At 64.9% G+C, this 114392-nt stretch carries 106 protein-coding genes, 1 tRNA gene and 1 pseudogene; 56 read left to right on the top strand and 52 right to left on the bottom strand.

All coding sequences use genetic code 11. The features are described 5' to 3' along the window. The first annotated feature begins 7 nt into the window (after nt 1-7). Nucleotides 8-1453, top strand: a complete 1446-nt coding sequence (locus J6595_RS07990) for an alanine/glycine:cation symporter family protein (RefSeq protein WP_245197704.1) — start codon at nt 8-10, stop codon at nt 1451-1453. Nucleotides 1454-1549: 96 nt separating this feature from the next. Further along, nucleotides 1550-2470 carry a bifunctional methylenetetrahydrofolate dehydrogenase/methenyltetrahydrofolate cyclohydrolase FolD gene (folD, locus tag J6595_RS07985; RefSeq protein ID WP_209593938.1) on the top strand — a complete coding sequence of 307 codons (921 nt, stop codon included), beginning with the start codon at nt 1550-1552 and terminating at the stop codon, nt 2468-2470. Between the two features lie 15 nt (nt 2471-2485). Here folD and J6595_RS07980 read toward each other — a convergent pair whose 3' ends face one another. The 7 genes from J6595_RS07980 to J6595_RS07950 all read right to left on the bottom strand — a co-directional run bounded on the left by J6595_RS07980 (nt 2486) and on the right by J6595_RS07950 (nt 8567). Continuing rightward, complete coding sequence (locus J6595_RS07980) at nt 2486-3238, bottom strand: hypothetical protein (protein WP_209593937.1); 753 nt, start codon at nt 3236-3238, stop codon at nt 2486-2488. Continuing rightward, the gene (locus J6595_RS07975; RefSeq protein WP_209593936.1) at nt 3225-3749 is read right to left on the bottom strand and encodes a YcxB family protein; all 525 of its coding nucleotides are present in this window, start codon (nt 3747-3749) and stop codon (nt 3225-3227) included. Before J6595_RS07975 ends, J6595_RS07980 begins: the two co-directional genes overlap by 14 nt. A 560-nt stretch (nt 3750-4309) precedes the next feature. Continuing rightward, nucleotides 4310-5560, bottom strand: a complete 1251-nt coding sequence (locus tag J6595_RS07970) for a lytic murein transglycosylase (protein ID WP_209593935.1) — start codon at nt 5558-5560, stop codon at nt 4310-4312. 164 nt (nt 5561-5724) lie between these two features. Further along, nucleotides 5725-6360, bottom strand: coding sequence for a hypothetical protein (locus tag J6595_RS07965; RefSeq protein WP_209593934.1), 636 nt, complete (start codon nt 6358-6360; stop codon nt 5725-5727). Between the two features lie 320 nt (nt 6361-6680). Continuing rightward, the gene (locus tag J6595_RS07960; RefSeq protein ID WP_209593933.1) at nt 6681-6824 is read right to left on the bottom strand and encodes an ABC transporter; all 144 of its coding nucleotides are present in this window, start codon (nt 6822-6824) and stop codon (nt 6681-6683) included. Nucleotides 6825-7290: 466 nt separating this feature from the next. Next, on the bottom strand, nt 7291-7839 hold the full coding sequence (locus tag J6595_RS07955) for a hypothetical protein (RefSeq protein WP_209593932.1): 549 nt from the start codon (nt 7837-7839) through the stop codon (nt 7291-7293). Between the two features lie 296 nt (nt 7840-8135). Continuing rightward, complete coding sequence (locus tag J6595_RS07950) at nt 8136-8567, bottom strand: hypothetical protein (protein ID WP_209593931.1); 432 nt, start codon at nt 8565-8567, stop codon at nt 8136-8138. A gap of 475 nt (nt 8568-9042) precedes the next feature. Between J6595_RS07950 and J6595_RS07945 the strand changes: the two genes are divergently transcribed. The 7 genes from J6595_RS07945 to recQ all read left to right on the top strand — a co-directional run bounded on the left by J6595_RS07945 (nt 9043) and on the right by recQ (nt 18501). Then, a complete protein-coding gene (locus J6595_RS07945; RefSeq protein ID WP_209593930.1) occupies nt 9043-9390 on the top strand; it encodes a hypothetical protein in 348 nt (115 codons plus the stop codon). Nucleotides 9391-9509: 119 nt separating this feature from the next. Continuing rightward, a complete protein-coding gene (gene pncA, locus J6595_RS07940; protein WP_209593929.1) occupies nt 9510-10148 on the top strand; it encodes a bifunctional nicotinamidase/pyrazinamidase in 639 nt (212 codons plus the stop codon). Next, complete coding sequence (locus J6595_RS07935) at nt 10145-10870, top strand: NAD-dependent deacylase (protein ID WP_209593928.1); 726 nt, start codon at nt 10145-10147, stop codon at nt 10868-10870. The genes pncA and J6595_RS07935 overlap by 4 nt, the downstream gene beginning before the upstream one ends. A 482-nt stretch (nt 10871-11352) precedes the next feature. Beyond that, nucleotides 11353-13290 carry a PrkA family serine protein kinase gene (locus tag J6595_RS07930; RefSeq protein ID WP_209593927.1) on the top strand — a complete coding sequence of 646 codons (1938 nt, stop codon included), beginning with the start codon at nt 11353-11355 and terminating at the stop codon, nt 13288-13290. Between the two features lie 30 nt (nt 13291-13320). Further along, nucleotides 13321-14625, top strand: coding sequence for a YeaH/YhbH family protein (locus J6595_RS07925; RefSeq protein WP_209593926.1), 1305 nt, complete (start codon nt 13321-13323; stop codon nt 14623-14625). Next, the gene (locus J6595_RS07920) at nt 14625-16190 is read left to right on the top strand and encodes a SpoVR family protein (protein WP_209593925.1); all 1566 of its coding nucleotides are present in this window, start codon (nt 14625-14627) and stop codon (nt 16188-16190) included. Before J6595_RS07925 ends, J6595_RS07920 begins: the two co-directional genes overlap by 1 nt. 499 nt (nt 16191-16689) lie before the next feature. After that, on the top strand, nt 16690-18501 hold the full coding sequence (gene recQ / locus J6595_RS07915) for a DNA helicase RecQ (RefSeq protein ID WP_209593924.1): 1812 nt from the start codon (nt 16690-16692) through the stop codon (nt 18499-18501). A 63-nt stretch (nt 18502-18564) separates the two neighbouring features. Here the strand turns inward: recQ and J6595_RS07910 are convergent, their stop codons facing one another. Beyond that, nucleotides 18565-18963 (bottom strand): helix-turn-helix domain-containing protein, encoded by a 399-nt coding sequence (locus J6595_RS07910; protein WP_209593923.1) that lies wholly within the window; start codon nt 18961-18963, stop codon nt 18565-18567. 70 nt (nt 18964-19033) lie between these two features. Between J6595_RS07910 and J6595_RS07905 the strand changes: the two genes are divergently transcribed. The 7 genes and pseudogenes from J6595_RS07905 to J6595_RS22480 all read left to right on the top strand — a co-directional run. Continuing rightward, nucleotides 19034-20452 carry an MFS transporter gene (locus J6595_RS07905; RefSeq protein ID WP_342453128.1) on the top strand — a complete coding sequence of 473 codons (1419 nt, stop codon included), beginning with the start codon at nt 19034-19036 and terminating at the stop codon, nt 20450-20452. A 608-nt stretch (nt 20453-21060) separates the two neighbouring features. Further along, a complete protein-coding gene (gene polA / locus J6595_RS07900; protein ID WP_209593922.1) occupies nt 21061-23997 on the top strand; it encodes a DNA polymerase I in 2937 nt (978 codons plus the stop codon). Nucleotides 23998-24320: 323 nt separating this feature from the next. After that, a complete protein-coding gene (locus J6595_RS07895) occupies nt 24321-25580 on the top strand; it encodes a PAS domain-containing protein (RefSeq protein ID WP_209593921.1) in 1260 nt (419 codons plus the stop codon). A gap of 47 nt (nt 25581-25627) precedes the next feature. Continuing rightward, entirely contained in the window at nt 25628-26332 is a 705-nt protein-coding gene (gene pyrF, locus J6595_RS07890) for an orotidine-5'-phosphate decarboxylase (protein ID WP_342453126.1), read from the top strand. A 35-nt stretch (nt 26333-26367) separates the two neighbouring features. Next, a complete protein-coding gene (locus tag J6595_RS07885; RefSeq protein WP_209593919.1) occupies nt 26368-26661 on the top strand; it encodes a DUF1330 domain-containing protein in 294 nt (97 codons plus the stop codon). A gap of 22 nt (nt 26662-26683) precedes the next feature. After that, nucleotides 26684-27220, top strand: coding sequence for a hypothetical protein (locus tag J6595_RS07880; RefSeq protein ID WP_209593918.1), 537 nt, complete (start codon nt 26684-26686; stop codon nt 27218-27220). A gap of 89 nt (nt 27221-27309) precedes the next feature. Beyond that, nucleotides 27310-28560 (top strand): annotated as a pseudogene (locus tag J6595_RS22480) (polyhydroxyalkanoate depolymerase); the annotation flags it as partial. 1071 nt (nt 28561-29631) lie between these two features. On the opposite strand, the gene trmD reads toward J6595_RS22480, so the two are convergent. The 6 genes from trmD to ffh form a co-directional block, all read right to left on the bottom strand. Next, on the bottom strand, nt 29632-30324 hold the full coding sequence (gene trmD, locus J6595_RS07870; RefSeq protein WP_209593916.1) for a tRNA (guanosine(37)-N1)-methyltransferase TrmD: 693 nt from the start codon (nt 30322-30324) through the stop codon (nt 29632-29634). Continuing rightward, nucleotides 30324-30626, bottom strand: coding sequence for a putative quinol monooxygenase (locus tag J6595_RS07865; RefSeq protein ID WP_209593915.1), 303 nt, complete (start codon nt 30624-30626; stop codon nt 30324-30326). The genes trmD and J6595_RS07865 overlap by 1 nt, the downstream gene beginning before the upstream one ends. Next, entirely contained in the window at nt 30626-31255 is a 630-nt protein-coding gene (gene rimM / locus J6595_RS07860) for a ribosome maturation factor RimM (RefSeq protein WP_209594155.1), read from the bottom strand. The genes J6595_RS07865 and rimM overlap by 1 nt, the downstream gene beginning before the upstream one ends. A gap of 217 nt (nt 31256-31472) precedes the next feature. After that, entirely contained in the window at nt 31473-32957 is a 1485-nt protein-coding gene (locus tag J6595_RS07855) for a sensor domain-containing diguanylate cyclase (protein ID WP_209593914.1), read from the bottom strand. Nucleotides 32958-33193: 236 nt separating this feature from the next. Further along, nucleotides 33194-33589 (bottom strand): 30S ribosomal protein S16, encoded by a 396-nt coding sequence (rpsP, locus tag J6595_RS07850; protein ID WP_209593913.1) that lies wholly within the window; start codon nt 33587-33589, stop codon nt 33194-33196. 101 nt (nt 33590-33690) lie between these two features. Beyond that, nucleotides 33691-35244: a signal recognition particle protein gene (ffh, locus tag J6595_RS07845; protein WP_209593912.1), complete on the bottom strand. Its 1554-nt coding sequence runs from the start codon at nt 35242-35244 to the stop codon at nt 33691-33693. A 601-nt stretch (nt 35245-35845) separates the two neighbouring features. On the opposite strand from ffh, the gene J6595_RS07840 reads away from it, so the two are divergent. The 6 genes from J6595_RS07840 to J6595_RS07815 all read left to right on the top strand — a co-directional run bounded on the left by J6595_RS07840 (nt 35846) and on the right by J6595_RS07815 (nt 40778). After that, nucleotides 35846-36925, top strand: a complete 1080-nt coding sequence (locus J6595_RS07840; RefSeq protein ID WP_209593911.1) for an endonuclease/exonuclease/phosphatase family protein — start codon at nt 35846-35848, stop codon at nt 36923-36925. Between the two features lie 147 nt (nt 36926-37072). Beyond that, nucleotides 37073-37408 carry a hypothetical protein gene (locus J6595_RS07835; RefSeq protein ID WP_209593910.1) on the top strand — a complete coding sequence of 112 codons (336 nt, stop codon included), beginning with the start codon at nt 37073-37075 and terminating at the stop codon, nt 37406-37408. A 23-nt stretch (nt 37409-37431) separates the two neighbouring features. Beyond that, the gene (locus J6595_RS07830) at nt 37432-38112 is read left to right on the top strand and encodes a LysM peptidoglycan-binding domain-containing protein (RefSeq protein ID WP_209593909.1); all 681 of its coding nucleotides are present in this window, start codon (nt 37432-37434) and stop codon (nt 38110-38112) included. A 190-nt stretch (nt 38113-38302) separates the two neighbouring features. Next, nucleotides 38303-39166 (top strand): diaminopimelate epimerase, encoded by an 864-nt coding sequence (dapF, locus tag J6595_RS07825; protein ID WP_245197734.1) that lies wholly within the window; start codon nt 38303-38305, stop codon nt 39164-39166. Continuing rightward, nucleotides 39166-40464 (top strand): tRNA (N(6)-L-threonylcarbamoyladenosine(37)-C(2))-methylthiotransferase MtaB, encoded by a 1299-nt coding sequence (gene mtaB / locus J6595_RS07820; protein ID WP_209593907.1) that lies wholly within the window; start codon nt 39166-39168, stop codon nt 40462-40464. The genes dapF and mtaB overlap by 1 nt, the downstream gene beginning before the upstream one ends. Nucleotides 40465-40481: 17 nt before the next feature. Further along, nucleotides 40482-40778, top strand: coding sequence for a hypothetical protein (locus tag J6595_RS07815; protein ID WP_209593906.1), 297 nt, complete (start codon nt 40482-40484; stop codon nt 40776-40778). Here the strand turns inward: J6595_RS07815 and J6595_RS07810 are convergent. Continuing rightward, nucleotides 40760-41032 carry a hypothetical protein gene (locus J6595_RS07810; RefSeq protein WP_209593905.1) on the bottom strand — a complete coding sequence of 91 codons (273 nt, stop codon included), beginning with the start codon at nt 41030-41032 and terminating at the stop codon, nt 40760-40762. The genes J6595_RS07815 and J6595_RS07810 overlap by 19 nt on opposite strands. A gap of 6 nt (nt 41033-41038) precedes the next feature. Here J6595_RS07810 and ftsY point away from each other — a divergent pair, with 6 nt between their 5' ends. Next, nucleotides 41039-42211, top strand: coding sequence for a signal recognition particle-docking protein FtsY (gene ftsY, locus J6595_RS07805; protein WP_342453138.1), 1173 nt, complete (start codon nt 41039-41041; stop codon nt 42209-42211). A 392-nt stretch (nt 42212-42603) separates the two neighbouring features. Next, on the top strand, nt 42604-43206 hold the full coding sequence (locus J6595_RS07800; protein WP_209594153.1) for a septation protein A: 603 nt from the start codon (nt 42604-42606) through the stop codon (nt 43204-43206). A 64-nt stretch (nt 43207-43270) separates the two neighbouring features. On the opposite strand, the gene trhO is transcribed toward J6595_RS07800, so the two are convergent. Next, nucleotides 43271-44152 (bottom strand): oxygen-dependent tRNA uridine(34) hydroxylase TrhO, encoded by an 882-nt coding sequence (gene trhO, locus J6595_RS07795; protein WP_209594152.1) that lies wholly within the window; start codon nt 44150-44152, stop codon nt 43271-43273. Between the two features lie 206 nt (nt 44153-44358). Here trhO and J6595_RS07790 point away from each other — a divergent pair, with 206 nt between their 5' ends. The 3 genes from J6595_RS07790 to J6595_RS07780 all read left to right on the top strand — a co-directional run bounded on the left by J6595_RS07790 (nt 44359) and on the right by J6595_RS07780 (nt 47546). After that, on the top strand, nt 44359-45756 hold the full coding sequence (locus J6595_RS07790) for a hypothetical protein (RefSeq protein ID WP_245197703.1): 1398 nt from the start codon (nt 44359-44361) through the stop codon (nt 45754-45756). Nucleotides 45757-45913: 157 nt separating this feature from the next. Next, on the top strand, nt 45914-46372 hold the full coding sequence (rplS, locus tag J6595_RS07785) for a 50S ribosomal protein L19 (protein WP_209593904.1): 459 nt from the start codon (nt 45914-45916) through the stop codon (nt 46370-46372). Between the two features lie 328 nt (nt 46373-46700). After that, entirely contained in the window at nt 46701-47546 is an 846-nt protein-coding gene (locus tag J6595_RS07780) for a transcriptional regulator (protein WP_209593903.1), read from the top strand. A 23-nt stretch (nt 47547-47569) separates the two neighbouring features. On the opposite strand, the gene J6595_RS07775 is transcribed toward J6595_RS07780, so the two are convergent. After that, nucleotides 47570-47764: a DUF1127 domain-containing protein gene (locus J6595_RS07775; protein ID WP_209594150.1), complete on the bottom strand. Its 195-nt coding sequence runs from the start codon at nt 47762-47764 to the stop codon at nt 47570-47572. A 189-nt stretch (nt 47765-47953) separates the two neighbouring features. Here J6595_RS07775 and J6595_RS07770 point away from each other — a divergent pair, with 189 nt between their 5' ends. After that, nucleotides 47954-48697: a helix-turn-helix domain-containing protein gene (locus J6595_RS07770; RefSeq protein WP_209593902.1), complete on the top strand. Its 744-nt coding sequence runs from the start codon at nt 47954-47956 to the stop codon at nt 48695-48697. A gap of 15 nt (nt 48698-48712) precedes the next feature. Here J6595_RS07770 and J6595_RS07765 read toward each other — a convergent pair whose 3' ends face one another. Beyond that, nucleotides 48713-49510, bottom strand: coding sequence for an SDR family NAD(P)-dependent oxidoreductase (locus J6595_RS07765; protein WP_209593901.1), 798 nt, complete (start codon nt 49508-49510; stop codon nt 48713-48715). 93 nt (nt 49511-49603) lie between these two features. Between J6595_RS07765 and J6595_RS07760 the strand changes: the two genes are divergently transcribed. From J6595_RS07760 to J6595_RS07745, 4 genes are all read left to right on the top strand, one after another. Continuing rightward, the gene (locus J6595_RS07760; protein ID WP_209593900.1) at nt 49604-50356 is read left to right on the top strand and encodes a 16S rRNA (uracil(1498)-N(3))-methyltransferase; all 753 of its coding nucleotides are present in this window, start codon (nt 49604-49606) and stop codon (nt 50354-50356) included. A gap of 143 nt (nt 50357-50499) precedes the next feature. Beyond that, nucleotides 50500-51873: a glutamate--cysteine ligase gene (locus J6595_RS07755; RefSeq protein WP_209593899.1), complete on the top strand. Its 1374-nt coding sequence runs from the start codon at nt 50500-50502 to the stop codon at nt 51871-51873. 175 nt (nt 51874-52048) lie between these two features. Then, on the top strand, nt 52049-53050 hold the full coding sequence (locus J6595_RS07750) for a hypothetical protein (protein WP_209593898.1): 1002 nt from the start codon (nt 52049-52051) through the stop codon (nt 53048-53050). A gap of 211 nt (nt 53051-53261) precedes the next feature. Then, the gene (locus J6595_RS07745) at nt 53262-54584 is read left to right on the top strand and encodes a hemolysin family protein (RefSeq protein WP_209593897.1); all 1323 of its coding nucleotides are present in this window, start codon (nt 53262-53264) and stop codon (nt 54582-54584) included. 196 nt (nt 54585-54780) lie between these two features. Here J6595_RS07745 and J6595_RS07740 read toward each other — a convergent pair whose 3' ends face one another. Next, the gene (locus J6595_RS07740) at nt 54781-55059 is read right to left on the bottom strand and encodes a YjiS-like domain-containing protein (protein WP_209593896.1); all 279 of its coding nucleotides are present in this window, start codon (nt 55057-55059) and stop codon (nt 54781-54783) included. 178 nt (nt 55060-55237) lie between these two features. On the opposite strand from J6595_RS07740, the gene J6595_RS07735 reads away from it, so the two are divergent. Next, on the top strand, nt 55238-56191 hold the full coding sequence (locus J6595_RS07735; protein WP_209593895.1) for a LysR family transcriptional regulator: 954 nt from the start codon (nt 55238-55240) through the stop codon (nt 56189-56191). A gap of 85 nt (nt 56192-56276) precedes the next feature. Beyond that, nucleotides 56277-57896, top strand: coding sequence for an exodeoxyribonuclease VII large subunit (gene xseA, locus J6595_RS07730; protein WP_209593894.1), 1620 nt, complete (start codon nt 56277-56279; stop codon nt 57894-57896). 289 nt (nt 57897-58185) lie between these two features. On the opposite strand, the gene ligD is transcribed toward xseA, so the two are convergent. The 4 genes from ligD to J6595_RS07710 form a co-directional block, all read right to left on the bottom strand. Continuing rightward, nucleotides 58186-60915: a DNA ligase D gene (gene ligD, locus J6595_RS07725; protein ID WP_209593893.1), complete on the bottom strand. Its 2730-nt coding sequence runs from the start codon at nt 60913-60915 to the stop codon at nt 58186-58188. 4 nt (nt 60916-60919) lie between these two features. Beyond that, complete coding sequence (gene ku, locus J6595_RS07720) at nt 60920-61951, bottom strand: non-homologous end joining protein Ku (protein ID WP_209593892.1); 1032 nt, start codon at nt 61949-61951, stop codon at nt 60920-60922. A 133-nt stretch (nt 61952-62084) separates the two neighbouring features. Next, nucleotides 62085-62405, bottom strand: a complete 321-nt coding sequence (locus J6595_RS07715; protein WP_209593891.1) for a DUF167 domain-containing protein — start codon at nt 62403-62405, stop codon at nt 62085-62087. A 23-nt stretch (nt 62406-62428) separates the two neighbouring features. Next, complete coding sequence (locus J6595_RS07710; RefSeq protein ID WP_209593890.1) at nt 62429-62731, bottom strand: YggT family protein; 303 nt, start codon at nt 62729-62731, stop codon at nt 62429-62431. Nucleotides 62732-62948: 217 nt separating this feature from the next. Here J6595_RS07710 and J6595_RS07705 point away from each other — a divergent pair. The 7 genes from J6595_RS07705 (at nt 62949) to J6595_RS07675 (ending at nt 70092) form a co-directional block, all read left to right on the top strand. Further along, a tRNA-Ala gene (locus tag J6595_RS07705) sits at nt 62949-63024 on the top strand. Nucleotides 63025-63432: 408 nt separating this feature from the next. Next, nucleotides 63433-65088 carry an AMP-binding protein gene (locus tag J6595_RS07700; protein ID WP_209593889.1) on the top strand — a complete coding sequence of 552 codons (1656 nt, stop codon included), beginning with the start codon at nt 63433-63435 and terminating at the stop codon, nt 65086-65088. Then, entirely contained in the window at nt 65085-65912 is an 828-nt protein-coding gene (locus tag J6595_RS07695) for an enoyl-CoA hydratase-related protein (RefSeq protein ID WP_209593888.1), read from the top strand. The genes J6595_RS07700 and J6595_RS07695 overlap by 4 nt, the downstream gene beginning before the upstream one ends. A 23-nt stretch (nt 65913-65935) precedes the next feature. After that, the gene (locus tag J6595_RS07690; RefSeq protein WP_209593887.1) at nt 65936-66844 is read left to right on the top strand and encodes an SDR family NAD(P)-dependent oxidoreductase; all 909 of its coding nucleotides are present in this window, start codon (nt 65936-65938) and stop codon (nt 66842-66844) included. A 55-nt stretch (nt 66845-66899) separates the two neighbouring features. Continuing rightward, nucleotides 66900-67913: a TRAP transporter substrate-binding protein gene (locus J6595_RS07685; RefSeq protein ID WP_209593886.1), complete on the top strand. Its 1014-nt coding sequence runs from the start codon at nt 66900-66902 to the stop codon at nt 67911-67913. Between the two features lie 351 nt (nt 67914-68264). Then, nucleotides 68265-68804 (top strand): TRAP transporter small permease, encoded by a 540-nt coding sequence (locus J6595_RS07680; RefSeq protein WP_209593885.1) that lies wholly within the window; start codon nt 68265-68267, stop codon nt 68802-68804. Beyond that, on the top strand, nt 68797-70092 hold the full coding sequence (locus J6595_RS07675) for a TRAP transporter large permease (protein WP_209593884.1): 1296 nt from the start codon (nt 68797-68799) through the stop codon (nt 70090-70092). The genes J6595_RS07680 and J6595_RS07675 overlap by 8 nt, the downstream gene beginning before the upstream one ends. A gap of 9 nt (nt 70093-70101) precedes the next feature. Here J6595_RS07675 and lpxB read toward each other — a convergent pair whose 3' ends face one another. From lpxB to J6595_RS07605, 14 genes are all read right to left on the bottom strand, one after another. Further along, a complete protein-coding gene (gene lpxB, locus J6595_RS07670; protein ID WP_209593883.1) occupies nt 70102-71259 on the bottom strand; it encodes a lipid-A-disaccharide synthase in 1158 nt (385 codons plus the stop codon). Next, the gene (locus J6595_RS07665; RefSeq protein ID WP_209593882.1) at nt 71256-72155 is read right to left on the bottom strand and encodes an LpxI family protein; all 900 of its coding nucleotides are present in this window, start codon (nt 72153-72155) and stop codon (nt 71256-71258) included. The genes lpxB and J6595_RS07665 overlap by 4 nt, the downstream gene beginning before the upstream one ends. A 4-nt stretch (nt 72156-72159) precedes the next feature. After that, on the bottom strand, nt 72160-72966 hold the full coding sequence (gene lpxA, locus J6595_RS07660; RefSeq protein WP_209593881.1) for an acyl-ACP--UDP-N-acetylglucosamine O-acyltransferase: 807 nt from the start codon (nt 72964-72966) through the stop codon (nt 72160-72162). 2 nt (nt 72967-72968) lie between these two features. Then, the gene (gene fabZ, locus J6595_RS07655; RefSeq protein ID WP_209593880.1) at nt 72969-73436 is read right to left on the bottom strand and encodes a 3-hydroxyacyl-ACP dehydratase FabZ; all 468 of its coding nucleotides are present in this window, start codon (nt 73434-73436) and stop codon (nt 72969-72971) included. Further along, a complete protein-coding gene (lpxD, locus tag J6595_RS07650; RefSeq protein WP_209593879.1) occupies nt 73429-74490 on the bottom strand; it encodes a UDP-3-O-(3-hydroxymyristoyl)glucosamine N-acyltransferase in 1062 nt (353 codons plus the stop codon). Before lpxD ends, fabZ begins: the two co-directional genes overlap by 8 nt. Before the next feature lie 49 nt (nt 74491-74539). Next, nucleotides 74540-76993 carry an outer membrane protein assembly factor BamA gene (gene bamA / locus J6595_RS07645; RefSeq protein ID WP_209593878.1) on the bottom strand — a complete coding sequence of 818 codons (2454 nt, stop codon included), beginning with the start codon at nt 76991-76993 and terminating at the stop codon, nt 74540-74542. Nucleotides 76994-77192: 199 nt separating this feature from the next. After that, on the bottom strand, nt 77193-78332 hold the full coding sequence (rseP, locus tag J6595_RS07640; protein WP_209593877.1) for an RIP metalloprotease RseP: 1140 nt from the start codon (nt 78330-78332) through the stop codon (nt 77193-77195). Between the two features lie 110 nt (nt 78333-78442). Continuing rightward, on the bottom strand, nt 78443-79294 hold the full coding sequence (locus tag J6595_RS07635) for a phosphatidate cytidylyltransferase (protein ID WP_209593876.1): 852 nt from the start codon (nt 79292-79294) through the stop codon (nt 78443-78445). A gap of 4 nt (nt 79295-79298) precedes the next feature. Further along, a complete protein-coding gene (locus J6595_RS07630) occupies nt 79299-80015 on the bottom strand; it encodes an isoprenyl transferase (protein WP_209593875.1) in 717 nt (238 codons plus the stop codon). A 60-nt stretch (nt 80016-80075) separates the two neighbouring features. Next, nucleotides 80076-80633 carry a ribosome recycling factor gene (gene frr, locus J6595_RS07625; protein WP_209593874.1) on the bottom strand — a complete coding sequence of 186 codons (558 nt, stop codon included), beginning with the start codon at nt 80631-80633 and terminating at the stop codon, nt 80076-80078. 65 nt (nt 80634-80698) lie between these two features. Further along, nucleotides 80699-81418, bottom strand: coding sequence for a UMP kinase (pyrH, locus tag J6595_RS07620; protein WP_209593873.1), 720 nt, complete (start codon nt 81416-81418; stop codon nt 80699-80701). A 274-nt stretch (nt 81419-81692) separates the two neighbouring features. Then, the gene (gene tsf, locus J6595_RS07615) at nt 81693-82619 is read right to left on the bottom strand and encodes a translation elongation factor Ts (RefSeq protein ID WP_209593872.1); all 927 of its coding nucleotides are present in this window, start codon (nt 82617-82619) and stop codon (nt 81693-81695) included. A gap of 157 nt (nt 82620-82776) precedes the next feature. Then, on the bottom strand, nt 82777-83601 hold the full coding sequence (gene rpsB / locus J6595_RS07610; protein WP_209593871.1) for a 30S ribosomal protein S2: 825 nt from the start codon (nt 83599-83601) through the stop codon (nt 82777-82779). A gap of 419 nt (nt 83602-84020) precedes the next feature. Beyond that, complete coding sequence (locus J6595_RS07605; RefSeq protein ID WP_209593870.1) at nt 84021-85097, bottom strand: EipB family protein; 1077 nt, start codon at nt 85095-85097, stop codon at nt 84021-84023. A gap of 134 nt (nt 85098-85231) precedes the next feature. Between J6595_RS07605 and J6595_RS07600 the strand changes: the two genes are divergently transcribed. The 3 genes from J6595_RS07600 to J6595_RS07590 are packed head-to-tail and all read left to right on the top strand — an operon-like array spanning nt 85232 to nt 87683. Further along, nucleotides 85232-85699, top strand: a complete 468-nt coding sequence (locus J6595_RS07600) for a RidA family protein (RefSeq protein ID WP_209593869.1) — start codon at nt 85232-85234, stop codon at nt 85697-85699. A 1-nt stretch (nt 85700) separates the two neighbouring features. Then, nucleotides 85701-86438 (top strand): glycerophosphodiester phosphodiesterase family protein, encoded by a 738-nt coding sequence (locus tag J6595_RS07595; RefSeq protein ID WP_209593868.1) that lies wholly within the window; start codon nt 85701-85703, stop codon nt 86436-86438. A gap of 39 nt (nt 86439-86477) precedes the next feature. Beyond that, the gene (locus J6595_RS07590) at nt 86478-87683 is read left to right on the top strand and encodes a GNAT family N-acetyltransferase (RefSeq protein ID WP_209593867.1); all 1206 of its coding nucleotides are present in this window, start codon (nt 86478-86480) and stop codon (nt 87681-87683) included. A 38-nt stretch (nt 87684-87721) separates the two neighbouring features. Here J6595_RS07590 and J6595_RS07585 read toward each other — a convergent pair whose 3' ends face one another. Both J6595_RS07585 and J6595_RS07580 read right to left on the bottom strand, forming a co-directional pair. Further along, nucleotides 87722-88171 carry a type II toxin-antitoxin system VapC family toxin gene (locus J6595_RS07585; RefSeq protein ID WP_209593866.1) on the bottom strand — a complete coding sequence of 150 codons (450 nt, stop codon included), beginning with the start codon at nt 88169-88171 and terminating at the stop codon, nt 87722-87724. Then, on the bottom strand, nt 88168-88422 hold the full coding sequence (locus J6595_RS07580; protein WP_209593865.1) for a type II toxin-antitoxin system Phd/YefM family antitoxin: 255 nt from the start codon (nt 88420-88422) through the stop codon (nt 88168-88170). The genes J6595_RS07585 and J6595_RS07580 overlap by 4 nt, the downstream gene beginning before the upstream one ends. 120 nt (nt 88423-88542) lie before the next feature. On the opposite strand from J6595_RS07580, the gene J6595_RS07575 reads away from it, so the two are divergent. Continuing rightward, on the top strand, nt 88543-88983 hold the full coding sequence (locus J6595_RS07575) for an HIT family protein (RefSeq protein WP_209593864.1): 441 nt from the start codon (nt 88543-88545) through the stop codon (nt 88981-88983). A gap of 299 nt (nt 88984-89282) precedes the next feature. Here J6595_RS07575 and J6595_RS07570 read toward each other — a convergent pair whose 3' ends face one another. The 5 genes from J6595_RS07570 to J6595_RS07550 form a co-directional block, all read right to left on the bottom strand. Continuing rightward, nucleotides 89283-89645, bottom strand: coding sequence for an AzlD domain-containing protein (locus J6595_RS07570; RefSeq protein WP_209593863.1), 363 nt, complete (start codon nt 89643-89645; stop codon nt 89283-89285). Next, complete coding sequence (locus J6595_RS07565; protein ID WP_209593862.1) at nt 89645-90388, bottom strand: AzlC family ABC transporter permease; 744 nt, start codon at nt 90386-90388, stop codon at nt 89645-89647. Before J6595_RS07565 ends, J6595_RS07570 begins: the two co-directional genes overlap by 1 nt. A gap of 100 nt (nt 90389-90488) precedes the next feature. Continuing rightward, nucleotides 90489-92993 carry an ATP-dependent Clp protease ATP-binding subunit ClpA gene (gene clpA / locus J6595_RS07560; protein ID WP_209593861.1) on the bottom strand — a complete coding sequence of 835 codons (2505 nt, stop codon included), beginning with the start codon at nt 92991-92993 and terminating at the stop codon, nt 90489-90491. Nucleotides 92994-93001: 8 nt separating this feature from the next. Beyond that, entirely contained in the window at nt 93002-93367 is a 366-nt protein-coding gene (clpS, locus tag J6595_RS07555; RefSeq protein WP_209593860.1) for an ATP-dependent Clp protease adapter ClpS, read from the bottom strand. Nucleotides 93368-93587: 220 nt separating this feature from the next. Then, on the bottom strand, nt 93588-94049 hold the full coding sequence (locus tag J6595_RS07550; RefSeq protein ID WP_245197701.1) for a phasin family protein: 462 nt from the start codon (nt 94047-94049) through the stop codon (nt 93588-93590). Nucleotides 94050-94419: 370 nt separating this feature from the next. On the opposite strand from J6595_RS07550, the gene J6595_RS07545 reads away from it, so the two are divergent. Continuing rightward, entirely contained in the window at nt 94420-95943 is a 1524-nt protein-coding gene (locus J6595_RS07545; RefSeq protein WP_342453122.1) for an SPOR domain-containing protein, read from the top strand. A 379-nt stretch (nt 95944-96322) separates the two neighbouring features. Then, entirely contained in the window at nt 96323-96592 is a 270-nt protein-coding gene (locus J6595_RS07540; protein ID WP_209593859.1) for a hypothetical protein, read from the top strand. A gap of 12 nt (nt 96593-96604) precedes the next feature. Here the strand turns inward: J6595_RS07540 and J6595_RS07535 are convergent, their stop codons facing one another. Both J6595_RS07535 and J6595_RS22735 read right to left on the bottom strand, forming a co-directional pair. Further along, entirely contained in the window at nt 96605-97030 is a 426-nt protein-coding gene (locus J6595_RS07535) for a DUF1489 family protein (RefSeq protein ID WP_209593858.1), read from the bottom strand. A gap of 231 nt (nt 97031-97261) precedes the next feature. After that, the gene (locus tag J6595_RS22735; protein WP_280890549.1) at nt 97262-97387 is read right to left on the bottom strand and encodes a hypothetical protein; all 126 of its coding nucleotides are present in this window, start codon (nt 97385-97387) and stop codon (nt 97262-97264) included. 247 nt (nt 97388-97634) lie between these two features. Here J6595_RS22735 and J6595_RS07530 point away from each other — a divergent pair, with 247 nt between their 5' ends. Next, complete coding sequence (locus tag J6595_RS07530; protein ID WP_209593857.1) at nt 97635-98312, top strand: DUF599 domain-containing protein; 678 nt, start codon at nt 97635-97637, stop codon at nt 98310-98312. Here J6595_RS07530 and J6595_RS07525 read toward each other — a convergent pair. The 3 genes from J6595_RS07525 to J6595_RS07515 all read right to left on the bottom strand — a co-directional run bounded on the left by J6595_RS07525 (nt 98266) and on the right by J6595_RS07515 (nt 101538). Next, complete coding sequence (locus J6595_RS07525) at nt 98266-99189, bottom strand: YdcF family protein (protein ID WP_245197700.1); 924 nt, start codon at nt 99187-99189, stop codon at nt 98266-98268. The genes J6595_RS07530 and J6595_RS07525 overlap by 47 nt on opposite strands. 67 nt (nt 99190-99256) lie before the next feature. Then, the gene (locus J6595_RS07520) at nt 99257-100708 is read right to left on the bottom strand and encodes a mechanosensitive ion channel family protein (protein ID WP_209593856.1); all 1452 of its coding nucleotides are present in this window, start codon (nt 100706-100708) and stop codon (nt 99257-99259) included. Then, a complete protein-coding gene (locus J6595_RS07515; protein WP_209593855.1) occupies nt 100708-101538 on the bottom strand; it encodes an aldo/keto reductase in 831 nt (276 codons plus the stop codon). Before J6595_RS07515 ends, J6595_RS07520 begins: the two co-directional genes overlap by 1 nt. Nucleotides 101539-102114: 576 nt before the next feature. On the opposite strand from J6595_RS07515, the gene J6595_RS07510 reads away from it, so the two are divergent. Next, nucleotides 102115-103074, top strand: coding sequence for a heparan-alpha-glucosaminide N-acetyltransferase (locus J6595_RS07510; protein ID WP_342453121.1), 960 nt, complete (start codon nt 102115-102117; stop codon nt 103072-103074). Nucleotides 103075-103103: 29 nt separating this feature from the next. On the opposite strand, the gene J6595_RS07505 is transcribed toward J6595_RS07510, so the two are convergent. Next, complete coding sequence (locus tag J6595_RS07505; RefSeq protein WP_209593854.1) at nt 103104-103502, bottom strand: MerR family transcriptional regulator; 399 nt, start codon at nt 103500-103502, stop codon at nt 103104-103106. A gap of 143 nt (nt 103503-103645) precedes the next feature. Then, the gene (mgtE, locus tag J6595_RS07500; RefSeq protein WP_209593853.1) at nt 103646-105055 is read right to left on the bottom strand and encodes a magnesium transporter; all 1410 of its coding nucleotides are present in this window, start codon (nt 105053-105055) and stop codon (nt 103646-103648) included. 276 nt (nt 105056-105331) lie between these two features. On the opposite strand from mgtE, the gene J6595_RS07495 reads away from it, so the two are divergent. The 7 genes from J6595_RS07495 to J6595_RS07465 all read left to right on the top strand — a co-directional run bounded on the left by J6595_RS07495 (nt 105332) and on the right by J6595_RS07465 (nt 113732). Further along, nucleotides 105332-106798, top strand: a complete 1467-nt coding sequence (locus tag J6595_RS07495; RefSeq protein ID WP_209593852.1) for a DUF1800 domain-containing protein — start codon at nt 105332-105334, stop codon at nt 106796-106798. A gap of 4 nt (nt 106799-106802) precedes the next feature. Further along, nucleotides 106803-108014 (top strand): DUF1501 domain-containing protein, encoded by a 1212-nt coding sequence (locus J6595_RS07490; RefSeq protein WP_209593851.1) that lies wholly within the window; start codon nt 106803-106805, stop codon nt 108012-108014. 239 nt (nt 108015-108253) lie between these two features. Continuing rightward, complete coding sequence (locus J6595_RS07485) at nt 108254-108463, top strand: hypothetical protein (protein ID WP_209593850.1); 210 nt, start codon at nt 108254-108256, stop codon at nt 108461-108463. Between the two features lie 280 nt (nt 108464-108743). Continuing rightward, nucleotides 108744-110048: a nicotinate phosphoribosyltransferase gene (pncB, locus tag J6595_RS07480; RefSeq protein ID WP_209594145.1), complete on the top strand. Its 1305-nt coding sequence runs from the start codon at nt 108744-108746 to the stop codon at nt 110046-110048. A 269-nt stretch (nt 110049-110317) separates the two neighbouring features. After that, nucleotides 110318-110830, top strand: coding sequence for a MarR family winged helix-turn-helix transcriptional regulator (locus J6595_RS07475; RefSeq protein WP_209593849.1), 513 nt, complete (start codon nt 110318-110320; stop codon nt 110828-110830). Further along, nucleotides 110827-112155, top strand: coding sequence for an HlyD family secretion protein (locus J6595_RS07470; protein WP_245197699.1), 1329 nt, complete (start codon nt 110827-110829; stop codon nt 112153-112155). Before J6595_RS07475 ends, J6595_RS07470 begins: the two co-directional genes overlap by 4 nt. Then, nucleotides 112152-113732, top strand: coding sequence for a DHA2 family efflux MFS transporter permease subunit (locus J6595_RS07465; protein ID WP_209593848.1), 1581 nt, complete (start codon nt 112152-112154; stop codon nt 113730-113732). Before J6595_RS07470 ends, J6595_RS07465 begins: the two co-directional genes overlap by 4 nt. 37 nt (nt 113733-113769) lie before the next feature. Here J6595_RS07465 and J6595_RS22730 read toward each other — a convergent pair whose 3' ends face one another. Beyond that, nucleotides 113770-113901, bottom strand: a complete 132-nt coding sequence (locus J6595_RS22730; RefSeq protein ID WP_280890543.1) for a hypothetical protein — start codon at nt 113899-113901, stop codon at nt 113770-113772. Between the last annotated feature and the right edge of the window lie 491 nt (nt 113902-114392).

Here is a 114392-nt window from a genome sequence, read left to right as displayed (position 1 = left end):
GACGGGCATGGCCTATATCGATCCCATCATCAATTTCATGAACGACATTTTCTGGGGCTACGTCCTCATCTACGGCCTGCTTGCCGTCGGCATCTTCTTCACGCTGCGCCTCGGCTTCATCCAGATCCGCCACTTCCCCGAATATTTCCGGGTCGTCAAAGGCAGCCGTGGCGGCGACAAGGCCGGCATCTCGCCGCTTCAGGCGCTGACCGTCTCTTTGGCAAGCCGCGTCGGCACCGGCAATCTCGCCGGCGTCGCGGTGGCGCTGACGCTGGGCGGACCGGGCGCGATCTTCTGGATGTGGATGGTCGCGCTCGTCGGCATGGCGACCGCCTATGCCGAATCCTCGCTCGCCCAGCTCTACAAGATCCGCAACGAGGAGGGCCAGTATCGCGGCGGCCCGGCCTTCTACATGGCCCGCGGCCTCGGCCTGCCCTGGCTCGGCGCCCTGTTCTCGCTCAGCCTGATCCTCGCCTACGGCCTGATCTTCAACGCCGTCCAGGCGAACTCGATCGCCGACGCCGTCGAGGCGGCCTTCGGCTTCGACAAGCTGTGGATCGGCGTCGCCCTCGCGGTCCTTTCGGCCATCGTCATCTTCGGCGGCATCCGCTCGATCGCCAATGTCGCGGAAATCGTCGTTCCGTTCATGGCGATCGCCTATCTCGCCGTCGCCATCTATGTCCTCGCGGTCCACATCACCGAGGTTCCGGCGATGCTGTGGCTGATCGTGAAAAGCGCCTTCGGCTTCCAGGAAGCGGCGGGCGGCTTTGCCGGCGGCATCGCCGCGGCGATGCTGAACGGCGTCAAGCGCGGGCTGTTCTCCAACGAAGCCGGCATGGGCTCGGCGCCCAACATCGCCGCCGTCGCGACGCCCGATCCGCATCACCCCTCCTCGCAGGGTCTCGTCCAGGGCCTCGGCGTCTTCATCGACACTTTGGTGATCTGCACCGCGACGGCGCTGATGATCCTTCTGTCCGGCGTCTACACGCCCGGCCAGGAGGTGACCGGCACCGAGCTGACCCAGAACGCGCTGTCCGCCCATATCGGCGACTGGGGCCAGATCTTCGTCGCCGTGGCGATCTTTTTCTTCGCCTTCACCTCGATCATCGGCAACTACTCCTATGCCGAGAATGCCATGACCTTCCTCGGCGCCGGCAACCGGATCTGGCTGGGCATCCTGAAGATCGGCCTTCTGGCGATGGTGATCTGGGGATCGCTGGTGAAGGTCACGACGGTGTTCAACACCGCCGACGCCTCGATGGGCCTGATGGCGACCATCAACCTCATCGCGATCGTCGCCCTCTCGGGCACGGTGGTGAAACTCACCCGCGACTATTTCCGCCAAAAGTCGACCGGGCTCGAGCCGCGCTTCGACAATGACGACTATCCCGAGCTTGCCGGCAAGATCGACGGCACGATCTGGACGCCGCGCGGCGACATCGCGAGGGATTGAGGACAGGCGGGGCGCGCCGTCCTGGCCGCCCGGCTTTCCATTCCGTCCGCGGGACATTACGACTCGCCCTCGAGAACAAGGGACAGGGAGAGCGTCATGGCAGAGGCACGGCGGATCGACGGCAAGGCCGTCGCGGCGCGGATCATCGAGACTGTCAAGGCAGGGACGGCCGCGCTGACGGACAAGACCGGCACGAAACCGGGGCTCGCCGTGGTCATCGTCGGGTCGGACCCGGCGAGCCAGGTCTATGTCGGCTCCAAGGCGAAGACGGCGAATGAGTGCGGCTTCACCTCGATCAAGCACGAGCTCGACGCCGAGACCTCGGAGGCGACCCTACTCGACATCGTGCGCGATCTGAACGCCGATCCGGGGGTGCACGGCATTCTCGTCCAGCTACCGCTCCCCAAGCACATCGACGAGGCCAAGGTCATCCAGACCATCGACCCGGACAAGGACGTCGACGGCTTCCACCTGATCAATGTCGGTCGGCTGTCGACCGGTTCCACCGACGAGGCCTTCGTGCCCTGCACGCCGGCCGGCTCGATGCTGCTCATCCGCGACGTTCTCGGCGACGATCTGTCGGGCAAGACCGCCGTCATCGTCGGCCGGTCGAACATCGTCGGCAAGCCGATGGCACAGCTCCTGCTCGCGGCCAATGCCACCGTCACCATCGCCCATTCGCGCACGAAGGATCTCGCCAGCGTCTGCCGGGGGGCCGACATCCTCGTCGCGGCGGTGGGCAGGCCTGAGATGCTGACCGGCGACTACGTCAAGGAAGGCGCCGTGGTGATCGATGTCGGCATCAACCGCATCGAGGCGCCGGAAAAGGGCCTGAAAGAAGACGGCACACCGAAGACGCGGCTGGTCGGCGACGTGAACTATGCCGAAGCCGCCGCCAAGGCCGCCGCGATCACACCGGTGCCCGGCGGCGTCGGGCCGATGACCATCGCCATGCTGATGGCCAATACGTTGCGTTCAGCCTGCCGCTCGGCCGGCGTGGAGCCCCCGAAGCTCTGAGCTCGCAGGCAGGCGTCATCCCTCACTCTGGCGGTCGGGGGATTTCGCCGGCGGGCTGTCCCACTTCTGTTCACGCGCCCGCCGGTTCCTGGCGAACACCGGCGGCGTCACGATCCGTCTGCCAGACCATCTTTCGATGCAATCACGGAACTCGGCCTCTTCGCTCTTCTCGCCGTCGGTCGAGAGAAGCTCGCGGTGGAAGGCAAGCGCGTCGCGAGAGGCAAACCAGAAAAGATACCGCGTCTCATCCGCTTCGAGTGCCAGGATCGACGGCCAGGGAAACTGCATGGAGGTGACGTTCGTGGTCTGCTCATCCCAGGGGGCCGTGAGTTCGATGCCCCCTCGCGACACTTCCATGTCGAAGAGTATGCCGATCGCGCCGCGCTTGCGAAGCGAGCGCTCGAGAAACCAGCGCACAAGGCGGGCACACAGCCAGTGCAGCGGCAACGCCAGCAAAGCCGAAGCGGCGATCGCCAGCACGATGGTCGCCAGCATGCCCGCGACCTCGTGGGCGCGATAGTCGTCATAGCCGAGAAAAAGCCCGGCGCCCGCGCCGCATAACATGACCACCGCGACGAAGCTGGTGCGATCCCCAATCCAGCGAATGTCGTTTCCGACGAGAAAATCGTCGAGTGTCAGCATCGTCTGGCGACGGAACGACGGTTCCTGACGAGCTGCGCGTTGCCACGGCATTTTGCCAGGTGGTTCGGATGTCTGTTGGGTACCCAATGAACCTGTCCGTAAAAGAGGATCGTCAGTGGCGCTCACCGCTGGCGGCGCTGCGCGATTTGGTCCGTTTGCGAAAACTGGGCGGGCTGGTCGGCTCTCTCTTCCACCACGCTGCCAAGCGCTCGCGGAAGGATCGCTCCTCATCCTCGGAGAGGAAGGCCTCCCGTGGAAAGACGACCGCCCGGCGACGTCCCCACCAGAAGATGTAGCGCTCGTCGTCGCGGTCGACGGCCATGATGGAAGACCACGGAAACTGGCTGGAGACGGTCTTCTTACCTTCTGCGTCTGGAACCTCCAGGACGATCCCATCCGCCGACATGCAGAAGTCGAACGGTTCGACACCGGCAATGCGGCGGCGGCGCAAGCGCTTCATGAGGCGGCCGATCGCCGACCAGAAGAACAGCCGCGCGATCAGCGCCATCAGCGCCCAGATGACAAACGGCACGAGAAGCATCGATACCACGTCGAACTGCGGTTCGGAGAGCGACGAGACGACGACAGCCGCAAGGATCCCGATGCCGGAAAACATCAGAAGACCGCGCTCCTTCATGAGCCAGTCCACGCCCGCGACGGCAAGGTGATCACCGAAATGAAGGCTGACGCGTTTGCGAAAGGCTGAGAGAGGCTGTGACGATTCACCGGCGACGGCAGGACGCCCTGGACCCGAACTCAAGGAATCTGCCATCGCTTGCGAACCCGTTTCCTTGCACGAACACCGAAATGATAAGTTCGGCGTAATGATAGGACGGCTCTATCAATTCAGAAGGAGCTCGGGTCTCGAAAACTGGCTGGGTCGCGCCGCATCGGAATTGTTCGGGGGAAATTGGTCCGGGAGGTCAGAGGACGGTTCGACCTTTCGCAAGGTCGAACCGTCCGAGTCGCCTCCCCGGCAACTCCCGCCGCGGCAACGCATTTGCTCGTTGCTCTCCGTGGGTATCCACAGTCAGGTCAATACTATGCCCCGCCGACCTGCGGTAGTGACGGGAATCCTCGTCCCCAAGGATTTGGCAATTCTCGTTACCAAAACACTAATTCATCCACAGACAACTGGCTCTCCGTTGCCTCCCGTCAAAGCAAACGAACGGACCGCGCGCGGTCAATCGCCATGGCTCAGAGCCTGCCGGCGAGTGCCTGCGACGGCCAACAGGTTTCGGCCAAGCCGAGCTTCTTCTCAGCTTCGCCGATCGAGCGGCGGGTCTTGAAACCGGCGAGACCATCCACCGCCCCGACGTCCATGCCCATGGCGACGAGCTTCTGCTGCATGCGGAAGACGTCGCCGCGGGTCAGCCGGTCGGTCTTTCGCCATTTTCCGACGAACGGGCCGCCGCCCTGGATACGGTCGGCCACATGGCCGACGAAGAGCGCGTAGAGGTCGGAATTGTTGTATTCCTTGATGACATAGAAGTTCGGGGTCGCGACGAAGGCCGGGCCGAGCCGCCCGGCCGGAAACAGGAGATGCCCGGTCGCCTTGAGTTCACTTTGCGGAAACGGCCGACCCGAAACGCGTTTCACGCCCGACTTGACGAGATCGGCGATGCGAAAGGCCTTGTCCGGCCCCTCGCCGCGGCAGGAAACCGCCGGCGGCACCACCGCCTCAAAGCCCCAGTCGCGCCCGCGCTGCCAGCCGGCGGCCTGAAGATAGTTGGCGATCGAGGCCAGCGTGTCGGGCACCGAGTTCCAGATGTCGCGGCGTCCGTCGCCGTCGAAGTCGACGGCATATTTCAGAAACTTCGACGGCATGAATTGCGGCTGGCCGAGAGCGCCTGCCCAGGACGACTTCATCTCCGCAACCTTCAGATGGCCGTCGGCGACGATCTGCAGGGCGGCGAGAAGCTCCTCGCGGAACATCGCCTTGCGGCGGGAGAGAAACGCCTTGGTGCCGAGCACCTCGAAGGCGTTCATCGGGATCTTGGCGGCGCCGAAGGCCGATTCGCGCCCCCAGATGGCCAGGAGGATCGGGGCCGGCACGCCGTATCGCCTCTCGATCCTTGCGAGAAGATCGCCGTATTTCGACCGCAGCCGGCGCGCGGTCGCGACGTTGCCGGCGACGGCGCGCTCGGAAAGATAGTCCGCGCCGCTCTTGAACTCGGCCTGAAAATTGGTCTCGGCGATGGTGTTCTTGCCGCCGGGCAGGATCAGGTCGGGGAGCTTGGTGTCGGGGGAAACGCCCCTGAAGGCGGCGTCGAAGACCGCGCGGGAAACGCCCCTCGCCTTGGCCGCCGGCCAGATGTCGGTCTCGAGAAAACTGCGGAAGCCCTGATCGAGGCTCGAGGCCGCGCGGGAGGGTGAGGCTGCCGCGAGGACGCCCAGTGCGAGCGTCAGGGCAATGGCCCGGGCGAGGTGGCTGAAACGGTTCATCATGGGGAGAGGATAACGGCTGGCGCGGCTTACCGAAAGCATCTTCGCTGTCGCTGCCGCCACCTCATGGACCGGCAAGGCGGGCAGAGGAAAAAGGCCCGGACATCTGCGATGCCGGGCCTTTCGATCTCATGAGCAAGGGCTTTGGCAGCGAACCGCCCGAACCCTCAGGTGTTCATGGCGCGAAGCTCTTCGATGTAGCTCTTCGGAAGAAGCAGCGAATTCGGGGCCTTGTAGCCCATGTGCTTGGCGATATCGCCGACGAAGGCGCTGCAGTTGTACGCCACCGCGCTCCAGACCGGGCTGCTGTCCTGAAGTTTGTGGATATAGGCCGAGACGTCCTGATACTGGGCGGCCGTCAGCGGCACGGTCCACTCGGCCAGAAGGTAGGCCCTTTCGGTGTCGCCGTCGCTGGCGCCCGTCTCGGAGGGGACGGGAACGATGTGGCCGATCATATAGGGCACGACGCTGGTCGAGGCGGGATGAAGACCCGCGACCTCGGTCATGCTCGGGACCAGTGTCCCGGTGGAATCGTAGGGGACGTGACCGCTGGCATCCAGCTTTCCGATGACCACGAAGGTGTGGCCGTAGCTCTCGGCGTTGCGGGCGCGGAAGGAGATGAAATAGGGCTTGGCGAGGGTCGCCTGATCCTGATCGCTCGGGGCGTAAGCGACGGGATTGACCATGCCGTCATCTGGGTTGACCGACGAATCGGCCGTCCGGTTCATGGAATTGGATGCACATCCGGCGACGGCAAGGCTCAGAAAAGCCGCGGCCGCGAGCCGAAGGATGGAGGGAAGCATTCTGCCGCCTTTCTCGAAAACGATATGTGATGCCCGAACGGTTTCTTATTATCAGGCAACCGCCATCACGCATTTGGGACGCTGATGCCGTTTCCGGAAGCGTCGCGCGGCGTCATGTCACGCTGTCGATACTCCAGCCGTGGAGCAAGACGCATCAATGTCTGAGACGAAATTCCTGCGCCGATTGAACGGGCGATTTCGCCGATGCGCCAAAGTCGTGTCGGTTCTGTGACCGGTTTGCCAGTGGCCCTTGAGCCGCCCGACGAAGTGGGGAGATGGGAGGGGAAGGCCGCGAACGACCTTCCCCGACGCCAAAGGGATTAGCCCTTGGTGACGTAAGCCGGCTCGGAGTAGGCCGGCTGGACCGGGGCCTTGCCCTTGCCCTTGCCGATGCCCTTGCCCATGCAGCCAGCGAAGGTTGCGAGAGCGAGGCACGCGACCGATGCGATGATGACTTTTTTCATAGTAGCTACCTATTTATGTCTGTCGGTTGATTGCCGCAGTTTGAATCCCGACGCGAATGCGGCCGGTGCGTTGGGAACCTGTTGCCAAAACATGCTACCGGCAAGTGCTCAAAGGCCACACTCCCGGCCGAACAACGAGACGCTACGCTTATTGTCGTTAACAAATTGTTTCGGACGTGTTTTTCTAAGTCAGCGAACCCCTGTGACATCGGGATGTGAGCTATATTTACCACATCCGCAGACGGGTCGATGCAGCTCGTGTCGGATGCGTCGAAATTCGCGCGGATTTCCCCGGTGCGAAAGCCCTTTTCCGCAACCCTCATGACAGGCACGCAAGCCGCTGACCCGGTCCGGGCCTGCCGCGACTGCGAAACGATTCGCCTGCCCGCTTTCCAGCCGATCGGCCCCTCACCGTGGCGGCGAGACGATCCGTAGGCCCCCGTGAATCCTGCCTGGCCACGCTCCATCATTGCGCGATCGGAGCTTGCGGCACGATCTCGGCCGGCGGCATTGCCCCGGGCGCGTTCTGCACCGCGACTTCGGATTCCGTCACGAGGACCGAGCCTGGCGGCCCCTTGATGACGACCCTGGCTTCGGCAACGGCGGCGCGGTTCTGGTCGAGCACCATCGGCCGCTCGAGTTCGGCGAGAACTTCGGCGGGCTGGCCCGTCCATGCCGCAAATGCGGCATCGAGCTCCTGCCGCGTATTCGCACAGGTCTGGTAAGCGTTTTGCGCGACCACATCGTCGGAAAGCCCGGACGTCACCTGCTTCACGCTTTCATCGTAGTTACAGAAAGCGTCGCCCCGAAGCGCGGTATCGACCGCTTCGTTCACCGGCCCATACTGCCTCTGAATGACGGTCTTGCGGGCGTTATAGTCGTTCAGATAGGTCTTGCGCATCGCCAGCCTGCACTGGGCGTAGACGAGCTCGCCGGGACGAATCAGCAGGCTCTGACAATGGGCGTCGTCCACCGGAGCCTCGACATCCATGGCCTCCTCGACGCCGCCGGTCATGCATCCGGACAACCCGCTCGTGAGTGGTATGAGAATGGCGGCGAAAGCCATCATGCGCATGGTGATGAATTCCAAAAGAGACGATAGCATCTGGCGTTGCGAAACTGATCTGCCGCCATGCCCGCCGAGATGAATGCGACGCCTACATTCCTGAACGCGATTCGCGTTGACGGATCGGGCAGGCGCCGGTGCTATTCGGTCGACGACAGCGACATGGCCGCGTTATCGCGAACCTCATTGCGGCGAAGGTGTGACGCAGCGCAGCACAGGCGCCGCTACCGGATAAAAAATCCCAGCTATTGCGCCGGCATCACTTTGCGGATCTCCGATTCCAGCGCATCGCTCGTCTTCTTGGCGGCGCAAGTGCGCGTCGGACTGATCACCACCTGCTGGTCGAGATCGCCGCGATCGAGCGGACAGACGTCGCCGGCGACCTCGGGGGATACCTTGACCGTCAACGGAATGTCCGAGACCTTGCGCGACAGCTTGTCGGCGATCGCGGTCTTCACCTTCCAGTCTCCGAGCGAAACCTCGACGAGCGCCGTCGCAGGATCACCCGCAATCGGATCGACCGCTTCGGGCGCGCTCTCTTGAGGCGCGGGCGTGACCGTCTGGGCCGCAAGGCCGCTGCTCATTGCGATGGACGCCAGGACGAACGCCGAGACGGTAAAGGGCCTCAGCCGCCGTGCCGATGCCCTGCCAATACACTGCGATATCATCGCGCTCATTCTCCAAACCATTTCAAGCCGGCCACCGGCGATCCACTTCACATGAGGCAACGCCCCCTCGCCCATGGTCGATCCGAACTCTCTCGCGCTCTCTCGTGACGGACGAGAAACGAGCCTTGAACCCGATCCCCGTCAGCAACCCGGCAGATGCCTGGCTTCCACGAAACCACAAGCTGGCTGATCTGCGGCCGAAAGACGCCCGAACTCGGTGGCGGCGCGAGCGAAAGGCTGGCGCCGGCTGGGGCAAAGTCAATCTTCCAGAGCAAATTTTCCGGCCGATGTCGGGCGACTCGTGCGGGCCGGCCCTCTGACCGGCACTTGTTGATCAAAAGAAATGACACGATCGAAATCGTCGATCGACCCGCCTTGCTCAAATGACCCGGCATTTTATCATGGCTGCCATGCCATTGTGCGCCGCAACATTCGCGGTTATCCGTGTGATCATCCTATTGCATCGAAGTAACGAGGCTCTTCCATGAAGACCCATATCATCACTGCAGCGGCGGTATTCTTCGCTTCCGCAGCGTCCGCAGGCGCTGGCGACCTGAAGCCCGACAGGGGTCACTCCATCGATCTTGGCCCCGTCAGCGGCGCGGCCTACTACACCGTCGAGAAAGACGGCCTCAAGGTCGTCGCCACCATCGCCGGCGGCGAGACAGCAACGCCCGTCCGCTTCGTCTCGACCCTGTCCGACGGCCAGTCCGTGACGATTGCGGTTCCCGCGCTCGAAGGCGGCGAGACCAGGGAACTGACCTTCCGCCGCGACGGCGATCACATGGTCTTCGAAGACGGCCGCGATCTGCGTGCTTCCCTGACGGACTGATCGCCTGGCAGGCGACGCGCGAGACTGACGGACGAAAGGCCGGCGCGGCGAATGCTACGCCGGCCTTTTCCTATGTCGCGCCGCTTTTATCGCGCCGGCTTTAGTGCCATGCTGAGCGCATGAGCAAGACTGCGATCGGCGCCGGCGACGCCCTCATTATCGTCGATGTCCAGAACGACTTTTGCGGCGGAGGCGCGCTTGCCGTGCCCGATGGTGACGCAGTCGTTCCCGTCATCAATCGTCTGGCCGGAGGCTTCCCCGTCATCGTCCTCTCCCAGGACTGGCACACGCCGGGGCACATCTCCTTTGCGTCCAGCCATGGTCGCCAGCCCTTCGAAACCACCGAGCTCGCCTATGGCACCCAGGTGCTCTGGCCCGATCATTGCGTCATGGGCTCGGCCGGCGCCGCCTTCCACCGCGAGCTCGTCGTGCCGACCGCCCAGATGGTCGTTCGCAAGGGCTTTCATCCCGATGTCGACAGCTATTCGGCCTTTGTCGAAGCCGACCACGAGACGAAAACGGGCCTTGCCGGCTATGTTGAGGAACGCGGCGTGAAACGGCTTTTCGTCTGCGGCCTTGCCACGGACTTCTGTGTCGGCTGGACCGCGATGGATGGCCGCAAGGCGGGATTTGAGGTCGCCGTCGTGGAGGACGCCTGCCGGGCGATCGATCTCGACGGATCGCTCGCGAAGGCATGGCGCGACATGTCCGATCTCGGTGTTCGACGGGTGAACTCGGCCGACATTCTTCCGGCATGAAGCGGGCCGGCGACATTGGCGCGATCTTCGTCCTGACAGGCGCCGGCATATCCGCCGAATCGGGCGTCGAGACGTTTCGCGACGTGGGCGGCATCTGGTCGAAGGTCCGGCTGGAGGACGTCGCGACGCCGGAAGGCTTCGCCCGCGATCCGCAAAAGGTCCACGCCTTCTACAATGCACGCCGCGCCGGCCTTGCGGCGGTGGACCCGAACCCGGCGCATCGCGCGCTTGCACGGCTGGAAGCCGAATTTCCCGGCCAGCTGACCCTCGTCACCCAGAACATAGACGATCTGCACGAACGGGCCGGCTCGAAAACCGTCATCCACATGCATGGCGAGCTCGTCCGATCGCTCTGCGCCCGTTGCGGCGCGAGGGCAGACGCACCGGGCGACCTCTCGACCACCCTTGCCTGCGGCGCCTGCGGCAAGGTGGGTGGCATGCGTCCGGATGTCGTATGGTTCGGAGAGATGCCCTATCATATGGACGAGATCACCGAACGCCTGATCTCGGCGGATCTCTTCGTCTCGATCGGCACCTCCGGCGCGGTCTATCCGGCGGCCGGCTTCGTCGCCGAGGCTCGTTCGGCCGGCATTTCGACCCTCGAACTCAATCTGGAGCCTTCCGAGGGAAGCTTTTTGTTCGACGAGGCGCGGCATGGTCTCGCCTCGGCGCTGGTCCCGGCATTCGTCGACGAGATGATCGGCGCAGCTCGCAGCTCATGAGACCGCAAGATCGCGGCAAAACAGGCGCCAGTCGCCACCGCAAATGGAGAAATGACCCGGCACTTCGGCCCTTCGAGGAAGCGATATCGCCGCATCCGCGCCGTTTTGTCGGTCAAACCTGAACGAGAGACACAGCCCCGACCTCAGCCGGAGCGCGAGCACCCGAGCGACGAGGCCCATGACGGAAGCGGAAGTTATTGGGGCGTCTTGCAGGCTTTCGGGCCCGGGCCCACTTGATTCGGGACCGGCGGGGTGAAACTGTTTTGCACTGCGGTATGGCGACCGCGACCCGGAGGAGACTTTTGTGCGGCGCGCGCATAGTCGGTGATTCGGCAGCCCAATGCAAGGGGGTTAAGCCCTTCATCAAAATTATTTCATGATTGTTTTCAACGGTTTGCAGTGTAGCATGGTGAGTTGACGGGACAGACCGGCGCGCCCCGCGGACAAAATCCGAAGCGTGCCATGGCGAATGGAGGTGGGTAATGAGTGCATTGTTCGACCAGTACGCCAGGACATACGAACAGCGGCGCGAGACGCTGATGTCGCTGTCGCAGTTTCTCGAGAGCTGCAAGGACGATCCGATCCTTTATGCAGGGCCGCACGAACGGCTTCTCGCCGCGATCGGCGAGCCGGAAATGCTGGATACGTCCACGGACTCGCGGCTAGGAAGGATATTCCAGAACCGCACGATCCGGACCTACAAGGCCTTTCCGGACTTTTACGGCATGGAGGAGACGGTCGAACGGATCGTCGCCTTCCTGCGCCAGGCCGCCCAGGGCCTCGAGGAACGCAAGCAGATCCTCTATCTCCTCGGCCCCGTCGGCGGCGGAAAGTCGTCGCTGGCCGAGCGGATCAAATATCTGATCGAGAACCAGCCGGTCTACGTGTTGAAGGCTGGCGACGAACTCTCGCCGGTCTTCGAGAGCCCGCTCGTTCTCTTCGATCCGGCCACCATGGGCGAGATGCTGGAGGCCGAATACGGCATTCCCCGCCGCCGCCTGTCCGGCCTGATGAGCCCGTGGTGCGTGAAGCGGCTCGACGAATTCGGCGGCGACATCTCCAAGTTCAAGGTCGCCAAGCTGATGCCCTCGCGGCTCAAGCAGATCGGCGTCGCCAAGACCGAGCCCGGCGACGACAACAACCAGGACATCTCGTCGCTGGTCGGCAAGGTCGATATCCGCAGGCTCGAAACCTTCGCCCAGAACGACCCGGACGCCTATTCCTATTCCGGCGGCCTCAACCGGGCGAACCAGGGCGTTCTCGAATTCGTCGAGATGTTCAAGGCGCCGATCAAGATGCTGCATCCGCTTTTGACGGCGACGCAGGAAGGCTCCTATGTCGGCTCGGAGAATATCGGCGCGATCCCCTTCACCGGCATGATCATGGCCCACTCCAACGAATCGGAGTGGAAGAGCTTCAAGAACAACAAGAACAACGAGGCCTTCATCGATCGCATCTATGTGATCAAGGTGCCCTATTGCCTGCGCGTCGACGAGGAGACGCGGATCTACGAAAAGCTCGTTGCGGGCTCCGAACTCGCCGAGGCGCCCTGCGCGCCCGACACGCTGGAAATGCTGGCGCGCTTTGCCGTCCTTTCGCGGCTGAAGCCGCACGAGAACTCCTCGCTCTACGCCAAGATGCGGGTCTATAATGGCGAGAGCCTGCGCGAGGTCGATCCCAAGGCCCGCACCCTGCAGGAATATCGCGATGCCGCCGGCGTCGACGAGGGCATGAACGGCATCTCGACGCGCTTTGCCTTCAAGGCGCTGTCGGCGACCTTCAACCACGACACCGAGGAAGTCGCGGCCGACCCCGTTCACCTGATGTATGTCCTCGAACAGGCGGTGCGCCGCGAGCAGTTCCCCGAGGATGTCGAGAGCGACTATCTGGAATTCATCAAGGCCGAACTCGCGCCGCGCTATGCCGAATTCATCGGCAACGAGATCCAGAAGGCCTATCTCGAAAGCTATCACGACTACGGCCAGAACCTCTTCGACCGCTACGTCTCCTATGCCGACGCCTGGATCGAGGATCAGGACTACAAGGATCCCGACACGGGCCAGCTGCTCGACCGCGACCTCCTGAACCAGGAGCTGACCAAGATCGAGAAGCCGGCGGGCATCGCCAATCCGAAGGATTTCCGCAACGAGGTGGTCAAGTTCTCGCTGCGCTCGCGGGCGGCCAACAAGGGCCACAACCCCTCCTGGACGAGCTACGAGAAGATCCGCGACGTCGTCGAGAAGCGGATGTTCAGCCAGGTCGAGGATCTCCTGCCGGTGATCTCCTTCGGATCGAAGAAGGATTCGGAGACCGAGAAGAAGCACAACGAGTTCGTCGAGCGCATGGTCGAACGCGGCTTTACGCCAAGGCAGGTGCGGCGTCTCGTCGAATGGTATATGCGTGTCAGGCAGGCAAGCTGAGCGTTCTGACGCTTTCCACGGGATCAGCTTATGCACATCATCGACCGTCGTCCTGACCCGGGAGGCAAGAGCCTCGCCAACCGCCAACGCTTCATGCGGCGCGCCCGGGCGCTCGTGAAGCAGGCGGTGCGCGAGGCCTCCGGCTCCCGCAAGATCCGGGAGATCGACGGCGGCGGCGCCGTCACCATCCCGGCCGACGACGTCCATGAGCCGAGCTTTCACGCCGGGCGCGACGGCGGCATGCGCGACTATGTGCTGCCCGGCAACAAGAAGTTCGTCTCCGGCGACCGCATCGAGCGGCCGAAGCAGGGCGCCGGCTCGGGCTCCGAAGGCAGCGCCGACGGCGAGGGCGAAGACAATTTCCGCTTCGTCCTGTCACGCGACGAATTTCTCGACCTGTTCCTGGAAGACCTCGAACTGCCCAATCTCGCCAAGCGCCAGGTGATGGGCGACTCCGCCGAGAAGCGTCATCCGGCGGGCTTCAAGACCTCCGGATCGCCGGCCTCGCTCTCGGTCGGGCGGACGATGCGGCGCAGCCTGTCGCGGCGGATCGCGCTGAGGCGGCCGAACCCGGTCGAGCTGGAGGAGATGCGCCGCGAGCTTCTCGACCTCGAGGCCAAGTTCGGTGAATCCGAACGGATCGCCGCGCTCAAGGCCGAGATCGAGCGCCAGGAGCGCCGCGCCAAGGTCATCCCCTTCATCGATCCGGTGGATCTTCGCTACCGCCGCATCGAGGTGACGCCGGAGCCGATCGCAAGGGCCGCGATGTTCTGCCTGATGGACGTTTCGGCGTCGATGGACGAGCAGATGAAGGACCTCGCCAAGCGGTTCTTCTCACTGCTCTATCTGTTCCTGACGCGGCGCTACAAGCAGGTCGAGATCGTCTTCATCCGCCATACCCACGAGGCCAAGGAGGTCGACGAGGAGACCTTCTTCCATTCGCGCGAATCCGGCGGCACGGTGATCTCCTCGGCGCTGATCGAGATGGCGAAGATCGCCAAGCTCCGGTTTCCGGCCGATGAGTGGAACATCTATGCCGCGCAGGCCTCGGACGGCGACAATCTCTCGTCGGACAATGCCCGTTCGGTCGCCCTCCTGCGCGAGACCATCCTGCCGATGGCGCAATATTATGCCTATCTCCAGGTCGGGCGCGGGGAATTCGACCGCGAGGACGGCGTATTCGCCCGGCAGGAAACCACGCTGTGGCGGGCCTATCAGGAGCTGATCCGGCCGAACCTGCCGATGGCGATGCGCAAGGTGAACGACCGGCGCGACATCTATCCGGTGTTCCGGGAACTCTTCGAGCGCCGCGACGAAACCGCGGAGACGAGCTGATGGCACTCATCGCCGAGACGACCACAAACGCCCCTCGCCCAGGCGGCACACCGCTCTTCACCGGCCGCGACTGGGATTTTCCGCTGCTCCAGCGCGTCTATGACGCGATCGGCGAGATCGCCGAGAAGGAACTCGGCCTCGACATCTATCCCAACCAGATCGAGGTGATCACTTCCGAGCAGATGCTCGACGCCTATGCCTCGACCGGCATGCCGCTGTTCTACAAGCACTGGTCCTTCGGCAAGCATTTCGTCAGGAACGAGACCCTTTATCGCAAGGGCTGGCAGGGCCTCGCCTACGAGATCGTCATCAATTCCTCCCCCTGCATCGTCTATGTCATGGAGGAAAACTCCGCGACGATGCAGACGCTGGTGCTCGCCCACGCCGCCTTCGGACACAACCACTTCTTCAAGAACAACTACTGCTTCCAGCAGTGGACCGACGCGACGAGCATTCTCGACTATCTCGACTTCGCCAAGAAATACGTCGCCTCCTGCGAGGATCGCTACGGCCAGGAGACGGTCGAGCAGATCCTCGATTCCGCCCATGCCTTGATGAGCCACGGCATCCACCGCTACCCCGGCAAGCATTCGCTCGACCTGAAATCCGAGCAGCGGCGGCTGGAGGAGCGGCAGGCCTTCGCCGAGGAGCATTTCTCCGACCTCTGGCGCACCCTGCCGAAGACGGCCACCGGTCCGAAGCGCGACATGGACGCCGAGCGCCGACGCCAGCTCCTCGGCCTGCCCGAAGAGAACATCCTTTATTTCCTCGAAAAGAACGCCCCGCGCCTCGCCGGCTGGCAGCGCGAGCTGATCCGCATCGTTCGCCAGATCGCCCAGTATTTCTATCCCCAGCGCCAGACCAAGGTGATGAACGAGGGCTGCGCCACCTTCAGCCACTATCGGCTGATGACCCGGCTGCACGAACAGGGCAAGATCACCGACGGCTCGTTCATGGAGTTCCTGCACTCGCACACCAGCGTCGTCTTCCAGCCGGAATATGACGACCCGCGCTATTCGGGCATCAACCCCTATGCGCTGGGCTTTGCGATGATGGAGGACATCGAGCGGATCGCGACCAATCCGACGGCCGAGGACCGCTCGTTCTTTCCCGATTTCGCAGGCTGCGGCGATGCCTATGGCGTCTTGCGCGACGCCTGGGCGAATTATCGCGACGAGAGCTTCATCCTGCAGTTCCTCAGCCCCAACGTGATCCGCAAGCAGAAGCTGTTCCGGCTGATCGACGATTCGGAAGACGACGACATCGTCGTCGCCGCGATCCACGACGAGCGGGGCTACAAGGCGGTGCGCCAGTCCCTGTCGCGGCAGTTCGACGTCGGCCGGCAGGATCCCGACATCCAGGTCGCCGACGTGGACCTTGCCGGCGACCGCAAGCTGATCCTCCACCACAACGTCGTCGACGGCATCACCCTGGAAAGCCGGGACGCCGCCAAGGTGCTGCATCACCTCGCCAATCTCTGGGGCTACGACGTCAAGCTGCTCGAGATCGAGGACGGCCAGACCATCGCCGCCCATGACGGGTCGCCGTCGAGGGCGTTCCGTTAGAGCGCCCTGCGCCCTGCTGGATGCCATGGTGCGTGAGAGTCTCGTCTAACGGCGCATACCGAGGACTCGGCTTTCACAAATCAGGCATTCGTTGTCATCGCGCTCGTCATGCTCGGGCCCCGTCCCGAGCATCCAGTGGGCCAGTTAAGCTTCTGTTCTGTCGAAAGGATCTGGATTCTCGGGACGGAGCCCGAGAATGACGAAGCGTCGAATGGTGCGCCTTCTCGATCAAGTACTCGACAAAAGCATCCTTTTTCCCGCGAGAGCTTTCCATGGCTCTGGTTTTCCGCCCCTCAGTTGTTTGCGCATTGCCATATGCGATAGCCCTGTCACCATGGCGGGGCCGGGTCGTTCGTGCGGCTTTCGACTCCCTCCCGTTCTCTGTAGAAGAGCGTCATGTCAGCGCTGCCGGCACGCTGTCTGAAGTCGCCCGCCGGCGAGCGCGATCGAAGAATTTCCCGCGGCGACGCTGCGACGAGGGGCCCTTCCGAAAATTTTCATGCAGATCGAAACGACCACCACCGCCCTCGACGTCCTGAAGACGGTCTATGGCTACGACGCGTTCCGCGGCCCGCAGGCAGGCATCGTCGATCATGTCATCGCCGGCAACAACGCCTTCGTGCTGATGCCGACGGGTGGCGGAAAGTCGCTCTGCTACCAGATCCCGGCGATCGTCAGGCCCGGCATGGGACTGGTGGTTTCGCCCCTGCTAGCGCTGATGGCCGATCAGGTGGCCGCCCTGCGGCAGGCCGGCGTCAGGGCAGCGGCCCTCAACTCGGACCTGCCCGCCGACGAGCGGCGCGCCTTGTGGCGGGACATACATGCCGGCCGCCTCGACCTCCTTTATGTCGCGCCCGAGACGCTCTTGCGCAACGAGGTGCTGGAACAGCTCGGCCGCGCGCGGCTGTCGCTGATCGCCATCGACGAAGCCCACTGCCTCTCTCAGTGGGGGCATGATTTCCGCCCGTCCTACCGCCAGCTCGACACGCTCGTCCGCCAGTTTCCCGACACGCCGCGCATGGCGCTGACGGCGACGGCCGACGCGCCGACCCGTGCCGAGATCCAGTCCCATCTCGACATCGCGGAAGCCGATGCTTTCATTGCCGGCTTCGACCGTCCCAACATTCGCTATGCCATCGAGGAGAAGGACAATCCCCGCGCCCAGCTGAAGGGCTTTCTCAAGCGCCACGAAGGCGAAAGCGGCATCGTCTACTGCCTGTCCAAGCGCAAGACGGAGGAGACCGCCGCCTTTCTTCGCGTCGAGGGGTATGACGCGCTTGCCTATCACGCCGGCATGGACAAGGCGGCGCGCGAAGAAAACCAGCTCCGCTTCCAGCACGGCGAGGCCGTGGTCATGGTCGCGACCATCGCTTTCGGCATGGGGATCGACAAGCCGGACGTGCGCTTCGTCGCCCATGTCGACCTGCCGAGCAGCATCGAGGCCTACTATCAGGAGACCGGCCGCGCCGGGCGCGACGGCCTGCCCTCCGACACGCTGATGCTCTACGGCGCCGAGGACATCGCGCTGCGCACCCGCTTCACCGAGGAGTCCGACGCGCCCGAACAGCGCAAGCGCGTCGAGCGGCAGAAGTTGGATGCGCTGCTCGGCCTCGCCGAAACCGCCGGCTGCCGCCGGCAGGTGCTCCTGTCCTATTTCGGCGACCATTGCGAACCCTGCGGCAATTGCGACACCTGCGCCGAGCCGCCGGAACTCTTCGACGGCACGATCGCCGCGCAGAAGGCGCTGTCCTGCATCTACCGCACAGGCGAACGCTTCGGGCAGGCCTACACGATCGACGTGCTCATCGGCGCCACGAACGAGCGCATCTTGCAGTTCGGCCACGATCAGATTTCCACCTTCGGCATCGGCACCGAGTATGACAAGCGCGCCTGGCGGGCGATCCTGCGTCAACTGATCGCGTTGCGCCTTGTCGCCGTCGACCTCGCCGGCCATGGCGGCCTGTCGATCGCGCCCTTAGGCCGGACGTTCCTGCGCGAAAAGCCGACGCTGATGCTTCGCGTTCCCTCGCCCCCGCGCGCAAGGCGCGAGAAGGCCGGAAGAACCCAGACCCAGTCCGCCATCGCCGAGGGGGACCGCGATCTGTTTCAGGCGCTGCGGCAGACGCGCATGGAGCTGGCGCGCGAGCAGAATGTCCCGCCTTACGTGATTTTCCATGACAAGACGCTGATCGCCCTCGCAGCGAGCCGTCCCACCTCACGCGGCGAGATGGCCAAGGTGCCCGGCGTCGGACAGGCCAAGCTGGACCGCTATGGCGACGCCTTTCTGGAAGTGATCGCCGAGCATCCGTGACGGCCTTGCCGCTCGGCCGAGCTCCCGCGGTGATTGCTGACGGTTCCACCGACTGCCGGCGTGTCAGCCTTGCCTCCGGCCGGCGACCCGCAACAATCGTTGGAACTTCTGGCATTCCAGATGCGTCGGCGCCGGGCAGTCGGCGACGTGGCGCAGTGCTTTGGCCAGAGTAGAGAGCTGACGGATCTGCCCCTCGAGCGCGTCGGCGCGCGCATGCAGCCCCTCCCGCGGCAAGTCCGGGGCACCTCCCCTACCGAACATGCCTGCAATCTCGCTCAGGCTGAAGCCGGCGGTCTTGCCGAGCGCGATCAGGGACAGTTGAACGAGGGTCTGCGGGCCGAACTGCCGTCTCAAACCGGTGCGGGCGAGCGACTGAATCAGCCCGATCTCCTCATAGTAGCGCAGCGTCGAAGGCGGCACGCCGGAGCGGGCGGAGACCTCGCCGATATCGATCAGTTTCATCCTTGACCTCAACTTGGCTTGAAGTCGTAGCGTGCCCCTTCAGCCGATGACAGGCAAGGGGAAGACCGCCGTGACAACCGATCCATCCGCCCACGAGCCCGGCCTCCTGTCGTGGCCGATCGCGACACTGGCTCTCTCGACGCTGCTGGCGTCCCTCGGCATCAGCATCGCCAACGTCGCACTCCCGGCCATCGCGCAAGCGTTTCTCCGGCCTTTCTCCGAGGTTCAGTGGGTGGTGCTCGCCTATCTCCTGGCGACGACCGTCACGATCGCCGGTGCCGGAAAGGCGGCCGACGTCTTTGGACCACGCCGGGTCCTCTTCGCCGGGATCTTGCTGTTCGCCGCCTCATCGCTCGCCGGCAGCATCGCGCCGACGCTGCCGTGGCTTCTCGCCGCGCGAACCGGTCAGGGCATCGGAGCGGCCATCCTCACCGTGGCCGCGCTCTCGCTCCTGCGTGAGATCGTGTTGGACGAGCGGATCGGCCGCGCCATGGGGCTTTTCGGCACGATGTCGGCCGTCGGCACGGCGCTCGGCCCGTCGCTCGGCGGTGTGCTGGTGTCCGGACCGGGATGGCGGGCCTGTTTCGTCCTTCTCGCAGCGCTCGGTGCGCTCAATGCGGCGCTGGCATTGCGAGTTCTGCCGCCTCGGGCGGAGACGCCGAAGCCGCGCAAGCGGCAGTTCGACATGGCCGGCGCGCTGCTCTTGGCGGCAACCTTGACCGCTTACTGCCTCGCCATCGCCTCGCGATCCAATGCGGGCGTCGGCGAAATTCGCGCGGCGTTTCTCGCCGCGGCGATCGTCGGCCTCATTCTCTTTGTCCGCCTCGAGTGGCAGGCGCCCGCGCCGTTGATCGACATCGCCGCCTTGCGACGCCCCGCGACGGCCGGCGGACTTGCGGCCAACCTTCTCGTTTCAGGCGTGATGATGGCGACGCTCGTCGTCGGCCCGTTCTATCTCGCTTTCGGCCTCGGCCTTCATCCCGTCGCGGTCGGGCTCGTCATGGCTGTCGGGCCGATCACTTCCGCCCTGACGGGGCTCATCGCCGGATGGGCGACCGATCGGCTGGGAGCGACGAAGGCAAGGCTGGCCGGTCTTGCCGTGATGATCCCTGGTGCGGCCGGCCTCGCGCTTCTGCCGGCGGTCTTGGGGATCGCCGGATATGTCCTGGCGCTGCTTGTCCTGACGCCCGGCTACCAGCTGTTTCTCGCCGCCAACAGCACGGCGGTGATGGCTGAGGCGGCGCGAACGGATCGGGGCGTTGCCTCCGGCCTCATCGGCCTGTCGCGCAACCTCGGTCTGATCACCGGGACAACGGTCCTCGGCGCGGTTTTCGCCGCCTCCATCGGGGCAAGCGCCGTCGGGCCCGGCTCGCCGCAGGCCATCGGCCACGGATTGATGGTCTCGTTTCTCGTTGCGGCCGGCGGTCTGACGGCAGCTTTCGCGATCGTCATGGCATGCGCGAGACGGGAAGAAACGGTTGACGTGTGATCGCAAACCAGCGTCACATCGCGCGCAGACCGACTGGGCGTGGCGTTGGCGGCTGGCGGCCACTCACAAGGACGATCGAGTCCCAGACGAAGAGGACCGGGCGTCAGACGGAAGGGGAAAAGGGACCGTAAAATGGAAGAGAGCCGCCACGGCCTGGAGGGGGATACGCCGTGACGACTCTCTTGCACTCTCACGACGCCGGTCCTTAAGAGGGGGAAGAGGACCTCGGCATCTCAAATTTCGGCTCTAAAGCGGGGGACATGCCTTGGCCGAATACGACGCTTTGAAGCGCGTCGTCGGCCATTATAGTGCGACTCGCGCGCACCAAAATCAAGCTTGGCATAAGGTGCACCCTCTCACATCGACGTGAATTGGGTGATTTGCCCAAAATGAACATGGATCGGACCAGGATGCAACGCCGAAAACCGGCGGTTTCTCGGAGAAAACAAGCAACGTGACTTTTTGGCAACGTTTATCTGGTCGCTCGCTGCCCGCATTGCGGGAAAACTGCCGGAGGTGAGGCCAAGCGAGAGCCTCTACACGCGTTCAAAGCTTCGAGCCGTTTCCGGCGATGGACAGTCCGACACGCGCGCGATACCACGCTTGCCATGAAAAAAGGCGATCACCTCTTCCTCGTCGACGGCTCGGCATACATCTTCCGGGCCTATCACGCGCTCCCGCCGCTGACGCGCAAGTCCGACGGCCTGCCCGTCGGCGCGGTTTCGGGCTTCTGCAACATGCTGTGGAAGCTCGTCGAGGAATCCCGCGACACCTCGCTGGGCACCGCACCGACCCATTTCGCGGTGATCTTCGACCATTCGTCGACGACCTTCCGCAACGAGCTCTACGACCAGTACAAGGCCAACCGCACGGCCCCGCCCGAAGACCTCGTGCCGCAATTCGCCGTCATCCGCGAGGCGGTCCGCGCCTTCGACCTGCCCTGCATCGAGAAGCAGGGCTATGAGGCCGACGACCTGATCGCCACCTATACGCGGGAGGCCGTCGCGGCCGGCGGCGACGTCACCATCGTCTCGTCGGACAAGGACCTGATGCAGCTCGTCGGGCCGGGGGTGATCCTCTACGACCAGATGAAGGACAAGCGCCTCGGGCCCGAAGAGGTGAAGGAGAAGTTCGGCGTCTATCCCGACAAGATGATCGACCTGCAGGCGCTCGTCGGCGACAGCTCCGACAACGTGCCGGGGGTTCCGGGGATCGGGCCAAAGACGGCGGCACAGCTTCTCGACGACTATGGCGACCTCGAAACCCTTCTGGAGCGCGCCGAGGAGATCAAGCAGGCCAAGCGGCGGCAGAACCTCATCGATTTCGCCGAGCAGGCGCGCCTGTCGAAGCGCCTCGTGACCCTCGACCAGAACACCCCTCTCGATACGCCGCTGGACGACCTCTTTCTGCACGAGCCGGACGGCGAGAAGCTGATCGCCTTCCTGAAGGCGATGGAGTTCACCACCCTCACCCGCCGGGTCGCGGCGACACTCGAGGTTTCGGCCAGCGACGTCGAGACCGCCGACATCAAGGTCGACGGGCCGGCGCGGGGTCCCGATCTCGATCCGGGCGCGGCCGGCACGGCGGTGACGGCGGGCGAAGGCGGCGAAGCCCGGCTGGCGATGACGCCGCAAGGCCTCGTCGAACAGCGTCGCAACGAGGCGGCTGCCGCCAGTTTCGACCACGGGTCCTATCTGACGATCCGCGACGAAGCCGCCCTCGCCGCCTTCCTCGCCGAGGCGGCGGAGACCGGCATCCTCGCCTTCGACACCGAGACCGACAGCCTGTCGGCGATGAACGGCAAGCTCGTCGGCGTCTCCTTCGCCGTCTCCCCGGGCCGGGCCGCCTATGTGCCGCTCGGCCACGTCCCGCCCGGCGGCGAAACGGATCTTCTGTCGGAGAAGTCGGCCGAAGAGGAAATCGGCCCGCAGATCCCGCTTCAGGCGGCGCTGGCGCTGATGAAGCCGGTGCTCGAAGATCCCGCGATCCTGAAGATCGGCCAGAACAGCAAATACGACCTTCTCGTCATGATGCGTCACGACATCACCGTCGCGCCCTTCGACGACACCATGCTGATCTCCTACGCCCTCGACGCCTCGGCCTCGCTCTCCGGCCATGGCATGGACGAGTTGTCGGAGCGCTTCCTCGGCCACAAGCCGATCTCGTTCAAGGATCTCTGCGGCTCGGGCAAGAAGGCGGTGCCGATCGCCGCCTGCGATATCCGGAAGGTCACCGACTACGCCGCCGAGGATGCCGACGTGACGCTGAGGCTCTGGCGCGTCCTGAAACCGCGCCTCGCCGCCGAAGGCCTCGCCTCGGTCTATGAGCGGCTGGAAAAGCCGCTCGTTCCGGTGCTGGCGCGGATGGAAGAGCGCGGGATCATGGTCGACCGGCAGATCCTGTCGCGGCTGTCCGGGCGGTTCGCCCAGAAGCAGGGCGCGCTCGAAGCCGACATCGCCGAACTTGCCGGCGAGGAATTCAATCCCGGCTCGCCCAAGCAGCTCGGCGAGATCCTGTTCGGCAAGCTAAACCTGCCCGGCGGCAAGAAGACCAAGGGCGGCCAGTGGTCGACCGACGTCAAGGTGCTGGAAGAGTTGGCCGCGGAAGGCCACGAACTGCCGGCCAGGATCGTCGAATGGCGGCAGCTGACCAAGCTGAAGGGCACCTATACCGACGCCCTGCCCCACCACATGGACGCGCGCGGCCGGATCCACACCTCCTATTCCATGGCCTCGACCACGACGGGTCGCCTTTCATCTTCCGAGCCGAACCTGCAGAACATTCCGGTGAGGACGGAGGAAGGCCGAGCGATCCGCACGGCCTTCGTCGCGCCCGAGGGCACCAAGCTCCTTTCGGCCGACTACAGCCAGATCGAGCTGCGCATTCTCGCCCACATCGCCGACATTCCGCAGCTCAAACAGGCCTTTCTCGAAGGCCTCGACATCCATGCGATGACCGCGTCGGAAATGTTCGGCGTCCCGGTCGAGGGCATGCCCTCCGACGTCAGGCGGCGGGCGAAGGCGATCAATTTCGGCATCATCTACGGCATTTCGGCCTTCGGTCTCGCCAACCAGCTGTCGATCCCGCGCGAGGAAGCCGGCCTCTACATCAAGCGCTATTTCGAGCGCTTCCCCGGCATTCGCGATTACATGGACGCGACCAAAGCGTTTGCCAAAGAGCACGGCTATGTCGAGACGCTGTTCGGCCGGCGGGCGCATTATCCCGACATCAAGTCTCCCAACGCGGCCATGCGGGCCTTCAACGAGCGCGCGGCGATCAACGCGCCAATCCAGGGCACGGCCGCCGACATCATCCGCCGGGCGATGATCCGGATGGAAAGTGCGCTGGCCGAGGCGGGCCTTGCGGCGAAAATGCTCCTGCAGGTCCATGACGAACTGGTCTTCGAGGTACCGGAGGACGAAATCGAGGCGACATTGCCGCTCGTGCAGCGGATCATGGCGGAAGCGCCCGGCCCCCGCGTCAATTTGTCCGTTCCACTCGAGGTTGACGCGAAAGCGGCAAAAGACTGGGAAGCCGCGCACTGAACGGCTCGGCCATCGGCTCGAGCCCGCCGACAAAAGATCATTCGTCACAATAGCCTGGTCGCGAGCCTGGTCGCGGCTTGCGGCATCCCCAACCATCCGGCGAAATTGCGACCAACGCCATGCAATCATAGGGATTTCTATCGTAGCCGGGTAAATATGGCCCCTTGAAAATCAGGTGTCTTGGGCCGATGTTGTTGCGGTAACCACTCTTACGCCCTGGACCGGTTGCCGGCGCTGCAGCCGCTCCGGGTTTTCCTTGCGCTGATTTCGCAAATTCACGGCTCTATCGATACGGTGTGCCCAACGGGCGCTGGTGAGGTTTCATGGACAAGCGAGACGACGACAATTCGCAGGCCTACGGTGTTCCCTCGAACGTCACGACGGCCGCGCTTGCCAAGCTTCCACTGGCCCTGGTCCTGACCAACCCCCATCTCGACGACAATCCCATCATCTACGCCAACACCGCCTTCGAGCGGATTACCGGCTACGCCGCAGCGGCGACGATCGGGCGCAATTGCCGATTCCTCCAGGGCGACGAGACCGATCCGGAACATTCGCGCCAGATCGGGGAAGCCCTGCGCGAGGAGCGGGACATCTCGCTCGACATCCTGAACTATCGCGCCGACGGCACGAAATTCGTCAACCGGCTGATGATCACGCCGCTCTATGACGACAGTGACAAGATCCAGTGCTTCCTCGGTGTCCAGCGCGACATGAGCGATGGCGAAGACGCAAAAGTGTCCAAGACGATCGGTCAGGATGCGCCGGTCGATGCTGTCCTCGGCGAGATCCAGCACCGGGTCAAAAACCATCTCTCGATGATCGTCGGCATGATCCGAATGCAGGCGCGGGCCAAGAGCAGCAAGGAAGCCTTCAGCGCGCTTGCGAGGCGGATCGAGAGCCTGCAGCTTCTCTATCAGGAAATGACCGAATCGGGCGTCGGCTCGCACCGCTCCGAGCGAGTTCCTCTTGGCGCTTACGTCAGCCGCATCGCCGCCACCATCGGCCATCTCGACGGACGCCGCTCGGTTCGCATCAATGTCGATTGCGACGCCGTCGAGGTGAAGGTCGATCAGGCGGCGCGCATCGGCCTGTTGTTCTCCGAACTCCTGACCAACGCCCTGAAGCATGCCTTCGAGGGGCGCGAGGAGGGTCTCGTCGAAGCGCGGCTCAAGATGCTGTCCTCCGGCGTCATCCGAATGACCGTGACGGACGACGGCATCGGTTTGCCGAGCGACAGCAACTGGCCCTACGGCCCCTCCAAGCCCAAGCCCCTCGAGTCGGAGGAAATCGACGAGATCACGGAAGACGCCCGCAATGCGGCGGATCAGGAGGGCGCGGTCAACGAGGCCCGCGATCTTGCCGAATCCATGGGCATGTCGCGCGGCTCCTCGAAGGCAACGGGCAGCGAGATCGTCGAGTCCGGCGAACAGGCTCCGCGCCGGCAGAAGGCGCGCCAGACGGAGGGCGGGCTCGGCGGCAGGATCGCGGTTTCCCTGGTTCGAGGGCTCGACGCCGAGATCGATGTGAATTCCCATACGACCGGCACCACCGTCACGGTCGACATTCCGCCTCAGGAATGAGATGACGACCTCGCGAGCCCGCATCGAGCAGGGCGAGGAGGATGGACGTGAGCGTAGACAGCGCCAGGGACAGGCTGATCGTCGCACTGGACGTGACCAGCCGCGCAGAGGCTGAGACGATCGTCGAGACCCTTGGCGACAGCGTGACCTTCTACAAGATCGGGTTCCAGCTGGCGCTTGCCGGCGGCCTGCCTTTGGTCGGCGAACTCGCCGCTTCGGGAAAACGCGTCTTCCTCGACATGAAGATGCTGGATATCTCCAACACCGTCGAAAAGGGCGTTGAGAGCGCCGCCGAACTGGGCGCCTCGATGCTGACGATCCACGCCTACCCCCACGCCATGCGCGCCGCCGTGAAGGCGGCGAGCGGCAGCGCCCTCACCCTTCTCGGCGTCACGGTCCTCACATCGCTCGACGATCAGGATCTGACGGCCAGCGGATACCAGACGACGATCCGGGATCTCGTCAGCTTGCGTGTTCGCCAGGCCCGCGACATCGGCATGGGTGGTGTCGTCGCCTCTCCGGCGGAAGCGGCCGAGATTCGCCAGGTTATCGGCGGCGACATGGCGATCGTCACCCCCGGCATCCGTCCCGCGGGCAGCGACAGCGGCGACCAGAAGCGGGTGGCGACGCCGGCCGGGGCGCTTGACGCCGGCGCGTCGCATCTCGTCGTCGGCCGGCCGATCACCGGGGCCGCCGACAAGCGCGCGGCAGCGCAAGACATTCTCGCAGAAATGGGCGCCGCCATCGGCTGAGCGCCGGCAATCCAACATCGACAGGGAGGACAGACATGGCCAAGGGATACTGGATCGCGCGCGTCGACGTACGTGACCCCGAGGGATACAGGGCATATGTCGCGGCGGCCAAACCGGCCTTCGAGGCCCATGGCGCCAGATTTCTCGTCCGCGGCGGAGAGCTGACTTCGCTCGAAGGCACCGCGCGGGGGCGCAATGTCGTCATCGAATTCGACAGCGTCGAGGCCGCACGCGCCTGCTACGAGAGCGACGACTACCAGAAGGCCAAGGCGATCCGCGAGCAGGTTGCCGAGGCGGACATGATCATCGTCGAGGGCTATGACGGCTGATCAGGGCGAAGGCCGGCAACGCATGGAGCCACGGCCGGGACGCAAAGCGTTCAAGGGTTTTGCTCCGAAGGGCTACCGGATCCGCATGATGGAGCCGGGCGAGGCAGAGGCCCTGTTCCGTCTGCGGATGGCCTGCTTGCCGGCGGCCGGCGAGATCAAGCGCCAAAGCCTTGCCGACTTCGTCACTCATCTCGTCTCTCACGAGATTTTCGTCGCCGCCGACAAGCGGACAGGCGCTATTGCGGGGTTTGCGGCGGCCGGCGACCGCATCGACTTCTACTTCGTCAGTGAAATCCGCATCGACCCGCGCCTTGCCGCCCGGGGCATCGACGCAGCTCTCATCGATGCCGTGACGCAAAGGGCACGGTGGTTTTATCACCGCGCCATCGTCGTTTCGCCAGCTCTCGACTCCGGTCACGAATCGTCATCTTATGATCAGAGGGGCTTCATGAAGGTTTCACGAAAGGATTTTCCGCTTAACTCTTGCGAAGACCTCTTTGCCGGAACGGGGTTCGAGGCCCTGTCGGCAGACCGTCACTTTCGCGTCAAGTGGCTCTGAGTGCGGCACCGGGAGACCGCAGGCCGGCGCCAGAATTTGTGCATTGCAGCAATGATTGATATATTTCCCGAAAACGGAAGGCCGTCGCAATGCTTTATCAGCTCTACGAGTGGAATCATGCCGCGCTGACGCCGTTCCGCGCCGTGGCGGACGCTACTCGTCTCTTCTACCAGAACCCGCTCAATCCGATGTCTCACACGACGGCGGGCCGCTCTCTCGCGGCGATCGCCGAATTGTTCGAGCGGACGACGCGCGTCTATGGCAAGCCGCAATTCGGGCTCGACGAGACGACCATCCGCGGCTACCGGGTTCCGGTGGTCGACAAGCCGGTCTGGTCGAAGCCGTTCTGTGATCTTCTGCATTTCGAGCGCGCCCTGCCCAAGGGCCACGGCAAGGATCCGCGCATTCTCATCGTCGCGCCGATGTCGGGCCATTACGCGACGCTCTTGCGCGGCACCGTCGAAGCGCTGCTGCCCTATGCGGACGTCTACATCACCGACTGGAAGGACGCCCGCACGGTTCCGCTCTCCATGGGCGCCTTCAATCTCGACAGCTATGTCGACTACGTCATCGAGATCCTGCGCTTCCTCGGCCCGGACACGCATGTGATCGGTGTCTGCCAGCCGGCCGTGCCGGTACTGATGGCAACGGCGGTGATGGAAGAGGCGGAGGATCCCTGCGCTCCCGCCACCATGACGCTGATGGGCGGGCCGATCGACACCCGCATCAACCCGACGGCGGTCAACGATCTGGCCAAGGAACGCGGCATCGACTGGTTCCGCGACAACGTCATCATGTCGGTTCCCTTCCCCCATGCCGGCTTCATGCGTCAGGTCTATCCGGGCTTCCTGCAGCTGACCGGCTTCATGTCGATGAATCTCGACCGCCACGTCATCGCCTACAAGGACTTCTTCTGGCATCTGGTGAAGGACGACGGCGATCCGGCTGAAAAGCACCGGACCTTCTATGACGAGTACAACGCCGTCATGGACATGACCGCCGAGTTCTATCTGCAGACGGTCGACGAGGTCTTCGTCAAGCATTCCCTGCCAAAGGGCGAGATCACCCATCACGGCAAGCGCGTCGATCTGACGGCCATTCGCCGGACCGGGCTTCTCACCGTCGAGGGCGAGAATGACGACATCTCCGGCGTCGGCCAGACGGAAGCGGCGCAGACGCTCTGCGTCAACATCCCGGAAGACAAGCGCGTCCACTACGTTCAGGCAAAGGTCGGCCATTACGGCGTCTTCAACGGCTCGCGCTATCGGGCGGAGATCGCCCCGCGCATCGTCGACTTCGCGCTGACCCACGGCACGACGCATACCGGCGCCAAGCCGCCGAAGGCGCCTGCCGAAACCGGCAAGGGACCCCACCGGATCGGCGCCTATGCGGAGCGCCAGGCCAAGGCCGGGACGCTCGGGCGGACGGTCTCGATGGCGGGAGAAAGCGGTGTGGGCGCCGTCGCAGGGCTCGGCGGCTTCAACGCGGCGATGAACGCGATGGCAGCGCCGGCAAAGGCGATGATGTCGACCGCCATGGAAGCGGCAAACCTGTCCTTCGGTTCGTTTGCCGGCAGCAACAATTCCGGCTTCTCGGCCCCCTATATCGCACGGGAACCGGCCCGGACCTCCGGAGCGACGGCAAGCCCCGCTGCGACCAACGGCTCGGCGCCAAAGGCGCAGCCGGCCGAGACACCCAAGACGGCTTCCACAAAGGGAGCGGAACCGCAAAAGAACGCGACAACGAAAGCCGAAACGCCTGCCGCGAAGGCGGAGCCGAAATCGGACGAGCCTGCGGCGAAAGCCGAGGCCATCGCAAAGCAGCCCGACGATAAGCCCACGTCGAAGCCGGCCGTCGCCTCATCCAAGGCGAGCCCGGCCGCGGCCCCTGCGATCAAGGCGGAGCCAGCCGCAAAAGCTGCGGGCGCAAAGACGGACGGGCCGGCAAAGCCGGAGGCTCCACGACAGCCCGCCGCGACCAAGGACGACGCCAAGGCTGAAAAGCCGGCAGAGGCGGCGGCGACCAAGGCGGCAACGGCCAGTCCCGGAACCGCCGGCAAGGCCGCATCGAAACCCTCGCGTGCCAAGGCCGATGCCCTCAGCGCAAAAGCGTCCGATGACCGGGTTGCGGAAGCTGGCGAGGCAAGCGACCTCTTTGCCGATCGCTCCGGCCATGCGCAGACATCCGCCCCACAGAAGCGCAGCCGTTCGACCACGCGGCCGAAACGCTCGACTGGCCGCGCCCGCCGACGCTGACGCTCATCCCTCGAAATGGCGTCGAAATGGCTGGAGATCACGACGTGCCGTCGTCCCTCCGGCCTCTCGGGGCTAGAGCGGGGTGAGATGAGCCTCGCTCACCCTCCCGCTCTATCCTCTTGTCGGGGCATGATCTTTTCCGAAAACCGGTTCCCACTATTCGGGATCACGCTCTATAAGATCGGGTCGGCGTTCGCGCGTGATCCGCTCGGCCTCGGCGCGGCGCCAGCGCTCGACTGCGCCATGATCGCCCGATGAGAGCACCGGCGGGATCACCCGCCCTTCCCACTCTGCCGGCCGTGTGTAATGCGGGTGCTCGAGCAGCGGTGTCTCGAAGCTTTCATGGATCCCGGACAGATCGTTGCCCATGACGCCGGGCAGAAGCCGGATTACGGCGTCGAGCAGCACCATGGCGGCGATCTCGCCGCCCGACAGCACGTAGTCGCCAATCGAGACTTCGACGAGGCCGCGCCCCTCGATGATCCTCTCGTCGATACCCTCGAAGCGTCCGCAGACGATCAGCGCCCCCTCGCCCGCAGCCAGATCCCGCACGAAGCCTTGCGTCAGCGGCCGGCCGCGCGGGCTCATCAACAGCCGAGGACGGGTATCGCCTGCGGGCGAAGACGCGTCGATGGCATCGGCAAGGACGTCGGCCCGCAGAACCATGCCGGCACCGCCACCGGCCGGCGTGTCGTCGACGGCCCGGTGCTTTCCCCTGCCGAAGTCGCGAATCTGCCGGGTCTCGATCACGGCGTCGCCGCGCTCCAGCGCCCGGCCCGCCAGCGAGACGCCGAGCGGCCCGGGAAACATCTCCGGATAAAGCGTCAGGATCGTCGCGTGAAAGGCCATCAGCCGAGCGGCTCGGCCCTGCCGGCCTCGACGAGTTTCAGATCACGTCCAAGGACGGTGACGCCGGCGAGCGCCTCATGCCACGCGGCGATGTGCGGCGCCTTGCCATGGGCGGCAAGCGCCTCGCGGCTCTCCCATTCCTCGTAGATCCGAACGAGGCCGGGCTCCAGCAGATCCTCGGCGAAGGCGTAGACGAGGCAGCCCGTTTCGGCTCGGGTCTCGGTCAGAACGATCGCCGCCTGATCGCGAAGCTTTGCAAGATCCTCGGGGCTCAGGCGTAGGGTTCCCGACACGATGATCATCACTCTTCCTCTTTCCTTCGTTGGCCGGCCGCTGTTTTTCCGGCGGCTGCTTCGCCGGCCTCGCCAAGGCCGACATCTTCGTCCTCGTCCTCAGGGCCCGGTGCAAGGCCGGCCGCGACGGGATCGACGACGATCGTCCCTTCGTCGAGGTCGATGTCCGGGACGGCGGCTTCGGAAAAGGGGATCATCACGGTCGACCCTTTGGCCTGGGCGAGTTCCAGAATGTCGCCGGCGCCGAAATTATGGGTGGCGACGATCCGCCCCAAAACTTCACCTTCCAGCGAGCGCGCGTCGAGACCGACGAGATCGTCGAGATAGAACTCGTCGTCGTCCTCGGGCTCGGGCAGGCACGAGCGATCGACGAAAAGCTCGGTGCCGTTCAGCCGCTCGGCGGCGTTGCGATCGGCGATCTCGGCGAAGCGCACGAGCAGCATGTTCTTCTGCGGCCGCGCCGATTTCACCGTGTAGCGGTTGCCCTTGGCATCAAACAGGGGGCCGTATTGCCCGAACGCTTCCGGCTCCTCGGTGAAGGATTTCACCCGGCATTCGCCGCGAATGCCATGGGCGCCGCCGACGATCGCGAGGAGAACAGGTTGGCGCTCGGAGGCGTGGCTGACCGGCTCGGCCATATCCCCGCGGGTCGGTGATTTCGAAGACAAGGGCGTCGTCGTTCCATTCGCGTGAAGGCGCCTCGCGCCCGATCGTCTGCACCCGCTTCTGCGAGATTTTCGTCCGGGCGCAGGAGAAGGGCAATAGACGGTTCGAGCCGGCGCGTCGACCGGTCGTGACGAGGTCACACGCCGATGGCCATCATCGCGCCGCAGAGGCCGGCCCGAATGAAAGCCGTCAGCGCGTCTCACCGAGGCGTGCTCCGGGCCCGCCACGCTCGGCATCCGTCTCGGCGTAGTGCTTTCGTTTCGCCTCGTACATGCGCTTGTCGGCACGCTTGACCGCGTCTTCGAGCCGCTCGACCTGGAGCGAGGTGGCCAGGCCGAGAGAGAAGGACAGAGCGGGACCGGCGTAGAACTGATTGTTGACGTCGACGAGCTCCTCGATGTCGGCGATCATCTTGTGACCGTCGGCCTCCTGCGTCGCCGGCATCAAGATGATGAATTCGTCGCCTCCGATCCGCGCCGAGCAGTAGGGCTTTTTCACCGCCTCGGCGAGAACTTCCCCGGCCCGGCGAAGCAGCGCGTCCCCGGCGGCATGGCCGAGCGTATCGTTGACCACCTTCAGCCCGTTGAGATCGGCGGCGATGATCGTCACCGGATGCGGCCCCTTGCGTTCCAGACGGTTCAACTCGTCGGCATAGAACGAGCGATTGTGAAGCTTCGTCAGGATGTCGTGCTTGCCCAGGAATTCGAGATAGGCCTCGGCCTTTTTACGGGCCGTGATGTCCGTCAGCGCGACCTGGACGAGCGACCAGTCAGCCTCGCGTCCGGGAAACACCGAGAACTGCAGATGGACGTGAAGTATCTCGCCGTCGAGGGAATAGTTCACCACTTCCCGCTGCTGGAACAGCTTGCCGTGCCACAGATCGATCAGCTGTTCGCGGAAATGTTGCTCCATATCGTCCCGGAAGACCTCGCCCAGACGGCTGAAAAGATCCTTTTGGTCCTGCGCCTTGAAGAGCTCGAGGGTGTGGCGGTTGACGTCGAGCACCTTGATCTCGCTCATGCAGCGGGAGACGAATTCGGGATGAACGTCGAGGAAGGTGCGGAAATCCGTGACGCCTCGCTCGCGAACCTCGTCGATCAGCGCTTTGACGACGGAGAAGTCCTCCACCCAGAGCGAGATCGGCGAATGCTCGAACAAGCCCCGGGAAAAGGCCTCGCTGGATGCGAGCAGGCGACGGCTCTCCTCGCGCTCCGTGACGTCCTCGGTCGAGAGCAGGACGCGGCTCCAGTCCTGCTCGTGGCCCGGCAGAACCCGCGCCTTGAGCTGAACGTCCAGCCGCTGGCCGGAGAGCGTATAGTTGACGGCCTGGCTCTCGAAGCCGTCGTCCCGCACCCAAATCTGGCAAAGTTCGCCCATATGCGACGACATCATGTCGCCGGAGAAAACCTTGTCGAGATTGGCGATGAGATCGTCGGCATCGGCGGCCTTGAAGAGCTCGACGGTCTTGTCGTTGACGGCGACGACCTTGATGGACCGGGCCGCCTTGCGCACGAGGTCCGGATTCGCGATCAGATGGGCGCGAAGGTCTTCCACGCCGCCGAGCCGGAACTCTTCCAGCAAGGCTTTGACGTCGCTGAAATCCTCCAGCCAGAGCGGCAGTGGCGCAAGCTGGAAGACGTCACCGATCCATTCGGCATCCGCTCGATTGTCCATGCGCATGTGTTCCGCAAAAAGGGGATCCATGGTCCGGCGCCGAGCATCCGGCTGCCGGTTCGAACCGACGCGACGACGATCGAATCGCCACGTGCCCCCTTATTTTTAGCAGTCCTTAGCGTCGAGTTGCAGTGTTAAAATTCCGTAAACCTACCCTTACGAAAGAAAATGGGCGGCGCAAAACGCGCCGCCCATGAAGATCGTTTCGAATCGATGCAGACGAAGGGCTCGCAGCCTTACTCGGCCGATGCTTCCTCAGCCGGCGCGGCCGCAGCCTCGGCAGCCGCCGCCGCGGCATCCTCTTCCTTCTGCTTGCGCTCGGCCTCGCGCTCCTGCGCCTTCTTGCCCGGAAGGCCCTTGGTCGGGTTCTTGCGCTCGGGGCGCGACGCGATGCCGGCCTTGTCGAGGAAGCGCAGCACGCGATCGGTCGGCTGGGCGCCTTCGCCGAGCCAGTGCTTGATGCGGTCTTCCTTCAAGGTGACGCGCTCGGCGTCCTTCGGCAGCATCGGGTTCCACGCACCGATCTGCTCGATGAAGCGGCCGTCGCGGGGCGAGCGGGCGTCGGCGACGACGATGTGGTAGTAGGGGCGCTTCTTCGAGCCGGCACGGGCAAGGCGCATCTTCAGGGGCATTCTTCATTTCCTTCTTCGGTTTTTTCGGCACCGGCCTTCTTGTGTCGCCGGCATCCGTATCGGTTGAATTCTGATGATGTCAGGCGAGGCCTAAGGCCCCGCTATTTCTTCTTGCCCGGCAGGCCGGGCAGGCCCGGAAAGCCCCCCGGCATGCCGCCGCCGGGACCGCCGAAACCTGGCGGCAGGCCCTTCGGCATGCCCGGCATGCCGCCGGATTGCGCGGCCTTGGCCAGGGCTTCGAGTTCCTTGGGGTCCATCTTCGACAGATCCGGCATTCCGCCCGGCATGCCGCCGCCGGGCAGCCCCATCTTGCCGGCAAGGCCGCCCATCATCTGCTTCATCATTCCGCCTTTGCCGCCCTTGCCCATGGACTTCATCATGTCGGCCATCTGGCGGTGCATCTTCAAAAGCTTGTTGATGTCGGCAGCACTCGTGCCCGAGCCGGCGGCGATGCGCTTCTTGCGGCTATGCTTGAGAAGGTCGGGATTGGCGCGCTCGGCCTTGGTCATCGAGGAGATGATGGCGAGCTGGCGCTTCAGCATCTTGTCGTCGAGGCCGGCGGCGGCCATCTGGTTCTTCATCTTGCCCATGCCGGGCATCAGGCCCATCATGCCGCCCATGCCGCCCATCTTCTGCATCTGGCCGATCTGATCGGCGAGATCGTTCAGATCGAACTTGCCCGACTGCATCTTCTTGGCCATCGCCGCGGCTTTTTCCGCGTCGATGTTTTCGGCGGCCTTTTCGACCAGCGAGACGATGTCACCCATGCCGAGGATGCGGTCGGCGATGCGCGAGGGATGGAAATCCTCCAGCGCGTCCATCTTCTCGCCGACGCCGATCAGCTTGATCGGCTTGCCGGTGACGGCGCGCATGGAAAGCGCCGCGCCGCCGCGACCGTCGCCATCGACGCGGGTCAGAACGATGCCGGTGATCCCCACCCGCTCGTCGAAGGAGCGGGCGAGATTGACCGCGTCCTGGCCGGTGAGACTGTCGGCGACCAGCAGGATCTCGTGCGGCCTGGTCCTGGCCTTGATGTCGGCCATCTCGACCATCAGCGGCTCGTCGATATGGGTCCGACCGGCGGTGTCGAGGATGACGACGTCGTAGCCGCCGAGGCGGCCGGCCTGCTCGGCCCGCGCGGCGATCTCGACCGGTCCCTGCCCGGCGATGATCGGCAGCGTCGCGACGCCGGTCTGCTCGCCGAGAACCTTGAGCTGCTCCTGCGCGGCCGGCCGGCGCGTGTCGAGCGAGGCCATCAGGACCTTCTTGCCCTGCCGCTCGGTCAGCCGCTTGGCGATCTTGCCGGAGGTCGTCGTCTTGCCCGAGCCCTGCAGGCCGACCATCATCACGACGACCGGGGCCGGCGCGTTGAGATCGATCGGCACCTGGGTTTCGCCGAGCGTCGCGACCAGCTCGTCATGGACGATCTTGACGACCATCTGGCCGGGCTTGATCGACTTCAGGATCTCGGCGCCGACCGCCTTTTCGCGCACACGATCGGTGAAGCCACGCACGACTTCGAGCGAGACGTCGGCCTCCAGAAGCGCCCGGCGCACCTCGCGCAGCGCCGCCGACACATCCTTGTCGGAGAGCGCGCCGCGGCCGGTGAGGCCGTTCAGGATGGACCCGAGGCGGTCCTGGAGTGAATCGAACATCAAGCTTCCTTCCGTCCTTCCGGTGTTATCCGGAAGGTGGGGCAGCGACGGCCGGCACGCAAACCCTCATGCCCGCTCAAAGGAGCGCAAAGCACGAATGCATCCCCGAGCGACACTCGCTGGGGGATGTTGACCTCCGGGCGGCTCGTGGATCCTTGTCAGGTGCTTCCTGTCAGGACGAGGGGCCCGGTCGGCGGGTCGCGGACGGCATGTCGCGGATTTGCGGGGTTTCAAGCAGGACGGGAGGCATATGTCAAGGTGGCGGCACGATTGGGGCCGCGCCGCCCGCGCGAGGCCCCCTTCGAAAGACCGCGCAAGTCGCTGCGAATGTTTCAATCCCCGTCGATGCGAAGACGGCGCTCGCGGCCGTGGCGCGGCCCTCTCTCCGCTCCCTCCCCACTCCCTGCCCCCAATGGCGCCGAAAGGTGCGACCAGCGCGACGCAAAGCTGCGCCACCGCTAGAGATCGACAGCCGGCGACACGATGAAAGTGACAATTCCATTCGCAACCCATGGAAGATGGCCATCCGCGGAATAGGTTGGAGAGAGCGCCTCGAAAGGCTCGCCGAGCCATCCAACGCCAGCCGGAGCGAACGCACGAGATGATCTATGTCTTCGCAGTCCTCACCCTGTTCCTTCTGGCTGCGACCGGAATTTCGTTTCTTCGCATATCCCACGGCTTCGTCCGGGTGTTCTCGTTCCCGCGCCTTCAGATCCTGGCGCTCGCCATCGTCCTCGCCGTCCTGGCATTCTGGCTTATCCCCGCTCCCGGCCGGGACTGGATCATCGGCGGCCTGTTCATCGTCGCGGGCGTACAGGCGGCCTGCATCGCGCAGTTTTCGCCGATCCGCTCGGTGCAATCGAAACGATACGAGGGCGAGCCGGAGGACCCCGAAGTCGTCTCGATCCTGTCCTATAACGTCAAGATGTCCAATCGGCGCTATCAGGACGCGCTCGATCTGGTGAATCGCGAAGCGCCCGATCTGGCGCTGTTCATGGAGGTGGACGAGGGCTGGGCGGAAGCGCTGGAGCCGCTTGGCGAGACGATGCCGAACGTCGTCGCCCGCCCCTATGACAACAGCTACGGCATGATCCTCTATTCGCGACTCGAGCTTTCCGATGTGCGCATTGCCGAACTCGTCATGAAGAAGGTCCCCTCGATCATCGCCCGCGTGACCCTGCGAAGCGGCGAGGATTTTCGCCTCTACTGCGTTCATCCCGAGCCGCCGGTGCCGCACGCCGATTCCGCCGGCAGGGATGCCGAACTCGTTCAGGTCGCGCGGCTCGTCGATGCGGACAAGCTGCCGGCGATCGTCTGCGGCGATCTCAACGACGTCGCATGGTCGCATACGACGCGGCATTTCCAGAGAATCTCCAGGCTGCTCGATCCGCGTGTCGGGCGCGGCTTCTACAACACCTTCGATTCGCGCTACCCGCTCCTGCGCTGGCCGCTCGATCATCTTTTCCACAATGCGCGCTTCGATCTGGTCTCTATGAAGCGGCTCGACCATATTGGATCGGACCACTTTCCGATGCTTTTCGCGCTGGCCCTCACCCGCGACGCGGATGGGGCAGAGTATCCAGAAGAGGCCGACGAGGCCGATCGTGCCGAGGCACAGGATACGGTGGAGAATTCCAAGCAGCTAGACCGCGACGCGATCGGCACCGATTGGGAAAAATGATGGTTGCACAAGGTGCTGGCGGGGAACGATAGCCGCCACCCGACATTCTTGCCGATGTAGGGAGACGCAGACGCGATCGCTCAAGTCCAGGCCAAGAAATGGCCGGAGAGAGACGAAGCGGTTCTGCAAGCAAAGGTCAGGAATGCAATGAGCAACGTCAACGGCCGCCCGCCGGAAAACGATCGCACGACAATCATCAACAATGACCGGGGTAGCGGCGGCGGCGGCGGCGGATCCGGCTGGCTGATCGCCGGTATCGTCATCGTCGTCGTGATCGTCGGAGGATACTTCCTCCTCAACGGCAATTATTTCGGCGGCGCCGGCGGTGGCGGGGAAGCCACGACCAGCGCTCCGGCCTCCAGCGAGAGCGCACCCGCGGCCGACAGCGCCGGCGGCGCTTCGAGCACAGGTGGCGAGACGACGACAGCTCCGGCCGGGGGCAACGACGCCGGCGGCGGCAGCGCTCCGGCGACCTCGAATTGATCGCAGGATCGAGGAGAACTTCCATGATGAAACGCAGCTTCGCAGTCGCCGGTCTCCTCGTTCTCGGTTCCGCCGCCCAATCCTGGGCGGCGGACAGCTGCGGCAAGGAAACCGTCGTCGAACCGGGCGATACGATCAGCGCCATCGCGTCGCGCTGCGATGTCAGCGAAGGCCTGATCTTGCGGGCCAATCCTCGGATCGACTCCTCGGCCGACCTGCGCGTCGGCCAGTCGGTCAGCCTCACCGGGCCGATGGACAAGCTGTCGTCGATGGCGTCGAGCGCCGGCCAACAGCTCTCGCAGGCGGCGGACAATGTCGGCTCGAGAGTGAAGTCGTCGGTCGAGGGCTTCCTCAACGAGAATCCGCAGCTTCAGTCCAACATTCGCGATCTCGGCTCGCGGCTTGGTCTCAGCGACGGCCAGCAGCCGGCCGAAGTGTCGCTGGACCCGGCTTCGCCCACCCCCGGCACGACGGTGACGGTCTCGGCCACCGGCCTGCCGAAGGATTCGCCCGTCCTCATCGGCGGCGGCAATCCCGGCGCCGCTTTTACCGAACTCGACAAGGCCCGCACGACACCCGACGGTACGCTTCAGGCGGCAGTGAAACTGCCTGACGACATGAACGGCGAGCGCTACCAGCTTTCGGTGCGCGGCGAGGACGGGTCCTGGAAGGCCGTCGCTCCGCCGTTCGACGTTCGCCCCTGAGCTTCGGAACGGCACGCGCCGTCTTCGACGGCGGCAGAGATTCGACACGCCCGGGATCGAGCGGACACTGGTAACGCCTTGGCACGCCGGCGGTAGCAATCGCCGGCGTTTCTTGCCATATAGGCTCAGATTTCCGCTTAAAGACTCCGGTTTCAAAGCCTTGGCAGTGCCTTCCGTCCCCTTTGCCCGCATGAATGGTTGCGGCAACGAAATTCTCGTCGTCGACATGCGCGAGACGACGGCCCGCGTCCGGCCTGACGCGGCGATCGCCCTTGCCGGCCGGGCCGAGACACATTTCGATCAGATCATGGCCATTCATCAGGCAAAGACGCCCGGCACGGACGCCTATGTCCGCATCATCAATGCCGACGGGTCCGAGGCCGAGGCCTGCGGCAACGGCACGCGTTGCGTCGTCCAGGCGCTTTCCGCCGAAACCGGGCAGACCCGCTTCACCTTCGAGACACCGGCCGGGCTCCTCCTCGCCGAGGAGCATGAGGACGGGCTGATCTCGGTCGACATGGGCAAGCCGCGCTTCGGTTGGCAAGACATCCCGCTCGCCGAGGAGTTTCGCGACACAAGGGCGATCGAACTCCAGATCGGCCCGATCGACGCGCCGGTCCTGCATTCGCCGTCTGTGGTCTCGATGGGCAACCCCCATGCGATCTTCTGGGTGAAGGGCGACGTTGACGCCCTGGCGCTCGACCGCTTCGGGCCGATCCTCGAGAACCATCCGATCTTTCCCGCGCGGGCGAACATCTCCATCGCGCAGATCACCTCCCCGACGTCACTGACCATGCGCACCTGGGAACGCGGCGTCGGGCTCACCCGCGCCTGCGGCTCGGCCGCCTGTGCCGCCGCTGTCTCCGCCGCCCGCACACGGCGGACGGACCGTGAGGTCGCCGTCACCCAGCCGGGTGGCAAGCTGTCGATCCTGTGGCGCGAGGACGAGCACGTGATCATGACCGGGCCGGCGGAATGGGAATGGTCCGGAATGCTCGATCCCGAAACCGGGAATTTCGTCCGGGACGCCGCCGAGGGGCGGGAGATCGGCTGATGGGCGTCGAGATCGTTTCCTTCGGCTGCCGGCTCAACACCTATGAGTCGGCGGTGATGAAGCGCGAGGCCGAGACCGCCGGTCTTGGCGAGACCGCGCACGGCGCCATCGTCTTCAACACCTGCGCGGTGACGGCCGAAGCCGTGCGCCAGGCCCGCCAGCAGATCCGCAAGGCCCGGCGGGAGAACCCCGACGCGAAGATTGTCGTCACCGGCTGCGCGGCACAGACCGAGCCCGGCCGCTTCGCCGAGATGGCGGAAGTCGACGCCGTCATCGGCAACATGGAAAAGCTCTCGGCCGAGAGCTACGCCAGGCTGCCCGACTTCGGCGTCTCGGCCGAGGAGAAGGTCCGCGTCAACGACATCATGAGCGTCACCGAGACGGCCGGTCACATGATCGACGCGATCGAGGGCCGCTCCCGCGCAATCGTGCAGATCCAGAATGGCTGCGACCACCGCTGCACCTTCTGCATCATTCCCTTCGGCCGGGGCAATTCGCGCTCGGTACCCATGGGCGCCGTCGTCGAGCAGATGAAGCGGCTGGTCGGAGCCGGCTATAACGAGGTCGTGCTTTCCGGCGTCGACATGACCAGCTGGGGCGCCGACCTTCCCGGCACGCCGAAGCTCGGCGACCTCATCCAGGCGATCCTGCGCCATGTTCCGGATCTGAAGCGGCTGCGCCTGTCCTCGATCGATTCGATCGAGGCGGACGAGGCGCTGATCGAGGCGATCGCCTCCGAGCGCCGGCTGATGCCGCATCTGCATCTGTCGCTGCAGGCCGGCGACGACATGATCCTGAAGCGGATGAAGCGTCGCCACTCACGCGGCGATTCGATCCGCTTTTGTGCCGAGATCCGGCAAAAGCGTCCCGACATCGTCTTCGGCGCCGACATCATTGCGGGCTTTCCGACCGAAACCGAGGCGATGTTTCAAAACTCGCTGGCGATCGTGAAGGAATGCGGACTGACCTTCCTGCATGTCTTCCCCTTCTCGCCCCGCGAGGGAACGCCGGCGGCCCGCATGCCGCAGCTGGAAAAGTCCATCATCAAGGAGCGCGCGGCGCGGCTTCGTGCCGCCGGCGAGACGGCTCACACGGCGCATCTCGCAAGCCTCGTCGGCAGCCGCCAACAGCTTCTGATCGAGCGCGAGGGGCTCGGCCGCGCGGAAAACTTCACACTCTGTCGCATCGACCAGGGCCTCCCCGGCGAGATCATCGACGCTATCATTACAGAGACATCAAACGGTGTGGCGCTCGCGCAGAAAGCCGATGCGCGCCCCGTGGCGGCAGACGCCGGATAATATGACGAAGGACAGGCATGGCTGAGAAAAAGGGCTTCTTCCGGCGGATCTTCTCCTTCGGCTCCGAGAGCGAGGAAGAGCGCACGCCGGAACATGGCAATACGCCTCGCCCGTCCGACGTCGAGCTCGGTCGCGAGGAGGCGCCGGACCCCGAGGTCCGGCCGACGGCCGCCGCCAGCTCGATCGCCGACAGCGAAGCGGGCGCGGAGCCCTCGGACGAAGGCGGCATCACGCCGCTGAAGCAACGCGAAGACGAAGCGTCGACGAAGGCTGAGACCGGCCCGTCCGACGAGGCTCAAAAAAAAACTCCGTAGTTCCCGCTGAACTCGCCGCCGATCCGCACGATCACTGGTCCGCAACCGAAACCGGCAGCGCCGTCGATGACGACGAAGACGAGGAGAGCGCCGACTTCTCGTTCCTCGAACGCGCCGAGCCGGTCGAGGAGACAGAGGCGGATTTCTCCTTTCTCGAAGAACGTGTCGAACCGGTCGAAACCGCGACGCGCGAGCCCTCGCCCGAAGCGGAGGAAGCAGCCCCGGACGTCGCGCCGGCCACCGAGGACGATCACGTCGGCATCGAGCCGGCAGAGCCTGACGACGACGAGACCTTCGCCGAAAGAGCCGAGGACGCGGACGACGACGGCGCCGATTTCTCCTGGCTGGACGAGGATCTGCCGCCCGAAGAGGACGAGGAGCGCGTCGAACCGGTCGCGCCCGTCGTTCCAGCCGCTCCGCCGCGTGCGCCCGTGCCGGACGATGCCGGCTTTCGGCTGCGGGAAAAGCCGGCGGATCCCGCGCCGGCCGCACCGGCCCCGCGCATCTCCTGGGCGGAGCGCCTTCGTCAGGGCCTCGCCCGCTCCTCGAACCAGCTCACCGGTTCGATCACCTCGCTCTTCACCAAGCGCAGGCTCGACGAGGATACGCTTCAGGATTTCGAGGACATCCTGATCCAGGCCGATCTCGGCGTCGAGACGGCCATGCGCATCACCGACCGGCTATCGGAAGGCCGCTATGGCAAGGAGGTCTCCGGAGCGGAGGTTCGCCGCATCCTCGCCGAGGAGATCGAAAAGACGCTTCAGCCCGTCGCCCAGCCGCTGGAACTCGATCTGGAGAAGAAGCCGCACGTCATCCTCGTCGTCGGCGTCAACGGCACCGGCAAAACGACCACCATCGGCAAGCTCGCCGCCAAGCTGACGCGCGGCGGCCTCAAGGTCACGCTCTGCGCTGGCGACACCTTCCGCGCCGCCGCCGTCGAACAGCTGAAGATCTGGGGCGAGCGCACCGGTTCCGAGGTCATTGCCAAGCAGATCGGCGCCGATGCGGCGGGCCTTGCCTTCGAGGCCTATGACCGGGCGGTGGAAAACGATTCCGACGTCCTGATCATCGACACCGCCGGCCGGCTGCAGAACAAGGCCGAGCTGATGGCCGAGCTCGAAAAGATCAACCGCGTGCTTGGAAAACGCGAGCCGGACGCGCCGCACACCGTGCTCCAGACCCTCGACGCGACGACCGGGCAGAACGCGCTCAATCAGGTCGAGATCTTCCGCAACGTCTCCGGCGTCAACGGGCTCGTCATGACCAAGCTCGACGGCACGGCCCGTGGCGGCATCCTGGTCGCCATCGCCGCCAAACACCGGCTGCCGGTCTATTTCGTCGGCGTCGGCGAAGGCATCGACGATCTGGAGCCCTTCAAGGCGAAGGATTTTGCCAGCGCGATTGCGGGGACGGAAGCGGTCTCCGCTCCATGAGATGGCGGTGCCAATTCGGTGAAGCGTGCCGACTGGCCTTGAGCCAGGCGCGGATGCGGGCCATGTGAGCGACTGAATGGTTTGATTCGTTCCGGACGCACCGGCAAGATCACTGGCCCACGGCGCTCTCGATGGCGCTCCGACCAAGCCTTGGACTGCGAGGCTCGAAAAGCGACAAGGCTGACATGACGAAGCATAAGAAGAACGACGCTCACGACACGTCTGGCAAGGGGAAAGACCCCGAGGCCAGCGCCTCGCTGCCGATCTGGTTCGAGCGCGGCCTGTCGCGGCTGAAGGTCAACGCCGCCGGCGAGGTTCTGCGTCCGCAGATCGAGGCAAAGCAGCACCAACGGATCTTGGAACGCGACCCCAACAAGCCCGGCCGCAAGGAGATGAACCCGTTCCTGAAATTCGCGCTGGAGCTTGGGCCGCTACTCGTCTTCTTCTTCGCCAATTCGCGGGGCGAGGATCTCGCCCGCGCCTTCCCGATCCTCGGCGATCTCGGCGGTCCGCTGTTCATCGCGACGGCTTTGTTCATGGCGGCGATGGTGATTTCGCTGGCGGTGTCCTGGGCGATCACCCGGACGCTGCCGATCATGCCGCTGGTGACGCTCGCCGTCGTTCTCGTCTTCGGTGGCCTGACGCTCTGGCTGCAGGACGAGACCTTCATCAAGATGAAGCCGACCATCGTCAACGCGCTGTTCGGCTGCGTGCTTCTCGGCGGTCTCCTCTTCGGCAAGTCGCTGCTCGGCTACGTCTTCGATCAGGCCTTCAAGCTCGACGAGGAGGGCTGGCGCAAGCTGACCTTGCGCTGGGGCCTGTTCTTCATCTTCCTGGCCGTCCTCAACGAGGTCGTCTGGCGCAACTTCTCGACCGACTTCTGGGTCAACTTCAAGGTCTGGGCGACCATGCCGATCACGATCGTCTTCATGCTCACCCAGCTCCCGCTGATCAAACGCCACGCGACCGAGCCGCTTGGGAAGGCGAAAGATTGACGAAGGCGGCTGAGCGCTCGCACATTCTCTCTCGAGCGCGGGAGAGAAGTCGAGCTTTGGCCCCTCACCCCTCGCCGGCCGTCATCTGACGATGCCGCTCGCGTAGCGCCGCTTTTTCCGCTTCGCTCTTTTCGCCCGCACAAACCGGGCAAGAAACGCCCTCCTCGAACTCCGGCGAGGCCCTGTCTTCCGCCGACAGCGGCGCTCCGCAGCCGAAGCAGGCGGTCCAGTCGGTCTCGGCAAGGCCATGCCCCAGCGCCACCCGGCCGTCGAAGACGTAGCAGTCGCCCTGCCAGCGGCTGTCGGCTTCGGGCACCTGTTCGAGATAGGACAGGATGCCGCCCTTCAGCTGGTAGACCTCGGCAAAGCCCTTCTCCAGCATGAAGGCCGAGGCCTTCTCGCAGCGAATGCCGCCGGTGCAGAACATCGCGATCTTTTGCTGCTTTTGCGGATCGAGCTGTTCCTCGACATAGCGCTTGAAGTCGGTGAACTGGTCGATGCCGGGATCGATGGCGCCCTCGAAGATGCCGACCTTGGTCTCGTAGCGATTGCGGGTATCGAGAAGGACGACGCCCGGATCGGCGATCAGGGCGTTCCAGTCCTTGGGGGCGACATGGACGCCGGTCTTCTCGGTGGGGTCGCCGGCCTCGTCGCGCAAAGTGATGATCTCCGGCCGGATGCGCACCTTCATGCGGGCGAAAGGCCAGTCGCTGGCCGATGAGATCCGCAGATGCTCCTCGGTGAGAGCGAAGCGACGGGACAGCTCGGCGAGGAACGCGGTCATCGCCGCCGGCTCACCCGCGACCGTGCCGTTGACACCCTCGGGCGCGATCAGGATCGTGCCGCGCAGAGCCCGCTCGCGGCAGAAAGCGAGGAGCCCGGCACGCAGCGATTCGAGGTCCTCGAGCGGCAGAAAACGGTAAAAGGCGGCGACGGAGTAAGGCATGGCGGCGTGATAGCCCCAGGGCGCGCCGATCGCAATTCGGCAATCCGCTCCGCCGCCATGGAACGCGGCGCAACAGATTTCGAACGATGCCGGCATTTCGGCCATGCGCCCACCCCACCCCTGCCTTGCAGCATCTTTCTTGCGCGCGCCGCTGCCGGCGTTATGTAGAAATCTCGACATCGCCGCCGCAAGCCGGTCCGGCGTTCATGCCCGCCCGCCTGGTTCAGCCCGTGCTCGACAAAATTCTCGGCGCCCTCCTCCTCGTCACCGGGGTGGCCGTCATCCTCCGCGAATGGATCGGCTCCGAGATCGGCGCCGCCGTGGCCGCGATCGGCCTTGCCGCCTTCGTCCTGATCGCAATGCCCTTTGCCCACTGGTCGCGGCAGGCTTTCGTCGTGATCGGGCTGGTTCTCGCCGGCCTCGTGGTCGCCTTTCTCGACGACTGGCCAGCGGTCCTCGAAAAGGCCGCGGCCCAGGGCGCGTTCATCTCCACCTTCTTCATCGCCCTTGCCAGCCTGCGCACGCCCGCTGCCGCCTCGCCGGCGATCGAGCGCTGCGGCCAGTTTCTGGCCAGTCAGCCGCCGGGCAAGCGCTATCTGGCGCTGACCATCGGCGGCCATCTCTTCGCGCTGATTCTCAATTACGGCTCGATCACCCTTCTCGGCGGACTGACCGAGGCGATCGCCGGCAAGGAGAAGAACGAGGAGATTCGCGAGATCCGAAACCGGCGTATGCTGCTCGCCGTGCAGCGGGGCCTGTGCGCCTCTTTGTGCTGGTCGCCGCTGGCCTTCGCGACGGCGATCACCACCTCGGTAATTGCCGGTTCGAGCTGGGGCGGCGTTGCCCCCTACGCCCTTCTCTTCGCGGCGATCCTGATCTTCGTCGGCTGGGCCCTCGACACGCTCTACAAGCCGAAACTGAGCGGACCGGCCCCTGCCCGCAAGACGCCGATCGGTAGCGCCCGCGACCTCGCCCCCTTGCTGATGCTCCTCGTCCTGCTCTTTGCCGGGGTCGGCATTCTGGAATATCTCACCGGGCTTGCCATCATCGCGATCGTCATGGCCTTCGTGCCGCTGATCTCGATCGGCTGGATCGCATATGAAGCCGGCAATCTTCCCGAGACCTTGCGGCGGCTGAAGCGGTTGTCGCTGGTGGAGTTTCCCTCCTACCGGTCCGAACTCGTGCTCCTCGTCATGGCCGGCGTCATCGGAACACTGGGCGCGGCGCTGATCCAGCCGCTCGCCTCCGGCCATTCGGTCGATCTTTCCGGACTGCCGGTCTGGCTCGTCCTCATCGCCCCGGTCTTCATCGTTCCGCTGCTCGGCCAGTTCGGCATGAACCCGATCCTGTCGGTTTCCATGCTCGCGCCGCTTCTGCCGGCGCCCGCATCGCTCGGGATCTCCCCCAATCTTTTCGTGGCGGCGATCACCGCCGGCTGGGCGCTGGCCGGCGCGACATCGCCCTTCACGGCGACGACCCTCCTCGTCGGCCGCCTCGGCCACACCAACGCGCTGACGGTCGGCCTCGTATGGAACCGCGCCTTCACGCTCTGGGTCATGGCGGTGGTCTCGGTCGTCCTCGTCGTCTTCGCCGGCCTGTCATGAACGGTGCCATCGCGATCGGCGAATTTGCCGTCCGGCTAGTGACAAACCCGCCGAAGCCGTATATGAGCGCACCCGATTTCCTCAGAATAACCTGACCGTCACGGCGGCCATGTCGGGTTGCAAATGACCCCGGCGTGAAACGAATTGAGGCTATGCCATGAACATCATCTCCGAACTCGAGGCCGCCGAAGCCTCCCGCATCGAAGCCATCCGCAAGATTCCGGAATTTTCCGCCGGTGATACCGTTCGCGTCAATGTCCGCGTCACGGAAGGCACGCGCACCCGCGTCCAGGCCTATGAGGGCGTGTGCATCGCCCGCTCCGGCTCGGGCCTGCAGGAAAATTTCACCGTCCGCAAGATCTCCTATGGCGAGGGCGTCGAGCGCGTCTTCCCGGTCTATTCGCCGATGCTCGAATCGGTCGATGTCGTGCGCCGCGGCAAGGTCCGCCGCGCCAAGCTCTATTACCTGCGCGATCGCCGCGGCAAGTCGGCCCGTATCGTCGAGGCCACCAACGCCCGCGCCCGCAAGCTGAACGACGACGCCCGCCAGATCGCCGCCGAGGCGCGCGACAAGGCCAAGGCCGAGAAGGAAGCGGCCAAGACCGCCGCCGAGTAAGCTCTGCGACTAGACGTCTGATACGTTTCAAAGGCGGCTTCGGCCGCCTTTTTTTGTTTCGAGCAGCACGTGGGGAAAATTGGCTTTTGGCAGGGGGACCTCAGCCGGACGTGAAGACCATAGCCTGATCAGGAGCGTCGAAGTCTGCGGCCCTCGCCGAGCGACGCAGATGACCTCTCTGCCGGCGCGATGACGCCCGATCCCGAACAACGCCCGCTGACCGGCCGGACGCCGGCTGCCTCAGGGAGGATGTTTCGCGCAAGTCGCTTGGGTGCGGTCACGAAACGGGCTAGAACTGGCATAGCCGTTACAAAAATCACCAAGTGCCATGGACAAGCGCGACCGTTCCCGTCTTTTCCGCGACCGCCTCGCCAGCGCGATGCAGGCGGCCGGCATGACCAAGAGCGGCCTTGCCCGCGCAACCTCATCCGATCGCTCGACTGTCTCGCTCGCCCTTTCCGCCGAAGACGGGCGGTTGCCCAATGCGCAATTTGCCGCCGAATGCGCCAGCGCGCTCGCCGTCTCGTCGGACTGGCTGCTCGGCCTCACCGACCGGCACGAGCGCGGCGCCGACATGCTTCAGGCAGCCATGCGCATGGAAGAGGCGGCCCGGGCTCCATCCGACGAGCGGATCTTCCGCTGGCACGAAGAGGCGCGCGGCTACAAGATCCGCCACGTGCCGGCCACCCTGCCGGACATGCTGAAGTCGGAAGCCGTCTTGCGCTTCGAATATGGCGACTTCGTCGGCCGCACCTCCGACCAGGCGATCGCCGACATGCGCGACAGGCTCGGCTATCTGCGCGCGCCCGACACCGACTACGAGATCGCCATGCCGATCGACACTTTGGAAGGCTTTGCCGCCGGCGAAGGCTACTGGCGGGGCCTTTCGGCCGAAGAACGGCGCGGGCAGCTGAGGCGCCTCGCAGAGCTGACCGACGAACTCTACCCCTCGCTGAGGCTCTATCTCTTCGACCGCAAGAAGGTGTTCTCCGCGCCGGTGACGATCTTCGGCCCCTTGCAGGCAAGCGTCTATGTTGGCCGCTTCTATCTCGTCTTCGCCGAGCGTCGTCAGGTTCTGGAGCTGACCCGGCATTTCGACGGGCTGGTGCGCGAGGCCGATGTCGAGGCGAAGGCAACACCGCGCTTCATCGAGGCGATGATCGTTTCGGAGTGATCCCCGGCGAGATGGCGACAGACCTATCGCCAGAATGGCTTGCCCGCTTCGGTCAGTGCCTCTTGCCGACTGACCCCGATGTCGCGCAGCTGACAGTCGCTCAATTCCGACAGAGCGAGCCGGCTTCGACGGCGAGTCCATTTGCGAAGAAGGCGCAGCAAGAGTGGCGGCGATTGCCGCTCTCTGCGAGGTCGCAAGCGCTTCGACGCCTCCGTCATCTCCTCCGCATAAAGATCCGCACTTGCCTGCCTGGCACGCACGGGTTCATTCATTTGCAGCGTCATCGCCGGGCTCCTTGGGCTGGTTTCCTGGCACCAAGGGCTAGCGGCTTTCGGGAGGCCGATGCTTCGGCCCGCGCCGAAGCGATGCGGCTGGGCTGCGCGACCGCTCTGCTGTAGCTTCGGTCCATGACCCGATTTGCTTCCGGACTGACCCTTGCCACCACCGCCAGCCTGATCGGCGACGTTGCCCGGGCGAACATCCTTTGCACCCTCACCGGCGGGCAGGCGCTGACGGCCGGCGAACTCGCCCATCACGCCGGTGTCAGCGCCCAGACCACCAGCGGTCATCTGGCAAAGCTCGTCGATGCCGGACTGATCACCGTGGTGAAGCAGGGCCGGCACCGCTATTTCAAGCTGTCCGGCCCACGCGTCGCGGACATGCTGGAAACGCTGATGGGCGCAGCAGATCTCGGCCCGGCGCGCCATCGCCCGGTCGGCCCGCGCGACGAGGCGCTGCGCCGCGCCCGCAGCTGCTACGACCATATGGCCGGACGGTACGCGGTGGAGCTTGCCGCGCGTTTGGAAGACCGTGGCCTCGTCGTACTCTCGGACGAAGGCGGATATGTCACCGAGCAGGGCTCGTCGTTCTTTGCATTGATCGGCCTCGATCTGGATCAGCCGGCTGCCCGCCGCCGGCCGCTCTGCCGCTGTTGCCTCGACTGGAGCGAAAGGCGATTCCACATCGGTGGAAGGCTCGGCGCGGCGCTGTTCGCCCATGCAGAGCGGGAGAACTGGGTGGCGCGTCTTCCCGGCAGCCGGGCATTGCGGGTTACCCGAAAGGGCGAGCAGGCCGTTTCGGGCGGGTCATGGCGCTGCGAGGCGGTGGAGCCGCCCGCGGCCTTGCCGCGGGCGCTCGCAATTTCCGTTTGAACGAAGCCGAGTGGCTCAGTTCTGCACGGCCTGAACCGAGCCGCCATCGACCCGCAGGTTCGAGCCGTTGATGAAGGAGCCGCGTTCCGAGACGATCAGGGCGATCGCGGCGGCGACCTCCTCGACCCTGCCCCGACGCTTCAGCGCGATGCCCGGCCGCTCTTCTTCCAGAAAACTCTCGACCGCCTCGTCGAAGGAGACGCCCATCTCCTTGGAGCGCTTTTCCATCATGCCGTCGGTCATGTCGGTCTCGATGAAGGCCGGCGAGACGGTGTTGCAGAGGATGCCGTGTTCGGCCTCCTTGTAGGAGAGATTCTTGACGAAGGCCGCCAGCGCCGCCTTGGCGGTGTTGTAGGTCGCCTCGTCCCAATAGGGCTGGACGGCGTTTTCCGAGGTGATGCAGACGAAGCGGCCCCAGCCTTTCTCGCGCATCGCCGGGAAGGTCGCCCGCGCCATGCGCACCGCCGACATGAAGTCGATCTGCCAGGCCTCGAGATAGTCCTCGTCGGTGACTTCCAGCGGGTGCCCCTTGGCGCCGGTGATGCCCGAGGTGTGGATGACGATGTCGATCGCGCCGAACTTTTCCCGGCCCTTGCGCGCCAGGGTGTCGACGTCCGCCTGATCGGTCACGTCCGCAGCGATGCACAAGACCTCGGTCGGCAGCGACGCGGCGTCCTTTTCCAGATCGGTGATCTTGAGGTCGGAGAGCACCAGCTTGCAGCCCTCGTCTGCGAGGATCTTCGCCGTCGCAAAGCCCATGCCGCCGGTGGCACCGGTGATCAGCGCCACCTTGTCTCTGATCTGCAAATCCATGAAACGTCCCTTTCGAAGGAATGGATGATTTGTGCCGACAACGGCGCGCGCCGCCTTAGGTTGCGGTGCGCAACACAATGGGACGCGGACGAAATGCCCGACTACGATTTCAAGAGCCCACGCCTGTTCGTCGAGGCAGACCTGGCGGCAAATGGACGCATTCCGCTTGATCCGGCGCAGGCGAACTATCTCGGCAACGTCATGCGTCTCGACGCCGGCGCGAGCGTCCTGGCCTTCAACGGCCGCGACGGCGAGTGGCTTTGCCATCTGGAGAAACCTTCGAAGAAGAAGGCCGATCTCCTGCCGCAGGAGTGTCTGCGCCCCCAGACGCCGCCCCCGACCCTCGCCTATCTCTTTGCCCCGCTGAAACATGCGCGGCTGGACTACATGGTGCAGAAGGCGGTCGAGATGGGCGCCGGCATCCTGCAGCCGGTGATGACCCAGCACGTTCAGGCAAGCCGGCTGAATATCGATCGCATGCGCGCCAATGCCGTCGAGGCCGCCGAGCAGTGCGGCATCCTGACGATCCCCGATTGCCGCGAGCCGTTGAAGTTCGATGCAGCCTTGACGCAGTATCTGCCGCTCGGCCCGATGATCTTCTGCGACGAGCGCGAGGATGCGCAAAGTCCGCTCCAGACGCTCGCTTCCCTGGCAAAAGGGCCGATGTCGCTTTTGATCGGGCCGGAGGGCGGTTTCTCCGCCGAAGAGCGCGCGCGGCTTCAAGGCGAGGCCGGCGTCACGGCGATCTCGCTCGGCCCCCGGATCTTGAGGGCCGACACGGCAGCCGTCGCCGCTCTGGCGGTGGTCCAGGCTGCGATCGGGGACTGGTCGGCAGGAAACGGATGAGACCGATCGACCCGACTGGCCGCACCGTCAACCGAACAAATCTTGCGCCGAGCGAAGATTCCGGGCAGGACGCGGGGTTAGTGGAATGGCCGGTTCCGCGCGCCGCATGGACGGCGTTTGCGCAACGAGTGGAATGAAGACGAATGGCGCGCGACACGACCGATCTCACCCCCGTCACGTCGATGGACGATCTGATCGGACATCTGAAGGGCGGCGAGAAGCCGGCCGACCAGTTCCGCATCGGTACCGAACACGAGAAGTTCGGCTATTATGTCGAGGATCTCTCGCCGGTCCCCTATGATGGCGAGCGGGGCATCCGCGCCATCCTCGAAGGCATGCAGAAGCTTTCGGGCTGGGAGCCGATCATCGACGACGGGCGGATCATCGGGCTTTACGCCGCCGAGGGTCAGGGCGCGATCTCGCTGGAGCCGGGCGGCCAGTTCGAGCTGTCCGGCGCGCCGCTGGAGACGATCCACGCCACCTGCCGGGAATCCAACGCCCATCTCGCCGAGGTCCGCGCCGTCGCCAAGGAGCTCGGCATCGGCTTTCTCGGCATCGGCTCCTCGCCCACATGGACGATCGCCGAAACCCCGATCATGCCGAAATCGCGCTACGACATCATGCGCCGCTACATGCCGAAGGTCGGCACCCGCGGCCTCGACATGATGCTCCGCACCTCGACGATCCAGGTCAATCTCGATTTCGCCACCGAGGCCGACATGCGCCGCAAGATGCGCATCGGCATGAAGCTGCAGCCGGTCGCCTCGGCGCTCTTCGCCCATTCGCCCTTCACCGAAGGCAAGCCGAATGGCCTCGTCTCCTGGCGGTCGCAGGTCTGGCACGACGTCGACAACCAGCGCTCGGGGCTTTTGCCCTTCGTCTTCGAGGACGACTTCACCTATCGCCACTATGCGGAATGGGCGCTCGACGTGCCGATGTATTTCGTCACGCGCAACGGGCGTTATACGGACGCGACGCACGTCACCTTCCGGCAGTTCATGGACGGCGCGCTGAAGGGCGAAATCCCCGATCCCGAGCCGCAGATGGGGGATTGGACCAACCATCTGTCGACCCTCTTCCCGGACGTGCGGCTGAAGCGCTTCATCGAAATGCGCGGTGCCGATGGCGGGCCATGGCGGCGGATCTGCGCACTGCCGGCCTATTGGGTCGGTCTGCTCTACGACGAAACGACGCTTGAGGCCGTCGACGACATGACCCGCGACTGGACGTTCGAGGAAGTCTCGGCGATGCGCCAGGACGTGCCGCGTGATGGCTTCGCCACGAAATTTCGCGATGGCACCGTGCTCGATCTCGCCCGCGAGACGGTCAAGATGGCGCGAAAAGGCCTGATCGCCCGGGGCCGGCACAACGACGAGGGCTATGACGAGAGCTTCTTCCTCGCGCCTTTGGAGGAAGTGGTCGCCCGCGGCACGACATCCGCCGAAGAACTGGTGCGGCTCTACGAGACGCAGTGGGAGCAGTCGATGCCGCGCCTCTTCAAGCACCTCAGCTACTGAGCCGAGCTGGCGAAAATGCCGCACCCATGCAAGCTGCCCGAGCACGACAATCTTGAGGTGTCGCGCTGGGCATGGCGGGCCCCTGCGCTAGAATAGTCTATTCGATTTTGCTTTGGACGGCGGTGCAGCGGCATCGATGAGGTTTGGGGCATACTCCCAGGCGGCAGGGCCGACCATGACAGATTTTTTCGACTGGCTGACCGCAACCGATTCGGGCATCGGCGCCGATCGGCTGGCGGACGCGTTCAAGCTCAGCCATCAGGAGCTGCGCAACACGACGACCGCGCTCGCTCCGGCCTTCGCGCTCGCCCTGCAACGCGCCATGGTGGTTCCCGGCGCCTGGGCGGAGATATCGCGTCACTACAAGCCCTTCATGGACGGGCACTCCTCCGATCTCGCGCTCGGGGCGACCGAAAGCCCCGTCGCGAAGGATCTCGCCAATGCGCTGTTCGGCTCAAGGGAACTGGTTTCCGCCGTTTCGCGCAACGTCTCGGTGGCGAGCGGCGTTGCCCCCGATACGGTCGAGTTGATGATCCGCAACATCTCGGTCATGACCATCGGCACCATGCTGCGGATGATGATCGCGAATGTCACCCGCGGCCAGCCGAAGGGACTGGCCGAGGGCAACTACCCCGAGGCCATGGCGGAGATGCTGAGGCGCAGCGCCAATGCCTTCGAGGCGATGGGGCGTCCGTCGAACGAGCCGCCACCGCGCCAGACGCCGCAAATGCCCGGCTCGGACTATCTCAACCGGCTGTTCAGCGACGCGCTGACCGGGACGGTGCCCTGGCTCCCGCCCGAAACCGGCAGACGCGCGGAGGCTGCCCGGCCGTCGGGCGCCGGCGCGCCCCCCTCAAACGACGCCTCCAACCCCGGGGAACCACTCTTCGCGCCATATCCGGCGCTGATGGAACAGTTCCTGCGCAGTTTCGGCGGCGAGATGCCGGATCCGGCGGGGGACACGGCACCGGCGCAAGCACCGGCCGGCTCCTCCAGCTTCCCGGATCGCCCCAGGGATGTTCCCGGCACCGCGAGCGACACGTCCGGCGCGCCCGGCGAACCGGACGCCGAGAGCCTCGCGGACGCAGCTTTTGCCTTCCAGAAGGACTATGCCCGCTGGATGATGGAGATCCTGTCTCCGCCTGCGGGCCGCCAAACCGGACCGGAGGACGGCTGAACCGCGCGGATCTCGGCGCCGGGACGAACGCCCCACAAAGCGCCGGGGAGCCCTTTACTGGCCATGAGTTGGCCGGCTGGCAAGGTTCCCCTCGCGGTGACCTGTCGCCTGCCGGCAGGCGCGCCTATATCCAGCCTCTTTTCCTCGTCGTCCCGAAGCCTCGCATCATCTGCCGAGGGGATCGGAAGCGACCCATTGCCCGGGACAGATCTTGCTCTTCGTCAACGCCGCCATCGTCTTTGCACTCATTCTCCTCAACGGCTTTTTCGCCCTGTCGGAACTTGCGGTCGTTTCGGCAAAGAAGAGCCGGCTCGAAAAAATGGCGAAGGACCGCCGGCACGGCGCCAAGGCGGCCCTCAAACTCGCCGAGAACCCGACGACCTTCCTCTCCTCGGTGCAGATCGGCATCACGCTGGTCGGCATCTTCGCCGGCGCCTTCGGCGGCTCGGCCTTTGCCGGGCCCCTCGCCGAGGTGATGAAGGACTGGCCGCTCGTCGGGCCGATCGCCGGCGATGCGGCCTTCGTCGTGGTGGTCATCGTGATCACCTATTTCTCGCTCGTCGTCGGCGAGCTCGCGCCCAAGCGCTTTGCCCTGTCGCGGCCCGAAAGCGTCGCCTGTTTCGTCGCGCCCTTCATGCGACTGATCGCGATGGTCGGACGGCCGCTGGTCTACGTTCTCGAGGCCTCGACCCGGGCGCTGACGGCGATTTTCGGCCTGAAGGAAGACGAGAGCGACGAGGTGACGGAGGAGGACGTCAGGGCGATGATCGCCGAGGGCACCGAGATCGGTGTCTTCAAGGAGAAAGAGCGCGAGATGCTGGAAGGCGTGATCAGCATCGCCGATCGCAATGTCCGCTCGATCATGGTTCCCCGCCCCGATGTCGACTGGCTCAACGTCGCCGATCCGGCGCAGGAATCGATCAGCGAGATGGTCGCCGCCGGCCATTCCCGCTACCCGGTCCTCGACACCGATACGGACGCGATCCTCGGCATCGTCCAGACCAAGGACATTCTCGAGCAGCAGCACACGACCGGCAAGGTCGTCCTGCCCGATATCCTGCGCGAGCCGCTCTATGTCAGCGAGAGCATGCCGATCCTGAAACTGCTCGACCGATTCCGGGCCCATGGCGTGCACATGGCGATCGTGCTCGACGAATATGGCTCGTTCGAGGGGATCGCGACGCCGCAGGACATTCTGGCGGCGATCGCCGGCTCGCTGCCGGAGGGCGACGAGGATACGCCGGAGGCCTTCCGCCGCAAGGACGGCTCATGGCTGGTCGACGGCGCGATGACCGTCGACCGTCTGGCGCGGGTGATCGAGGATCTCTCGTTTCCGGCAGAGCGGGAATATGAGACGGTCGCCGGCCTGACGCTCGAACTCTTCGGTCATATTCCCGGCGTCGGCGAGCGCGTCCAGTGGGACGGCTTCGAGATCGAGGTCGTCGATCTCGACGGCAAGCGCATCGACAAGCTCCTGTTCCGACAGCTTCTGGTCGCCGCCGATGGCGAGGACGAGGATGTCACGCGTCTTTAGAGCATGATCGCGAAAAGCGAGAAGCGGTCTTCGGAACAGAACACGCCCCGGCAAAAGGACGGAGCGGGAGGGTGAGCGAAACTCATCTCATCCCGCCCCAAAAAGAGTTGCGGCCGGTCTTGGGGAAGACCGGCCGCAGGACGTCTCGGATGTCTGGTCCGGCGCGGCGGGAACGCCGGGCCAGGGAAGCTGAGGCTCAACCCTCCAGGACGTCCCGGCGACGGCGCGCGGCAATCAGCGCCAGCTTGTAGCTCGCATCCTCGCGCCAGTCCGCGCCGAGGGCGACGGCGATGTCGTCGCGCCGAATGCCGATGTCTTGCAGGACGTAATCCGGCATGTCGGCGAGCCGGTGCACGCGGCGGCGGTTGATCATGGTTTTGACGATCGCACGGGCGGCCGAGGCGAGGACGCGGGATCCGGCGGCCATGCGGATGGCGGCGGAACGGGTGGGGGTCAGTCTCGCTGTGATCGTCATGGCTTTTCTCCTTTTTAGCCATACGCCGGAAAAAAGTGGGGGTGCCGTCTCCTCGCCTGAGCGATGAGCAGCAGCGACCCCCGAATTGTTCCTGACTTGATCACCATACGTCTGCGATATTGATCACGCCAACGAATGTTCGTAATGTGTGACATCAGTTTTACTCATAGGCGACGCCATGGCCTCCCCCCTCGACCTCGATCAGCTGCGCACCTTCGTCGCGATCGTCGATACAGGCAGCTTCACCAAGGCGGCCGAAGACGTGTTCAAGACCCAGTCTGCGGTCTCGATGCAGATCCGCCGGCTGGAGGAGCGGCTCGGCGTTCAGCTGTTCGAGCGCAACGGGCGTTCGATCGAGGTGACGGATGCCGGCTCCCGGCTTCTGGGCTACGCGAGGCGCATGCTCAGCCTCAGCCGCGACACCCTGTCGGCCTTCGACCCCGACGCCATCCAAGGGCACGTGCGGATCGGACTGCCGGACGACTATGCCGAGCGCTTCCTGCCGGAGATCCTCGCCCGCTTCACACGCTCCAATCCGCTGGTCGAGCTGCAGATCGCCTGCGAGCCCTCGTCGAACCTTGCCGACCATGTCGACAAGGGCCGGCTCGACGTTGCCCTCGTCGCGGACTGCACTGTGGGCTCGGTGCGGCCCGAGATCGTCCGGCGCGAGCCCTTGCATTTCATGGCCTCCGCTGCCCATGACGTGCATGAGGAAACCGTCGTTCCCCTGGCGCTGGGGCGTACCAATTGTCCCTGGCGCGCCGAGGGTCTGAAGGCGCTGGACGATTCCGGCAGGCGCTACAAGGTGCTGTTCTCGTCCTGGTCGGCACAGATCGTCGCCTCGGCGGTGCTGGCCGGGCTCGCCGTCGGCGTCCTGCCGGAATGCGCCCTGCGGCCCGGTATGCGCGTCCTCGGCGAGCGGGAGGGCTTTCCCAAGCTCAACGACAATGAGATCGGCGTGATCAGGGCGCGCACGGCGGACGGGCCGGTCGTCTCCGCCCTCGTCGACCACATTCGCGAAAGCCTTGCCAATCTGCCGGCCAAGGAGAAGGCGGCGAAGCCATCCCACCTGCCCGATACACGCATTGTCCGGGCGCCGCGGCCGCGCCCCGGCATCGTCGCGGCTGAGTAGTCGTCGAGGGATGCAGCACCGTGAGGCCATGTGTATCGCGGCCTGAGGCTTGCCGCCGGGGGCCTGCGACGCCACACTAGACGCCATGAGCCTGCCCTTCGAATCGAGCCCGCCGAGCAATGTCGCCGAATACACCGTGTCGGAGATCTCCGGCGCGCTCAAACGCACGGTCGAGGACACCTTCGGCCATGTCAGGATCAGGGGCGAGGTCTCCGGCTATCGCGGCCCGCACTCTTCCGGCCACGCCTATTTCGCGCTGAAGGACGAGCGGGCGCGGATCGATGCCGTCGTCTGGCGCACGAGCTTTGCCAAGCTCGCCTTCAAGCCCGAGGAGGGGCTGGAGGTCATCGCCACGGGGCGGCTGACGACCTATCCCAACTCGTCGAAATACCAGGTGGTCATCGAGACCATCGAGCCCGCCGGCGCCGGCGCCTTGATGGCGCTTTTGAACGAGCGGCGGCTGAAGCTCGAGGCCGAAGGTCTCTTTGCCCAGGATCGCAAGCGCCGCCTGCCCTTCCTGCCACGCGTCATCGGCGTCGTCACCTCGCCGACCGGCGCAGTCATCCGCGACATCGTCCACCGGATCTCCGACCGGTTTCCCGTCCATGTCCTCGTCTGGCCGGTGCGGGTGCAGGGCGAAACGAGCGGCGCGGAAGTCGCCGCTGCCATCGAGGGCTTCAACGCCATCGAGGCCGGGGCCAAACTGCCACGGCCGGACCTCATCATCGTCGCGCGCGGCGGCGGCAGCCTGGAAGACCTCTGGGGCTTCAACGACGAGGCGGTCGTGCGTGCCGCGGCCGGCTCGGCGATCCCGCTGATCTCGGCCGTCGGCCACGAGACCGACTGGACGCTGATCGACCACGCCGCCGACATGCGTGCCCCGACGCCGACGGGCGCCGCCGAAATGGCGGTGCCCGTGCGGGCGGAACTTGCCGCCACCATCGCCAGCCACAATGCCCGGCTGTCCGGTGCCGTCTCCCGCCGGCTCGACCAGGAGAAAAAGAGCCTCGCCGCTCTCGCTCGCGCCATGCCGGGCATCGACGTGCTGCTTGCACTGCCCCGCCGCCGGCTCGACGAGGCGACCAGCGGGCTCGGCTCCAACCTGCGCCATGCCGTCGGCGAAAAGCGCCGGCTCTTCGGTATCGCCGCGGCTCGTCTCGCCCCCTCGACCCTCGAAGCCTCGCTCCGGGACAAGCGCGCGACGCTGCGCCATCACGGCCTGCACGCCGACCATGGCCTGCGACTGAGGCTCGACGCGGCAAGGCGGCGCTTCGACCGGGTGGCGTCGGACCTGAAGCCCCATGCGCTGAAGGCCAGAAGCGAAGCCGCCCGCCTGTCGCTCGGTGGCCTCGCCGAACGGCTGGAGCGCGCCGAGCAGCTGCAACGCCAGACGAGGCGCCAGCGCGTGGAGAACGCCTGGCGCCTTGCCGCCAGCCTGTCGCCGCTGAACGTCCTCGAACGAGGTTACGTGATCGTGCGGGATGAGACCGGCGGCACGGTGACAGAGGCGGCGGACCTGTCGGCCGGCATGGCGGTGACTCTGGAATTTGCGCGGGGAGAGACGCGGGGCGCAGTGATTACGGATGGTGACGCGGGGGCCGAGAGGCCCCCTGTGGTTCAAGTCCCGACACCGAAACCGGCCGCTGCCAAGCCACGAAAGGCCAGGGCCAAGCCGGCAGCGGAGGGTCAGGGCTCGTTGTTTTAGGGGCCTGCGCCGAGTTACCCCCCTCTGCCCTGCCAGGCATCTCCCCCACAAGGGGGGAGATCGCCCCCCGTGAAGCCGTACTGCCCATGCATGAGCCGTCAACGGATGTGACACGATCGGCTTTCGGCGGCTGCTGAAAGAGTGACGTCATGCTGCGAGCGGCAACGCGCCTGATCTCCCCCCTTGTGGGGGAGATGCCCGGCAGGGCAGAGGGGGATATCGCCGCGCAGACGTCGCAAAACCTTATTCACCCCCCCAGACGAAGCCCCCCCGCGCCTGCGCCGAGCCTTCAAACCCCGAGCTTGCTCATCATCGCCCTTGTGATCGACTGGCGGATGGTGGGGCGGGCGAAAGCCTCTCCCGCCTCGATCCGTTTCACGACCTTATCCATGGTGAAGTCGTCGGCGGCTTTAAGGCCATCGAGTTCACCCCAGGAAAGCGGCACGGCGACGCGCGCGCCGGGTCGGGCACGCACGGAATAGTCGGCGATCGACGTCGCAGCATGATCGTTACGAAAATAGTCGATGAAGATCCGGCCCTTGCGCTTGGCCTTCGACATCGTCGCCACATAGGCTTTCGGGGCGTCGCGGGCCATCTTCTCAGCGAACGCCGCGGCGAAGGGCTTGACCTCTGAAAACTCGCGGCGGCGGGTTATCGGCACGACCACGTGGAGCCCCTTGCCGCCTGTACATTTGACGAAACTGTCGAGGCCGAGCTCGTCCAGCCGGTTGCCGACGTCGCGGGCCGCCAACTTCACCGCCTCGAAGGGGATGCCCTCGTCGGGATCAAGGTCGAAGACCAGCCGATCGGGCACCTCCACCTTGTCGATCGCCGACGCCCACGGATGCAGCTCGATGCCCCCCATCTGGGCGAGCTGGAGCAAGCCCTCTTCGTCGTCGATGGTGAAATATTCCGTCGTCTTGCCGTCATGGGTGACGTCGACGGGCCTGATCGCCTCGCCCCAGCCCTTGCCGGCCGAGCGCTGGAAGAAGCACTCTTCGCCGATGCCGCCCGGACAGCGCAGCAGCGACACCGGATGGCCGGCGATGTCGGCGAGGATGAGCTTTGCCACCTGGCCGTAATATTCGGCGAGGTCGCCCTTCGTCGGCCCGGCCTCGTCATCGAAGATCGGCCGATCGGGGTGGGTGACCGAAACACCGGCGACGGTAATCGGCTTGTTGGAGCGCTTCTTCTTCGTCTTTTCAGATTTCGCATTGGGGGATTGCGTCCGGGTGGCCTTCTTTGCAGAGCCTTTTGTCTCGGCAGCCGCGGCTTTCCTTGGCCTGGTCTGTGCGGTTGGCTCGACGCCATCCTCCACCTCGCTCGCGGCCTTCGCTTCGTCCTCGGGCGTTTCCCGCACGACCTCACCTGCCGGCTTGTCCTCGCGCAGCCCTTTGAAGGAAGGATGGCGGATCTTGCCCTCGCCGGTCCATTCGGTGAAGGCGACCTCGCAGAGCAGCTTCGGCGTCACCCAGGTCGCGCCGCGTTTCTCGGTCGGCGTCAGCTTCTCGACCGGCGGCGTCTTGCGGGTCATGTCGTCGAGCCGATCGCGAAGCGCCTGAGCGGAGACGTCGGAAAAGCCGGTGCCGACCTTGCCGGCATAGACGAGGCCGTCCTTGGCCCTGTAGCCGAGATGCAGCGCACCGATCGCCCGGGCGCCGCCTTGGGCCTTGGTAAAGCCGACGATGACGAATTCCTGGCGCTTGATGCATTTCGACTTCAGCCAGCTCTTCGAGCGGCCAGGGCGATAGGGTGCGTCTGCCTTTTTCGAGATGACGCCCTCCAATCCCATCGAGCAGGAACGGGCGATCATCTGGTCGCCCTTTCCCTCGATGTGATCGGAGTATCGCAGGATCTTCTTGCCTCGCGCGCCCTGGCCATCGAGCACGGCTTTCAGACGCTCCTTGCGCGTCGTCAGCGGCGCTTTGGTGAGGTCCTCGCCGCAAAGATGCAGGCAATCGAAGACGAAGGCGACGATGCCGCGATCGCTTTCCTCGGACAGGGCATTCTGCAGCTTCTGGAAATCGGACCTCCCGTCCTCGTCCAGCACCACAGCCTCCATGTCGAAGACAGCGTCGGTGACGTCGAGCTCGCCGAGCGGCTTGGCGAGGCGGGAAAACTTGCCGGTCCAGTCATGGCCGTTGCGGGTGACGAGGCGGACGTCGCCGCCGGAGACGAGGCCGAGCAGCCGATAGCCGTCGAACTTGATTTCGTGCAGCCAGGCCTCTCCCTTCGGCGGTTCGTCGACGAGCGTGGCGAGCTGCGGCTTGCCGTAAGTCTTGGCAAGAGCGTCGAGAGACTTGGCCTTCCCGCCCCGCTTCGCCGCAGCGCCGGTCTTTCCCCGCTTCGGGGCTTCGGCGGGCTTGCGGCGACGCCCGGAGCCGGACGTTCGGCCACCCTTTCCGCGGGTCTCGTCGGTCGACCACTGATCGCCGCCCTCACCGCCTTCCTCGGCGGCGATGTCTTCCATCGAGCGACCGGAGACGACGCTCGTCATCTCGCCGGCGAGAAAGTCCTCTCCGTCTTCACCCGGCCGGGCGAGATCGTCCTTCTCCTTGATGAGTAGCCAGTTCTCGCGCTTTTCCTTCTTGCGCGGCTTCATGCGCACGAGAACCCAGCGCCCTTCGAGCCGCTCGCCCGAAAGCTCGAATTTCAGCTCGCCCTTTTCGAGGCCGTCTGAGACGTCGCCGAGCGGCTTCCACGTGCCAGTGTCCCATAACATGACGGTGCCGCCGCCATATTGGCCCTTGGGGATCGTGCCTTCGAATGAGCCGTAGTCTAGGGGGTGATCCTCGGTGCGCACGGCCAGACGTTTGTCGGAGGGATTGTAGCTCGGGCCTTTGGTGACGGCCCAGGAAAGAAGCACGCCGTCATGTTCGAGGCGGAAGTCGTAATGCAGCCGCGTCGCATCGTGCTTCTGGATGAGATAGGCCTCGCCCTTTGTCCGCCCCGCCTTGCCGCGCGGCTCCTTCGTCCGTCCGAAATCGCGCTTTTCATTGTAGGTCTCGAGCGACGCCATGGCCTCACGCGGCCTTGCTGCTCTTCGACCGACCACCCGATTTCTTCGCACCCGCCTTCGCGGTCGATTTGGACCCGCCGGAGGAGGACGAACTCTTCGATGCGGACTTCGACGCGGATTTGGAAGAACCGGCCGATGATTTGGCGGATTTGGCGGATGATGACGATTTCGACGATGACGCCTTGGTCCCAGAGGCTTTCGTCGAGCGCCGGCTGCCGCTTTTTCCCGCCTTCGAATCCGAGCCACCGCCAGACTGTTCCAGGCTCTTGCGCAGGGCGTCCATGATGTCGATGACATTGCCGCCATCGTCGTCCGGCGCCTCTTCGGCCTGCGGTTCCTTGCCGGCCATCTTGGCCTTGATGATCTCCATCAGGCCCTGCTGATAGGTGTCGTGGAATGCCTTGGGGTCGAAGGGCTTCGACTTCTTCTCGATGAGAAGCTGGGCGAGCTCGAGCTGTTCGTCGTCGATCTCGGCGTCGTCCTTCACCTCGTCGAAAAATTTCTTGGCGTCGCGCACCTCCTGCGCATAGCGTAGCGTTTCGAGCATCAGCCCGTCGCCGCATGGCTTTATCGCCGCAATCCGCTCCTTGTTGGCAATGACGATGCGCCCGAGCGCCACCTTCTTGGCTTTGCGCAGTGCCTCGCGGATCGTCACATAGGCGTCCTGCACGCCGTCTTCGTCGGGCGCGATGTAATAGGGCCGGTCATAATAGATCGGGTCGATGTCGGCCGCGTCGGTGAACTGGGTCAGCTCGATGACGTGGTTGCTCTCGGCCTTCAGCTTGTCGATCTCCTCGTCTTCGATCGCGACGTAGCGGCCCTTTTCGTATTCGTACCCCTTGACGATATCGTCGCTCTCGACCGGGTCCTCGTCCTTTTCCGACACCTTCTGGTAGCGGATCCGCTGCCCGGTGTTCTTGTCGTATTGGTGAAGTTGAATCGTCCTGGCCGGGCTCGTCGCGGCAAACAGCCGAACCGGAAAGGAGACAAGCGACAGCCGGATATGCCCGGTCCAATAGGCGCGTGGGGTGCTCATGACTCGCCAAACGGGAATCGGGGCGAGTGGTTCAGCGCGCTGGCGAAGATTCTTCACGCAGAGTCAACGCCGGTCCGGCAGACAGGTGGAAATTCCGGAACGGCTCTGCCGCAACCAGAGCTCGGGGAGAGCGTCAGCCCTTTGCGATCTGCCGAAGAATGCTGGCAAGATCGTCGTCGACAACGGACAATCGGATCGTCTTTTGCCTCTGGGTCAGACCCGAGACGACGTCGATCGCCGACTTCGGGATCTTCCAGCTCTTGGCGAGGAGCGCGACGAGGGCCTTGTTGGCCTTGCCGTCTTCCGGCACCGCGCGCAGCCGGATCGCCAGGCGCTCGTCACCGGCCGCATCGACGGTGACACCCTCGATCGCATCCTTCGACGCGCGCGGCGTCACTCGCACGAAGACAAAGACGCCCGCCGTGTCGGCGCTCCAGAAGGACCGTTCGGCCAAGTCTCACCCGCGAGAAGGCCGGCTCAGACCCCGGCCCGCATGATCGCCGGATCGACATAGACGACGATGAAATACTGCAGGAACATGATGGCGAACAGGACGACGAGCGGCGACAGGTCGATCCCGCCGAGGTCGGGCAGGAAACGCCGGATGCGGCGATAGACCGGCTCGGTCATCTGCCACAGGAAACGGCCGACGGAATCGACGAAGGGATTGCCCGGATTGACGATGTTGAAAGCGTAGAGCCAGGACAATACGGCCGAGGCGATGACGATCCACCAATAAAGATTGAGTGCCTGATAGAGGACGAAGGTGACAGCCAGCATTGATCCCGTGCCTTTGTTTTGTTGCCGCCGATGTAGACATCGCCGCCCGGCGGCGCAAGCTGCAAGGGCTCCCGAGCGTTAACGCCGCCCGCATGACAGGCGGGCTGAAGGATCGCTCGACGGCCGGCTAAAGACGAACGAAATCGCGCGGCGAGCACTGCCGGGCCGTTGACAGCCGGCCGCCCGAGGCTCTAAAAGCCGCTTCGCATCGGTGGACGGGGCTGTAGCTCAGTTGGGAGAGCGCGTCGTTCGCAATGACGAGGTCAGCGGTTCGATCCCGCTCAGCTCCACCAATGCTTTCAATGGCTTCCGCATTAGATTCTGGATTGTCGGGACGGCGCGCGAGAATGACGCAGCGTCGAACCGTGCGTTTTCGCGATCAAGTCGTGGCCGGCGCTCGAGCACAGTGCTCCTGTACCGTGCGCGCGCTCTCAGCAGCCACCGGCAGATTCCCATCCGGGCTGAAGACCGGGCGACCGAGAGGTTCGCGCCGAGCAATCGCAACGCCGCTTGACGCGGCCGCCGTAACCCGTATTGTTCGAAATCGAACAGTTCGTGATCCCATTCCATGATCCCGAACGGACAGAACCCGCGCAACCTGAGAAAGCGGGGCACTGTCGGCTTGATGCGAACCGCTTTGGGAGGGCGTGGGCATGGGGATTGCGGGAGAGCTGTCGCATTGGCTTCCCGAAGACGCGGGAATGCCGCTCCGCGAGATCACCCTCGGCGATCTCCTGCGCGAGCAGGCGGAGCGCTTTCCCGACCAGCCCGCTCTGATCTTCGACGAGCCGCAGCGGCGGGTCGAATACAGCTATCGTCAACTGGATAGGGAAGTCGATCGCCTCGCGCGGGCGCTCATCGCGATCGGTGTCGAACGCCAGGCCCGCGTCGCCGTGATGGCGCCGAATTCGCCCGAATGGGTCTTGCTGGAATACGCTCTGGCGCGGATCGGCGCCGTCCTCGTCACCGTCAATCCCGCCTTCCGCCAGGCCGAGCTCGGCTATCTCCTGACCCAGGGCGATGTTTCCGTGCTGTTTGCCGCAGCCGTCTTCCGTGACTTTTCGATCGCCGGCATGCTGGCCGAAATGATGCCCGATCTCGGCGGTCTCGAAGGCGCCGCGCGAAACCGCCCCGAGACCTATCCGTCGCTGCGCCGGGTCGTTGCCCTGTCGGATCAGCCGATCGTCGGCGCGCTCGCCTTTCGCGACCTTCTCGGCCTCGGCGAGGCGACCACGCAGGAGGCGCTCGCCGAACGGATCCTGGCGGTGATGCCCGGCGACGTCGCGCAGATCCAGTACACCTCCGGAACGACGGGCAAGCCGAAGGGCGCGATGCTCACCCATCGCGGCACGGTCAACAACGCGCGTCTCGCCGGCCGGCGCGCCGGCTATCGGCCGAGCGACGTCATGGTCTCGGCCATGCCGTTCTTCCACACCGCCGGCTGCGTCTGCAACGTTCTCGGCATGGCGGCCGTCGGCGGCTGCCTCGTCGCCATGGAGAGTTTCGAGGCCTCGCGAATGCTCGATCTTCTCGAGCGCCATCGTGGCACCATCGTCAACGCGGTGCCGACCATGTATGTGCGGCTCCTGCAGGACGAGGCGCTCGCTCGCGGCCGGCGCGACGTGTCCTCCTGGCGCATCGCCTATGTCGGCGGCACCTCGATCCCGCCGAGCCTGATGCTGGAGTTGAAAGCGAGGATCGGCTGCGATCCTGCCATCATCATGGGCATGACCGAGACGAGCCCGATCATCACCCAGACCCTCCCGGACGAGCCGCTCGAGGAGAAGGTGAGAACCGCCGGCGTGCCGCTGCCCCATGTGGAGATCCGCATCGTCGATCCTGAGACCGGCACGGTTGTGCCCCTCGGCCGGCAGGGCGAGCTCCAGATCCGCGGCTTCCTCGTCACCGCCGGCTATTACGCCATGCCGGAGGCGACGCAGGCGGCCATCGACCCGCAAGGCTGGCTGAGGAGCGGCGATCTCGCGGTGATGGACGAGGCCGGGCATCTTCGCATCGTCGGCCGGATTAAGGACATGCTGATCCGCGGCGGCGAAAACGTCTATCCGGTCGAGATCGAGGATCGGCTGCTCGAACATGCCGACATCGCCGAGGCGCAGGTCGTCGGAGTGCCGGACGCCGAGATGGGCGAGGAGATCTTCGCCTTCGTCGTCGCCCGCGACGGATGCACGGTCGATGCCGACGCCCTGAAGAGCTGGTGCAAGGCGCATATGGCGCGTCACAAGATGCCCCGCCATGTCGCGGTGATCGAGACGACGCCGAAGACGGCGAACGGCAAGGTCCGCAAGGTGGAGTTACGGGATTTGGCGAAACGGATGATCGAGGAGGACCGGGCGTGAGCACGGCCGGCGGCGAGGCGCCGCATCTGTTGCAGGAGGTTCGCGGCGAGGTCTTTCTGGTCACGCTCAACCGGCCGGCGGCGCGCAACGCGATCAGCCCGCAAATGGCCTGTCTTCTGTCCGACGCCTATGCCCGCTTCGCCGGTGACGACGACCTCAGGGTGCTCGTCGTCACCGGTGCCGGAGACAGGGCCTTCTGCTCGGGCGGCGACCTCGCCCTGACCATGCCGCTTCTGACCGGGGCGCGAGAGCCCGAGGACGAATTCGACCGCCGGGTGCTGGAGGATCCCGCCGTGATGGACCGCTCGGCGCTCCGTCATACGAGCCTCGACAAACCGATCGTCTGCGCGGTGAACGGCGCCTGCGTTGCCGGCGGCATGGAGACGATGCTGGCCACCGACATCCGCGTCGTCGCGCAGAACGCCCGCTTCGGCCTGCCGGAGGCCAAACGCGGCCTCATTCCCTTTGCCGGCTCGCTCGCCCGGCTTCCCCGGCAGCTTCCCCATGCCATCGCGATGGAGCTGCTTCTGACCGGCGACATGATCGACGCCGAGCGCGCTCTTTCCTGCGGCCTCGTCAACGCCGTCGTGCCGCAGGAAGAGGTTCTCGCCGAGGCGCTGGCGATCGCCGGGCGCATTGCGGCCAACGGACCGCTGGCGGTTCGCCAGATCAAGCGCACGGTCAGGCTTGCAACCGGCGTTCCGCTCGAACAAGGTTTCGAGCTGGAGGACGAGGCCAAGCGGCTCGTCATGGCGTCGAGCGACGCCCGGGAGGGCCCGCGCGCCTTCATGGAGAAGCGCCCGGCGCGCTTTACCGGGCGCTGAGTGGCGAAGGGGAGGACGCTTCGATGAGCAAAACCGCTGTCAGCCTGGACGGCCGCGCCATCGTCATCACCGGCGCCGGCCAGGGCATCGGCCGCGCCGCGGCGCTCGCCATGGCGAAGGCCGGCGGATCGATCGTCGTCAACGACATCGACGCGAAGGCCGCCGAGGCCGTCGTCGCGGACATCGTCAGCTCCGGCGGCCGCGCCGTACCGGCCATCGCCGCGATCGGCACGAGCGAGGCCGCCGATCTCTGCGTTGCGACCGCGCTCGAGGCCTTCGGCCGTCTCGACGTCATGGCCTGCAACGCCGGCATCCTGCGCGACAGGGTCTTGTGGAACACCACCGACGAGGATTTCGACGCTGTCGTCGCCACCCATCTGCGCGGCACCTTCACCTGCGCCAGAGCCGCCGCAAGGCATTTCCGCGCGGCTGGCGAGGGCGGCCGGCTCATCCTCGTCTCGTCGATCGCCGGCCAGCGCGGCAATTTCGGACAGACGTCCTATTCGGCCGCGAAAGCCGGTATCGCCGCCTTCGCCCGCACCTGGGCCATGGAGCTCGCAAGGGCCAACGTCACCGTCAATGCCGTCGTGCCCAATGCCCTGACGGCGATGACCGCGACCGTGCCGATGCTCCAGCCCTATGCCGAGATGATGGAGCGCGGCGAACCTTTGCCGGACAAGGTGCGCCGGGATTTCGGCCTTGGCGGCCCCGAGGATGTCGCGGGCATCTTCGTCTACCTCGCCTCGGAACGCTCGGCCGGCGTCACCGGCCAGGCGATCGGCCTTGGCGGCGACAGGCTCGCCGTCTGGTCCCATCCGGTCGAGGCCGCCCACGCCGTCAGGACCGGCGGCTGGAACGCCGAAATGATAGCCGAAGCCATCGAGAACGACCTTGCTGGCGCCAAGCAGAGCGTCGGCATCGATTTCCTGTAGCATGTGACGAGATCAAGGCCCTTCGGGAGGAAGGGCGAAACCGGGAGGAACCACCATGAAGAGACTGATCATCATCGCCGCGGCGCTGGCCGCATCCACCATCGCGGCGAGGGCCGAGACGACCCTGCGTCTGTCGCACTGGCTGCCGGCGACACATCCGGCCCATACCACCGGCATCGAGCCGTGGGCAAAATCGATCGAGGAGGCATCGGGCGGCGAGCTGAAGATCGAGATCTATCCCGCCCAGCAGCTCGGCGCCGCGCCCGATCACTACGACATGACCCGCGACGGCATCGTAGACATCGGCTACATCAACCCCGGCTATACGGCCGGCCGCTTCCCGATCTACGAGCTGACCGGCATCCCCTTCGAGGCGAAGGACGGGCCGAAGGCGGCCAAGGCCATCAACGAGTGGTATGTCGACGGCGGCTATGCGGCGAGGGAAATGGCCGACGTTCACTTCTGCCTGGTCAATCCGCACAATCCCGGCCGTTTCCACGCCAATGCGCCGATCCACGTGCCGGCGGACGTGAAGGGCAAGACCGTGCGCCCGGCCCATTCGACCATGGCGCGCTACGTCAACTCCCTCGGTGGCACCTCGGTGCAGGTGCCCGCGCCCGAAGCGCGCGACGCCATCGCCAAGGGCACGGCCGATGCCGTGACCTTCCCCTATGAGGCGATGAAGAGCTTCAAGATGGCCGACGTCGTCAAGTTCCACAACGACCTGCCCCTCTACCTCTCGTCCCAGGTGATCCTGTTCAACAAGGACACCTATGAGGGCCTCGGCGACGACCTGAAAAATGTCATCGACGATCACTGCACGCCGGAATGGTCGGAAAGGTTCTCGAAGGGCTGGGCGGACTACGACAACGAGGTGCGCCAATCGATCCTCGACGACAAGGAGCACGAGGTCTACACGCCGAACGCCGAGGAGGTGACCCTGTGGCGCGACAGCGTCGGGCCGGTCATGGAAGCCTGGAAGGCCGACGCCAGGAAGGCCGGCTACGACCCGGACGAAGTCCTTGCCGCCTACGACAAGGCGCTCGAGGCCAACGGCACGAAATACTGACGGGAAGCATTCCCTCCCGCGTCCCCTTCGCCCTCATGGCGAGCATCCTGAGCGTTCAGGACGCTCACCATGAGGAGATTGCGGCAGGGATGGCATGCCCCCACTGAGCCTCCGTTGCCGGCGGATGGAACGATCTCCGAACACCGAAGCATCGTCATCTTCGGGCCCCGTCCCGAGGATCCAGAACGACCTCTCACGCCGCCGACGCCCTTTGATGATTTTGACCGATGATGTCCTGATCGAACGCCGCAACTGGATCCTCGGGACGGGGCCCGAGGATGACGCCGCGTTGATGTCTCTGCCCCCATCCTGCAAAAACTGCGACGTCGCTCGACACCAGAGAGCCGATTCATGACCTCCCCCTCAAGCCTCACCGGACGCATCGTCACCGCGATCGAGCGGATTGCCGCCGTCATGCTCGGCCTCGTCACCCTCCTCGTCTTCGTCTCTGCGCTGGGGCGCTATCTCTTCGCCGCGCCGATCCCCGACGCCTTCGATCTCTCACGCCTGACGCTCGCCATCGCCATCATGTGGGGCTTTGCCTCGCTCGGCTTCCGGGGCAGCCACATCAAGGTGGACATCCTCGCCCAGATGATCGGCGCGAAAGCCCGCCGGGTACTCGATCTCCTCGCCTGGCTGGCGCTTCTCCTCTTCACGCTTCTCCTCGTCTGGAAGCTGGGCGGCCGGGTCCTGTCGCAGATGCCGGGCGGCGAGACGACGATGGATCTTCGGCTGCCGCACTGGCCGTTTCTGGCGCTCGTCGTGGCAGGCCTCGTCATGGCCGTCGTCACCACCTTGATCCGCCTGTGGCTGGTCTTGCGCTACGGCGAGGGCCTCGAGCCCCACGACACGCTCCGGGACGACGAAGCCCACGGGGCCGGCCATGAGTGAAAAGGATCTCGTCGCGGCCGGCGGCTTCGTCATCCTGTTCGCCCTGATGCTGATCCGGGTGCCGATCGGCGTTGCCATGGGCCTCGTCGGCGTCGGCGGCTTCGGCATGACGGTCGGCTGGCGGCCGGCCTTCAACCTGCTCTCCACCTCGCCTTTGAGAACCATCACCGACTTCAACCTGACGCTCATCCCCTTCTTCATTCTGATGGGGGTCTTGGCGACACGCTCGGGCATGAGCCGGGAGCTCTTCCGGGCGGCCAATGCCAGCCTCGGTTCGCTGCGGGGCGGTCTGGGGCTTGCGACCGTCGGCGCCTGCGCCGGCTTCGCGGCGATCTGCGGCTCTTCCGTCGCCACCGCCGCGACGATGACCAACATCGCCCTGCCGGAAATGCGGCGGGCCGGCTATCCCGACGACGTCTCGACCGGGGTGATCGCCGCCGGCGGCACCCTCGGCATCCTGATCCCGCCTTCGGTGGTGCTCGCGGTCTATGCCTACATCACCGAGCAGGACGTCGGAAAACTCTTCATCGCCGGCATCGCGCCCGGTATTCTGGCCATCCTCATGTACATGGCGACAGTCCGGCTATGGTACGGCCGCAGGCTGCCGGCGGGCGCATCCTTCAGCCTTGGCGAGGCATTGCGGGCGCTCTCCGGGGTCTGGGCCGTCGCGCTGCTCTTTGCCGCCGTCATCCTCGCCATCTATTTCGGCGTTGCCACCGCGACGGAGGCGTCCGCCGTCGGCGCCGTGCTGACGGCACTTATCGGCATCGCCCGTGGCCGTCTCGGCCTGCGCGGCCTGCTCGACAGCCTGGTCGAGGCGCTGCGCACATCCGTCGCCATCTACACCATCCTGATTGGCGCGATCCTCTTCGGCTATTTCCTGGCCGTCACCCAGGTGCCCCAGAACCTCACCCAGTTCCTCATCGACCTCGATCTCGGCCGCTACGGCACGCTGGCGCTGATCATGCTGTTGTTTCTCGTCATGGGCTGCTTCCTCGACGCCATGGCGATGATCATCCTGATGGTGCCGATCATCTTCCCGGTCATCGTCGCCATGGGCTTCGACCCGGTCTGGTTCGGGGTCATCATCGTCATGACCGTGGAACTCGGGCTGATCACCCCGCCGGTGGGCATGAACGTCTTCGTCATCAACACCATCGCGCGGGACGTCGATCTCGTCTCCATCTTCCGCGGGGTGCTGCCCTTCGTGATCACCGACGTCATCCGCCTGATCATCCTGATCGCGCTGCCCTGGATCGTCCTGTTCCTGCCGCAGACGATGAATTGAGGGAGCGGCTTACCGCCGCCCCTTCGCCGCCAGTTCCAGCACGATCTCGGCCGCTGCCTCGCCGGGCGCGCGGTCGATCGACATCAGCCGGCGGATGTCGTCGAAGCCGGCGAGTTGCGCGTGGCGCTCGGGCGTCTCGGTCATCAGCCGGGCGAGGCGCCGTGCCAGCATTTCCGGCCGGACGAATTCGTGGAAATGCTCGGGCACCAGCGGATGGCCGACAATGAAATTCGGCATTGCCGCCGTCCAGGCGGAGATCAGATGGCGGATCTGGTAGGCGACGGGATCGAGCTTGTAGGCGAGCGCCATCGGCACGCCGGCGAGCGCCAGTTCCAGCGACACCGTGCCGGAGGCGGCGAGCGCCGCATCGGCACCGGCAAAGGCTTGCCACTTGGCGTCGTTGCCGGTGACGATCTCCGGTTTGACCGGCCATTTGGCGACCTCGGCCTCGATGCGCTCCCGGTGCCGGACGAGCGTCGGCAGGACGGCCGTGACGCCCGGCAAAAGCTCGGAAAGCCGCGCCAGCGTCGCGCCGAAGTCGGCCGCCAGCCGGTCGATCTCGCCGCGCCGCGAGCCCGGCAGGATGACGAGGCGCGGCGGCGCCTTCGCCGCCTTGCCGACGAGCGGCGCCTCGCTTGCCAGGATCGCTGAGAGCCCCGGCTCCTTCATCAGCGGATGGCCGACATAGGTGGAGGGCGGGCCGCCGAGCCGCGCCATCGTGTCCGGCTCGAAGGGCAGCGCACAGATCGCGTGATCGACATAGGCGACCATCTTCGCCGCCCTGCTCTCGCGCCAGGCCCAGACCGTCGGCGGAATATAGTTGACGATCGGCATGGCGGGTAGCTTTGCCCGCACGCGCTTTGCCACCCGGTGGGAAAAGGTCGGGCTGTCAATGACGACGAGCGCGTCGGGCCTTGCCGCGATGATGGCATCCGCCGTCTGGCCGACACGCCGGACGAGCTGGGGCAGCCGTGCAAGGATCGCCGAGACGCCCATGATCGACAGCTCCTCGATGTCAAAGAGGGTCTCCATGCCCTCGGCCTGCATCGCCTCGCCGGCAAGTCCGACGAGTTTGAGATCGCCGGCAAGCCTTGCTCTCAACGCGCGGATCAGATCCGCTCCAATGGCGTCGCCCGAGGGCTCGCCGACGACGAAGGCGATCTTCATGGCTCACTCCCGGAGACGACGTCGGCGCGCGAAGGATCCGATGCCTCGTCGCGCGGCAGGCCAACCACGGCGATATTGGCGTCCCGCGCCGCGACGACGAGGGCGTCGAAGTCGATGATCAAGCTTTTCCCGGCGCTGACGCCGATCGCCGAGATCCCCGCGCCGTCGGCTTCCAGAATGGTCGAGACGCCGATGCTGGGAAGATCGAAGCGCTCGTCCTGTTGGGGCTTCACCACCTTCACCAGGGCAAGCCGCTCATTGCGTCCGACCCGGCCACGGGCGCGAAGATCGGCCACACGGTGGAGCATCTCGCGGGTCCCTTCGGCAGCTTCCAGTGCGATCACCCGCTCCTGCGAGGCGACGACTGCCTGGCCAACATCGAGACTGCCGAGGGTTTGCGCCACACGAACCCCGAGCGCCAGCGCGGCGCGCTCGCGCTCGTCGGCCGCGCGCCCGGCGATCGGTCCTTCCGGCGCCAGCAACTGAGGCTCGACATCCTGGACCGCCACCGGCTCCAGCCCCTGCGCCTTCAAAAACGCCGCGACGTTGCGCAAGAGCCGGTCGTCGCCGCCTCGCACGATCCGAAAGGCCGTCGGCAGCATCAAGAGCGTGCGCAGGGATGGCAGGATCGAGCGAAAGTCCGGCCGCCGGCTGACGGTGCCGCAGGCCAGCACGCGCTTCACGCCGCTCGCCTTCATGAAACGGACGGCATCGCCCGCCCGCCCCCAGGCGAAATATTCGCCCTTGAAATCCGACCAGTCGTCGTCCTTCCCGTCGGCGATCCGAACGACGACGGGCTCGAAGCCATGGGCCCGCGCCGCTTCCGCGACGATCCGTGGCAACCGCCCTCCGCCGGCGATCAGCCCGAGCGGTTCGCCGGGAAAGCGCGGCTCCATCGGCTCAGGCGTGCTGCGAGTGACGCGGGAAGCACAGCGCGCGGTCGCCGCCGGCGCGGATGAAACCCAACAGATCCTGGACGAGAGGATCTTCCGGATACTCGCCCTGCACCTCGTCGATGTTCTCCTTGAAGGTCAGATCGTCGGAGAACAGCATGCGATAGGCCTTGCGCACGTTGCGGATCGCATGGCGATCGAAACCCGCGCGCTTCATGCCGATGACATTGAGGCCGGAAAGATAGGCCCGGTTGCCGAGCACCATGCCGAAGGGGATGACGTCGCCCTCGACAGCCGCCAACCCGCCGACATAGGCATGGTGGCCGATGCGGGTGAACTGGTGGATGCCGGAGCCGCCCGCGATCGTCGCATATTCGCCGATGGTGCAGTGGCCGGCCAGCATGACGTTGTTGATCAGCGTGACATTGCGCTCGATCACGCAGTCATGGGCGACGTGAGCCCCGGTGAAGAAGGCGCAGTTGTCGCCGATCGTCGTCTCAGACCGCCCCTGCACCGTGCCGGGATTCATCGTCACATGCTCGCGGATCAGGCAGTTGTCACCGATGACGAGGCGGGTGTCCTCGCCGCGATATTTCAGATGCTGCGGGGCATGGCCGAGGGAGGCGAATGGCCAGATCTGCGCGCCGGCGCCGATGACGGTGTTGCCCCAGATCGCCACATGGGAGCGCAGGCGGCTGCCCGCCCCGAGGCGCACCTGCGGGCCAATGTGGCAGAACGGACCGATCTCGCAGCCTTCGCCGATCTCGGCCCCGTCCTCGATCACCGCCGAGGGGTGGACGCTCGTCTCTGACATGGTCACTCGGGATCGCGGGGAATGAGCATCGCGCTGACGGTTGCCTCGGCAACCTTCTGGTCGTCAACCTTGGCGATGCATTCGAACTTCCAGATGTTCGCCCGCTTCTTGGTCTGTTTCACGTGATATTCGAGCCGATCGCCGGGGATCACCGGCTTGCGGAACTTGCCGTTGTCGATCGTCATGAAATAGACGAGCGGCGGCGCGCCGCCGCCACTGGCCATCGTGCAGATCGCCCCGGCGGTCTGGGCCATGCCTTCGATGATCAGCACGCCCGGCATCACCGGCACCGAGGGAAAATGGCCGAGGAAATGCGGCTCGTTGGCCGTCACGTTCTTGATCCCGACGGCGCTCTTGTCCCCGTCGATGTCGACGATGCGATCGACCATCAAGAACGGATAGCGGTGCGGAAGAAGCTCGAGAATCCTGTTGATGTCGGCGCTTTCCAGCGTCGTTGTTTCCTCACTCATCCCGCTCATTCCTCGCAGATCGTCCCTTCATCGCCAGTTCGGACAAAAATCGCATTTCCCTGAACCATTCGCGAACCGGCTTCGCCGGTATTCCACCCCATCGTGATTTCGCGGGCACGTCCGCCGAAACCGCCGAAACCGCCGCAATCTGTGCACCGTCGCCGATCGTCACGTGACCGTTGACGCCGGTCTGACCACCGATCATGACGCCGTCGCCGATAGTGGTCGAGCCCGAAATCCCGACCTGCGCAACAATCACGCAGTGCCGACCGATCGCAACGTTGTGCCCGACCTGGACCTGATTGTCGATCTTCGTTCCTTCGCCGATCACCGTGTCGCGGATGGCGCCGCGGTCGATCGTCGTATTCGCGCCGATCTCGACATCGTCCTGAACGATTACCCGGCCGATCTGCACGACCTTGTCGAGGCCGCTCGGACCGGCGACATAGCCAAAGCCGTCCTGGCCGATCTTGACGCCCGGATGGAGCACGACACGATTGCCGAGAAAGGTGTTCGACAAGGCGACCTGGGCACCGATCCGGCAGTCGCGACCGATCGCGCAGTCACGGGCGATCACGGCGCCGGGCGAGACTATGGTGCCACGCCCGATCTTTACGCCCGGCCCAATGACGGCAAAAGCCTCGATGGTGGCGCCGTCCTCGATCTGTGCCGTCGGATCGATCTCCGCCCGCGGCGAAATTCCTTCCGTGGTCGTGATCGCGTCTGGCAGGAGAGCCGCCGGGTAGAAGCTGCGTCCGGTCTTGGCAAAGGCCGCCTGGACATTGCCCGCGATCAGATGCGGCAGACCTTCGGGCAGAAGCGCGAGGTGCTTCTGCGCAATGAAGACACAGCCGGCCCGGGTAGTGGCCAGTTGCGGGGCATAGCGGGGACTGTCGAAGAAGGAGCAGTCGTCCGGGCCGGCGCGATCGAGGGGTCCGATCCCTGTCAAGACCGCGTTGGGATCGGTGCCCTCACCGACTTCAGCTCCCGCGCGCGAGGCGATCTCGCCCACAGTCAGACCGGCACCCCGAGCAAAGAATGACGTGTCTGGCATGGTTGAACCGGCGGGAAAGCCCTCCTCCCCCGCCCCTTTTCTTGATGCGTCAGAAGCGCGAGGAAAAGCCGAAGGAGAACTCCTGCGTATCGTCGAAGTCTTCTTTCTTAAGCGGATGGGCGTAATTCACCCGCAGCGGACCGAACGGCGAAGCCCAGATCAGGCCGACACCGGCCGAGGCACGGAGCGAGAAGTCGGTTCCCTCGACGCCCGGCTGGTCCTTGAACTCGCTGCCCCAGAGCGAGCCGGCATCGGCGAAGACCGCACCGCGGAAGCCGAGATCGCGGCTGATCCCGGGGAGCGGGAAGGTCGCTTCCGCCGAGACGTTGCCATAGTTCTCGCCACCGATGGCGACGCCGTACTGGCGCGGGCCGATACCGCGGGTGTCGAAGCCGCGGACGATGTCCTGGCCCTTGAAGAAGTTGTCGAAGACGCGCAGATCGCTGCCGAGCTTCGAAACGTTGCCGGCGCCGCCCGAGAGCTGGCCGATGATGTCCCATTCCTCGCTCAGCAGATTGAAGTAGGACGCCTTGCCCGTCGTCTTGACGAACTTGGCATCGCCGCCGATGCCGGCAAATTCCTGACCGGCCGAACCGATGAAGCCGTCGCGCGGATCCTGGTTGTTGTCGAGGGTGTTGTAGGTGAACTGATATGACAGCGAGGACGTCAGATAGGGACTGTCGCAGATCGCCGCGTTAATGATCGGCGAGTCCGTGAAGGAAGGAGCCGTGATGCTATTTCCGCCCTCGTCGTAAAGATTGCCCAGCGGGTTCGGCGAGCCGCAGGTGCTGTCGATATATTCCTCAGAACTCGAATCGGTCGAGTCGTAATCCGGATTGTTGACCGTCTCGCCGGTGTCGTCGCCATAGGTCTCGCTCTTGATATTGTAGGCGAGCGTGGCCGTCAGGTGATCGGTGATCGGCGCCGAGATGCGCACGTCGCCGCCGGTGCGCTTGACGTCGTAATTATCGGTCGATGTCTCGGTATGGTAGACGTCGAACCCTGCGGCCAGACGCTGGCCGAGGAAATAGGGCTCCGTGAACGACAGGTTATACGAGCGACTGTTGGTGCCGACGCTGGCCGAGACCTTCACGAACTGGCCACGGCCGAGGAAGTTGCGCTCCTGGATGCCGACTTCGGCAACCGGGCCGGAGGAATCGCCGCTCGTCGTGTAGCCGCCACCGACCGAGATTTCGCCGGTTGCCTTCTCCGAGACATCGACGATGACGATGACGCGGTCGGGCTCGGAGCCCGGCGCCGTCGAGATATTGACCTTGGTGAAGTATTTCAGGTCCTCGAGCCGCTGCTTGGCACGCTGGATGAGCACCTGATTGAAGGCATCGCCTTCCGAGATGTCGAACTCACGGCGAATGACGTAGTCGCGGGTCTTGGTGTTGCCGCGGATCTCGATGCGCTCGACATAGGCGCGCGGCCCCTGATCGATCACATAGTCGATGGCGATGGTGTGGTTGGTGAAGTCGCGATTGCCGCGCGGCGTCACCTGGGCGAAGGCGAAGCCCTTGTTGGCCAGCGCATTGGTCAGGTTGACGAGAGAGTTCTCGACCTCCTTGGCGCTGTAGATGTCGCCCGGCGCGGTGTCGAGCTCCTTGTAGAGCGTGTCGGTGTCGACGCCGTCGATGGTCGAATCGATCCGCACCGCGCCGAAAGCGTAGCGCTCGCCCTCATCGACCGTGAAGGTGATGAAGTAGGAGTTCTGGTCGGGATCGAGCTCGGCGACCGCCGACAGGATGCGGAAATCGGCGTAGCCGTGGTTGTAGTAGAAGCGGCGCAGCGTCTCTTCGTCGGACTGCAGCTTGTCCGGATCGTAGACGTCGTCGCGCTGGATAAAGCTCAAAATGCCGGTTTCGCGCAGCGAGATGACCTGCTTCAGGCGCGCGTCGGAGAAGGCGTTGTTGCCGACGAAGCTGATCGAGGCGATCTTCGTACGATCGCCTTCCTGGATGTTGTAGATGACGTTGACGCGGCCCTGCCCGATCGGCTGGGTCTGCGCCGTGACGATCGCGTCACTGCGGCCGATCGAGACATAGGCCTTCTTGATCGCCTCGATGTCGGCGTCGACGGTCGCCTGGGAATAGGGGCCGCGCGGCGCGGTCTGGACCGTGGCGATGAGCTGCTGGTCCTTGATCTTCGAATTGCCCTGGAACAGCACCTGATTGACGATCTGGTTCTCGTCGACCTGCACGATCAGCGTCCCGCCCGACTGGCTGATCCGCACGTTTGAGAACAGACCCGTCGAATACAGACGCCTCACCGCTGCGTCCTGGTCGGCTTCGGTGACGTTCTGGCCGGGCTTGATCTGCATGAAGCCGCGAACCGTCTCGGCATCGACCCGGCTGTTGCCGCGCACGTCGATCCGATTGACGACCGCCGCACTGGCGATCGTGGTCGTGGCGAGTTGGAAAGTTAGCGTCGTTGCGACGAGGAGGGTCGAAGACAGCGCCACCGCAGTCGCCGCGCGCAGAGTTTTCGTTCCAGCCTTCATGTTCCCAACCACCTTGTCGTCTTCTTGCTGTCGAGCAGGACGTTCATTTCCAGAGTCTGCCTTGTACCGGCTTTGATATTCCGTTCAAGCAAACTCGTCGTAGTGGATTGAGGAATCGGAAACGCCGTTGCAAGGCGGTCACGAACCATGCCGACATGGTTAACCAATGCTTTCCCCCAGTCCCCCGACCGGATGCCCCTTACACCTGGCCCGAAATATCATTCCAGAACGCGAATATCATGAGCATGGTGACGAGAGCGAGACCGATCTTGAAACCCAGCTCCTGCACCTTTTCGCTGAGCGGACGACCGCGCGCCGCCTCGAAGGCGTAAAACAGAAGATGCCCGCCGTCGAGCATCGGGATCGGCAACAGATTGAGAATCCCGATCGAGATCGACAGGAGCGCCGCGAGATTGAGCAGCGCGCCGATGCCGATCGTCGACACCTGGCTCGAGACCTGCGCGATGCGGATCGGGCCGCCGATCTGGTCGGCACTCTGTCGTCCGCTGATCACCTGGCCGATGAAGCCGACCGTCTGGGCGGCGACGAACCAGGTTTGCGACACCCCGTATTGCAAGGCTTCGACGGGTCCCAGCGTCTCGACCCTAAAGCCGCCCTTGGCGTTGTCGGCCCGCAGCCCCACCACGGGCAGGGTGAAGGAGTTGCCGAACTCGTCCTTGCGCGTCTCCATCCGGGGCGTGACCGTCAGCTCGACCGGCCGCCCGTCCCGCTCCACCTTGAAGGTGATCGGGCTTTCGCCGGAGGCCGCCACGTAGCGCTGGAGATCGGAGAAGTAATCGATCGGCTCGCCGCCGGCGGAGATCACCCTGTCGCCCGGCTCGAAGCCGGCCGCCATGGCCGGCGAGCCCGGCTCGACGCCGGAAACGACCGGGTCTCCGACCACCCGGCCACTGGCGTAGACGACGCCGGCGAAGATGACGATGGCGAGGATGAAGTTGGCGATCGGCCCGGCCGCCACCGTGGCGGCGCGCCGGCCGACACTGGCGGTCGGGAAGGCGTGGCGGCGCTCGTCCTCGTCCATGCGCCCGACGGCCTCCTGGTCCGGAACCGAAGCGGCGTTCTCGTCGCCGAGGAACTTGACGTAGCCGCCGAGCGGAATCGCGGCGAGTTTCCAGCGCGTCCCCTGCCTGTCGGTGAAGCCGACGATCTCGGGCCCGAAGCCGACCGAAAACGTCAGCGCCTTGATCCCGCACCAGCGGCCGATCAGGAAGTGGCCGAGCTCATGGAAAAAGACGATGATCGTCAGGACGAAAAGAAACGGCACCACGTAGATCAGCGCGTGGTCCCAAAGGCCGGAGGTAAGCGCTCCGAATTCCATCGATCGTCACTCCTTCTGGCAGCAGCGAAGCCACCGCCCGATTGCCTCGATCTATAGCAGCGAACCAGGATGGCGCAAACACGCCCCGCCCTTGCGGCCCGCGCCCACCTTCACTGCGGGAACAGGCCCAGCGACGGCTGGTCGAACCCCGCAACTGCGACGCCTACGAGCCACGCCACCGTCCCTGCGACGATGATCGCGTCGATCCTGTCCATCAGCCCGCCATGGCCGGGAATGAGACGCCCCGAATCCTTCACGCCGAAACGCCGCTTGATGAAAGATTCATAGAGATCCCCCGCCTGCCCGGCGACGGACAAGATGATTGCGAGGCCGACGATGAGCGGCGTCACCTGCCCTGTCGCGGCATAGGCGAACAGACAGCCGAGGATGACGGCGGCAGCCAGCCCACCCAGAGCGCCGGAGATCGTCTTCTTGGGCGAGACCATCGGCATCAGCTTCGGCCCGCCGACCGAGCGACCGGTGAAGTAGGCGAAAATGTCGGTCGCCCAGACGACCGTTACCAGGAAGGCGATCGACAGGAGACCGGACGGATCGTCGCCGCGCAGCAGCGCCGGAGGAAAGGTCGCAGCTCCCGCATAGAGAAGGCCGCCGACCAGCCAGTCGGCCTTGCGCTCGTGACGGTCGATGAAGACCAGAAACGAGGTGCCGGCGAGAAAGATCAGGATCGCGGAAAGTTCGAAGCCGAAGGCAAAGGCGAGCAGGGAGAAATAGAAGATCCGCCGCCCGAAGGTGAAATGCGGCCGCAGGCGCCTTGCCCGGGTGATCCTGACCCATTCGTCAAAAACGATGAAACCCGTCACGCAGCACAAGAGGCGAAAGCCCCAGCCACCGGCGAAGACCAGAAGCAGGACGAGGATCCCCAGCACTACGGCCGAGATCAGACGAGACCGCAGATCGCTCCAACTCCCCTCGGCGAAAAACCGTCTGATGCCAAGCCCCATCGCGTCAGGATGCGATTTCCCGCGACAAACCCCCGAAACGGCGATCGCGGCTGGCATATTCGGCAAGGGCGTCTTCGAAGGCCTGACGGTCGAAATCGGGCCACAGGCAGGGGGGAAACACGAATTCGGAATAGGCCGCCTGCCACAGCAGGAAGTTCGACAGCCGGAGTTCGCCGCTGGTGCGGATGATCAGATCGGGATCCGGAATCCCGGCCGTGTCCATGTGCTCGCCGAGATAGTCGGCGGTGAGGGCATCAAGTGTCACCTCGCCCGCGGCGAACTTCTCCGCGATGCGGCGGACAGCCCGCGCGACCTCGTCCCGCGCGCCGTAGTTGAAGGCGATGACCAGCGTCTGACGGTCGTTGTCCTTGGTGAGGTTTTCCGCTTCCTCGAGCAGCGCACGGATGTCCGGCGACAGATCGTCACGGGCGCCGATCACCCGGACCTGAACGCCCTCCTTGTGGAGATCGGCGAGATCGCGGCGGATGAAATGCTTCAGGAGCCCCATCAGCTCCTCGACCTCGTCCTTCGGCCGCCGCCAGTTTTCCGAGGAGAAGGCAAACAGCGTCAGATATTCGATGCCGAGCTCGCCGGCGGTGCGAACAGCCGCGCGCACCGCCTCGACCCCCCGCCTGTGGCCCATGCTGCGCGGCAGGCCGCGTGCGCGCGCCCAGCGTCCGTTGCCGTCCATGATGATGGCCACATGTCGGGGATGCCGCACTATCCTCGCCCTTCTCTGCGGTTGGCGGGCCGGCGCAGGGCGCCGACGATCACGAACAGCCTATACCTGCATGATTTCGCCTTCCTTGACGGAAAGCAATTTATCAATTTCCGCAATCGTATCGTCGGTCATCTTCTGGACCTTGTCAGACTGCTGCCGGCTCTCGTCCTGGCCGATATCGCCGGCCTTTTCGCTCTTCTTCAGGCTATCCATACCGTCGCGGCGCACATGGCGCACCGCCACGCGGGCGCTTTCGGCATATTGATGCGCAACCTTGACGAGTTCCCTGCGCCGTTCCTCGTTGAGTTCGGGCAGCGGAATGCGCAGCGTCGTGCCGTCGGTGATCGGGTTGAGGCCAAGGCTGCTCTCGCGAATCGCCCGCTCCACCTTGCCGACCATCTGCTTGTCCCAGACTGACACCGAGACCATGCGCGGCTCGGGCACGGTCACGTTGGCCACCTGGTTGAGCGGCATCTGCGAGCCATAGGCCTCGACGGTGATCGGATCGAGGAGGTTGGCCGAAGCCCGGCCCGTGCGAAGAGCGGCGAGGTCGCCCTTCAGGCTGTTGATCGCGCCTTCCATGCGGCGGTTCAGCTCGTTGAGATCCAGTTCAGCCATGGTCGTGTCCTTTCTTGCAATGCCGAGGCGGGGAAGACACCGTCTTCCTTCACGGGGCCCTCGTCCTAGTCCGAAACGATCGTCGCGCGGCCGGCGCCGGCGAGAATTCTTGCAAATTCGCCCTTTTGATGAATCGAAAAGACGACGATCGGAATATGGTTTTCACGGGCGAGCGCGACAGCAGCGACGTCCATGACGGCCAGCCCGCGCTGCAGGACCTCGGCATGGGTCAGCTTGTCGTAGCGCTCGGCATCGGGCTGGAGCTTGGGGTCGGCCGAGTAGATACCGTCGACCTGGGTGCCCTTGAACAGAGCGGCCGCGCCCATTTCGGCCGCGCGCAACGCCCCGGCCGAGTCGGTCGTGAAGAACGGATTGCCGGTGCCGCCCGCGAAGATGACGACGCGTCCGGCCGCCTGATGCTGGAGCGCGGCGCGCTGGGTGAAGCTCTCGCAGATTTCCGGCATGGCGATGGCGGACAGGACGATCGCATCGACGCCCATCTTCGTCAGCGACGTCCTGAGTGCGAGCGCGTTGATGACAGTTCCGAGCATGCCCATGTGGTCGCCGGTCACGCGATCACCGCCCTTGGAGGCGACGGCGACGCCGCGAAAGATGTTGCCGCCGCCGATCACGACGGAAATCTCGACGCCGAGCGCCCGCGCCTCGGCGATGTCGGAGGCAATCCGATCGACCACGGCGACATCGATGCCGAAGCCCTGCTCGCCCATGAGGGCTTCGCCCGAGACCTTCAGCAAGACGCGGCGATAACGGATTTCGGCGGTCATCGAGTATTCTGCTCCACCCCGTGGGCGCGGACCGGCCAGACTTGCCACCGCACCACGATCTTTCTCTGCCTCCGGCCTCGCTGCAAGCTCGCAGCGGCCGTGGGACCATCATCGCGAATTGCTCTTTGGCCTCCCGCTCCAGCCAGCCGATACAATACGGGCGCCCGCTTGTGAAGCGAGCGCCCGATCAAGTGGCTCTGCAAATGGGAGAAAAGACCCGTTTGCTCCGGCAAAACGATGCCCCGAAGGGCGGCGTTTCGCCGGAAGCTGAAAGTTATTTCTTGCCGGCGGCCGCGGCGACTTCCGCGGCAAAGTCGCTCTCTTCGCGCTCGACACCCTCGCCGAGGGCGAAACGCACCATGCCGACGATCTTGGCCGGAGCGCCGAAGTCCTTCTCAGCCGCCTCGAGCGCCTTCTCGACGGTGAGGTCCGGATTGATGACGAAGTTCTGCTTGAGAAGAACGACCTCCTCGTAGAACTTGCGCATCCGGCCCTCGACCATCTTCTCGATGATGTTCTCGGGCTTGCCGGAAGCACGCGCCTGATCGGAGAAGATCGCCTTCTCGCGCTCGACGACGGCCGGATCGATCTCGTCCGCGGTCAGGGCGAGCGGGTTGGTCGCGGCGACATGCATCGCCACCTGCCGGCCGAAGGCGGCGAGCGCTGCCTTGTCACCGGCCGATTCGATGGCGACGAGAACACCCAGCTTGCCGAGCCCTTCAGCCACCTGGTTGTGGATATAGGTCGCCACGGCGCCGTCGGAGACGGTCAGCATCGCCGAGCGGCGCAGGCTCATATTCTCGCCGATCGTAGCGATGGCGTCGCGGATCACGTCCGAAACCGGCTTCTCAGACGAAGGATAGGTCGCGGCGGAAACCGCCTCGACGCTGCCGTCGGTCGAAAGCGCCACCGCTGCGATGTTGCTGACGAGGGTCTGGAAGGCCTCGTTGCGGGCGACGAAGTCGGTCTCGGAATTGACCTCGACCACGACACCCTTGGTGCCATCGGACAACGCTCCGACCAGGCCCTCGGCGGCGGTGCGCCCGGACTTCTTGTCGGCCTTGGCGATGCCCTTCTTGCGCAGCCAGTCGATCGCGGCTTCCATGTCGCCGTTCGTCTCGGCGAGCGCGGTCTTGCAGTCCATCATGCCTGCGCCGGTCTTGTCGCGCAGTTCCTTCACCATCGAAGCGGAAATTGCCATCTTGGGTCATCCTCGGAAATGATTTGGCGCACCAGCTCTGCGTGAACGGGTGCGCCGCAATTGTGACGCGGTGATTACGACGGCGGCTGGCAGATCAAGGCAAAGCGCCATTGGCGCCCTGCCCGATTGATCCCGCCGCGCGTAATCGTGAAGCGGTTTACTCGGCGGCCGAGGCGTTCTCGGCCAGATTGGCTGCCTCGGTAGCGGTCTCGCCGCCAACGGCCGCCTCTTCGGGCAGCTCCTCGATCGGCGCCTCTTCCATCTCGCCGATATCGATACCCATGTCGCCCTGCTGGCGGGCCAGGCCGTCGACGGCGGCGCGTGCGATCAGGTCGCAATAAAGCGAGATCGCCCTCGCCGCGTCGTCATTGCCCGGGATCGGGTAGTCGATCGGCAGCGGATCGCAGTTGGAATCGACCACCGCGACGATCGGGATGTGCAGGCGCTTGGCCTCCTCGATCGCGATCGATTCCTTGTTGGTGTCGATCACAAAGATCATGTCCGGCACGCCGCCCATGTCGCGAATGCCGCCGAGCGCCCGCTCGAGCTTGTCGCGCTCGCGGGTCAGCGTCAGGCGCTCCTTCTTGGTGAAGGCCTGGGCCTCGCTACCGGCGAGCATCTCGTCGAGCTTGCGCAGCCGCTGGATCGAACCGGAAATGGTCTTCCAGTTGGTCAGCATGCCACCGAGCCAGCGCGAGTTGACGTAGTACTGGGCCGAGCGCTGCGCCGCGTCGGCGACGAGATCGGAGGCCTGGCGCTTGGTGCCGACGAAGAGCACGCGGCCGCCGCGGGCGACGGTGTCGGAAACGGCGAGCAGCGCCCGGTGCAGAAGCGGCACCGTCTGGGCGAGGTCGAGAATGTGGATGTTGTTGCGCGCGCCGAAGATATAGGGCGACATCTTCGGGTTCCAGCGGTGGGTCTGGTGACCGAAGTGAACGCCCGCTTCGAGCAGCTGGCGCATGGAATAGTCTGGCAGTGCCATATCGTGTTTGTCCTTTGACCGGTTATGCCTCCACGGAAAGAAGCGACCAGTGGCCGCCACCGGTGGGCGAGAACGAACCGGAGCCGCAGCGCCAGTCGATCCAACCCGGTTTCCGTGTGTGGAATGGGGCGCGCCTTACAGCAAACACGCAGCCTTGGCAACAAGAGCCAAGCCGATCGGAAGGCTGCGAGAGGCGCCCGAGCCAGATAGATCGGCACCGGCACCGTGATTTTCAAGATGGCGTGTGATCCGCTTTGCCGGCAGACCACACACACCGGGCCGCCGTTCCGGCACCCGCTTTCGGGCGGTCAAGGCGGGGGCCTTGCCGTCGCGGATTGGCCGACGGGGCCGGTTTTCAAGAAGACGGGGATACGCTCCGGCCTCGTCGCTCGATGCCCCGCCGCGATCGCTCGGCGCGATCACTCCCCCGCCGGCAGCGGGCAATCCGGCGCGCCGCGAAGCTCAAGACTGGCAAGCCTCGCATTCAGCGTATAGCCGTCGAATTTCAGGATCTGGTTTCCGGTGACGCCGTTTTCGAAAAGCGTGTAGATCGTCTCGAACACCGGCAGCCCGTCCTCGTCGCTGTCCGAATTGTAGAAGGATTCGGTGACCCGCCAGGCCGTCAGGCCTTTGAGAGCCGCGGCGATCGCCGCCGGCTCCGAGGCGTCGGCGTCATCGTGTGAACGGCTCACGTCGGCGTTCGGCTGGCCATCCTGCGGCTCGGCACTGCCGTCTATCTGCGCCGAGCCATTCTCTTCACCGGCAGGCTCGTCGGCGAGCTCGTCGTTCGGCGCAAGATCGTCCCCGCCCGGCGCTTCGGCGCCGGCTGCTGGCGGAGTGGCTCTGCCGGTTTTGGCTGTCGAGCCGTATCCGGCGATCTCGCTCGCGAGCTCCGCCTTGTCGAGCGGCGTGATGATCACCGTGCTCGTCGTGTTCTTCTCCGCGTCGGAATCCCCCTGGAAGACATGGGTTTCGACGATCGGCCGGCCGGCCTTGGCCGCCGCGATGATCGCGCGGGTATGATGGACCGGAAACTGCGATCGCGGCAGCGTGACGTCCCGCGGCGCGGGATTTTCAAAGGTCACGACGGTCTGGCCGTCCGCCGTCGTCGCCTCGCCGCTGGTGGTGCTATCGGGCAGGGAATCGACAAAACTCTGCCCATCGAACCGGAAATGCCGGCCGTCGCGGGTCTCGTCGATGCGAATCTGCTGGTCGGTGACGATGGCCTCCTGATCCTTCAGGAACCGCGCCACGAAGCGATAGGCGATGCCATATCCACGACAGTCGGCGGGCTCGCTCAAGTCGACGGCGATGCGCCCGTCGACGCCGAGCAGGTCGTCGCTCCCCTCCCCGAGGCCGACATCGTAGGAGGCGCGGTGCGGCGCGAGAAGCACGGCCTCGCCGGCGGCGGCGCTCGACGCCCCCGACACCAGGGACGCCAGTGCCACGGCGAGCCCGGTGGATAGAAATTGCAATGCGGCGGCGCTTTGCATCATCAGTTCGATCTTTCACTCACGCTGAGGATCGTTTACCGAACGCTCCAAGCGACCTCGCCATCCGTCGCGGCGTTCCGGCTTTCCGGCCGCCGCAACCTTTGGTCCTATTCGCGTCAGAAGAGGAAGACAACATCATGGCCGACACGATCGAACAACGCCTTTCCGCAGCCGGCGTCACGCTGCCCGAGGCAGCCGCCCCCGCCGCCAACTACATCGCCACCATCACCTATGGCTCGATCCTGCAGACCTCCGGCCAGCTTCCGATGGAAAACGGCGCGCTCGCCGTCACCGGCAAGCTCGGCACCGACGTCGACGTCGAGACCGGCCAGCGGGCGGCAAAGCTTTGCGCCATCAACGTTCTGGCACAGGCGAAATCGGCGCTCGGCGGTGATCTGTCGAAGATCGGCCGCCTCCTGAAGCTCACCATCTTCGTCTCCAGCGATCCCGCCTTCACCGATCAGCACAAGGTCGCCAACGGCGCCTCGGACTTCATGGTCGAGATCCTCGGCGATGCCGGCCGTCACGCCCGTTCGGCCGTCGGCGTCCAAGCCCTGCCGATGAACGCTGCCGTCGAAGTCGAAGCGACGTTCGAGATCGCCTGACGTGCAAGCGCAGTATGACGGGCCGTTCCGCTGGCTGGTGGAGCGGCCGATCGCCCATCGTGGGCTCCACGACGGCAATCGCACCATTCCCGAGAATTCGATCCCGGCAGCGCTGGCGGCGATCGCCGCCGGCTACGCGATCGAGTGCGACGTGCAGATGTCGGCCGACGGGACGCCGCACGTCTTTCATGATGCGACGGCCGGGCGGATGACCGGCCACCATGCCGCAATCGCCTCGCTCTCCGACAAGGATCTGGCCGGGCTCACCCTCGGCATGACGACGACGGGCATTCCGACGCTGGAGCGCTTTCTCGGCATCGTCCACGGCCAGGTGCCGCTGGTGATCGAACTGAAGGGCGCGGACAGGAACCGCGATCCGGACTATTTCAGCCGCATCAAACCCCTGATCGACCGCTATGACGGCCATCTGGCGCTGATGTCCTTCGAGGACTGGCTGATCGACCAGATGCTCGCCGACCGCCCGCAGAACCGGCCGATCGGCCTCACGGCGGATGGCAAGCGCGCCGGCGCCCTCGCCGCGCACCGGGCGATCTTCGAGCGCGGCTGCGACTTCGTCTCCTACGACGTGCACGACCTGCCCAACAGCTTCGTCGCGTGGGTCCGCCGAGACAAGGGCGCCCCGGCGATTTCCTGGACGGTGCGCAACGAAGCCGAGGACGCGGTCAGCCGTCTGCATGCCGACCAGATCACCTTCGAGGACTTCGCGCCGCAGCAATGATCCCTTGCACGATGGCCCGGAAGGTTTACTTCTGCGCTCATGAGGCAGCAGCACGACGCCGGCGGGCCGGCGATCACGATCAGGGTCACTGACAAGATCGCTGCGATCGACGCGGCGATCTGGGATGGACTGGCCGAGACCGGCTCTGTGCGGGAACCCGGCAGCGCCGGCGGTCCCGCCAATCCGTTCCTCGCACACGCCTTCCTGAAATCGCTGGAGGATTCAGGCTGTGTCGGCGAGCGGGCGGGATGGCTGCCGCAGCATCTCGTGCTCGAGGACGACGCCGGAGCCATCGTCGGCGTCGCACCGGCCTATCTGAAATCCCATAGCCAGGGCGAATACGTCTTCGATCACGGCTGGGCCGACGCCTTCGAGCGGGCCGGCGGCGCCTATTATCCCAAGCTCCAGATGTCGGTGCCCTTCACCCCGGCGACCGGACCGCGGCTTCTCGTCGGCCGAGGCGTGGATGCCGATGCGCGCCGCGTCCAGCTCGCGGCCGGCGCAAGGGCCTATCTGTCACAGACCGGCATCTCCTCGGTCCACGCGACCTTTCTCGAACAGCCGGATATCGATGCCCTCTCCGAGGCCGACTGGCTGCACCGCATCGACCAGCAGTTCCATTTCTTCAATCGCGGCTATCAAAGCTACGACGCGTTTCTGGAAACCCTCGCCTCGCGCAAGCGAAAGGCCCTGAAAAAGGAGCGGCGCGAGGCGCTCGTCAACGACATCACCATCGAATGGCTGACCGGCAGGGATCTCAGCGAAGCGGCCTGGGACGCCTTCTTCGCCTTCTACATGGACACCGGCAGCCGCAAATGGGGCCGGCCCTATCTCAACCGCCGCTTCTTTTCCCTGATCGGCGAGCGGATGGCCGACCGTATCCTCCTGGTGATGGCCAAGCGTGACGGTCGCTACGTCGCCGGCGCGCTCAACTTCATCGGTGCGGATACGCTCTACGGCCGCAACTGGGGCTGCATCGAGGATCACCCCTTTCTGCACTTCGAGGTCTGCTATCATCAGGCCATCGATTTCGCGATCGACCGCAAGCTGGCCGTCGTCGAGGCGGGCGCACAGGGACAGCACAAGCTCGCCCGCGGCTACGAGCCGGTGACCACCCATTCGGCCCACTACATCGCCCATCCTGGTCTGCGCCGGGCCATCGAGGACTATCTGGAGGCCGAGCGCGACGAGGTGGAGCGGGTGAGCGAGGTATTGGGCGAGCATACGCCGTTCAAGCGGGGGTGATGCGCAAAGGTGATGGCGACCCCATCGCCCACAATGCCTCACGTAGAGGCAAGCTCGCTCGGCGAGAGATACGAAATCCCGAACATCGCGAAGTCACGCGAGTTTTCGGTGATGACGACCAGACCTCGGCGTTGAGCCGTGCCCGCGATCAGAGCATCGCTGATCCCCGGGTTGCCGCCGCCTCCGATCGCTCGTGCTTCCAGTTTGCCCGAAAGCGCCGCGGTCGCGTGATCGACTGGCAGGATCTTGTCGGCATAGCTGGCCAGGACACGTTCCAACCAGCCGCGGAGTTCGGCCGCCTTGGCCGTCGCGCCTTTCAGCTGGAGGCGTTCGATGCCCCGTTCGATCTCGTGCAGCGTGACCACAGACAGAAACAGAAGCTCATCGCCCTCGGCCTGTTTGAGCCAATCGACGAAACTCTGCGACAAGACCTTCTTGGTCGGCGCCAACATCGAAATGATGTTTGTATCGATCAGATAGCCATTCAAAAATCGACATCTCGCGACGGAGAACGATTGCGTTCGAACACCTCGTCGCCAGCCGGGAAAGCCATCAAGAGTTCGACTAACCCGGGCTTTCGGTTCTCCCGCGGGGCACGCGTCGTCCCGGCGGACTCGATCGGGACGATCGCCGCTACAGGGGCGCCGTCGCGGGTGATCGTCACCACCTCGCCACGCGCAGCGCGGTCGACCAGCGTCGCCAGATCGGATTCGGCTTCCTGAAATGATACGTTCGACATCGGCTCATCCGTCGCCTATCTCCAACCAGCAATTTGATCGATCTGCTTGCAAATGCAAGGTGCAGTGCCTTCTGCCATTTCAACAGCGCTGCGGCCGAACAACGCCTCCGGGGAACATTCATGACCGCCGATACGACCGCCTACGAAGACGACAACGTCTTCGCCAAGATCATCAAGGGCGAAATCCCGAGCGAAAAGCTCTTCGAGGACGATGTCGCTATCGCGATCATGGACGTTATGCCGCAATCGAAGGGCCATTGCCTCGTCATTCCGAAGGCGCCCTCGCGCAACATCCTCGACGTTTCGGACGCGACGCTGCAAGCGGTGATGCCCTTGGTGGCAAGGCTCGCCCGCGCGGCGAAGGCGGCGTTTGCGGCGGACGGCGTGCGCGTCGCGCAGTTCAACGAGGAGCCGGCCGGACAGACGGTGTTCCATCTGCATTTCCACGTGATTCCCATCTTCGAGGGCGTCGAGCTGAAGCGCCATGCCTTCGGCGACGTGCCGATGGAGACGATCAAGGCGCATGCGGAGGCGATCCGGGCGGAGCTGGCGAAGGGATAGGCGCTCTCGAGCATGTCCCAGCCGCTGCCCGCCAGCTTCGTCTCGGAACGACTGCGTTCCGAGCAATCCTGGGCGGCGTGCCGCTTCGCCGCTTGCGGGGCGCCCCCTCCCCCTTCGAGGCTCCTCCTCGCTGGGCTCGTCGTCGCACCTCAGGATGAGGGGACGGGCATATGCTGCGGCCGCTTTCACGGAAACGCTTGCAGCAAGAGTATCACCCAATCCCTCATCCTGAGGTGCGGAGCGAAGCGGAGCCTCGAAGGGCGAGGGATTGGCCGCACCACACCGCGTTGCGGCAATGCTTAAATCGACGCCGCAACCAGCGCCCATCCCCCGATGACCAGCTCTGCCGAAAAGATGCCGACCAGAATGCGCCGCCGCGACAGCTGGAAGGCCGCGAAACCCGCCGCCAGCGCGGCAAGACGCACCGGTGCCGGGATCTCGGCGAGCGCGCCGGAGGGATAGAATACCAGCTGGGCGATCACCGCGGCGACGAGGGCGGTGGCGATCGTGCGGGCGAGCGCCGCCGCTTCGCTGGTCTCGTCGATCCGGTTGGCGGAAAGAACGCCGAGATAGCGCCACATGTCGGTCGGCAACCAGCCGCCGAGGAGAATGAAGACGTAAGGCCACCACGGCAGAACGTTGGAATAGGCCCAGTCGGACATCAGACCGCCCCGCGGCGCGCTTTCACCGCCCTTGCGCCGAAATAGGCGACAAGGCCGCCGCCAATACCCGCGACGAGAAGCTCGTAACCCGGCGACAGCCAGTGCGCCGGGGGCAAGGCCGCCATACCGCAGAACAGGGCGAGTTTGCCCGAGATGTCACGCGCCGAACCGTAGAGAGAGGTCAGGAAATAGACCGGCGTCAGGAAGGCCAGCGCGCCCGTCGCCAGCGCCGGCAACTGCCCCATCAGGTTGAACACGACGGCCACGAGGATCGTGTTGATGACGGTCAGGGTGACCGCGAAGCCGCCGAAGAACGCCGCCCGCTTCTCCCGCGGCACCGCGTCCATTCGCTCCATGGCAAAGACCCAGGCCGTCACGGCGACGAAATGCGACAGAAAGAGCAGCGTCGGCGTCCTCGTCTTCGGCCCGCGCAGATCCGGCATGAGGGCGACGACCATCGGCGTCATGCGCAGCGAGGAGAGCGCCACGGCAAAGGCTGCGGCCGGCAGCGACGTTCCCGCCGTGATGGCACCAAGCAGAATGATCTTGGCCGGCAACGCCCAGACCACGGCCGTCATGAACGAGGCTTCCTGCCAGGAGATCCCGGCCTCCCGGCACAGACCGGCAAAGCCGAAGAAGGCCGTCGTCAGGATCAGCGCCGGCGGGCTGGCGATCCCTTTGACACCGAGCAGGATCCAGCCGAAGGTCGAGCGATCTTCGCGTTGCAGCGCTTTGGAAGACATGAGCCCGAAACGGCTCCTGAGGGGTGCGAACAAGAACGGCCCGGCCAGCACTGGGCTGAACCGGGCCGTCGACAGTCATAAGGACTGACGGTGCGCGCCGTCAATTCGATCGGCGCGGAACCTTCGGGACGGAACTTGGCCGGCTCTTTGCCGGCGCGGTATCGCCGTCCTCGGCCATGAGTGCGACTTCGTCGTCGCCGTCCTCGTCGCTCTCGTCGCCGTCATCGTCAGCCTCGTCCTCGATTTCCGAGCCGTCGGAGGCGACGGCCGCCCGCTTCTTGGCCGATGACTTGCCCGAACGCGGCGGCGGCACCTCGTCGGCGATCGATTCGAGCACGATCTTCTGTCCGCCCTCGCCGTCGTCGCCGACGAGCACCTTGACGGTGCCGCCGCGCTTGAGCTTGCCGAACAGAACTTCGTCCGCGAGCGGCTTCTTGATGTGCTCCTGGATGACCCGCGACAATGGCCGCGCGCCCATGTTCTCGTCATAGCCCTTGTCCGCAAGCCACTTCACGGCCTCCGGCGAAAGTTCGAAGGTCACGCCCCGCTCGGAAAGCTGGGCCTCGAGCTGCATCACAAACTTCTCGACGACCTGATGGATGACCGGCGTCGGCAGCCCGCCGAACGGGATGATCGCATCGAGCCGGTTGCGGAATTCCGGCGTGAACAGGCGATTGATCGCCTCCTCGTCGGCGCCGGTGCGCTTGGAGTGGCCGAAGCCGATATTGGCCTTGGCCATTTCCGATGCGCCGGCATTGGTCGTCATGATCAGGATGACGTTCCTGAAATTGATCTGCTTGCCGTTGTGATCGGTCAGCCGGCCGTGATCCATGACCTGGAGCAGGATGTTGAACAGGTCCGGATGCGCCTTCTCGATCTCGTCGAGCAGAAGCACGCAGTGCGGATGCTGATCGACGCCGTCGGTCAAGAGGCCGCCCTGGTCGAAGCCGACATAGCCGGGAGGCGCACCGATCAGCCGCGAGACCGTGTGCCGCTCCATATATTCCGACATGTCGAAGCGCAGGAGCTCGACCCCGAGCGACGACGCCAGCTGGCGCGCCACCTCGGTCTTGCCGACGCCGGTCGGGCCGGAGAAGAGATAGGAACCGATCGGCTTGTCCGGCTCGCGCAGGCCCGCCCGCGACAGCTTGATCGCCGAGGCAAGGTTCTCGATCGCCGCGTCCTGGCCGTAGACGACACGCTTCAGCTGCTCGTCGAGATGGGCGAGCACCTCCTCGTCGTCCTTGGAAACGGCCTTGGCGGGAATGCGGGCCATCGTCGCGATGGTCGCCTCGATCTCCTTGATCCCGATCTGCTTCTTGCGCTTGTTCTCCGGCAGAAGCATCTGCGAGGCGCCGGTCTCGTCGATCACGTCGATCGCCTTGTCCGGCAGCTTGCGGTCGGTGATGTAGCGATCGGACAGCTCCACCGCCGACTTGATCGCCTCATTGGTGAACTTCACGTGGTGGAAGTCCTCGAAATACGGCTTCAGCCCCTTCATGATGGCGATCGCGTCGTCGACCGTCGGCTCCTTGACGTCGATCTTCTGGAAGCGCCGGACGAGCGCCCGGTCCTTTTCGAAGAACTGCCGATATTCCTTGTAGGTGGTCGAGCCGATGCAGCGGATCGCGCCCGAGGACAGGGCCGGCTTCAACAGGTTGGAGGCGTCCATCGCCCCGCCCGAAGTGGCGCCGGCACCGATCACCGTATGGATCTCGTCGATGAAAAGAACCGCGCCCGGATACTCCTCGAGCTCCTTGACGACCTGCTTCAGCCGCTCCTCGAAGTCGCCGCGATAGCGGGTGCCGGCCAGCAGCGTTCCCATGTCGAGGGAGAAGATGGTGGCGTCCGCGAGCACTTCGGGCACGTCGCCGTCGACGACACGCTTGGCGAGACCCTCGGCGATCGCCGTCTTGCCGACGCCGGGATCGCCGACATAGAGCGGATTGTTCTTGGAGCGCCGGCACAGGACCTGGATCGTGCGGTTGATCTCCTCGGACCGCCCGATCAGCGGGTCGATCTTGCCGTTGCGGGCCTTGTCGTTGAGATTGACGCAATAGGCCGTCAGAGCGTCGGGTGCCGCCTTGCGCTTGCCCTCATCTTCCTGACCGATGGTCGACTGGTCGTCCTCGGCGCCGCGCAGTGGCCGGCTCTCCGAGGCGCCGGGGCGCTTGGAAATGCCGTGGGAGATGAAGTTGACCGCGTCGTAGCGGGTCATCTCCTGCTCCTGCAGGAAATAGGCGGCGTGGCTCTCGCGCTCGGCGAAGATCGCGACGAGCACGTTGGCGCCAGTCACCTCTTCGCGGCCGGAACTCTGGACGTGAATCACCGCCCGCTGGATCACCCGGTGGAATCCGGCGGTGGGCTTGGAATCCTCCTCGTGACCGGTAACGAGATTCGCCAGTTCGGTATCGATGTAGGAGACCAGATTTTTCTTCAGGAGGTCGAGATCGACGCTGCAGCCCCGCATCACGGCTGCCGCGTCCTTGTCCTCGAGAAGGGCCAGAAGCAGGTGCTCGAGCGTCGCGAATTCCTGATGACGTTCGTTCGCCAGTGTGAGCGCCTGATGAAGTGCCTTCTCAAGGCTTTGCGAAAATGTCGGCAAGCTTCACCTCAATTCTTTTCCATCACGCATTGCAGCGGATGCTGGTGCTGTCGGGCGAAATCCATCACTTGCGTCACCTTCGTCTCTGCCACTTCGAAGGTGAAAACGCCGCATTCGCCGACGCCGTGGTTATGCACATGCAGCATAATCCTGGTCGCGGCTTCCTGATCCTTCTGAAAGAAGCGTTCGAGAACGTGGATCACGAACTCCATCGGAGTGTAATCGTCGTTCAGAAGGAGGACTCTGTAAAGACTCGGTCGTTTGGTTTTGGGTTTGGTCCGCGTAATGACCGACGTGCCCCGATCCGTGCCGCCGCGATCCTTGTCGTCGTCGCCCTGCAGCCTGACCCTCGGGTCGCTCAGCCTGTGGTCCATCCCCGATCTTATCCGTTCAGCCAGCATCGCCATGGGTCATATGTAAGCACGCGTCATGAGAATTTAAGAAGCCGCGACGAAGCGTCTGTCGCGGCGCACATGCATGGATGCGCTTGCGAGAACACTAACGCAAAAAGGCCCGGCTGGAACCGGGCCTCTCGATCAAATTCGTCGGCTGTCACCGCACGCCAGCTTTCGCGGCGTTTCGACGCGGCGCGTCTCAGCTGGCCGCGCGCGATGCCTTGGTCTCGGCCTTGTCCATCGCGTCCTTGGCGGCGGCAGCGCCTTCCTTGGCAGCCTGGTCCATCTGGCTGGCAGCCTTGTCGGCGACCTTGGTCATCGTGGTGGAAGCCGATTTCGCCGTCTGCTCGAAGGGCTTGTAGCTCTCCTTGGCGATGTCGGCGTAGATGTCACCCATCTTGGTCATCTGGGCGACCCAGGTCTCATAGGCCGACTTAGCGAATTCGGTCTGGATTTCCATGCTCTTGTCGAGCGATTTCGCCTGGAAGAGCTTCTCCATCATCGCCGTCTGCTGGTCGTAGGAGCGCTTGGTGAAGTCGGCCGTCTCGGCCGTGATCTGCTGGAAGCCCTTGGTCATGGCAGCGATGGACTTGAGAGCGTTGTCCATGGCTTCCTTCTGCATGCGACCGGCGTCTTCGTAGATGTTCATATTCATGTTCATGGTGATCGTCCTTTTCCTGTCCATACAGTCACAGCAGGAACTCGAGGCGCCTTTGCAGTCGCCGGTTTCGAACCCCGCTATCGTGTTATGACTGGAATATATTGCATCGCACCATGAATTTCAAGGGTAATGCTGCACTGCACTCGTCGTGGCGTGCGGACGCCCCCCGGTTGTCGAATCCTGAACTTTCTGAAAAAATTTGAGCAAGGTGAACACAATCCCAATGATTTAAACTGATTGGTAAGCGGACGCGGCTTAGCCTGTCGGGTATGAAAGGCCCATAGAAGGGTTCGTGCCGCCGCGTTTCACCGGAGAAACCGTCGGAGGGGCGAACCTCGCGGTGCCAGCAACACGATCGAAGAGTTAATTCGTGCCATTCGACCTGTCGCAACTCAGACGCGCCGCCCGATCCGCCATCAAGCTCTCCGCCGTCGCCGTCATCGGTGCCGGCGTGCTCTTGTCCGGCGCCACGGGTGAAGCCGGTGCCGCCAATCCGAAATATGCCGGCTTCGTCATCGACGCCAACAACGGCAAGGTCCTCTACCAAGATCGCGCCGACGAATATCGCTACCCGGCCTCGCTGACCAAGATGATGACGCTCTACCTCACCTTCGAGGCCCTAAAGAGCGGCAAGATCCACAAGGGCGACAAGATGCCGGTCTCGGCCTATGCGTCCGGCCGGCCTCCCTCCAAGCTCGGGCTGCGACCCGGCACGACGATCACCGTCGAGGAGGCGATCTATTCGCTGGTGACGAAGTCCGCCAATGACGCCGCGGTCGTTCTGGCCGAATATCTGGCCGGTTCGGAAGCGCAGTTCGCACGGCGGATGACCGACAAGGCCCATCGCCTCGGCATGACCCGGACCGAGTTCCGCAACGCCAACGGCCTGCCCAATCCCGATCAGCATACGACCGCTCGCGACATGGCGACGCTGGGCATCGCACTGCGCGAACATTTCCCGGAATATTACGACTATTTTTCCACCCGGTCGTTCAATTTCCGTGGCCGGCGAATCGGCAATCACAACCGCGTTCTCAACCGGTATAACGGCGTCGACGGCATCAAGACCGGCTATATCAACGCCTCGGGCTTCAACCTCGTCACCTCGGTGAAGACCGACGGCAAGAGCGTCGTCGCCGCCGTCTTCGGTGGTACCTCGGGCCGCTCGCGTGACGACCACATGGTCGATCTTCTCAAGCGCTACATGCCGAAGGCCAGCCGCCGCGACACCGGTCCGCTGATCGCCGCCAAGCCCAATCCGAACGTTCAGGTCGCGTCGGCCGAGCCGGATCTGCCAAAGCGCGGGCCGATCCCGGACTTCCGCCCGGCGACAGGCGGCATCTCGATCAACGACCGGATCGCCATGGCCTATGGCAGCGATGCGGGCAACGAGATCGCAGCGCGCATGCCGCTGCCCACCTCCCGTCCGCTGGTCGGCCGAGACGCGATCAGGGCGGCTCTCGTCGACGATCGTCCGGCTCTGTCCAACGCCGCTGCCGCGATCCTGCCTCTGGCGCGCCCCGCAGCCGCCAGGGCGGTGAAGCGCCCGTCCGAACCGCTGATGCGGCAGGCGTCCGTCGACGGCGCGGCCACCGGTTCGATCGACCGCGAGACCGCAGCCGAGGTCGTCCAGCCCTCCAAGCCCTCGTCGCCCTGGGTCGTCCAGATCGCCGCGACCGAATCCGCCTCGCAGGCCATGTCGATGCTGAGCAAAGCCAAGGCGGCGGTCGGTTCGCCGCTGGCACAGGCGGAGCCGTTCACCGAGAGCATCTCGACCGGCGGCAGCACACTGTACCGGGCGCGCTTTGCCGGCTTTGGGTCGAAGGATCAGGCCTGGAAGGCCTGCGCGGCCCTCAAGAACCGGTCCTACAACTGCTACGCCGTTCCGAACTGAGCAGGGCCCACCGCCTTCGGCGGTGGTTCTCACAAACCAAGACGTGTCGTCGGGGCATGATGCTCCGAAAGGAAGTGCGCGCACTTCGCCGGATGGGCTTTGTCCAGCTTTTCCGGCGCAGCGGCGAACGGCTTCCTGCGACCGGCCGCACGGCATGACGCCGCATTGCCGGAAAGGCGCCTGAACCGGCTGACCCATGGGGATGGGCAATGCCGGCAGGGGCGAGGGCGGGAAAGCTTTCCTGTCCGATCTGATGCGGCGGCGACCCTTCATCCCGGGCGCCACCGTCCGTTCCCTCCCCAGCTTCGAGGCCGCGTCACGACAAGGACCGGACCGGACGGCGGGAGAGAATAAGAGTGTTGAGTTGCGAGGGGAAGTCATGTCGATCGAGAACCGAAATCTGACCGTTCCGACCCGCTCCGGTCCCGTGCCGGAAGCGATTCCGGTCGGCATTCATCCTCTGCAGCAAGCGGCTCTTCGTCTCGGCGAGGCGCGCGACGGCCGCTCGCGGATGAAGGCCAAGGAGCTTGTCGGTCTGCTCTTGTCTTATGGCGCAAGGGCCTGGCGTTCGTCACAGCCGACCAGCCATACCCGCATCCGCACCATCACGCCGAACGGCGCGGTGGCCGTGCGCATGCGCTTTCGCTGATCGATACAGGCGTCAGAGGACGCCGAGTTCCTGCAGGGCGATGGAGAGTTCCGGCGGCAGGCCGTCGCCGGCCTCGCCGTGGATCATGACGTCGGAGGGCGCATCCTCTGCCCTCAGATAGCGCCATCCCTGAAACGGGCGTTTCGGCTGATGGCGCGTAAGGACCAATGTCGGGTCGAGCATGATTCGGCAGCGCCCGATGCCGGCGTCGTCCGTGAACGGCTCGATCCCGGTGATCGCCTGGCGGGCCTGAACGCTGCCGCGAATGACCCAGTAAAGCGATCCGCCGTCGAGAAGCTCGTCCGTCCGCTTCGGCACCATCCGTGTGACATGCCAATGATGCGTCCCACCGGACATTGCCAGACGATTCGCGATGAACGCGGCGAGATCGTCCGGGCTATCGGCGCCGACGCAGAGCTTGAGCAGATTGAGGGCCATGGTCCGCTTGTGGCGAAATTCGCCGCGAGAGCCAAGAGCAAGCCGGCAGAACGTCACCGATATCCTCAGATGAGGATCGCCGCCCCTGGCAGCCGTCGCACCTCGGATACCGCTTCGACGCAGGCCGCGTTGAAGCACCAGCCTGAACCGGTTCCGGCGGTTTCGCGATGTCGATTGAGACTGTTATTTGGGCCACGCGGCGGGAGCGTCTCCCGCAGGCATGGCCACGTGTCAGTTGGCGGCGATCGCCACCGTTTCTGCGCCGGTAAAGAGAAAACCGATCACCATAAAGGCCGAGAAGATCGCGACCGTCCACACGGTCACGCCCCAGCACGACTTTTGCACGCTGTCATCCATGATCAGAAAGTGTCCTGAACCCCAGAGTTTCGTGCCGCCGGTCTTTCCCCCGACCGCGAGCACGGGCGTTAATTATCGCTTAACACAGCGCCCTACAAGCGGCCCCCGCAGGAAAATATGGGCCGTCTTTTTGCATAGCAGCCTTGCATCAGCCTTTCCGTTAGGCTCGCATGGCAAGCCCTAACCGGGAGTGAACGGGACAAGCCATCGTGCGTGCCGGTTTCAGTCCCGCACAAGAGACCGCGAAATGACATTTGCCGACAGTCTTGCCCTCGTCCTCTTCCTGTCTGCGTGGGTCATATACAATTTCGTCGTCGAGCGACATGCCCGGGCGGGCCATGGCCTTTCGGGCGCGATGAACGTCCAGCGGGCGGTATGGATGCGGGCGATGCTGACCCGCGATCTGCGGATGATCGACACGGCGATCATGGCCGGCCTGCAACAGGGGACGGCGTTCTTCGCCTCGGCCTGCATCTTCGCCATCGGCGGCTGCTTCGCCCTTCTGGGCGCCGCCGAGCGGATCTCTTCGGTCGCAGCGGATCTGCCGTTTTCCGGCGGCATCGACAAGGCGCTGGTCGAACTGAAGCTGTTCGGGCTGGTGATGATCTTCTGTTACGCCTTCTTCAAGTTCGGCTGGGCCTATCGCCTGTTCAACTATTGCTCGATCCTCATCGGCGCGGTGCCGATGCGCGAGGAGGCGGCAACCGACAAGGCCGGCGCAGACCGCGCCGTCGAACGGGCCATCACCCTCAACCGAATCGCCGGGCGCCACTTCAATTCGGGTCTGAGAGCGATCTTCTTCGCCGTCGCCTATCTCGGCTGGCTGATCGGGCCGCTGGTACTGATGGCCTCGACGGCCCTCGTCGTCGCCATCCTGCTCAACCGGCAGTTCCGCTCGCCGGCGCTGCGGATCCTCGCCGAATAGCGGCCGAGCCGCCGGTATCGGCGCGCGGCGCCGGGAACAGGGCGTCCGTGCGCCCCTGCAGCCAGTAGGCCAGAAGCCCGAGATATTCGCGAATGGCGAAATGCACCTTCTCGACATTGCGCACACTCGCCGTCGACGGGCGCCAGACCTCGCTTCCGCCCGGCGTGCGATAGTCCACCGGATAGGGCAGGACGGCAAAGCCGGCCTTGCGGAAGCAGCCGACGGCTCGCGCCATGTGAAAGGCCGAGGTGATCAGGAGCCAGGTCTCCCCCGGCCTGGGATCGGCAAGCTCCTTGGCATAGACGGCGTTTTCGTAGGTATCGCGGGCCTTGTCGTCGAGGACCAGCCGGTCCGGCGAAAGACCGGCGCCGAGGAAGAACGCCTTTGCCGAAAGCGTCTCGGGAACGTCCTCTGCAAGAACCGAGGCGTCGCCACCGGAAAAGATCACCTTCGCGGCCGGGTATCGCCGGGCGAGGATCAGCGCCTCGGTCGCCCGATCCGCCGCCTCGTTGAACTCGGCGCCGCCTCTGGTTCTGGCAATGCGCGTGTCGAATGCGCCCCCCAGAACGACGATGCCGGCGACGGCCTTCGGCAGTTCGGGACGGGGAAACCGGTCTTCCAGCGCGGCCATCATCAGGAGGCCGAGCGGCGAAAGGCTGACGACGGCAAGGCTGGCGAAGGCAAGCCCCATGAGCGCGAATCCGAGCCGCTTCCAGCGCAGCCCTGCGATCACCAGCCCCAGCGCCATGAGAACAAGGATGGCGACGAGAGGCTGGACGAGAAACCAGACGATCTTGGCGACGTAGAAGAACAGGGGGTCGAACTCCGGATGAAGGGCGGTGCATCGCCCCGAGCCATCGACAGGACGGCGAGGCATGTTTGAGGCACAGGCGTGGCGTGCCGCCTCTGGCGAAGAATGGCAAGATGGGCCCTCGGCGGGCGGCCTACTCCGCGGCCGAGCGGGACTTCTTCTTTTCGTCGTCTGGATCGCCGCCTGAGACCTCGTCCGCCGCCTGTCGCCGTGCCTTCTTCACCTCGACGCTTGCGCTGTCCTCGCCGCGATCGCCTGCACCAGCCCCTCCCCCGCCGAAGCTGCGGTCCCGCGCAAACGTCACCGGCGTGCGCATCAGGATCTCGCGATGCGGGAACGGAATTCCGATGTCGTTCTCCTTGAAGGCATCCCACAGGGCCAGCAGCACCTCGCCCCTGACATTGGTGAGCCCGGCCGGCGGGTCCTTGATCCAGAAGCGGATGATGAAATCGAGCGAACTGTCGCCAAAGCCGGTCAGCCAGCAGACCACCGGCTTGTCCGAAACGACACGGCCGACCGAGGTCGTCGCCTCCTTGGCGATGCGGATCACGTCATGGGGGTTGGAGTCGTAGGAGACGCCGAAGGTCACGTCGATTCTGACGAGATCGTTGGAAAACGACCAGTTGATCACCTGGTTGGTGATGAAGTCCTCGTTGGGGATCAGATATTCCCGGCCGTCCCGGGTGATGACGGAGACGAAGCGCGCACGCAATTCGCGGATCCAGCCGAAGGTGTCGCCGAGCGAGATCGTGTCGCCCGGCTTGATCGAGCGATCGGTGAGAATGATGATTCCCGAAATGAAGTTCGACACGACCTTCTGCAGGCCGAAGCCGAGGCCGACGCCGAGGGCACCGGACAGGACGGTGAGCGCGGTCAGATCGACCCCCACCGCGGCAAGGCCGACGAGGCAGGCGACGAAGACGAGCCCGACCTTGAGAAGCTTGCCGATCAGGACGCGCAGCGCCGGCGTCAGCTCGTCGCTGCGCTTGATCCGCGTGTCGAGGAAATTGCCGACGACCGAGGCGAGCCAGAAGGTCAGCGCCAGGACGACGACGGCCTTGATCACCAAGAGCGCGGAGATGCGCGATGCGCCGATATTTATGGCGGTTGCGTCGAGAGCCTTTGAAACCGGGTCCAGGAGATCGAGGATCGACAGCGCCGCAACGATCCATGCGCCGATGGCGATGATCCGCGACGCCAGCTTGTTGCGCAGGATGCGTGAGGCGACCGAGATGACGAGATAGGCGAGGCCGAGGTTGAAGACGACCGAGATGATCGAGGAGCGCGGCCCCCCGGCGGCGCTGTCGATCAGGGTGAGGATCCACAGGCCGAAGACGAAGTAGACGAGCTTCATGCGCCGGCGGATCGCGACGATGATCCGCAAGAGGCTGGGCGCTGCCCGGATCTTGCGCGCCTGAGCCTCGAGGGGGCCGCGGGTCAGGCGATTGAGAGCGAGGGCGATGAGAAAGCAGACGGCGATGGCCCCGATCTGGGCGAGGCTCGACGGCTGGTAGAAGAATTCCAGCGCCGAAGCTGCCCATCCCGAAACCTGCTCGCCGATCCGGTTCAGCGTCGCCGAATCCATCAGGCACGATCCCAATGCGGCGCGAAGGAAGGATCGACCAGCCGCTCGTTGCGCCGCGTCAAGGCACTGATCGCCGCCTGCTCGTCACCGGTCAGCTCGAAGTCGAAGATCGCGAGGTTCTCCGCGAGCCGCTCTCGCTTGGAGGTCCGCGGAATGGCTCCGACGCCGTCATGCTCGATCTCCCAGCGCAACACGATCTGCGCCGGCGACTTGCCGTGGCGCTCGGCAGCATCGCGGATCACCGGATGGTTCAGCACATCCCCGCCCCGGCCAATCGGCGAATAGGCGATGAGGCCCATATCGTGGCGGCGGCAGGCGGAAAGCACCTGTGCCTGCGACAGGAACGGATGATATTCCACCTGATTGCAGACCAAAGGATGCGAGGCCATCGTCGCCGCCTCGTCGAGCAGCGTCGAGGTGAAGTTCGCGACCCCGACATTGGTGGTCAGCCCGTCATCGACGGTGGCGCAGAGCGCGTCGATCGATTCTTCGAGGGCGATCTCCGGGTTCGGCCAGTGAATCAGCAACAGATCGACCGGGCCGATGCCGAGCCGGTCGATCGAATCGCGCGCGGCCGCCGCAATGGCGTCCTCGGAAAGATCGGTCCACCAGATCTTGGTCGTGACGAAGACGTCCTCGCGCTGGATCCCGCTCTTGCGAATGCCCTCGCCGACCTCCTTCTCGTTGCCATACATGCGGGCGGTATCGATATGGCGGTAGCCAAGGTCGATCGCGCGCGCCACCATGTCGACGCATGTTTCGCCCTCCAGCGTGAAGGTTCCAAGGCCGATGGCCGGGATCTTCGCGGTTCCCGCTTCGATGATCTTCATGTTTTGCCTCTCTGGTCTTCGGGCGCCCTTGCGCGTGCTCTGGAGAGGGGAAATAGGCGCAATGAGCGGTGTTGCACGTCCGATGCGCTTCTTGCGCGCAACCGCTATGAGCTCCGGCGGGGTTTGAAGGCTGCTAAGCCGCTCCATTTGCCCCGCCTCACAGCCTTCGCCGGAGGATCGAGAGCTAGGCTGCGCCGCGGTTCCGTCAAATCGTCAGTGTGCACGAAACGATCCTCGAAGGCCGACCACAGCTTGATCGATAAGGCGCAGCGTTCGACGCTTCGTCATTCTCGGGCCCCGTCCCGAGAATCTAGAAACGTTCGACACAACAGAAGCTTAATCGGCGCACTGGATGCTCGGGACGGGGCCCGAGCATGACGAGCGCGATAAAAGCGGATGCCTGATCTCGCAGTGTCAGGCACTCGATATGCGCCGTTCAACGAGACTGTCGTGCACCCTGTCAAATCGTGCGATGGACGCCTTACCTCTTCGAAAAACAAGCATCGCGCTCGCCGAAAAGCGATTCCGATTTTCAGGCCGATGCTGTAGAGGCAGCGCGACCGGAAGGGGATTTCAGTGCCTGAGAGCATCAGTCCGTCGGCCCGCGGGCGGGTCGAGATCATCGACATCGCGCGGGCGGTCGCCATCGCCGCCATGGCGACCTACCATTTCACCTGGGATCTGGAACACTTCTCCTATGTCGCGGAAGGCCTGACGGCCCAGGGCGGCTGGCGCATCTTCGCGCGCTGCATCGCCTCGAGCTTCCTGTTCCTGGTGGGCTTCTCCCTCGTTCTCGCCCATGGCCGTGAAATCCGCTGGCGGAAATTTCTCGTCCGCCTGGCCCAGATCGTCGCCGGCGCCATCGCCGTCACCGTCGCGACCCTTTTCGTCACGCCCAACAGCTTCGTCTTCTTCGGCATCCTCCAGCATATCGCGCTGGCAAGTGTTCTCGGCCTCGCCTTCCTGCGGCTGCCGGCCGTTCTGACGGCGCTTTGCGGCGTCGCCGTCGTCGCGGCGCCAAGCTTCGTCACGCTGCCGGGCTTCGACAGCCGCTGGCTCGCCTGGATCGGCTGGTTTTCCGAGAAGATGCCGCTGTCCAACGACCTCGTGCCGATCTTCCCGTTCTTTGGCGCCGTCCTGATCGGCATCGCGGCGGGCCGCATCGCGGTCGATCGCGGCTGGATCGCCATGATGCGCGGCTGGAACGACAGGCTCGCGGGGCTCTGGCCGCTCGGCGTCGCCGGCCGTCACGCGCTGATCATCTATCTCCTGCACCAGCCGCTTCTTTATGGGCTCGTGGCGCTGTTCACGATTGTCGCACCGCCCGATCGCGACGCGATCTTTCGCGGCGACTGCAACAGGGCGTGCCTGGCCACCCGGGACGCCGCCTTCTGCACCGATTACTGCGATTGCGCGGAGACGCGGCTGAAGAGCAAGAACCTCTTCGATTCCCTGATGAAGAACGATGCCGGACCGGATGAAATGAGCCGGATCCGCGAAATCACGGCGGCCTGCAGCTTCGATCCCAAGGGATAGCGCTTTGCCCCGAGGGCCGGCTGCCGGTGTCAGCCGGAACGTTTCTGGCCGACCCCGAGCTCGGCCATTCGCGTGAGGCACGCCTCTTCGGCGGCCTCGAGCTCGCCGAGCATGTCCTCGATGTCGCGGCGCTTCTGTTCGAGCTCGGCACGCCGTTCGGCGACCTTGGTCACGATCGCCCGCAGCTGCCCCGCCTCGCCGGGCGGCTCGCGATACATGTGGACGATGTCGCGGATCTCGGAGATCGAGAAGCCGAGCCTTTTGCCGCGCAGGATGTTTCTCAGGAGCTGGCGGTCGGAGGGACGGAACAGCCGCGTGCGCCCGCGCCGGATCGGGTGGATCAGACCCTCATCCTCGTAGAAGCGGATCGTCCTCGTCGAGATGCCGAACTCGCGCGTCAGCTCGGTGATCGTGTAATGTTCGCGCATATTTCCCCGGAGGCACTGCATTCCCGGATATATGCTTGCGCCACGATTTACGTAAAAGTCAAATCTGCATGGCAAATGAGACTGTGAGGCTGTCAGCGTGGTGAACGGACCGGCTGGCTCCCGGCCCGACGTCCGGCGGCGCGTCAGATCGAAAACCACCAGCTCGCGAGCCCCAGAAAGGCGAAAAAGCCGACGACGTCGGTGACCGTCGTCACGAACGTCCCCGAGGCGATCGCGGGGTCGGCGCCGAAATGGTCGAGCACCAGCGGGATCAGGATCCCCGCCAGCGCGGCCGCCAGCATGTTGACGATCATCGCGACGGCGATGACCTGGCCGAGCGCGACATTGGCGAACCAGACCGCCGCGACGACACCGATGACGACGGCGAACATCGCCCCGTTGAGAAGGCCGATCAAAACCTCCCTGCGCACGATCCTGCCGGCATTGTAGATGTCGAGATCGCGCGAGGCGAGCGCGCGGACGGTCACGGTCATGGTCTGGGTGCCGGCATTGCCGCCCATCGAGGCGACGATCGGCATCAGGACGGCGAGCGCCACCATCTGCTGGATCGAGGCATCGAACAGGCCGATGACCAGCGAGGCGAGGATCGCCGTGGCGAGATTGACGAGCAGCCAGAGAAAGCGCGAGCGCGCCGCCGTGACGACGGTATCGGAAATCTCCTCGTCGCCGAGGCCGGCCATGCGGCGGATGTCCTCTTCGGCCTCCTGCTGGACGATGTCGATGACGTCGTCGATGGTCAGGATGCCGACCAGCCGATCGTTCTCGTCGACGACGGCGGCGGACAGAAGATCGTATTGCTCGATGGTCTGTGCGGCTTCTTCCTGGTCGGTTTCGGCCGGGATCGCATGGCGCGTCTCATGCATGATCTCGTCGATCTTCTCGGGACGCTTGGCCCTGAGGATGCGGTCGAGATCGACGGCGCCGAGGAGCTTGAAGGTCGGATCGACCACGAAGATCTGGGCGAAGGAATCAGGAAGGTCCTCTTCCTCACGCATGTAGTCGATGGTCTGGCCGACGGTCCAATAGGGCGGCACGGCGACGAACTCCGTCTGCATGCGCCGGCCGGCCGATTCTTCCGGGTATTCCAAAGAACGGCGCAGCCGCAGCCGCTCGCGGAAGGGCAGCTTGGCGAGGATTTCCTTGCGGTCTTCCTCTCCCAGATCCTCCAGAATATAGACGGCGTCGTCCGAATCGAGCTCGCGCAGGGCCTCGGCCACCTGCTCGTTCGGCATCGCATCGACGATCGACAGGCGGATCGCCTCGTCGACCTCGGTCAGCGCGGTATAGTCGAACTCCTCGCCCATGAGCCTGACCAGCGACTGGCGCTGGTCGTGGTCGAGATTGCGCAGGACGTCGCCGAGCTCCGATTCATGCAGGGGCGCGATGGTCTGGCGCAGATAGGCCTGATCGTCCGTGTCGACGGCGTCCTTGACGCGGTCGAGGAAGTCTTCGGCGAGGTAGCCCTCCTCGTCATAGATGCCGATGCGAGGTTCGGGGGAAGGCGCGTCCAAGCCATGCTGCGTGTCAGCCATGTTGCCCTCCCTTCGAAAGCTGAAATGATCAGTAGTCACCCGCGTCTAACGCAAGCGGCGGCAAACAAGAATGCCCTGAATGCCGATTTCCGCGCCCCCGCACAACGTCGTGTGGCAAATGGTGAATCAGCCGACCCGCGGGCGGCGGCCGCCGCCTTCGTTTGACCGCAAAGCGGTTCGATAAGCCATTCAAACGATGTCGGAACGGGAATTGCCGAAAATGGCTACCGTTGCGCGACCGCTGGCAGCACCTTGTCGAGACCAAGAGTAGCCGTCATGAGATCTCCCTCGGCCGCCTTCACCGCCTCGCGCTTCGGACTGGGACTGCGCCCGACCGGCAGCGACGTCTTCGGCAGGGATCCCGTCGCCGCCCTTCTGGACGAGGTCGAGATCGAGGCCAGAGCCCCCGCCGGGCAGGCCCTTCCCACGAGCCGGGAGATTTTTTCCGGCGTCCAGACCCACCTCGCCCGCGTCGCGGAGATGAAGAAGGCCAGCAGAGCCCTCGTCATGGGCGAAACTGGCGCATCGCCGGCCGATGACGGAAGCGCCGGCATGCGGCCCGGCTCTGGCGAAGCCGACGACCCGGGCATGATGCAGGCGGAGGCCAGGGCCGCCGACAAGCCGGAAAAGCCGCAAAGGCCTCAGGTCGACGCCTACAACGCCGAGTTCGAGGCGCTGATCGCGCGCAAGCATGATGCACCGATCGGCTTTTACGAGCGGCTCGTCGATTTCTGGTCGAACCACTTCGCCATCGAGAAAGACCGCAATCCTCGGGTGATGGCGATCGTCGGGGCCTATGAGCGCGAGGCCATCAGACCGCATGTCCTCGGCCGCTTCGAGGACATGCTGCTCGCTGTCGCCCAACATCCGGCGATGCTCTATTACCTCGACAACTACCTCTCGGCAGGCGTTCACAGCCGGGCCGCCCGCCGCCGCCGCAAGCTGGGGCTGAACGAGAACTACGGCCGCGAAATGCTCGAGCTTCATACGCTCGGGGCCGATGGCGGCTATGACCAGTCGGATGTTCGCGCCCTTGCCAACGCCTTGAGCGGCTGGGGCATCGTGGTCAATCCTCGACGCCCCGATTGCGGGACATTTGCCTTCTTCGCCTCGGTCCACGAACCCGGGCCGGTGACGATCATGGGCAAGGTCTACGCCCAGAAAGGCGAGGCGCAGGCACGGGCGGTCATGGCCGATCTCGCCCGCCATCCCGCCACGGCCCGCCACATCGCCTTCAAGCTGGCCCAGGCCTTCGTCGCCGACGATCCTCCCAAGCCGCTCGTCGCGCGACTGGCTGCCGTCTTCGAACGCACCGGCGGCGATCTCGGCGCGCTCGCCAAAGCCCTCGTGACGGACCCTGCGGCATGGGACGCGCCGCGCAGGAAGCTTCGCACGCCGCAGGAATTCGTCTGGTCGTCGATCCGCGCCCTGCCGGCGAAATACGAGTTCCGCGACATCCGCCGCAGCCTCGCGATGCTCGGGCAGACCCCATGGTCGCCGACCTCGCCGGCAGGCTTTCCCGGCGATTCGCGCCACTGGCTGGCGGCAGATGCGATGACCAACCGGCTGGACTTTGCCCAGTTCCTGGCGGCCCGCACGCACCCCGAAAACCCCGTCATGCTGGCAGAAGCCACCCTCGGCGATCTCCTCACCGGCCCCACGCGCGAAGCGCTCATGCGTGCCGAGAGCCCTCGCCAGGCCTTTGCCCTGATGTTGATGAGCCCGGAATTTCAGCGGAGATAAGGCGATGGAAGACTGTCGCTATACGGCCCTCACCCGGCGCAATCTGCTCTTCGGCGCGGGCATGCTCACGACCTGGGCGATGATGCCGAAGGCGGGATATGCCGGGACGCGCGACCCCCGTTTCGTCGTCGTCATCCTGCGCGGAGCGCTGGACGGACTGGCGGCGGTGGCGCCCGTCGGCGATCCGCAGTACCGGCCGCTGCGCGGCCCCCTCGCTCTGGGTGAAGGCGGCAGGGACGTCCTCCCGCTCGCCGGCAGCTTCTTTGCCCTCAACGACGCGCTGCCGAAGTTCCACAAGCATTTCCGCGACGGAGAGGCGCTCGTCGTTCACGCCGCGGCGACGCCCTATCGCGAGCGCTCGCATTTCGACGGCCAGAACGTTCTGGAGAGCGGCCTCGACGGCCCCTCGGGCGCCGAGAGCGGCTGGCTCAACCGGGTCGCCGCCGCATTGCCGGCGGGGGAGCGTGTCAGCGCACGGCAGGGCCTGTCGATCGGCCCGACGATCCCGCTCATTCTCGCAGGACCGGCAGCCACCCTGACATGGTCGCCGCCGAATTTTCGGCCCGCCGCAGAAGATACCAGCGCGCGCCTCGCCTCGCTCTATGGCGAGACGGATCTCGAACTTGCCAGGCTCTTCTCCGAGGGGCTGGAGACCGACAGGATGATGGACGGCCGCCTGCAGCAAGTCGAGAAGGGAACGGGCCGCGCCTTTCGCGTCCTGGCGAATGGCGCGGCCACGCTGCTCGCACAGGAGGACGGTCCGCGTCTTGCCACGATCAGCTTCGAGGGCTGGGACACCCATGTGCAGGAAGGCGCCGATCACGGCCGCCTCGCCAACAACCTCACCGCCCTCGATCTCGCCCTCGACGACATCGCCCGAAAGCTCGGCCCGGCCTGGAAAGATACCGTGGTCGCGGTCGTCACCGAATTCGGACGGACCGCCTGGGGCAACGGCGGCGGCGGCACCGACCACGGCACCGCGACCACGACCTTCCTGCTCGGCGGTGCCGTGAAGGGTGGGCGGGTCATCGCCGACTGGCCTGGCCTCAGGGAAGCCGATCTGCAGGACGGCCGCGACCTGAAGCCGACGACGGATCTGAGGGCGGTGTTCAAGGGCGTGCTGAAAGACCATCTCGGCCTGTCGGAGCGCACCCTCGCCACCGACATTTTCCCGGGCAGCATCGGCGTCAGGCCGATGAAGGACCTCGTCGCATAAACCATGATGCCGTGGTGCGTCGGCTGGCCCTTTGCAAAGTCCTTTTCAGTGCGAAGCTGCTCATATATCCATGATGCGCAGTGCATGTGTTTCGCCGGCTTGGCGCAAGGCGGGTGGCAATTCCGAATTCCGGTCGCCTCGCGGTTCGCGCCTGTCCGGCTTTGACGGTTGCGTGATCCATTCGATGGCGGCGAAGGCTGTCACGGATCCCCGCCGACGCGAAAGGTTTTGGGGGAATAATGAGCGCGACGACAAAGAATATCGACGGTGCCATCGACGCGATCGGCGAGCGGGTCAGCGAAATCTGCGAGTTTCTGCACGACATCGAGGACGGCAAGCCGGTCGATTCCGAAGCTCTCGCCGAGGCGCAGCACGACTGTAGAAACGTCACCCAGTCGATGGGTTCGCTGAAACGCGTCGTGCATCGCATGAGCCGCGACGAGAGCTAAAGGTTAGTCGGGCCGCATTGTCCGCGCGTGAAAGCCGAACCGGCTTTCACTGGAAATGCTCTGGGCCGCGGCCCCCTCCTCGTCCTGGCCGCGCGCAGGGAAGGCTGCCCCGGTCTGGCGGGCGGCCGCCCTCACACGGGATCATCTCCCACCACCGGCAAACTTGCGATGGCTTGACGCTGCGCCATCTCGAAACGCATGAAGCGCTCGGTGGCCGCATCCCTTTCGCGGCAGGTCGAACCCGGTCGCGCGTTTTGAGTGAGATGAGCCGATGAGTGGAATGGTCGCGACGGACATCGCAACGCGTGTGTGGAACCACACGTTCAAGCTCGATCCGATCGTGCGCAGCCTGCTCGACACGGACTTCTACAAGCTCCTGATGCTGCAGATGGTTCGCGGCCTGCATCCCGATGTCGACGTCACCTTCTCGCTGATCAATCGCACCAAAAGCGTCCGGCTGGCCGACATCGTCGATGAAGCCGAACTGCGCGAGCAGCTCGATCATGCCCGTTCGCTGAGCTTTTCGAAGCGTGAGATGATCTGGCTCGCCGGCAATACCTTCTACGGCACCAAGCAGATCTTCCGGCCCGATTTCCTCGAATGGCTCGCCGACTTCCGGCTGCCCGAATACGAGCTCAGGCGCGTCGACGGGCAGTTCGAGCTCGACTTCCACGGCCCGTGGACCCACACCATGATGTGGGAGATCCCGGCTCTGGCGATCATCAACGAGCTGCGGTCGCGGGCGGTCCTGAAGCAGTTCAAGCGCTTCGAGCTCGACGTCGTCTATGCGCGGGCGAAGGCCAAGATGTGGGAGAAGGTCGAGCAGCTGCAGGCCCTGTCCAATCTGAAGATCACCGATTTCGGCACCAGGCGGCGGCATTCGTTCCTGTGGCAGCGCTGGTGCGTCGAGGCCCTCAAGGAAGGGCTCGGCGAGGGCTTCATCGGCACGTCCAACGTGCTCCTGGCGATGGAGGCGGATCTCGAGGCGATCGGCACGAACGCCCACGAACTGCCGATGGTGCTCGCAGCGCTCGCCGAGAGCGACGAGGAATTGCGCGAAGCGCCCTACAATGTTCTCAAGCAGTGGCAGAGCTACTACGGCGGCAACCTGCTCATCGTCCTGCCCGACACCTACGGCACCGGCTCATTCCTCGCCAACGCACCGGCCTGGATCGCCGACTGGACCGGCTTTCGGCCCGACAGCGCGCCGCCGATCCAGGGCGGCGAGGAGATCATCGCCTGGTGGCGGATGATGGGGCAGGACCCGCGCGAAAAGCTCCTGGTCTTTTCGGACGGCATGGATTCCGACACGATCATACGGACCTACCGCCATTTCGAAGGCCGCGTGCGCATGAGCTTCGGCTGGGGCACCAACCTCACCAACGATTTCCGCGGCGTCGCGCCCGAGCCGACCGGCGGGCTCGACCCGATCTCGCTGGTCTGCAAGGTCGCGTCCGCCGAAGGCCGCCCCGCGGTCAAGCTGTCGGACAATCCCGCCAAGGCGAGCGGCGATCCCGCTGCCGTCGAGCGCTACAAGCGGGTGTTCGGCGAAACGCCCTACGAGACCCGCCGCCTCGCCGTCTGAGCAGGCAGCAGGGCGGAGCCGGGCACTCGTTCTTCTCGCGACGACCGAAATGCGTCGCGGCGCCCGCGCCGTGAGCAGATCGTTGCGCGCAAGGATACTGACAGGCCAGCGCAGGCGCTGCCCGGCACCATTCCATAAAATCTCCGATCGACCGTTTGAGCCTTATCGGCTCTGGCGCGTAAACGACATGCGCGATCGGTCGCAGAACAAACGATCACTCTGCTCATTGTCGGCTTGCCTATCATAAGCAGAGTTACTATATGCACGGCATGAAAGATCATTTGCCCCCTCTGACCGGAACGAGCCTCGGTTTTCTCGTGGCGGACGCGTCCCGGCTCATACGCCGGCGCTTCGAGCAGAAGAGCCGCGACATCGACATGACGTCGGCGCAGATGCGCATCATCGCGCGACTTTGCCGGACCGAGGGCATCAGCCAGGCGGGTCTTGCCGCCCTGGTCGATCTGGAGCCGATGACCCTGTGCCGGCATATCGACCGGATGGAAGCGGCCGGGCTGGTCGTCCGGGAGCAGGATCCGAACGATCGGCGGGCGAGAAAGCTCTATACGACCGACAAGGCCCGCGCGTTGATCGAGCCGCTGCGCGTCGTTGCCGGCGAAATCTTCGATGAAGCGCAGACGGGCCTGTCGCCCGAAGAGCGAGAGCAGCTCACCGAAGCGCTGAAGCTCATTGTCAGAAATCTGTCCGAGGCCGAATCGGGATCCGAAGCGACCGTAGCGCGCCGCCGACGTCGGGACGTCGGGAGGCAGGAGGCATCCGTATGAACGCACAACCGAAAAGCCAGGAGTTCGCGGACTCGCGCCCGCTTTCGCCCAAGACCACGCCCGCGAACGACAAGGCGGGCACAGAGGGGACGGATGGCGGCAAGACGGCCGCCAACGATTCGGCTCCCGAGACATCGACGGCAACCCGCAAGCGCCGCCCGATCCGCAAGGCTCTGATGATATCGGTGCCGCTGCTCCTGGTCCTGGCCGGCAGCTATTACTGGGTTACCGGCGGCCGCTATGTCGAGACCGACGACGCCTATGTCCATCAGGACCGGGTCACCGTCATGCCGCAGGTTTCCGGCCAGATTTCCAAGGTCGACGTCGCCGAGAACCAGGAGGTCGGCGCCGGCCAGGTGCTGTTCACCATCGACGACAGCGCCTATCGCGCCGCTGTCGAGCAGGCGAAGGCCAATCTGGAAAGTGCGCGCCTGACGGTCGAAAAGCTGAAAGCCGCCTATCAGCAGGCCGTCGTCGACGCGCGCACGACGGGCGACTCGGTCGCGACGGCCCAGGCCACCTTCGACCGGCAGCAGGCGCTGGTGAAGCACGGCGTCTCCTCCCAGAGCACCTTCGACGACGCACGCCTCGCGCTGCAGAAGGCAAAAGGCGATCAGGCCAGCGCCCAGCAGGCGGTGATTTCGGCCAAGGCGGCGCTGGCGGGCAATCCCGACATTCCGACCGACCAGCATCCGACGGTGATGCAGGCCCTCGCCGCGCTCCATGCCGCGCAGCTCGATCTCGACCATACCGTGATCCGTGCCTCCGAGCCCGGCGTCGTCAGCCAGACCGACAAGCTTCAGCTCGGCCAGTATGTCACGCCCTCCACCTCCGTCATGGCGATCGTCGAGGCAGGCGACAGCTGGGTCGATGCCAACTACAAGGAAACCGATCTCACCCACATGCGGCCGGGCCAGCCCGTCACCATGAGCTTCGACGCCTATCCCGATGTCACGGTCGACGGCACCGTCGGCTCGATCGGCGCCGGCACCGGCTCTGAGTTCGCGCTCCTGCCGGCGCAGAACGCCACCGGCAACTGGGTGAAGGTCGTCCAGCGTGTGCCCGTGCGCATTCACATCGAGAAAGACGCAGGACTGCCCGCCTTGCGCGCCGGCATGAGCGCCGACGTCACGGTCGATACCGGCAAGGTGCGCGGTTTCCCCGACTTCATGCAGCCGGTCACCCAAACGCTCGGGCTCGACCAATGGATCGACGGCTACGACTCTGACGCCACCACCGATACCGCCGAGCTTCGCCAGACCGGGGCTACTGCCGCGGCACGGACGACCACGGGAGGGGCCGCCGGCGCGACCCGCTCGCAATGAGCCGGACTGGGAGCGGCCCCGGGAGCGCGGCCTCCTCGGGCGAGGCCGTCGATCCGAACAATGTCCCCTTCAAGGGCCTGATCACCGTCTCGATCATGCTCGCGACGATCATGCAGGTGCTCGACACGACGATCGCCAACGTCGCGCTGCCGAACATGCAGGGCTCGCTCCAGGCCTCGCAGGACCAGATCAACTGGGTTCTAACATCCTACATCGTCGCCGCCGCCATCATGACGCCGGTGACCGGCTGGCTGTCGGACCGCTTCGGCCTTCGCCAGGTCTTCATCGCCTCCGCCGCCGGCTTCGTCGCCACCTCCATGGCCTGCGGCGTCTCGACGAGCCTCGAGGAAATGATCTTCTTCCGGCTTCTGCAAGGCCTGTGCGGCGCTGCGTTGGTGCCGCTGTCGCAGACGGTGCTCCTGACCATCAACACCAAGGAGCAGCATGGCAGCGCCATGGCGATCTGGGGCGCCGGCATCATGGTCGGCCCGATCATCGGCCCGACGCTGGGCGGCTGGCTGACCGAGACCTTCAACTGGCGCTACGTGTTCTTCGTCAACCTGCCGATCGGCGCCCTCGCCCTTGCCGGCATGATCTTCTTTCTGCCGAACACGCCGAAGCGCCAGCGCGGCTTCGACTTCTTCGGCTTTGCCATGCTGTCGCTGTTCATCGGCGCCTTGCAGCTGTTTCTCGACCGCGGCGAACAGGCCGACTGGTTTTCCTCGGCCGAGATCTGGATCGAGCTCGGCCTCGCCATCACCGGCATCTGGGTGTTCACCCTCCACATCACCGGCCGCGACAACGCCTTCATCGATCCGAAGATCTTCACCGACCGCAACCTCGTCATCGCTCTGGTGATGATCTTCGTCGTCGGCATGATCCTCTTGGCCGGCCTCGCGCTGCTGCCGCCGATGCTGCAGAACATCCTGGGATATCCGGTGGTGACGACCGGCATCGTCCTTGCCCCGCGTGGCGTCGGCACGATGATCTCGATGCTCGTCGTCGGCCGCCTCGTCGGCCGGGTCGACACGCGCATCCTGATCTTCACCGGTCTCGTCCTGACGGCAATCTCGCTGTGGCAGATGTCGGGGTTCTCGATCACCATGGACGAGACGCCGATCATCGTCTCCGGCGTCGTTCAGGGGCTGGGGCTCGGCCTCGTCTTCGTGCCGCTCTCGACGCTCGCCTTCGCGACGCTGGAGCCGCGCTTTCGCGCCGACGCCGCTTCGCTGTTCAGCCTGATGCGCAACATCGGCTCGTCGGTCGGCATTTCGATCGTCTCGGTGGAGCTCGCCCGCAACATGGTGATCGCCAAAGCGGGTCTCGTCTCGCACATCACGCCGTTCGAGACGAATTTCACCTCCGTCGCGAACAGCCTGCCCTTCGATCACACGACGATGATGGCCGTCCTCAACCAGTCGGCCTCGGCGCAGGCCGCGATGATCGCCTATGTCGACGATTTCAAGCTGATGATGATCATCACGCTTTGCGCGATCCCGATGCTCGCACTGATGAGCCCGCCGAAGAAGCAGGGCGCGGCCGCTGGCGGCGACAGCCATGCGGCGGTGATGGAGTAAAGCGGGAAGGCGGCAGGCGAAAGTCGGCCAGCCGGGATCAGCGGGCGCGCTGGATGAACGGCGCGTCGATGCCGAGCGTCTTCATCACCGAATGGGGCGGCCGACGCATGCCTTCGCTCTTTGCCGCGGCCCGGCCGCCGATCAGGCGCGAGGTAACGGCATGATCCATGGCGAATGCCGTGAGGCGCGAGCGGTGCATTGTCTTGAACTCCAGCGGGAACGACTTTTCGTCTTGTTGCACCGCAACTAAGCGAGAAACCCGCTTCGGAGAAGCGCTCACTTCTCAAGACTCCCATGCGCATAGCGCATGACGTCACCAAAGCGTCATGCAAGGATCGAGGGGCCTGTCCGCCGAGCCGGGAGAAGCAGCTCCCGCGGCCACATGCATCGGCACGGCGCGTGAGAGCGCCGTGCGTCCGAACGGACGCCAGTGTACAAGACACGATCCTCGAAGGCCGGCCACGACTTGATCGAGAAGGCGCATCATTCGACGCTTCGTCATTCTCGGGCTCCGTCCCGAGAATCCTGTGTGTTCGAATTGGTGTATGGTGGGAGGCGGGAAGGAGGCCGAGAGAATCCTGGTCGTCCGCAAGGCAGACCGGTGCCTGGCATGGCCCCTTCCCGCGCCGTCTTCGAAACCTGAACAGTTGCATGAGGCTG

The sequence above is a fragment of the Jiella mangrovi genome, from assembly GCF_017815135.1.
Lineage (GTDB): Bacteria > Pseudomonadota > Alphaproteobacteria > Rhizobiales > Rhizobiaceae > Jiella > Jiella mangrovi.
Note: the sequence above shows the minus strand (reverse complement) of the source record. Positions and strands in the feature narration are given on the sequence as shown.

Coding starts and splice junctions, on each gene's coding strand:
- J6595_RS07990 (WP_245197704.1), top strand. CDS start 8: ATGGCCTATATCGATCCCATCATCAATTTCATGAACGACATTTTCTGG.
- folD (WP_209593938.1), top strand. CDS start 1,550: ATGGCAGAGGCACGGCGGATCGACGGCAAGGCCGTCGCGGCGCGGATC.
- J6595_RS07975 (WP_209593936.1), bottom strand. CDS start 3,749: ATGAAGGAGCGCGGTCTTCTGATGTTTTCCGGCATCGGGATCCTTGCG.
- J6595_RS07970 (WP_209593935.1), bottom strand. CDS start 5,560: ATGATGAACCGTTTCAGCCACCTCGCCCGGGCCATTGCCCTGACGCTC.
- J6595_RS07965 (WP_209593934.1), bottom strand. CDS start 6,360: ATGCTTCCCTCCATCCTTCGGCTCGCGGCCGCGGCTTTTCTGAGCCTT.
- J6595_RS07960 (WP_209593933.1), bottom strand. CDS start 6,824: ATGAAAAAAGTCATCATCGCATCGGTCGCGTGCCTCGCTCTCGCAACC.
- J6595_RS07955 (WP_209593932.1), bottom strand. CDS start 7,839: ATGACCGGCGGCGTCGAGGAGGCCATGGATGTCGAGGCTCCGGTGGAC.
- J6595_RS07950 (WP_209593931.1), bottom strand. CDS start 8,567: ATGAGCGCGATGATATCGCAGTGTATTGGCAGGGCATCGGCACGGCGG.
- J6595_RS07945 (WP_209593930.1), top strand. CDS start 9,043: ATGAAGACCCATATCATCACTGCAGCGGCGGTATTCTTCGCTTCCGCA.
- pncA (WP_209593929.1), top strand. CDS start 9,510: ATGAGCAAGACTGCGATCGGCGCCGGCGACGCCCTCATTATCGTCGAT.
- J6595_RS07935 (WP_209593928.1), top strand. CDS start 10,145: ATGAAGCGGGCCGGCGACATTGGCGCGATCTTCGTCCTGACAGGCGCC.
- J6595_RS07930 (WP_209593927.1), top strand. CDS start 11,353: ATGAGTGCATTGTTCGACCAGTACGCCAGGACATACGAACAGCGGCGC.
- J6595_RS07925 (WP_209593926.1), top strand. CDS start 13,321: ATGCACATCATCGACCGTCGTCCTGACCCGGGAGGCAAGAGCCTCGCC.
- J6595_RS07920 (WP_209593925.1), top strand. CDS start 14,625: ATGGCACTCATCGCCGAGACGACCACAAACGCCCCTCGCCCAGGCGGC.
- recQ (WP_209593924.1), top strand. CDS start 16,690: ATGCAGATCGAAACGACCACCACCGCCCTCGACGTCCTGAAGACGGTC.
- J6595_RS07910 (WP_209593923.1), bottom strand. CDS start 18,963: ATGAAACTGATCGATATCGGCGAGGTCTCCGCCCGCTCCGGCGTGCCG.
- polA (WP_209593922.1), top strand. CDS start 21,061: ATGAAAAAAGGCGATCACCTCTTCCTCGTCGACGGCTCGGCATACATC.
- J6595_RS07895 (WP_209593921.1), top strand. CDS start 24,321: ATGGACAAGCGAGACGACGACAATTCGCAGGCCTACGGTGTTCCCTCG.
- J6595_RS07885 (WP_209593919.1), top strand. CDS start 26,368: ATGGCCAAGGGATACTGGATCGCGCGCGTCGACGTACGTGACCCCGAG.
- J6595_RS07880 (WP_209593918.1), top strand. CDS start 26,684: ATGGAGCCACGGCCGGGACGCAAAGCGTTCAAGGGTTTTGCTCCGAAG.
- trmD (WP_209593916.1), bottom strand. CDS start 30,324: ATGGCCTTTCACGCGACGATCCTGACGCTTTATCCGGAGATGTTTCCC.
- J6595_RS07865 (WP_209593915.1), bottom strand. CDS start 30,626: ATGATCATCGTGTCGGGAACCCTACGCCTGAGCCCCGAGGATCTTGCA.
- rimM (WP_209594155.1), bottom strand. CDS start 31,255: ATGGCCGAGCCGGTCAGCCACGCCTCCGAGCGCCAACCTGTTCTCCTC.
- J6595_RS07855 (WP_209593914.1), bottom strand. CDS start 32,957: ATGGACAATCGAGCGGATGCCGAATGGATCGGTGACGTCTTCCAGCTT.
- rpsP (WP_209593913.1), bottom strand. CDS start 33,589: ATGCCCCTGAAGATGCGCCTTGCCCGTGCCGGCTCGAAGAAGCGCCCC.
- ffh (WP_209593912.1), bottom strand. CDS start 35,244: ATGTTCGATTCACTCCAGGACCGCCTCGGGTCCATCCTGAACGGCCTC.
- J6595_RS07840 (WP_209593911.1), top strand. CDS start 35,846: ATGATCTATGTCTTCGCAGTCCTCACCCTGTTCCTTCTGGCTGCGACC.
- J6595_RS07835 (WP_209593910.1), top strand. CDS start 37,073: ATGAGCAACGTCAACGGCCGCCCGCCGGAAAACGATCGCACGACAATC.
- J6595_RS07830 (WP_209593909.1), top strand. CDS start 37,432: ATGATGAAACGCAGCTTCGCAGTCGCCGGTCTCCTCGTTCTCGGTTCC.
- dapF (WP_245197734.1), top strand. CDS start 38,303: ATGAATGGTTGCGGCAACGAAATTCTCGTCGTCGACATGCGCGAGACG.
- mtaB (WP_209593907.1), top strand. CDS start 39,166: ATGGGCGTCGAGATCGTTTCCTTCGGCTGCCGGCTCAACACCTATGAG.
- J6595_RS07815 (WP_209593906.1), top strand. CDS start 40,482: ATGGCTGAGAAAAAGGGCTTCTTCCGGCGGATCTTCTCCTTCGGCTCC.
- J6595_RS07800 (WP_209594153.1), top strand. CDS start 42,604: ATGAACCCGTTCCTGAAATTCGCGCTGGAGCTTGGGCCGCTACTCGTC.
- trhO (WP_209594152.1), bottom strand. CDS start 44,152: ATGCCTTACTCCGTCGCCGCCTTTTACCGTTTTCTGCCGCTCGAGGAC.
- J6595_RS07790 (WP_245197703.1), top strand. CDS start 44,359: ATGCCCGCCCGCCTGGTTCAGCCCGTGCTCGACAAAATTCTCGGCGCC.
- rplS (WP_209593904.1), top strand. CDS start 45,914: ATGAACATCATCTCCGAACTCGAGGCCGCCGAAGCCTCCCGCATCGAA.
- J6595_RS07780 (WP_209593903.1), top strand. CDS start 46,701: ATGGACAAGCGCGACCGTTCCCGTCTTTTCCGCGACCGCCTCGCCAGC.
- J6595_RS07775 (WP_209594150.1), bottom strand. CDS start 47,764: ATGACGGAGGCGTCGAAGCGCTTGCGACCTCGCAGAGAGCGGCAATCG.
- J6595_RS07770 (WP_209593902.1), top strand. CDS start 47,954: ATGACCCGATTTGCTTCCGGACTGACCCTTGCCACCACCGCCAGCCTG.
- J6595_RS07765 (WP_209593901.1), bottom strand. CDS start 49,510: ATGGATTTGCAGATCAGAGACAAGGTGGCGCTGATCACCGGTGCCACC.
- J6595_RS07760 (WP_209593900.1), top strand. CDS start 49,604: ATGCCCGACTACGATTTCAAGAGCCCACGCCTGTTCGTCGAGGCAGAC.
- J6595_RS07755 (WP_209593899.1), top strand. CDS start 50,500: ATGGCGCGCGACACGACCGATCTCACCCCCGTCACGTCGATGGACGAT.
- J6595_RS07750 (WP_209593898.1), top strand. CDS start 52,049: ATGACAGATTTTTTCGACTGGCTGACCGCAACCGATTCGGGCATCGGC.
- J6595_RS07740 (WP_209593896.1), bottom strand. CDS start 55,059: ATGACGATCACAGCGAGACTGACCCCCACCCGTTCCGCCGCCATCCGC.
- J6595_RS07735 (WP_209593895.1), top strand. CDS start 55,238: ATGGCCTCCCCCCTCGACCTCGATCAGCTGCGCACCTTCGTCGCGATC.
- xseA (WP_209593894.1), top strand. CDS start 56,277: ATGAGCCTGCCCTTCGAATCGAGCCCGCCGAGCAATGTCGCCGAATAC.
- ligD (WP_209593893.1), bottom strand. CDS start 60,915: ATGGCGTCGCTCGAGACCTACAATGAAAAGCGCGATTTCGGACGGACG.
- ku (WP_209593892.1), bottom strand. CDS start 61,951: ATGAGCACCCCACGCGCCTATTGGACCGGGCATATCCGGCTGTCGCTT.
- J6595_RS07710 (WP_209593890.1), bottom strand. CDS start 62,731: ATGCTGGCTGTCACCTTCGTCCTCTATCAGGCACTCAATCTTTATTGG.
- J6595_RS07700 (WP_209593889.1), top strand. CDS start 63,433: ATGCCGCTCCGCGAGATCACCCTCGGCGATCTCCTGCGCGAGCAGGCG.
- J6595_RS07690 (WP_209593887.1), top strand. CDS start 65,936: ATGAGCAAAACCGCTGTCAGCCTGGACGGCCGCGCCATCGTCATCACC.
- J6595_RS07685 (WP_209593886.1), top strand. CDS start 66,900: ATGAAGAGACTGATCATCATCGCCGCGGCGCTGGCCGCATCCACCATC.
- J6595_RS07680 (WP_209593885.1), top strand. CDS start 68,265: ATGACCTCCCCCTCAAGCCTCACCGGACGCATCGTCACCGCGATCGAG.
- J6595_RS07675 (WP_209593884.1), top strand. CDS start 68,797: ATGAGTGAAAAGGATCTCGTCGCGGCCGGCGGCTTCGTCATCCTGTTC.
- lpxB (WP_209593883.1), bottom strand. CDS start 71,259: ATGAAGATCGCCTTCGTCGTCGGCGAGCCCTCGGGCGACGCCATTGGA.
- J6595_RS07665 (WP_209593882.1), bottom strand. CDS start 72,155: ATGGAGCCGCGCTTTCCCGGCGAACCGCTCGGGCTGATCGCCGGCGGA.
- lpxA (WP_209593881.1), bottom strand. CDS start 72,966: ATGTCAGAGACGAGCGTCCACCCCTCGGCGGTGATCGAGGACGGGGCC.
- fabZ (WP_209593880.1), bottom strand. CDS start 73,436: ATGAGTGAGGAAACAACGACGCTGGAAAGCGCCGACATCAACAGGATT.
- lpxD (WP_209593879.1), bottom strand. CDS start 74,490: ATGCCAGACACGTCATTCTTTGCTCGGGGTGCCGGTCTGACTGTGGGC.
- bamA (WP_209593878.1), bottom strand. CDS start 76,993: ATGAAGGCTGGAACGAAAACTCTGCGCGCGGCGACTGCGGTGGCGCTG.
- rseP (WP_209593877.1), bottom strand. CDS start 78,332: ATGGAATTCGGAGCGCTTACCTCCGGCCTTTGGGACCACGCGCTGATC.
- J6595_RS07635 (WP_209593876.1), bottom strand. CDS start 79,294: ATGGGGCTTGGCATCAGACGGTTTTTCGCCGAGGGGAGTTGGAGCGAT.
- frr (WP_209593874.1), bottom strand. CDS start 80,633: ATGGCTGAACTGGATCTCAACGAGCTGAACCGCCGCATGGAAGGCGCG.
- pyrH (WP_209593873.1), bottom strand. CDS start 81,418: ATGACCGCCGAAATCCGTTATCGCCGCGTCTTGCTGAAGGTCTCGGGC.
- tsf (WP_209593872.1), bottom strand. CDS start 82,619: ATGGCAATTTCCGCTTCGATGGTGAAGGAACTGCGCGACAAGACCGGC.
- rpsB (WP_209593871.1), bottom strand. CDS start 83,601: ATGGCACTGCCAGACTATTCCATGCGCCAGCTGCTCGAAGCGGGCGTT.
- J6595_RS07605 (WP_209593870.1), bottom strand. CDS start 85,097: ATGATGCAAAGCGCCGCCGCATTGCAATTTCTATCCACCGGGCTCGCC.
- J6595_RS07600 (WP_209593869.1), top strand. CDS start 85,232: ATGGCCGACACGATCGAACAACGCCTTTCCGCAGCCGGCGTCACGCTG.
- J6595_RS07590 (WP_209593867.1), top strand. CDS start 86,478: ATGAGGCAGCAGCACGACGCCGGCGGGCCGGCGATCACGATCAGGGTC.
- J6595_RS07580 (WP_209593865.1), bottom strand. CDS start 88,422: ATGTCGAACGTATCATTTCAGGAAGCCGAATCCGATCTGGCGACGCTG.
- J6595_RS07575 (WP_209593864.1), top strand. CDS start 88,543: ATGACCGCCGATACGACCGCCTACGAAGACGACAACGTCTTCGCCAAG.
- J6595_RS07570 (WP_209593863.1), bottom strand. CDS start 89,645: ATGTCCGACTGGGCCTATTCCAACGTTCTGCCGTGGTGGCCTTACGTC.
- J6595_RS07565 (WP_209593862.1), bottom strand. CDS start 90,388: ATGTCTTCCAAAGCGCTGCAACGCGAAGATCGCTCGACCTTCGGCTGG.
- clpS (WP_209593860.1), bottom strand. CDS start 93,367: ATGGACCACAGGCTGAGCGACCCGAGGGTCAGGCTGCAGGGCGACGAC.
- J6595_RS07550 (WP_245197701.1), bottom strand. CDS start 94,049: ATGAACATGAATATGAACATCTACGAAGACGCCGGTCGCATGCAGAAG.
- J6595_RS07540 (WP_209593859.1), top strand. CDS start 96,323: ATGTCGATCGAGAACCGAAATCTGACCGTTCCGACCCGCTCCGGTCCC.
- J6595_RS07535 (WP_209593858.1), bottom strand. CDS start 97,030: ATGGCCCTCAATCTGCTCAAGCTCTGCGTCGGCGCCGATAGCCCGGAC.
- J6595_RS22735 (WP_280890549.1), bottom strand. CDS start 97,387: ATGGATGACAGCGTGCAAAAGTCGTGCTGGGGCGTGACCGTGTGGACG.
- J6595_RS07530 (WP_209593857.1), top strand. CDS start 97,635: ATGACATTTGCCGACAGTCTTGCCCTCGTCCTCTTCCTGTCTGCGTGG.
- J6595_RS07525 (WP_245197700.1), bottom strand. CDS start 99,189: ATGCCTCGCCGTCCTGTCGATGGCTCGGGGCGATGCACCGCCCTTCAT.
- J6595_RS07520 (WP_209593856.1), bottom strand. CDS start 100,708: ATGGATTCGGCGACGCTGAACCGGATCGGCGAGCAGGTTTCGGGATGG.
- J6595_RS07515 (WP_209593855.1), bottom strand. CDS start 101,538: ATGAAGATCATCGAAGCGGGAACCGCGAAGATCCCGGCCATCGGCCTT.
- J6595_RS07505 (WP_209593854.1), bottom strand. CDS start 103,502: ATGCGCGAACATTACACGATCACCGAGCTGACGCGCGAGTTCGGCATC.
- mgtE (WP_209593853.1), bottom strand. CDS start 105,055: ATGGCTGACACGCAGCATGGCTTGGACGCGCCTTCCCCCGAACCTCGC.
- J6595_RS07495 (WP_209593852.1), top strand. CDS start 105,332: ATGAGATCTCCCTCGGCCGCCTTCACCGCCTCGCGCTTCGGACTGGGA.
- J6595_RS07490 (WP_209593851.1), top strand. CDS start 106,803: ATGGAAGACTGTCGCTATACGGCCCTCACCCGGCGCAATCTGCTCTTC.
- J6595_RS07485 (WP_209593850.1), top strand. CDS start 108,254: ATGAGCGCGACGACAAAGAATATCGACGGTGCCATCGACGCGATCGGC.
- pncB (WP_209594145.1), top strand. CDS start 108,744: ATGGTCGCGACGGACATCGCAACGCGTGTGTGGAACCACACGTTCAAG.
- J6595_RS07475 (WP_209593849.1), top strand. CDS start 110,318: ATGAAAGATCATTTGCCCCCTCTGACCGGAACGAGCCTCGGTTTTCTC.
- J6595_RS07470 (WP_245197699.1), top strand. CDS start 110,827: ATGAACGCACAACCGAAAAGCCAGGAGTTCGCGGACTCGCGCCCGCTT.
- J6595_RS07465 (WP_209593848.1), top strand. CDS start 112,152: ATGAGCCGGACTGGGAGCGGCCCCGGGAGCGCGGCCTCCTCGGGCGAG.
- J6595_RS22730 (WP_280890543.1), bottom strand. CDS start 113,901: ATGGATCATGCCGTTACCTCGCGCCTGATCGGCGGCCGGGCCGCGGCA.